Genomic DNA, 111,185 nt, shown 5'->3' with positions numbered 1-111,185 from the left:
GTGCTGCAGCGGCAGCGCCGTGACGCGCAGCGTGCCCAGCGCACGGCGCTCGAAGGCGGCGAACGGCTGGCTGAAATCGAGGATACCCGGGTGCTTGTAGAGATCGGCGAAGCCCGCGGGATCGTCCGGGCCGTGTACCGGAATGCGCAGCCCGGTGCCCCAGCGCAGCTGCAGCAGACCCTGGGCGTGGTCGGCGTGGTAGTGCGTCTGCAGGATGCCGCTGAGGCTACCGGGGACGAAGCGCTCGCCGAGATCGGTCAGGCCGCTGTCGAGCAGCCAGCGCTGGCCGGCGCATTCGATCAGCGCGCAGCACGGACCGCGGCGATAGGCCGGTTCGCGCCAGGCGCGGGCGCAGGCTGGGCAGCCGCAGTTGTACACCGGCAGCTGCGCGGCATCGCCGGTGCCGAGCAGGGTCAGCCGCATTGGCGGTGCTCGTCGAGCAGCTGCAGCAGGCGTTCGACGCTCTGCGCCAGCGAGGCGGAATTGTCCAGGCGGATGTAGTCGTCCAGCTCGCCGCTGAACAGCGCGTTGCGCGCCAGTCGCGCCTCGATCTGCTCCGGGGTTTCCCGTCCGCGATTCAGCAGGCGCTCGCGCAGCACGTCCTGCTCGACGGTCAGCAGCACCGCCAGCAGGTCCGGGTAGCGCTGGCGCGCCTCGGCCAGGTAACCACGCGAGCCATTGACCAGCACATCCTCGCCGGCCGCCAGCCAGGCGTCGATCTCGGCGCGGATGCCGTAGGCCAGCCCGTTGGCACGCCAGGCGAGGGCGAAGGCCTGCTCGGCTTCCAACCGTGCGAACTCCTCGGCGCTCACCGCCTGCGCGGCTTCGCCGACCGCCTCGGCCGAACGGGTGATGACCCGCCGGGCGATGCGCACGCCGCGCTCGGCGAGCGGCGCGCGGGCAGCGTCGAGCAGGCTGTCCTTGCCGGCGCCGGACGGGCCGATCAGGTAGATCAGGCGGCCTTGCATCAGATCACCTCCATCAGCAGAAGAACGCGAACGTGTCGGCATCGTAGCGGTAACCCGCCCGGGATGGGCCAGCATTGCACGGTGCGACTGCATCAGAACACCCTCCGGCCCTGGCGCCAGACCTGGCCGATCACCGGCTGGCCCTTGTGCAGCTGCGCCTGCACCAGGTCGGCGCGCAGCCCGACGGCGATCTCGCCGCGATCATCCAGCCCGGCCGCGCGTGCCGGCGCCAGGCTGATGGTGGCGATGGCGCGCGACAGGTTGTAGCCGTTGTCCTGTTCGGCCAGGCCCAGCGCGGCCTGCAGCAGGCTGGCCGGGTAGTAGTCGCTGGAGAGGATGTCCAGCACGCCGCGCCGGGCCAGATCGGCAGCGGCGATATTGCCCGAGTGCGAGCCGCCACGGACGATGTTCGGCGCGCCCATCAGCACCTTCAGCCCGCGCGCGTGGCTGGCCTCGGCGGCTTCGAAGGTGGTCGGGAATTCGGCGATGGCCATGCCGTAGCCGGCCGATTCCTCGACATGATCGAGCGTCGCGTCGTCGTGGCTGGCCAGCGCCAGTTCGCGGCTGTGACAGATATCGACGATGGCGGCGCGCTGCTGGTCGCTGTGCCGCGCCGAGTTGGCCAGCTGCTCGCTGACGAAGGCATCCATCTCCGCCGGGCTCAGGTGGTACTTGCCCATGTAGTACTCGCGGTACTTCTCCATGCGCGCGAACTGGCGCTGGCCAGGCGCGTGGTCCATCACCGAGACCAGCTGCACCAGCGGCTGCTCGACCAGCTCGCGGAACAGCTCCAGGCACTGCGGGTGGCTGACTTCGCAGCGCAGGTGCAGGCGGTGTTCGGCGCGGGTCTGCCCGGCCGCCTCGGCCTCGGCGATGGCCTCGAGCATCACCCCGAGCTGCTGCATGCGCTTGCCCTTGGGATTGATATCGCCGATCGACAGCGCATCGAACACCGTAGTGATGCCGGCGGCGACGATCTGTGCGTCATGGGTCAGCACCGCCGAGGCGGACGGCCAGTCCACGCCAGGACGCGGGCTCATGTGCTTTTCCAGGTTGTCGGTGTGCAGTTCCACCAGCCCCGGCAGCAGAAGATCGCCGCCCAGGTCCTGGGCCTGCGGCAGGCTGCTGGCGCCCTCGCTGATGTCGGCGATCAGGCCATCGCGGATCAGCAGGCTGCCGTGGATCAGCTGATCGGCCAGCACCAGTCGGGCGTTGCTGAGTATCTGTTCAGCTGGCATGGGCCAGGTCCTCCTGCGTCATGTCCAGGTAACGGTCGGCGACGGCCTCGCGGATCGCGCGGTCATGAAAGATGCCGATCAGCGCGCTGCCGGCGTTCTTGGCTTCGTCGATCAGCTCCAGCACCACGCCGGCGTTGGCTTCGTCCAGCGAGGCAGTGGGTTCGTCGAGCAGCATCACCGGCCAGCTGACCATGAAGCCGCGCGCCAGGTTGACCCGCTGCTGCTCGCCGCCGGAAAAGGTGCCGGGGGCCAGCTGCCAGAGCCGCTCGGGAATGTTCAGCCGGGTCAGCAGCGCCCTGGCCCGCGCCTCGGCATCGACACGCGTCCAGCCGCGCGCCAGCGCCGGTTCCATCACCACCTCCAGCGCCGGCACCCGCGGGATCACCCGCAGGAACTGGCTGACATAGCCCAGCGTCTGCCGGCGCACGGCGAGTACCTGGCGTGGCTCGGCACCGACCAGCTCCAGCCAGTCGCCGGCGTGGCGGATACGGATGCTGCCGCCGGCCGGCAGGTAGTTGCCGTACAGCGTGCGCAGCAGGGTCGACTTGCCGGCGCCGGACTGGCCGTGCAGCACCAGGCACTCGCCGGCGGCGACGGTGAAGTTCAGCCCGCGCAGCACCTGCAGGCGGATGCCGTGCTGCTGGTGCAGGGTGAAGGTCTTGGCGAGGTCACGGACCTCGATCAGGTTCGTCATGACGGATTCCTTCATGGCTGCAGCACCGAGGACACCAAGAGCTGCGTGTAGGGGTGCTGCGGGTCGTCGAGGATCTGGTCGGTCAGACCCGACTCCACCACCCGCGAGCGGCGCATCACCATCAGCCGGTCGGCCAGCAGGCGTGCCACGGCGAGGTCGTGGGTGACGATCACCACCGCCAGGTCCAGCTCGCGCACCAGCCCGCGCAGGAGGTCGAGCAGGCGTGCCTGCACCGACACGTCGAGGCCGCCGGTGGGTTCGTCCATGAACACCAGCTTCGGGCTGGAAACCAGGTTGCGGGCGATCTGCAGGCGCTGCTGCATGCCGCCGGAGAAGGTCCGCGGCAGGTCGTCGATGCGCGCCGGGTCGATCTCCACCTGTTGCAGCCAGTCCAGCCCGGCGGCGCGCAGCTGGCCGTAATGGCGTACGCCCTGGGCCATCAGCCGTTCGCCGATGTTGGCGCCGGCGGAAACGCCCATGCGCAGGCCGTCGCGCGGGTTCTGTTCGACGAAGCCCCATTCGGTGCGCAGCAGCGTGCGCCGCTCGGCCTCGCTGGCGGCGTAGAGGTCGAGCCAGTCGCCGGCAGCGTCGCGGTAGAGCACCGTGCCGCGATCCGGCGGGCAGCGCCCGCAGAGCAGCGAGAGCAGGGTCGACTTGCCCGAGCCGGACTCGCCGACGATGCCCAGCACTTCGCCGGGGTAGAGGTCGAAGGACACGCCCTGGCAGCCCTTGTCCGGGCCGTACAGGCGGGTCAGGTCGCGCACCGCGAACAGCGGCTCGGTGGCGACGCTCGCGGCGGGCAGCAATTGTTCGGCGGCACTCATGGGCGGCTCTCCTGGGGCTGGGCGCGCTGCGCGCAATAGTCGGTATCCGAGCAGACGAACTGCTTGGTCCCGGCGTCGTCGACGATCAGCTCGTCGAGGTAGGAATCGCCGCTGCCACAGATGGCGCAGCTCTGCTCCCACTGCTGGATCTGGAAGGGGTGATCCTCGAAATCCAGGCTGACCACGCGGGTGTACGGCGGCACGGCGTAGAGGCGCTTCTCGCGGCCGGCGCCGAACAGCATCAGCGCCGGGCTGCAGTCCAGCTTGGGGTTGTCGAATTTGGGAATCGGCGACGGGTCCATCACGTAGCGCCCGTCCACCGTCACCGGGTAGGCGTAGCTGGTGGCGATGTGGCCGAAGGTGGCGATGTCCTCGTAGAGCTTCACGTGCATCACGCCGTAGTCGGCCAGCGCGTGCATGGTGCGCGTCTCGGTTTCCGACGGCTCGATGAAGCGCAGCGGCTCGGGAATCGGCACCTGGTAGACCATGATCTGCCCGGCGGCGAGCGGGGTTTCCGGGATGCGGTGGCGGGTCTGGATCACCGTCGCCGCGGGGGTGCGCTCGGTGGTGGCGACCCCGGCGGTGCGGGCGAAGAAGCGGCGGATCGACACCGCGTTGGTGGTGTCGTCGGCGCCCTGGTCGATCACCTTGAGCACGTCGTCGGCGCCGAGAATGGCCGCGGTCAGCTGCATGCCGCCGGTGCCCCAGCCGTACGGCAGCGGCATCTCGCGGCCGCCGAAGGGCACCTGATAGCCGGGAATGGCGACCGCCTTGAGCAGCGCGCGGCGGATCATGCGCTTGGTCTGTTCGTCGAGGTAGGCGAAGTTGTAGCCCGCCTCGCTGGCGGGGATGGCGTGGGCATTCATGCGCGTTTCTCCTTCGCTGGCGTTTCAGCGAGCGCTTCGGCCGGCTCGGCCTGCGGCTGGCGCAGCCTGCGGATCAGCTCCAGTTCGGACTGGAAGTCGACGTAGTGCGGCAACTTCAGGTGCGAGACGAAGCCGGCAGCCTCGACGTTGTCGCAGTGCATCAGGACGAACTCCTCCTGCTGCGCCGGACCCTGCACCTCCTCGCCGTACTCGCCGGCACGCAGCGCGCGGTCGACCAGCGCCATGCCCATCGCCTTGCGCTCGGCATAACCGAAGGCCAGGCCGTAGCCACGGGTGAACTGCGCCTGTGCGGCGCTCTCGCCGACGAACTGGTTGACCATCTCGCACTCGGTCAGCTCGATCTCGCCGAGGCAGACCGGGAAACCCAGCTCCTGCGGCTCGATCCAGACCTCGGCGGTGCCGATGCGAATCTCGCCGGCGAACGGGTGGTTGCGGCCGTAGCCGCGCTGGGTCGAATAGCCCAGCGCCAGGAGAAAGCCCTCGTCGCCGCGCGCCAGCGCCTGCAGGCGCTCGGCGCGGCTGCAGGGCAGCTCCAGCGGCTCGCGGGTGAGGTCCGGCACCGGCTCGCCGCGGTCGATCTCCGGGGTCATCAGGCCTTCCTCACCGAGCAGGCCGAGTACCCGCGGGCAGTTGCCCAGCGTGGCGCCTTCATCCACCGGCGGGCCGGGACGTTCGCCTTCGGCGAGCAGGGCAAAATCCAGCAGGCGATGGGTGTAGTCGAAGGTCGGGCCGAGCAGCTGGCCGCCGGGCACGTCCTTGAAGGTCGCCGAGATGCGCCGGCTGAGCTGCATGGCGCCGGTGTCCAGCGGCAGGCTTTCGGCGAAGCGCGGCAGCGTGGTGCGGTAGGCGCGCAAGAGGAAGATCGCCTCGACCAGATCGCCGGCGGCCTGCTTGATCGCCAGCGCGGCGAGTTCTTCGTCATACAGCGAGCCTTCGCTCATCACCCGCGCGACGGCGAGCGGCAGCTGCTGGCGGATCTGCTCGACGCCGAGTTCGGCGATGCCGGTATCGCCGCGGCGCTTCTTCGCCAGCAGCGCGTGGGCGTTGTCGATGGCCTGTTCGCCACCCTTGACTGCGACGTACATCAGGCCACCTCCCGCAGCGAATCGCCGATGCGCGTGCTGCGCGGCAGGCCGAGCACTTCGCCGTCAGCGCAGAACAGTGCGTCGAGCCCGCGCGGGAAGTCGTTGCGTGCGGCGCGCTGCTGCCAGAAGGCCGGCGCCAGCGGCAGGCCGACCAGGCGGCTGCCGTCGATGCCCGGGCCCTGCCAGCTCAGCGCCGGGCCGCGGTCGAGCCGGTCGAGCTGGATCAGCAGCGTGCAGGACTGGTCCGGGTAGCGTTCGCTGCCGGCGTAGAAGCCGGAGAGGTCGTCAAGCGCCGCGGCGTCGAGCAGGGCGAACATCGCCTCCTCACGCGCCTCGACGATCGGGCAGCCACAGTGGAAGGCCAGGTTGGCGCGGATCGCCGGGGTGTCAAAGGCCGGCGCCAGCCACAGCGGCGTGTCGTTATCCAACAGGCTCAGGCACAGCGCGTAGCCGGCGGCCTGCAGATGGTCGACGGCGGCGACGCTGACCAGCGGCTGGCGCGTGCCCGGCTCGGCCAGGGCCTTGAGCGCGGCGCGGAAGCACTTCTGCGCGTCCAGCACCGGGTCGGCGAAGGCGGCCTGCAACAGGTCGGATGGGGCGCGATTCATCAGTCTTCTCCTCGCAGCAGCGTGAAGAACTCCACGCGGGTAGTGGCGGTTTCGGCAGCCTTGTGCGCGGCACGGCGGGCCTGCGCGACGGCCAGCGGTTCGATCAGCTCGGCGAGCCAGCGGCTCTGTTGCGGGCCTTGCAGATGGGCATCGGCGAGCGCGGCGAGCTCGGCCTGGCGCTTGTCGCGGCCGGCGCGGTAGCTGTAGCCGGTGCTGCCATCGGCCAGGCGCACCACGCAGCGGGTGACGCTCATCTCGCCGAGGTTGAACGGCGCGCCGGTGCCGCCCATGCGGCCGCGCACCAGGGTCATGCCGATTTCCGCCGGGCGGATCAGCTGGTAGGCGCAGTCGCGCAGGGCGCTCTCGAAAGGCGCCAGATCGGCGGCGCTGGCGCGGGCCAGCACGGCCATCCAGCGCTGGCGCGGGGATTGTTCGCGGGTGTGCATGGGGTTCTCCATCAGGTGGCGACCTGGTACTGGAAGCGGTCGGAACGGCTGGCCGAAAGGGCGATCTCCACCGGTCGCCCGGTGGCATCGCAGGACAGGGTGAACACCGACAGCAGCGGCATGCGCAGCGGCATCAGCAGCTGTGCGGCCTCGTCACGGTCGGCCAGGCGCGCGCCGATCAGGCTGAAACGGCGCGTCAGCGGCAGGCCGCGTTCGCCGAGGTAGCGGCGCAGCGAACCGCCCTGGTAGTCGGCGAGCAGCTCGGTGTGGCTGGCGCAGTAGCGGTGGCGGATCAGGCTGACCGGCTCGCCGTCGAGCAGGCGCAGGGTGCTCAGTTCGATCAGCGCGGCGCCCTCGGCCAGTTGCAGGTGGCGCGCTTCCTCGGCGCTGGCGCTGAGCTGACGGCGCGCGAGCAGGCGCGCTTCGGTGCGCACGCCAAGGGCCGCCAGCGCATCGCTGTAGGCGCTGTCGGCCTGCAGCGGATACACCAGCGGGCGTTGCAGCACCTGGGTGCCCTTGCCCTGGCGGCGCAGCAGGCGGCCTTCGTTGATCAGCTCGTCGACGGCGCGGCGCAGGGTGTGGCGGTTGACCGCGAAGCGGCGCGCCAGCTGCATCTCGCCGGGGAGGAAGTCGCCGATGCGGTAGTGGCGCAGCTCGCCACGCAGCACCTGGGCCAGTTCGAGGTAGAGCGGTTCGCTGGGTTGTCTAGACAACTGCATGGTGTTTTCGAGAGGCGCACAGCGCCCCCCTCCGTCAGATGAAGAGCTTGCGCAGGCGCTGGGAGAGCAGGTCGATCAGGCTCACCACGGCGATGATGATCAGCAGCAGGGCGGCGGTCTGGCCGAACTGGAAACCGCGGATGGCTTCCCAGAGGATCACGCCGATGCCGCCGGCGCCGACCATGCCGACCACCGTGGCCGAGCGCACGTTGGATTCGAAGCGGTACAGCGAGTAGGAAATCCACAGCGGCAGCACCTGCGGAATCACCCCGAAGATGACTTCCTGCAGCGCACTGGCGCCGGTGGCACGCACGCCTTCCACCGGGCCCGGCTCGATGGCTTCCACCGCTTCGGCGAACAGCTTGGCGAGCACGCCGGTGGTGCTGATCCACAGCGCCAGCACGCCGGCGAAGGGTCCGAGGCCGACGGCGACGACGAAGAGCATGGCGAAGACCATCTCGTTGATCGAACGGCAGGCATCCATCAGCCGGCGCACCGGCTGGTAGATCCACCAGGGCACGATGTTCTCGGAGCTGAGAATCCCCAGCGGGATGGCGCAGACGATCGCCAGCAGGGTGCCCCAGAGGGCGATGTGCACCGTGGTGACCATCTCCTTGAGGTACAGCTGCCAGTTGCTGAAGTCCGGCGGGAAGAAGTCGGCGGCAAAGGTCGCCATGTTGGCGCTGTCGCGGATCAGCAGCAGCGGATTCATCTCCGCGCCCTGCCAGGACCAGGCCAGTACGGCCAGGCACAGGCCCCAGCCGAGCAGGCGCAGCCAGCTGCGCTTGTCGTTGCCCGCCAGTGGCGGTGTGGTGCTCAGAGTGGTCATGTTCGGTTCTCACAAACGACACGGACGGGAGCGTGGCGCCAGCGCGCCACGCCCGGCGTTGCTCAGCTGGCCTTGGCGGCGGCGCTCTTCTGCTCGCGCTCGGCCATGCGCTGCTCCAGCTTGGCCAGCTCCTGGTCGATGCCCTGCAGCTGCGCCTGGCGGTCGCTGTCGGAGAGCTTGCTGTCGGCGGCGACTTCGCTGCGCTTCTTGAACAGTTCCAGCTGGCGGATCGGCAGCAGCTGGTCGTTGTCCGAGGCGCGGAACGGTGCCCACTGCAGCGCGGCGAGAATTTCCTTCTCGGCCGGCTTGGCGCCGTAGCTCATGAAGAACTCGCGCAGCCTGTTCTTCTGCTCGTCGCTCAGGTTCTTGCGCCAGACCAGCGGGTCGGCCGGGATCAGCGGCGAGGTCCAGACGATCTTCAGTTGCGCGGCCTTGTCCGGCGCGGTGATCTCCAGGCGCTCCATGCCTTCGCTGTTGAAGGTGCCGACATCGACCTGCTTGTTCGCCACTGACAGCGCGTTCACTTCGTGGCTGCCGTTGAGGCTGCGTTTGAAGGCCTGGCTGGCGTCGACCTTGTTCTTGGCGAACACGTAGTAGCCGGGCACCAGGTAGCCGGAGGTGGAGTTCGGGTCGCCGTTGGCGAAGGTCAGGCTCTTGGCGTTCTTCAGCACGTCCTCGACCGAGTTCAGGGCGCTGTCCTTGTGCACGATCAGATGGCTGTAGTAGCCCGGGCTGCCGTTCGCGGCGACGGTCTGGGCGAAGATTTCGCCGCCGGCGCGATCCACCGCCTCCATCGCCGACTTGTTGCCGTACCAGGCCAGGTCGACCTTGTCGAAGCGCATGCCCTGGATCACCCCGGCGTAGTCGGGGGCGAAGAAGGCCTTCACCTCGTAGCCGGTCTGCTTGCTCATGTCGGCAAGGAAGGGGTCCCAGACGCTGCGCAGGTTCTGCGAGGACTCGGTGGAAATGATGCCGAAGGTGATGGTCTCGGCGGCCTGCGCGGTACCGGCGAGGGCACCGGCCAGCAGCGTGGAGGCGGCAAGGGCGCGGCTGAAGCGTTTCAACATGGAGATCACTCCTGGGGTGTGGCGTTGGTTGTCGGGTGGCGTGGGGCTCAGCCGTTGACCAGCTGCAGCTGCCGCGGCTCGGCATTGCGGGCGCGGTCGGAGAACAGCAGGCTGGCGTCCAGATCGGCGCCGTAGAGGTCGTTGAGCAGGCGGTCGCCGAGCGCCGCCGAGGGGCCGTCGTAGTGGATGCGGCCGTGCTTGAGCGCCACGGCGCGGGAGCAGTAGCGCAGGGCGTAATCGACCTGATGCAGGGTCACCACCACGGTCTTGCCGTCCTGGCGGTTGATGTCGGCGAGGATTTCCATGACCTTGCGCGCCGACTCCGGGTCGAGCGAGGCGATGGGTTCGTCGGCGAGGATCACCTCGGCCTGCTGGGTCAGCGCACGGGCGATCGCCACCCGCTGCTGCTGGCCGCCGGAGAGCGTCGAGGCACGCTGCTCGGCGCGCTCGGCCAGGCCGACGCGCTCCAGTGCGGCCATGGCCTGGCGCTTCTGCTCGTCGCTGAACATGCCCAGCGATCCGCGCCAGCGCGGCATGCGCCCGAGAAAGCCGAGCAGGACGTTGTCCAGCACGCTGAGGCGGTTGACCAGGTTGAACTGCTGGAAGATGTAGCCGATGTCGGCGCGCAGGCGGCGCACCTCGCCGTGCAGCTGGCCGGTGGCCTGCACCTCGCGGCCGAGCACCTCGATGCGCCCGCCGGCGGTGCGGTCGCAGCAGGCCAGGCCGGCCAGATGGCGCAACAGCGTGGACTTGCCGGAACCGGACGCGCCGATCAGCGCCACCATCTCGCCCGGCTGTATTGCCAGGCCCAGGTCGAACAGCGCCTGCTTGCCGGCGAAGGTCTTGTTCAGTCGCTCGACTCGAATAGCCGCATTCATGTCTTGCCCTCTCGTCTGCGCGGCCGGGGAGGTCGGCCAACTTGTCTAGACGAGAAGGTAGTCAGGCTCTGTTGCAGTCCCGCTAAGCGTCCGTGAACCTGCGATGACCATTCGGTGAAATTTCGATGGTCAGCGCAGCGGCGGCCGGCTGGCGCGCGATCAGCGCACGCGGCGCTTTGCCTTCGCGGCGCGGCCCCCTAAGCTGGACGCCGTCATTGCGTCCCGTGCTGGCGCGTCGTCTACGCGACCGTCAGGCATTGAAGAGAAAGAGGAAGAGCATGAAACAGAAGATCGTATTCATCACCGGCGCCACCTCCGGCTTCGGCCGCGCCACTGCCCGCCGCTTCGCCGAGGCCGGCTGGGCGCTGGTCCTCACCGGGCGGCGCAGCGAGCGCCTGGAAGCGCTGCAGAGCGAGCTGTCGGCGAAGGTGCCGGTGCACATCGCCACCCTCGACGTGCGCCATGCCGGCGCGGTGAAGGAGGTGGTCGAGCAGCTGCCCAGCGAGTTCAGCCAGATCGATTGCCTGGTCAATAACGCCGGCCTGGCACTGGCACCGCAGCCAGCGCAGCAGGTCGACCTGCAGGACTGGCACACCATGATCGACACCAACATCACCGGCCTGGTCAACGTCACCCACGCCCTGCTGCCGACGCTGATCGCCACCGGCAAGGGCGCCAGCATCGTCAACATCGGCTCGGTGGCCGGCCACTGGCCGTATCCGGGCGGCCACGTCTACGGCGCGACCAAGGCCTTCGTCGAGCAGTTCGGCTACAACCTGCGCTGTGACCTGCTCGGCACCGGCGTGCGCGTCACCGACATCGCGCCGGGCATGGCCGAAACCGAATTCACCCTGGTGCGCACCAAGGGCGATCAGGACGCCAGCGACCGGCTCTACCGCGGCACCACGCCGCTGACCGCCGAGGACATCGCCGAGCAGATCTTCTACGTCGCAACCCTGCCGGATCACATCAACATCAACCGCCTGGAAGTGATGCCGACGCGTCAGGCCTGGTCGCCGTTCAATATCGATCGCGACAAGTAAACCGCCTGCCGCCGACGTGGCGCGGCAGCGCCGCGTCGTCACACCAGATCGGCGTCTTCCTCGGCGGGCAGCTGGTCGGTAACGATCACCCGCGGGTGGCGGCTCTGCTCGTCCTCGATGCGCAGGCCGACGTACTCCGCATCGTGGGCGTCCCAGAAGGCTTCGAGTTGCTGCAGATCGGCCTGGGCGAGCAGCGTCTGCCCGGTGCGTTCGAGAATGACGGAATAGCGGATGTCGGCGTGCATGGAGGTGAGCTCGTGGTGGTGCGGGGTAGGGCTGGACAGTGATGTCATTGTGACATTGAGGCATGATGCACGGCCGACCATTCATCGTCCGGCAGATGACAGCCGCCGAACGGCAGGCAAAGCGCATCGCCGGACTGCAAGAAATCCAAGGCGTGCCGATAACCCGCGCAACGGCCATCGGCCAACGCAGTCGCAGGGCAAGACATGAGCAACTCCTACACCGCCGATTCACTGTCGCTTCTTCTCTTCACGCTGCGCAGCGGCAAGCAGATGGCGATCAATCTGCTGAAGGTCAGCGAGATCATCCCCATGCCGCGGCTGACGCGGCTGCCCGAGGCGCATCCGCACATCGAAGGCGTGGCGACTCTGCGCGGCGAGCCGTTGTCGGTGATCGACCTAAGCCAGGCGATCGGCATGGCGCCACTGGAGGACCCGCGCGGTGGCTGCCTGGTGGTCACCGAGATCAGCCGGCAGAAGCACGGCCTGCACGTGCAGGCGGTGGCGCGGATCGTCAGCTGCGCCACCTCGAAGATCCTGCCGCCGCCCTACGGCGCCAAGGGGCGCTCGTTCATCACCGGCACCGCCGAGGTGGATGGCGAGCTGATCCAGGTGCTGGATATTGAAAAGGTGCTGCACAACATCTCGCCGGCTTCGGCCGAAGCCGATCTGTCCGACCTGAACGTCGAGGATGCGCAGCTGCTCACCGAGACGCGCGCGCTGATCGTCGACGACAGCCAGGTCGCGCGCAGCATGTCGCTGGCTGCGCTGGGCCAGTTGGGCGTGACCTGCCATGCCGTCACCGGCGCGCGCGCCGCGCTGGCCAGGCTCGATGAGCTGCACGGCGGCCCGGAGCAAATCAACGTGGTGGTCTCGGACATCGAGATGCCTGAGATGGACGGCTACGCCTTCACCCAGGCGCTGCGCCAGCATCCGACCTACGCCGGTATTTATGTGCTGCTGCACACCTCGCTGGACAGCACCATCAGCACCGACCGGGCGAAGGCAGTGGGCGCCAACGAGATTCTCACCAAGTTCTCGGTACCGGAGCTGACGCGCTGCATTCTTAACGCGGCGCGGGCGATCCACCGCCGCTGAGCGCAGGCGGCGCGGGCTTGCAGGGCAACGGATGATTAATCCGCGGCGCGCTTCGCCTACGCCTAATGGATGAGTGGCAGGTGCGTGTCGATCAAGTGCGTCACGCTGGCCTGCCTTTAGAATGCGCATTGTTCCTGCCGCCAGAGTGAAGCCATGAAGGCCATCCCCGATGCAATCTCGCCGCAGCTGCTGCTTCAGGCAGTCGAGCAGGCCTTCAACTCGGTCCTGATCACCGATGCGCAACCGGCGCCGCACGGGCCGCGGATTCTCTATGCCAACGCCGCGTTCTGCGCGCTGTCCGGCTACAGCGCCGAAGAGCTGGCGGGCCAGACGCCGCGCATCCTCCAGGGCCCGCTGACCGACCGCGACGTGCTCGACGAGCTGCGCCAGTGCCTGCACGAGGGGCGTTTCTTCCACGGTTCGACGGTCAATTACCGCAAGGACGGCGAGCCGTACTGGGTCGAATGGAACATCTCGCCGATTCGCGATGCGCAAGGAACCGTCACCCACTACGTGTCGGTGCAGCGCGGCTTTTCCGAACTGGTCGCGGCGCAGCACACCAGCCAGCTGCTCTTCGAGGCGCTGGCCGCCTCGCATGACGCGGTGCTGATCACCGACGAGAACGGCATCATCGAGTTCGCCAACCCGGCCTTCGAGGCCATGACCGGCTACGCGGTGGCTGAAGTCCTCGGTCGCACCCCGGCGTTCCTGCGCTCCGGGGAACACGACGACGCCTTCTACGCCGACCTCTACGAGAGTCTGCGCGCCGGGCGGCCATTCCATGCGACCTTCGCCGATCGCCACCGCGACGGTCACATCTTTCATGCCGACCAGACCATCTCGCCGGTGCGCGGCCGCGACGACAACCGCACCCATTTCGTCAGCATCATTCGCGACCTGACGGCGCGCGTGCGCCACGAACAGGCGCTGCGCGATGCAGCCTCGCTGGACATGCTGACCGGGCTGTACAACCGCCGCGGCGGCGAAAGCCTGCTCGAACGCACCTATATCGGCGCGCGCGAGGGTGGTGCGCCCTTCGGGCTGATCCTGGCCGATATCGACCACTTCAAGGCGATCAACGATACCTTCGGCCATCCGGCCGGCGACCGCGTGCTGGAGCGCGTCGGGCGCCTGCTGCGCGCCTGCGTGCGGGCGACCGATGGCGTGGTGCGCTGGGGTGGCGAAGAATTCATGGTGATCCTGCCGCACTGCGAGCTGCGTGCCGCGATGGAGCAGGCCGAGCGGATTCGCGCACGCATCGAACGTTCGCCGCATCCGGAGGTGGGGCCGATCACGCTGTCGCTGGGCGTCGCGCAGCTGAACGCCGGCGAAACCGTCGCCAGCCTGATCGACCGCGCCGACCGCGCGCTCTACGAGGCCAAAGCCCAGGGCCGCAATCGCGTCTGCAGCGTGCAATAAGCGGCACGGCAAGTGAGACCATGCCCGCACCGGCGGGCATGGTCACGCCGCTGCGCACCGGCCGCGATGCGACGGGTGATGGGTTCGGGAACGGGAAGAAGTGCTGCTGAGCGCGGCGCTGGCTTCAGGCAAACCAGCGGCGGGAGAGATGGCGCATCCGGCGGGATTCGAACCCACGACCCCTGCCTTCGGAGGGCAGTACTCTATCCAGCTGAGCTACGGATGCGTTGCGGGGCGCAATCATACGCATGTCCTCCGCAGGCGTCCATGCCGGCCGGGGCGCCGTTGTCGGCGCGACGCAGTGCGACCGCCGGATGGCTGCCGGCGCTGCGGACGGCTGTTACCCTTGCGACCGCACGGCCGCGCCGGCCGTGCCTGTTCGGATTGCTGAGGGGGGCACGTGGGTCATATCAAACTATGGGATGCGCCACTGCGGATCTTTCACTGGCTGTTCGCCGCGTCGGTAACGGCCGCCATCGTCACCGGCTGGATCGGCGGCAACCTGATGGTCTGGCACGGCCGTCTCGGTCTGCTGGTGTTGGGGTTGCTGGTGTTCCGCCTGCTGTGGGGCTTCGTCGGTTCCACCTATGCGCGCTGGTCGCGGATTCTTGCAGCGACGCTCGGCGTGCGTGACTACCTGCAGGACAACTGGCGCGAGGCCGGGCACAACCCGCTCGGCGCGTTCTCGGTGCTGGCGATGCTGGGACTGGTCGGCTTCCAGGTGGTGAGCGGTCTGCTGGCGACCGACGACATCGCCTTTCAGGGGCCGCTCTATGCGCTGGTCGACAGCGCGACCAGCGACTGGCTGAGCGGCCTGCATCGCCAGACCAAGTGGCTGCTGCTGGCGCTGATCGGTTTGCATCTGACGGCGATCGGCTGGTACGGCCTGGTCCGGCGCAAGCCGCTGGTGCGCGCGATGATCGGCGGTCGTGCCCGACGCGAGCATCCCGCGCAGCACGATGCCCGCGGTGGCTCGCCGCTGGCGGCCGCGCTGGCGGTTATCGTGGCGTTGGGGAGCGTATGGGCGGTGCAGGCGGTGGCGGAGCGGATGCAGCCGGTGCCCGCCGCGGCGGCGCCCAGTCTGGACTGGTAGGAGGCACGGCCGGTCGCGGCAGGCGACCGGCCGGCCGCAGCGCTTTACTCGGCGCGGAATTTGTCGTGGCAGGATTTGCAGCTCCCGCCGACATCACCGAAGGCCTTCTTGATGGCGGCCTGATCGCCTTCCGCGGCCACCTTGGCGAGGTGGTTGGCGGCGGCGGTGAAGTTGCGGCCGATGCGACCGGCTTCGTCGAGGTTCTGGAAGAACTCCGGCTTCAGGCGGGTCTTGTCGCCCAGCTGCGCGGTGGTGGTGTCCGGGCTGTAGAGGCTGCCCATGCCGGAGTTGGCGATGGCGGCGATGGCGTTGGCGGCGGCGGCGACCTTGGCCTGGTCGTAGGGCTCCTCGCCGTCGACCACCTGGGCCTTGATCTTGCCCATGTTCCACGACATGAACTGGTAGCCGGCCTGGCGGGTTTCGACCATTTCTTCCGGTTTCAACTGCGCCTGGGCGGCGGTGCTGAGCAGCAGAACGGCAGTCGCGACGCCTGTCATCAATGCTTTCACGAATAGCTCCATTTATCGGTCAACGGGATGCGGCGGCCTGGCCGCCGGCGCGTGACTATACCGCGCGGGGTGGCGGGCAATGGGTAACAAGGCGTAACAGACGCGCCCGTGTATCAGACCGGTCAATGGCGGGACAACGCCGCGCGCCATGAACTTGCCCGCCGGCTGGCCGCGGTCCTAGCATGACCATTCGCCGTAACGCCGCGGCAGGAACCGGACGCCCGAGGACGGTTCAGATCATCGCCGCGTTAGCCAAACTTTCCGCAGCGGGCCTGCCGCTACGATGTCCGAGGAGACCGCCATGCAACTCAAAGACCCCGCGCTGTTCCGCCAGCAGGCCTATATCGATGGCGCCTGGCTGGATGCCGACAGCGGCCAGACCATCAGCGTGAACAACCCGGCCACCGGCGAGACGCTCGGTACGGTGCCGAAGATGGGCGCCGCCGAGACCCGCCGCGCCATCGATGCCGCCGAGCGCGCGCTGCCGGCCTGGCGCGAGCTGACCGCCAAGGAGCGCTCGCAGAAGCTGCGCCGCTGGTTCGAGCTGCTGATGGAAAACCAGGACGATCTCGGTCGCCTGATGACGCTGGAGCAGGGCAAGCCGCTGGCCGAGGCCAAGGGCGAGATTGCCTACGCCGCCTCCTTCATCGAGTGGTTCGCCGAGGAAGCCAAGCGCATCTACGGCGACACCATTCCCGGCCATCAGAAAGACAAGCGCATCATTGTCATCAAGCAGCCGATCGGCGTGACCGCGGCGATCACCCCGTGGAATTTCCCCTCGGCGATGATCACCCGCAAGGCCGGCCCGGCGCTGGCCGCTGGCTGCACCATGGTGATCAAGCCGGCTTCGCAGACGCCATTCTCGGCGCTGGCGCTGGTCGCGCTGGCCGAGCGTGCGGGCATTCCCAAGGGCGTGCTCAGCGTGGTCACCGGCTCGGCCGGCGACATCGGCAACGAGCTGACCGCCAACCCCAAGGTGCGCAAGATTTCCTTCACCGGCTCCACCGAAGTTGGCGCCAAGCTGATGGAGCAGTGCGCGCCGGGGATCAAGAAAGTCTCCCTGGAGCTGGGCGGCAATGCGCCGTTCATCGTCTTCGACGATGCCGACCTCGACGAGGCGGTCAAGGGCGCCATGCAGTCCAAGTACCGCAACGCCGGGCAGACCTGCGTGTGCGTCAACCGCATCTACGTGCAGGACGGCGCGTATGACGCCTTCGCCGAGAAATTCCAGGCGGCGGTGGCCAAGCTGCGGGTCGGCAACGGCCTGGAGGAGGGCACCGACGTCGGCCCGCTGATCGACGACCGCGCCGCCGCCAAGGTGCGCGAACACATCGAGGATGCCGTCGCCCAGGGCGCGCGGCTGGTCGCCGGCGGGCAGGCGCATCAGCTGGGCGGCAGCTATTTCGAGCCGAGCGTGCTGGTCGATGTGCCGGACAGCGCCAAGGTGGCCAAGGAAGAGACCTTCGGCCCGCTGGCTCCGCTGTTCCGCTTCAAGGACGAGGCCGAGGTGATCGCCAAGGCCAACGACACCGAGTTCGGTCTGGCTTCCTACTTCTATGCCCGCGACCTGGGCCGGGTGTTCCGCGTCGCCGAGGCGCTGGAGTACGGCATGGTCGGCATCAACACCGGACTGATCTCCACCGAAGTGGCGCCGTTCGGTGGGGTGAAGTCGTCCGGCCTCGGCCGCGAAGGCTCCAAGTACGGCATCGAGGACTACCTGGAGATCAAGTACCTCTGCATGGCGCTCTAGCCTGCGACAGCCCGTCCCGTCCGGCGGGCTGGCTCTTTGCCATCTATACGGTCAGAATCGCTGCCCCGCGCGTCGTTGCCTGTCATCGGCGACGCGCTGCAGCTGCCCGTCCGCTTGCTAGGCTGGCAGTGTCTTCCAGCGAGCAGCGCAGTGAGCATCTCGGCCCAAGTTTCCTTCGTCCTCGTCGCCTACAACGAGCCCTGGCGGGCGGATCAGCTGTGCCAGCTGGTGCGTGCGTTGCGTCCCGGCACGCGCGTGGTGCCGGTGGGTGATGGCCATGCGGCGCTGGCGACCTGCAAGCGTCAGGTGCCGAGCCTGCTGATCGTCGATGGCGAACTCGATGGCCTCGACGGCCGCCAGCTGCTGCGCGAGCTGCGCCGGCACGGACCAACGCAGCGGCTGCCGTGCGTGCTGATCAGCGCGCGCACCGATACCGCGAGCGTGCGCACCGTGCTGCCGCTGGCGCCGGCGGCCTATCTTGGCAAGCCCTACGATCTCGACGACTTGCGCCGGCGCCTGGACCGGCTGCTGCCGCGCTCGGCCGGCGGCGGCGTGGTGGCCGTGGCCGAGCCGGACAGCCTGGACCACTTCCTCGAACGCATGCGCCAGCACAACCGTGGCGCGCCGCTGCAGCAACCGCTGCTGCAGGCCCTGCAGCGCCTGCAGGGTGGCGATCAGGACCCTGGCGAGCTGGCCGAGCTGCTGGCGCGCGATCCGCAGGCCACCGCGCGGCTGATCAGCCTCGCCAATGCCAGCGACGCCCAGCAGACGACGCCCTGTCTGAGCCTGGCGCAGGCGCAGCAGCGTCTGGGTACGCTGCGCAGCCAGCAACTGGTGACCGAGCTGGCGCTGCAGCACAACGCCTGGCTGGCCGAGCCGCGACTGGCCGAGCTGACCGCGCAGCACGGCGCCCAGGCGCTGCGCACCGCGCGCCTGGCGAGCTGGCTGGCGCATCAGCTCCGGCTTGATGAGGCGCTGTGTTACACCGCCGGCCTGCTGCAGAACCTCGGCGAACTGACACTGCTGCGCAGCCTGCAGGAGTGGCTCGACAGCGGTGGCGAGCTGGACGAGGCGGCCGTGCAACGCAGTCTGCGCGAACGTGCCGCGGGCTTCGGTTCGGCGTTGCGCGCGCACTGGCGCCTGCCGCTGGAGCTGCGCCAGGTGATCAGCGCCTACTACGCGCTGGGCGCCGGCGTGCTGCGCCGTGAGGCGCTGGTCCTCAACCTCGCACGCCTGCTGCTCGAACTGCCGGCCGAGGCCGATGCGAGCCGTCTGGCAGACGAACGCAGCGTGCGCCTGCTGCGTCTCGACCCCGCGCTGCTGGCCCGCGCGCCTCGCCACACCATTCAGGGCTGAGCCGCGGCGCCCCTGTGGCGCCTTATTCAGTGGGTCAATAACGCTCATCTTGCTGCCGCCGAGCCGCCACGGCGCGCGGCCGGGCGTCTATTTTTCCTGGGCTGCGCGTGCTATCGACACGAATAAATGACTCGCATATTCTGCAGTGCGAAACATGATTCCGTGAAATAACAAATCCAATCAGTACAGCGGAGGCCAGCATGACGGACGTCGTACGGCTCGAACGACTGGGCGCCATCGCGCTCGTCACGGTCAACAACCCACCGGTCAATGCGCTCGGCGTGGCGGTCCGTCAGGGACTGCTGCACGCCCTGCGCGCCGCCGAGGCGGACGCCGAGGTGCGCGCGGTGGCGCTGGTCTGCGCCGGCAACACCTTCTTCGCCGGTGCCGATATCAAGGAGTTCGGCCTGCCGCCGCAGGCGCCGGCGCTGCCGGAAGTCATCGCCGCCATCGAGGCCTGCACCAAGCCCTGCGTCGCGGCGATCCACGGCACGGCGCTGGGCGGCGGGCTGGAAGTGGCGCTGGGCTGCCACTACCGCATCGCCCGTGCGGACGCCAAGGTCGGCCTGCCGGAAGTGAAGCTCGGCCTGCTGCCCGGCGCCGGCGGTACCCAGCGGTTGCCGCGGCTGGCCGGCGTGGCCAAGGCGCTGGAGATGATCGTCGGTGGTCAGCCGATCGGCGCGGCCGAGGCGCTGGAGCATCGCATCGTCGATGAACTGTTCGACGGTGACCCGCGCGCGGCCGCGCTGGCCTACGTGCAGCGGCTGCTCGACGAGGGCCGCGGCCCGCGCCGCACCGGTGAGCTGAGCGTGCCCGGCACCGACAGCGCCGAGCTGATCGCCGCCCGGCACGCCGAGGTGGCCAAGCGCACGCCCGGCCTGTTCGCACCGCTGCGCTGCATCGCCGCGGTGGATGCCGCGACCCGTTTGCCGCTCGCCGAAGGGCTCGAGCGCGAGCGTCAGCTGTTCCTCGAATGCCTGCATTCGCCGCAGCGCGCGGCACTGGTGCATGCCTTCTTCGCCGAACGCCAGGCTAGCAAGATTGCCGATCTGCCGGCCGCGAGCCGCCCGCGGGAGATCGCCACGGCGGCGGTGATCGGCGGCGGCACCATGGGCGTCGGCATCGCCCTGTGCTTCGCCAACGCCGGCGTGCCGGTGAAGCTGCTGGAGGTCGGCGAGGAAGCGTTGCAGCGTGCGCTGCAACGCGCCCGCGACACCTGTGCCGTAAGTGTCCGGCGCGGCAGCCTGAGCGAGTCGGAGATGGAGCGGCGTCTGGCGCTGATCGCGGGCGTCACCGATTACGCCGCGCTGGCCGAGGTCGATCTGGTGGTCGAGGCGGTGTTCGAGGACATGGCCGTCAAGCAGCAGGTCTTCGAGCGGCTCGATGCGGTATGCAAGCCCGGCGCGATCCTCGCCTCGAATACCTCGTCGCTCGACCTCAACCAGATCGCCGCCTTCACCCGGCGCCCCGAGGACGTGGTCGGCCTGCACTTCTTCAGCCCGGCCAACGTCATGCGCCTGCTGGAAGTGGTGCGCGGCGCGCGGACCAGCCACGCGGTGCTGGCCACCGCGATGGCCATCGGCAAGCGCCTGAAGAAGGTCGCGGTGGTGGTCGGCGTCTGCGACGGCTTCGTCGGCAACCGCATGCTGTTCCAGTACGGCCGCGAGGCGGAATTCCTGCTGGAGGAAGGTGCCACGCCGCGGCAGGTCGACGGCGCGCTACGCACGTTCGGCATGGCCATGGGGCCGTTCGCCGTGCGCGACCTGTCGGGCCTGGACATCGGCCAGGCGATCCGCAAGCGCCAGCGCGCGATCCTGCCGGCGCACCTGACGTTCCCGACGGTGGCCGACCGCCTCTGTGCCGCCGGCATGCTCGGGCAGAAGACCGGCGTCGGCTACTACCGCTACGAGCCCGGCAACCGCACGCCGCTGGAGAATCCCGAACTCGCGCCGATGCTGGAAGCCGCGTCGCGGGAAAAAGGCATCGAGCGAAAGGCGCTGGATGAGCAGTACATCGTCGAGCGCTGCATCTTCGCGCTGGTCAACGAGGGCGCCAAGATTCTCGAGGAAGGCATCGCCCAGCGCTCCAGCGACATCGATCTCATCTACCTCAACGGCTATGGCTTCCCGGCCTGGCGCGGCGGGCCGATGTTCTATGCCGACAGCGTCGGCCTGGACAAGGTGCTGGCCACGGTGAAGGAACTGCACGCACGTTGCGGCGACTGGTGGAAACCGGCACCGCTGCTGGAAAAGCTGGCCGCCGAGGGGCGGACCTTTTCGGGCTGGCAGCCCGCGCATCACTCAGGAGAACAGGCATGAACGTCAACTACACGGCCGAAGAGCTCGCCTTCCGCGACGAAGTGCGCGCCTTCCTGAAAAGCGAGCTGCCGGCGGATATCGCCGCCAAGGTCAAGCTCGGCAAGCACATGTCCAAGGAAGATCACCAGCGCTGGCAGCAGATCCTGGTCAAGCGCGGCTGGTATGCGCCGGGCTGGCCGGTGGAGCTGGGCGGCACCACCTGGGGCCCGGTGGAAAAGCACATCTTCGACGAGGAGTGCGCCGCCTTCGGGGCGCCGCGTACCGTGCCCTTCGGCGTCAACATGGTCGCCCCGGTGATCATCAAGTTCGGCACCCAGCAGCAGATCGACCACTACCTGCCGCGCATCCTCTCCGGCGAGGACTGGTGGTGCCAGGGCTATTCCGAGCCCGGTGCCGGTTCCGACCTGGCCAGCCTCAAGACCCGCGCCGTGCGTGATGGCGACCACTACGTGGTCAACGGCCAGAAGACCTGGACCACCCTCGGTCAGCACGCCAACATGATCTTCTGCCTGGTGCGCACCGACCCCGAGGCCCAGCAGCAGCGCGGCATCAGCTTCCTGCTGATCGACATGAAGAGCCCGGGCATCAGTGTGCGGCCGATCATCACCCTGGACGGCGACCACGAGGTCAACGAAGTCTTCTTCGACAATGTCCGCGTGCCGGTGGAAAACCTTGTCGGTGAGGAAAACCAGGGTTGGACCTGCGCCAAGTACCTGCTGACCCACGAGCGCACGGGCCTGGCCGGCATCGGCTCGTCCAAGGCGGTGCTGGCGCATCTCAAGCGCATCGCCATGCAGGAAGTCTGCGACGGCAAGCCGATGCTCGAAGACCCGCTGTTCCGCGCTCAGGTCGCCGAGGTCGAGATGCAGCTGATGGCCATCGAGATGAGCACCCTGCGCATCCTCGCGGCAGCGAAGGAGGGCGGCGTACCCGGCGCCGAGTCGTCGATCCTCAAGATCAAGGGCACCGAGATCCGTCAGGCGATCACTCACCTCTTGCGCAAGGTCATCGGTCCCTACGCGTTGCCCTTCCTCGAGGAGGAGCTGCAGCTGGACTACGACGGTGAGCTCTTGCACGCCGACTACAGCGCGTCGCTGGCCGGCGACTACTTCAACATGCGCAAGCTGTCGATCTTCGGCGGCTCCAACGAAATCCAGAAGAACATCGTCTCGAAGATGATTCTCGAGCTGTAAGGGGGCAACGCCATGGACTTCAAACTGACCGAAGAGCAGCAGATGCTGCAAGACACCGCGGCGCGTCTGGTGCGTGACGCCTACCCGTTCGAACAGCGCGAGAAGTTCAGCGAGTCCGAGCTGGGCTTTTCCGCCGAATTCTGGTCGCAGCTGGGTGAGCTGGGCCTGACCGCGGTGCCGTTCTCCGAGGACATCGGCGGCTTTGGTGGTAGCGGCGTGGAAACCATGCTGGTGATGACCGAGCTGGGTCGCGGCCTGACGCTGGAGCCGTATCTGCAATCGGTGATCCTCGCCGGTGGCCTGATCAACCAGCTCGGTTCCGGCGCGCAGAAGCAGGACCTGCTGCCGCAGGTCGCCGCCGGTTCGCTGCAACTGGCGGTCGCCTTCGACGAACCGCAGAGCCACTACAACCTGAACGATGTACAGACCAAGGCCGAGGCGGTCGACGGCGGCTATCGTCTTAACGGCCGCAAGGCTGTGGTCATCGGCGGGCACAGCGCCGGGCAGATCATCGTCTCCGCGCGCACTTCCGGTGACAGCCGCGACGAAGCCGGCATCAGCCTGTTCCTTATCGATCCGAACGCCCAAGGCGTCAGTCGTCGCGTCTACCCAACCATCGACGGGCGCAAGGGCTGCGACTTGTTCCTCGACAACGTGCAGGTCGGCGCCGAGGCGCTGCTTGGCAAGCTGGGCAATGCCTTGCCCGCGATGCGCTACCAGCAGGGCCGCGCCATCGCCGCGCAGTGCGCCGATGCCCTCGGCAGCATGGGCGAGGCCTGCAAGCTGACCCTCGACTACCTGAAGACGCGCAAGCAGTTCGGCGTGCCGATCGGCAAGTTCCAGGTGCTGCAGCACCGCATGGTGGACATGCAGACCGAGCTGGAGCAGGCCACCAGCATGGCGATCCTCGCTGCGACCTTTGCCGATGGCGAAGACAACGACGAGCGCCGCCGCATCATCGCCGCCGCCAAATACATCTGCGCCCGCGCCGCGCGCAAGGTGGCCGAGGAAGCCATCCAGCTGCACGGCGGCATCGGCATGACCTGGGAATACAACCTCGCCCATCACGCCAAGCGCCTGGTGATGATCGCCCACCAGTTCGGTGACGACGATCATCACCTCAAGGCCTATGCGCAGCTGCTGCAGGTGGCCTGAAGGCGGCGGCCGGCCGTAGGGTGGAAAACGCCGAAGGCTTTTCCACCGATCTACACCGAGCCGGTGGAAAATCGCGGTGCGAGTTTTCCACCCTACGCCCGGCGAATCAGGCCCGCGTCAGCGCCGGCAGCAGGTGCGGCTCCCACAGCGCTTCGCGTAGCGCCGGACGGAAAAAACCGAAGTGGCCGATGCGCTCCACGCCGACATCGCGCGGCCCGATGCGGTGCATGGTCTTCGGCGCCGAGCGGTAGAAGCCGTGCAGTGAGGCAGTGTTCTGCGCCGACATCATCTCGTCGTCGCTGAACGAGAGCGACACCAGCGGCGTCGTCACGGCGTTGAAGGCGCGCTGCATCGGCTCGCCCTCGGCGCCCACCAGGTACTCCGGATGCAGGCACCAGCGCCGCCACTGGCGGATCACCCCGGCCGGCAGGTCGCCGACCGCGCCGATGCGCTTGCCCGGGAAGTAGCCGAACAGCGACGTCAGCACCGGCGCCAGGCCGTGCCACAGCAGCCAGGCCTGCCGGCGGATCTGCGGGCTGTTGTCGCGCCAGTAACCGCTACCGGCAGCGACGGTGATGATCCGCGCGATGCGCTGGTGTCCTTCCACCAGTGGCAGGATCTGCGCGCCCAGGCTATGGCCCAGCCAGAACAGCGGCAGATCGCCGGCGGCCGCCGCGACCGCATCGAGCACCGCGCTGCCATCATCGCGACCCCAGTCACTCACGTTCACCTCCAGCGCGCGTAGCGAGCCGGGCAGCGACTCACCGATGCCCAGGTAGTCGAAGGTGACGGTCAGATAGCCGCGCTCGGCCAGCCAGCTGGCGAAGTCACGGTAGAAGCGCTGCGGCACGCCGATGGCCGGCGCGATCAGCACGGCACCCAGCGGCTCGCCGCGCGGCGCGTACCAGCGGCTGGCCAGCGGGCGACCCTTGCGGTTTTCCAGGGTGCGTGGCTGGAATTCGGGTGCGGTCATTGTTGTTCTCCGAGGCGACGGGTGCGTGGCAGTATAGGGCCTTCGGAAAATTGTTCTAGAAAATTATTCTAGTATCGGAGCGCGCATGGCCCGCAGCAGTCGCAAGCAGGAGATTCTCCAGGCCGCCCTGGCCTGTTTCACCGAATCCGGGGTCGACGGCACCACCATCGAGATGATCCGCGATCGCTCCGGCGCCAGCATCGGCAGCCTCTATCACCACTTCGGCAACCGCGAGCGGATCATCGCCGCGCTCTATCTGGAGGGCATCGGCGAGTACGCCGCGCTGCTGGAAGCGGGACTGATCGACACGCTGGACGCCGAGGCCTGCGTGAAGCTGTTCGTCACCAGCTATATCGACTGGGTGGTGGCCAACCCGGACTGGGCGCGCTTTGTCCTGCACAACCGCGGACGGGTGGAGGCCGGCGAGCTGGGCGACCAGCTGCGCGAGGTCAACCGCAGCCATGGCGAGCGGATCGGCGCGGTGCTGCGCAGGCATCGCGAGGCCGGCGCGTTCAAGGCGATTCCCGGCGAGTGCTTCGTCTCGGTGGTGATCGGCCCGGCGCAGGACATGGCGCGCAACTGGCTGGCCGGGCGCAGCAAACGCCCGCTGGCCGATCATCGCGACCTGCTGGCGCAGATCGCCTGGGACAGCGTGCGCGCCTAGCGCCGGCTGGTGGGCCGGTCGAGCGGGATCAGACGCCCAGACTCTCGATATCCCGCGCGAGCATCTCCAGCTGGCGGGCCAGCGAGGTGCGCAGGGTGTCTTCGGTCAGTTGGAAGGACGGCGCTCCGCAGGTCAGCGCCATGATGCTGCCGTCGGCCAGGCGCAGCGGCACGCCGGCAGCCATGACATTGCGGTCCCAGTCGCCGAGCGAGAGGCAGAAGCCGTGCTGCTCGAACTCCGCGAAAGAGCTCAGCAGCGAGGCGTGCATGGCGGGCCAGCCGTCGCCGTACTTGGCGGCCAGCGCGGCGAACAGGTGTTCGCGCTCCTGTTCCGGCGTGGCGGCGAGAAAGGCGCGGCCGGCGGCGGTGGTCGCCAGCGGCAGGCGCACGCCGGCATCCATGCGCAGGGTGGTGACGTCGGCCGGGCGGCAGTTCTCGACATAGATCATCGACAGCCGGTCGCGGCAGGTCAGGCCGACCGTGGTGTTGGTGCGTCGGGCGAACTCGTCCATGTACGGCTTGGCCAGCTGGCGCACGCGCAGGTTGGAGACGTAGGCGTAGCCGAGCGCCAGCACGCCGGAGTCCAGCTGATACTTCTCCAGCTGCTGCGAGTAGCTGAGGTAGCCGAGCCGGGTCAGCGTGTAGGTCAGGCGGGAGACCGTGGGCTTGGGCAGCCCGGTAATGCGCGCGATGTCCTGGTTGCCCAGCACCACCGAGCCGTGGGTGAATGCGCGCAACACCTCCAGCCCACGCGAGAGGGCCTCGACGAACTTGCGGTCCTTGGGCTGGCTGGAATCGTCGGCGGCGTCGATCATGGTGGGCTCGTGCGGCGGCTGAACAGTGGGTGGCGAACGATAGCAGATCGTCCGGGCGCCGCACCCTGTCCTCGGCCTGCATATAGAGGCAGGCAGGGCATGGAATGGCGCTTCCGTTGCAGCCCGTTCCGTCCATCGCAGCCAGGCCGGAAAAACCATCCCGCGCTTGTTGCTCGGGGGGCTTTCTGATATAAAGCAGCGCTCTTTTCTAGGGGCCCGGTATCTTTGTGCGCAACGTGACCGGTAAGACCCCCATGAAACGTGGCGCTGAGCGCCGAACTGACAAGTGAATTCAAGCGGCCAACCCATGCCGGGTTGGGCATGTGGTTTAGAGGGCTGAGGCATGTCGAGAGTCTGTCAAGTTACCGGTAAGGGTCCGGTAACCGGGAACAACATTTCCCACGCGAACAACAAAACCCGTCGTCGTTTCCTGCCGAACCTGCAGCATCACCGCTTCTGGGTCGAGTCCGAGAAGCGCTTCGTGCGTCTGCGCGTTTCCGCCAAGGGCATGCGCGTCATCGATAAGCGTGGCATCGACGCCGTTCTGGCCGAGCTGCGCGCCCGCGGCGAAAAGGTTTAAGGAGAAAATCATGCGTGACCTGATCCGTTTGGTGTCCAGCGCCGGTACCGGCCACTTCTACACCACCGACAAGAACAAGCGCACCACCCCCGACAAGATCGAGATCAAGAAGTACGATCCGGTCGTGCGTAAGCACGTGATCTACAAGGAAGCCAAGATCAAGTAATTGATCGGCCCTTGAAGAAAAACCCGCCTTTCGGCGGGTTTTTTCATTTCCGGGCCGGGGTTTATCCGGCCGTGCGGATGGCATCGGCGAAGCGCGCGATCATCGCGTCGATTTGCGGCTTGTCGACGATCAGCGCCGGCGACAGCGCGATGGTGTCGCCGCTGGCGCGCACCAGCAGACCGTTCTCGAAGCTCTGGCGGAACACCTCGTAGGCACGCTTGCCGACGCCGTCGGCATGGGGGGCGAACTGCAGGCCGCCAACCAGCCCGACGGTGCGGATGTCGATCACGTTGGGCAGGCTGCGCAGGCTGAACAGCGCGTCCTGCCAGTAGTCTTCCAGCGCGATGGCCTTCTCGAACAGCTGCTCGTTGCGGTAGATCTCCAGGGTCGCCAGCGCTGCGGCGCAGGCCACCGGGTGGCCGGAGTAGGTGTAGCCGTGGAAGAACTCGATGGCGCTTTCCGGGCCGCTCATGAAGGCCTCGAACAGGTGATCGGCGACGCACACCGCGCCCATCGGCACCGCGCCGTTGGTCAGGCCCTTGGCGCAGGTGAGGATGTCCGGCGTGACGCCCCAGCGTTCGGCGGCGAAGGCCTTGCCGACGCGACCGAAGCCGGTGATCACCTCGTCGAAGATCAGCAGGATGCCGTGTTTGGCGGTGATCTCGCGCAGACGCTGCAGGTAACCCAGCGGCGGCAGGATCACCCCGGCCGAGCCGGACATCGGCTCGACGATCACCGCGGCGATGTTTTCCGCGCCATGCAGCGTCACCAGCCGCTCCAGTTCGTCGGCGCGCTCGACGCCATACTGCGGCAGGCCACGACTGAAGGCGTTGCGCTGCAGATCGAGGGTATGCGGCAGGTGATCGACGCCCGGTAGCAGGGCACCGAAGGCGCGGCGATTGTTCGGCATGCCGCCGACCGAAATGCCACCGAAACCGACGCCGTGATAGGCCAGCTCACGGCCGATCAGGCGGGTGCGAGTGCCCTGGCCGATGGCGCGCTGGTAGGCCAGGGCGACCTTCAGCGCGGTATCCACCGATTCAGAGCCGGAGTTGGTGAAGAACACCCGGTTCAGCCCCGGTGGGGTGATGCGGCTGAGCTGCTCGGCCAGCTCGAATGGCAGCGGATGCCCCATCTGGAAGGTCGGTGCGAAGTCCATCTTGGCGATCTGCCGGCTCACCGCTTCGCTGATCTCGCGCCGGCCGTGACCGGCGTTGCAGCACCACAGCCCGGCGGTGCCGTCGAGGATCTGGCGGCCGTCGCTGGCGGTGTAGTACAGCCCCTCGGCGCTCTCCAGCAGTCGCGGGCCCGCCTTGAACTGGCGATTGGCGGTGAAGGGCATCCAGAAGTGATCGGGCGATGCGGTCGGATGAAGATCGTTGGCCATGACGGGCTCCGGCAAAGGCGGCAGTGCGGCGATGGGCATGCACCGGCGAGAGGCCGTGTGCACGGCGAAGGTCGTTCGAGTCTATGTTTAATAAAACGAACAAAACAAGGCACAAACGGCGGCGCCCGTAAAAAATATTGATAGCCCCCGCGCCGCTGGTTTAGGGTGCCTTTTCCCGCAGCCGAATAACCGCAAGAGGATGCCTCATGACCACCCTGACCCTCGCCGACTGGCAACAGCGTGCCCGTGACCTGCGCATCGAAGGCCGTGCCTTCATCCAGGGCGAATACACCGCGGCCGCGGACGGCGCCCAATTCGACTGCATCAGCCCGATCGACGGTCGGCAGCTGGCGCAGGTGGCCAGCTGCGACCAGGCCGATGCCGAGCGCGCCGTAGCCAGCGCGCGGGCCGCGTTCGACGCAGGCAGCTGGGCGCAGCTGGCACCGGCCAAACGCAAGGCAGTCATGATCCGCTTCGCCGAGCTGCTGGAGGCGCACGCCGAGGAGCTGGCGCTGCTGGAAACCCTCGACATGGGCAAGCCGATCGGCGATTCGCTGACAGTGGACATTCCCGGCGCGGCGCGGGCGCTGCGCTGGAGCGGCGAGGCGATCGACAAGATCTACGACGAGGTAGCGGCCACGCCCCACGACCAGCTCGGACTGGTCACCCGCGAGCCGGTCGGCGTGGTGGCGGCCATCGTGCCGTGGAATTTCCCGCTGATGATGGCCTGCTGGAAGCTCGGCCCGGCGCTGGCCACAGGCAACTCGGTGGTGCTCAAGCCGTCGGAGAAGTCGCCGTTGACAGCCATCCGCATCGCCCAGCTGGCGATCGACGCCGGCATTCCGGCCGGCGTGCTCAACGTGCTGCCGGGCTACGGCCACACCGTCGGCAAGGCGCTGGCGCTACACATGGACGTCGATACCCTGGTCTTTACCGGCTCCACGCGGGTGGCCAAGCAGCTGATGATCTACGCCGGCGAGTCGAACATGAAGCGCGTCTGGCTGGAGGCGGGCGGCAAGAGCCCGAACATCGTCTTCGCCGACGCGCCCGACCTGCAGGCCGCTGCCCAGGCCGCGGCCGGCGCCATCGCCTTCAACCAGGGCGAGGTCTGCACCGCCGGCTCGCGGCTGCTGGTGGAGCGTTCGATCAAGGCGCGCTTCCTGCCCATGGTGGTGGAGGCGCTCAAGGGCTGGAAGCCGGGCAACCCGCTGGACCCGGCAACCAACGTCGGCGCCCTGGTGGATACCCAGCAGCTCAATACAGTGCTCGGCTATATCGACGCCGGGCGCCAGGCCGGCGCGCAGGTGCTGATCGGCGGCCAGCGCACCCTGGAGGAAACCGGCGGGCTGTACGTCGAGCCGACCATCTTCGATGGCGTCGACAATGCGATGAAGATCGCTCAGGAGGAAATCTTTGGCCCGGTGCTCTCGGTGATCAGCTTCGACAGCGCCGAGGAAGCGGTGGCGATCGCCAACGACACGCCCTACGGCCTCGCTGCCGCGGTGTGGACCGCCGACCTGTCCAAGGCGCACCGCACCGCACGGGCGCTGCGCGCCGGCAGCGTGTGGGTCAACCAGTATGATGGCGGCGACATGACCGCGCCGTTCGGCGGCTTCAAGCAGTCCGGCAATGGCCGCGACAAGTCGCTGCATGCCTTCGACAAGTACACCGAGCTGAAGGCCACCTGGATCAAACTGTAACCCCGGGCCTGGCGTCGTCGAACGCAGCGCCGAAAGCGCCGTAGGGTGGGCGGAAGCCCACCCTACGCGGCGGCCAGTTTATTGCCCCCAAGTTCCGCTGCGGCGCATGACGCCCCACTGGTGCTTGCGTCGCGAGAACCATTGCCAGAGCCCGCGGCAGCGCCAGAGCGTGTTGAGCTGGCGATAGCCGAAATTCTCCAGCACCGCCATCAGGAACAGCCGCAGCATGTCGCGGCGCCGTTCGTAGACGCGAAACGACAGGGTTTCCAGCAGAAGCCCGTTGACCGACAGCAGGATGCCCATGCCGATGGCCACCAGCAGGAACGCCGCCAGCGCCGCATAGGACACCGCGCCGACGGCGAAGCCACCGAGCATGAACGCGTAACCGGCCAGCTCGATCAGCGGCCCCAGCCACTCGAACAGCGCCATGAACGGCCAGGCCAGCCAACCGGCCGCGCCGCCGCGCAGGCTGAAGGCCAGCCGTGCGTGCCGGCTCAGGCTTTCGGCCAGCCCGCGTTGCCAGCGGCTGCGCTGGCGGCCGAGGGTGCCGGGGTCCTCGGGGCATTCGGTCCAGCAGATCGGATCGGGCAGGTAGCGGATGCGATAGGGCAGGCGCCGTTCGCGATGGTAGCGGTGCAGGCGGACCACCAGCTCCATGTCCTCGCCGACGGTGTCGGTGCGATAGCCGCCGACGGCCATCACCCGCTCGCGGTCGAACAGACCGAAGGCGCCGGAAATGATCAGCACCGCATTGAGCGGCGACCAGCCGAGGCGGCCGAAGAGAAAGGCGCGCAGATACTCGACGATCTGCAGACGCGCCAGCCAGTTGCGCGGCAGGCCGGCCTGGATCAGGAAGCCGCCGCGTACCTGCGAGCCGTTGGCGATGCGCACCGTACCGCCGGCGGCGACGGTGCGTTCGTCCTCCAGAAACGGCTGTACCACGCGCAGCAGGCTGTCGCGCTGCAGGATGGAGTCGGCATCGACGCCGCAGAACAGGCCGTGGCGCGCGGCATTGATGCCGGCGTTCAGGGCATCGGCCTTGCCGCCGTTGAGCTTGTCGATGACCCGCAGGTTGGCGTAACGGCGCGAGCGGTAGACCGCCTCGATTGGCTGGTGGGGCACGCTCTGGCGCAGCGGGGCGGGATGTGCCACCAGATCGAACTCCTCGATCAGCAACGCCAGCGTGGCGTCCGTCGAGCCGTCGTTGATCACTAGCACCTCGAACTCCGGGTACTGCAGCTGCAGCATCGAGCGCACCGAGGTGCGGATCGTCGCCGCTTCGTTGAAGGCCGGCATCAGCACGGAAACCGGCGGCTCTACGCCGAGATAAGGCGTGATCTCGCCCACTTCGGCGCGCTGGCGCATGTAGCCGGTGAGGCTCGCCATCGACAGCACGTTGAGCAGCAGGTACATGCCGTTGAGTAGCAGAAAGTAGAGGATGAAGCCCAGCTGCAGCCACCACAGCCAGTCGATGCTCATCGGTGTACCTCGGCGATGGCGCGGCGCAGGGCGTCCTGGCCGTAGCGGTCCGGCACGCTCGCGAGCAGTGCCTGCAGGCCCTCGGGACTGGCGCCGGGCAACCGGGCCAGGCCATCGGCCGCCGCCTGTCGAACGCCCCAGTTGCGGTCGGCGAGCAGCGGCAGGAAGAGTTCCGCATCATCGCCGCGCGCCTGCCGGCCCAGCGCCTGCAGCGCGTGCAGGCGCACATCCGGGTCGCTATGGGCGAGGGCCGGCAACAGGCGCGGGCGGTCGCGCGGATCGCCCAGCTCGGCCAGGCAGCGCAGCGCGACCTGCTGGTGCTCGGCCGCGGCACCTTCGTCCAGCTGCGCCCGTGCCCAGGGCGCGACCTGGCGTGGCTCGCCATGCGGCAACAGTGCGATCAGCCGCTCGCGGCCGGCAATCACCGGATCGGCCAGGGCCGCCAGCAGCGGTTCGGTCACCGCCTGCTCGCCGGCCTGCTGACAGAGGCCCGCCAGACGCGGCAAGGCCCAGTCGGTACGCGCCGCGGCGGCCGGCAGGATCAGTTGCATGGCGCGCGCCGGCTGCATGGCGATCAGCGTGTAGGCGCTGGCCAGCGAGACGCTGGCATTGCGGCTGAACAGCAGCGGCTGCACCGCGTCCCAGTGCGCCGGGTCGGCGAGGTGGCGCAGACAGGTGAGGCCGATCAGCTTGCTGCGCACCCGCCCGCGCAGCAGCTCCAGCGCGTGCCGATCCATGCCCAGCGCCAGCAGTGCGCGGTTCATCCGCTCGCGGGCGCTGCCGCGCAGCTGCAGCTGGGTGCGGTTCCATTGCAGCAGGAACCACAGGCGTTGCCGACGCGGCAGCGCCGGCAACGGGTCGGGCAGCTCCTCGCCGAGGCTGCAGAGGGCGAACAGCGGGCGCCATCGTTCGTTGAACTGCTGGCGGCGTGCGGCGCGACGGCGCGCCAGTTCGCCGAGCAGCAGGACCTGCAGCATCACCAGCAGGGTCAGCGCGCTCAAGGCCAGCGCCGCCTGCAGGGCCAGCTGCAGCATGCGGTCCTGCGGCCAGAGGTCGAGCAGCGGGGCGCACAGCCAGCTCGGGCAGCCGGCGAGCCACTCAGAAGGCATGGCGCAGCCCCAGCTGCAACCAGCGGCGCTGGTAGTAGTCGCCCTGGCGATGCTGGCCGAATTCCCAGGTCAGCGCCCAGCCACTGTTGAGCCAGTGGCGCCCCTGCACGCCGATGGCGCGCACATCGCTGGTGATCAGTCGCTGCTCCTCGACGGCTTCTTCCTCGCCGACGGTCAGGCGCAGACCGGCGTAGCTGAGGTTGTCGTAGTAGTAGTCCAGCGCCAGGTCGTGGCCGACCGGTGTGCCGGCGTTCTGCACGTCGGTCAGGTTGAGCGTGTAGCTGGCGCGCCAGGCATTCCAGTAGCGCTCGCCGCTGAGCGCCAGACGATCGACGCGGGTGGTTTCGTACTCGGTACGACGGATGCTCGCCGCGCCGAGAAAGCCCGCCGGCAGGCGCCGCTGTAGACGCAGGTCGGCATGCCACTGCGGCAGGAAATGCGGCGAAGGCTGGTAGCCGACTTCCGATTGGACGGTCCAGTTGGCATCCAGCGGTAGCACGCCGCCGAGTTCGGCGCCGCGATCCCACTCGCCGAAGCGCTGTTCGCGCAGCAGCGCGGCGTACCAGCCGAGCCCTTCGGGCTGGGTCGAGGCGTAGTCCAGGCGCTGGCTGCGCCAGTCGTCGTAGCCGCTGTCGAGCCAGTCGCGGCGGGTCGACAGTTCCAGCTCGTGGCGTCGCCGCGGCGGCTCGGCGAGTGCCGGCGCCGTTGCGGTGGCCGGTGAGGTCAGTGCGGCGCGGGCCTGCTGCATGAGCTGCTGCACCTCGGCATAGTCCGGTGCGCGGCGCGCGGCGCGTTCCAGCACGTCCAGGGCGGCGCGCGGCCGGCCGGCCCAGAGCAGCGCCTGGCCCTGGCCGAGCAGGTAGTCGGCGTTGTCCGGCTCGCGTTGCAGCAGCTGTCGATAGCGCGCCAGTGCCGCTTGCGTGCGGCCCTGCCAGGCCAGCACGCGCGCCAGCAGGAACTGCGCCTCGGCGTCCTCCGGCTGGCGCGCCAGATGCGCTTCGAGCGTCGCCTGCGCGGCGTCGAGCTGCTGGGCCTCGACCTGGCGCCGCGCTGTGGCGACATCCGCCTGCGCCAGCGGCGCGCAGAGCGCCAGCGCCAGCCAGATCCGCCGCTTCATCGCGGTCTCCGCAGCAGACGGCGGATGCGCGCCAGCAATTCCTCCGGCTGGAACGGCTTGGTCACATAGTCGTCGGCGCCCAGCTCCAGCGCGCGGACGATGTCTACCTCGCGGGCCTTGGCGGTCAGCATCAGCACCGGCACCCGCTCCCAGCCAGGTTGCGCGCGCAGGCGCTCGATCAGTTCGAGACCGTCGTGGTACGGCAGCATGATGTCCATCAGGGTGAGGTCGGGCGGCGGCGAACCGGCGATCAGCTCCAGTGCCTCTCGCCCGTTGGCCGCGTGATCGACGCTGAAGCCGTGGCGCTCCAGCATGAAGCGCACCAGGAAGGAAATGTCTTCTTCGTCTTCCACCATCAGGATGCGTTGGCCGCTGGATTCACTCATGCATCGTCCTCGTCTGCCTCGGTTGCGGGGGTACGGTGGTGCAACAGGTGCTGGATCAGCGCCCCCAGCTCACGGCCATCGTGGCGGGATTTGACCAGCTGGCGCAGGACCAGCCGGCTGTCGTGCACGGGCGCATCCAGCGCGGAAAAGATGATCACCGGCGGCGGCGGTACGGCCTGCGCCAGCTGGTCGAACAGCTCGCTGCCGTCGCCGTCGGGCAGCATCAGGTCGACGATCGCCAGCTGGTAGCTCTGCGCGCCGAGCAGGCGGCGCGCCTCGGCCAGGCTGGCGGCGCCCTGCAGTTCGATGTCCAGCGGCTCGATCTGCCGCGCCAGCAGCAGGCGCAGGTCCTGGTCGTCCTCGACATGCAGGATGCGCGGCCGTGCGGGGTGCTCGGTCAGGCAGGCGTTGACCACATCCAGCAGCCGTGCCGGGTCGACCGGCTTGGGCAGCCAGTCGATCACGCGCACCGCGCCGCCGCGCAGTTGGCCGTCGTCTTCGTCGCGGCGCTGCGGCTGCAGACCGACGATCAGCACCGGCAGATGGCGGTAGGCCGGCTGGCTGCGCAGGCCCTGGAGAAAGGCGCCGACGTCCTCGTCGGCGAGCGCCGGGCTGAGCGTCAGCGCCTGCACGCGGTATTCGGCCAGCAGGTCGCGGGCGTCCAGCGCCGTGGCGGCCAGCAGCGTGGCGTGGCCCTGCTCGTGCAGCGTCTCGGCCAGTCGCGCGGCCGCGGCGCAATCCGGTTCGACGATGAGAATGTGGCTCTGCCCGGCCGCGGCTGGCGGCGCGAGCGCAGGGGCCGACGCAGTCGCCAGCGGCAGGCGCAGCCAGAAGCGCGTGCCACGGCCTTCCTGGCTGTCGAAACCGATGCTGCCGTGCATCTGCTCGACCAGCGAGCGAGTGATCGCCAAGCCGAGGCCGGTGCCGCCGCGACGGCGGGCGTCGGAGGCGTCGGCCTGGGCGAAGCGCTCGAAGATGCGCCCGCGAAAACTCTCCGGGATGCCTGGCCCCTGATCCTGCACGCCGAGTTCGAGGCCGTCCGCGCCGCTGCGCAGGTCGACGCTGACGCGGCCGCCGGCGGGCGAGTGCTTGATCGCGTTGGACAGCAGGTTGGCCATGATCTGGGCGAAGCGGTCCGGGTCGAGGTTGGCCTCGACGCGCGCGGCGTCGTCCGGCGGCACCTGCTGCAGCTGCACGTCGAAGCTGCGCGCATAGGGTTCGATGTCGTGCAGCGCCTGCGCGACCAGCGCGCGCACGTCGCACAGGCGCAGGTCGAAGGTCAGGCGGCCGGCCTCGAGCTTCTCGATGTCGAGGATGTCGTTGATCAACCGCACCAGGCGCTCGCTGTTCTTGTGGGCGATCTCCAGCAGCGGCTGTGCCTCGGCCGTGCCGGGCGCGACGAAACCGCTGGCGAGCATGCCCAGCGCGCCGCGGATCGCGGTCAGCGGCGTGCGCAGCTCGTGGCTCACGGTGGAAATGAACTCGGTCTTCATCTGTTCCATGCGCCGGCGCAGGGAGATGTCCACCGCCACGGTGACCACGTGGCAGATGCTCGGCGACAGCCGCAGCGGCCGCTTGACCAGTTGCAGCCAGCGTTCCTGGCCGAAGGCGTCGATGAGACTGACGTCGCTGCTGCGCAGTTCGCCGCCGGCAAGCAGTTCGCTTTCGCCCTGCAACAACGGCAGCAGCCGCTGCGCGCCCGGCAGCTCGTCGAGGCGGCGCTGCTCGATGTGCTGCGGCAGGCAGTCGAGCAGGGCGGCGAAGGCAGTGTTGCAGAGCAGGAAGCGGCCGTGGGCGTCGCGCACGAAGATCAGGTTTTCGTCGGTGTCGACCACCTTGCGCAGGAACGCCTGCTGCTGCTGCAGGCTGTCACGGTTACGCTGCAGCTCGGTGATGTCGCGGGCGATGGCCAGGTGGTCGCCGAGCCCGGTGGGCAGCAGGCGGACCTCGAACATGCGTCGGCTGGCCACCTCGCACCAGATGTTCTGCCGCGGGTAGTCGGCATCCGGCTGCGCCAGCAGGTCGAGCAGCAGCGGTTCGATGGCCTGCGGCGCAGGGCCGCGGATGCTGCGCGGCTGCGACAGGCTGGAAACCTGCTGCCGGGCGTCGATCGCATACAGCTGATCGGGAATGGTCTGCAGCAGCGCATCCAGTCGTGCCTCGCCGGCCTGCGCCTGTCGGGCCAGCGCCTGACGCGTGACCAGGTTGCGGCGTACCGCCCACAGCGCGGCGAAAAACAGCGCGGCCACCAGCAGGCTGCCGATCAGCGCCACGCGGCGGCTGTGGGCGATGGTCTCGCGAACCGCCCGGTTGGCATCGAAGAGCTGTTGCCGCTCGCGGTTTTCGACAGCGTCGAGCAGTGCGCGCAGGCGGTCCATGAGCTGTTTGCCGCCGGCCTGGTGCAGGTGCGTGGCAGCGACGGCCAGGCCGCTCTCGCGGCGCACGCGGATATTGCTGGCCGCGATGGTCAGGCGCTCGGCGGCGGTGCTGTCGAACTGCTCGAACCAGCGCTGCTGCGGGTAGCCGCGCGCGTCGGCAAACTCCTGCAGCTGGCGGCGGTGGGCTTCCAGTTCGATCAGGCCGCTGGCATAGGCGTCGAGATAGGCCTCGTCGGCGGTGATGACGAAGCCGCGCGTGCCGGTTTCGATGTCCTGCAGCGCGGAGCGAATCGCCTGGATCGCCGTGATGGTTTCGAGGCTCTGGCTGACGGCCTGGTTGGTCTGCAGCACCGCTTCCTGGGTGCGCTTGCCTTGCCAGCCGAGGGCGACCAGTAGCATGAACGCAACGACAAAGGCGAACGGATGCCAGCGTATGGCGGGCCGGGTATGCAAACTGGACTCCTTGTGCCGCTGGACGAGCGCGCATGGCATGGCCGTCCGGATTCGGGCTATGACGTTGGACTCGCTGCGGCTGCGGTAGTTCGGTGGTCAGCCGGCGCTGGCGATGCGGACCTGGTTGCGGCCGTCGCGCTTGGCGATGTACAGCGCCTGATCGGCCTGTTCGAGCAGCACCGCCGGCGGGGTCTCGCCTTCGGTGGCGCTGATGCCGGCGCTGAGCGAGACGGTGAAGCTGCGCGCGTCGCTGGCGTTGAAGGTCAGCGTGGCAAAGCGCTCGCGGATCTCGTCGAAGATGCGCCGCGCCTCCTCGGCGGTGCATTCGGGCAGCACCGCGACGAATTCCTCGCCGCCGTAGCGGCCGAGGCTGTCGATCCGCCGCAGGCGCTGCCGCAGCAGATTGGCCAGCGCGCGGATGACGCTGTCACCGGCGGCGTGGCCGTAGCGGTCGTTGACCTGCTTGAAGTGGTCGAGGTCGAGCATCACCACGCTGGTCGGCTTGCTGGCCCGGCTGGCGCGCTGCACTTCGATGGCCAGCTGGTCCTTGATGTCGGCGTGCTTGAGCAGGCCGGTCAGGCTGTCGCGCGACAGCGCGGTGCTCAGCGAGCGGGCGCGCTGGGCGTGGGAGTACACCGCGGCGATCAGTTCGCTGTCGCCCAGCGGCTTGCTGAGGAAGTCGTCACCGGCCTTGAGCAGCGCGGCCATCTGCCGGTTGATGTCGGTCTCGGCGGACAGGTAGATGATCGTCACCCGCAGCCATTCGTCGTGCAGGCGAATCATCTGCGCCAGCTCCGGACCGCTGCAGCCGGGCATGTCGACATCCAGCACCAGCACCTCGGGATTGAAGGTGTGCATCAGCTCCAGCACGCGGCGCGGCTCGCTGAGCGTCTGCACCTGCATCTGCGAGTTGCGCAGCACCAGGCCGTAGCGCTCGGCCAGGGCGTGGTCGTCGTCGACGATCAGCACGCGATAGGGTTCGCCCTGCTGGCGGTTCAGGCAGCGCTCCAGGCTGTTCTCCAGCTGGGCAAGGTCCAGCGGCCGCGAGAAGAAGCCCTGGGCGCCGGCGCGCACGGCAGCCAGCTGGCTGGCGAATCCGGCGTTCGAGTGGATCGCCAGCAGCGGCAGCGCGGTGCCCAGGCGCTGTTGCAGCGCGGCGATCGGCAGCAGCTCGTCGTCGCGGCTGACGCTGACGATCAGCGCATCGGGCAGCTGCTGCTCGACGGCCTGCTGCAGCGTGGCGAAATCGCGGCACAGCAGCGTTTCGTAGCCGAAGTTGTCCAGCGTCTGCGCCATGCCGGCACCGGCGACGGCATCGCTTTCCAGCAGATAGATGCGGCAGCCCGGCAGCGGCTCGTCGTGCAGCTCGCTGGGGCCGAGGTCGGACACCGCATGGCCGTCGTGCCAGGCAAATTCGGCGAACTGGCGCACGGCGCGGGCGAACGCACCGAGCGCCTGTGCGCTCGGCTTGCTGCTGTCGAGCCAGCGGTTGGCGCGTTGTTCGAGCACACGGGCGCGCTCGCCGAGCGGGCCGAAGCCGAAGCTGCCTGCCGCGCCGGCCAGCTTGTGCAGCTGCTCGCGGATCCGCCGCACCTGCTCGCGGCGTTGCGCCGGCGTGCCGCTGTGCTGCAGTTCGCCGGCCAGCTCGCCAAGCGCCGGCAGCTCGTGGCGCAGGCGTTCGGCGAACTGCTCGTTCTGCAGTTGCAGCTGGCGCTGCAGTTCGGCGAGTGCGCCCTCAGACAGCATGGTGACGCTCCTCCCAGATGGTGCGCAGTCGGGCGGCCAGCTGCAGCGGGTCGAACGGCTTGTGCAGCACGGCGTGCATGCCCAGCCGGGATAGCTCGTCGTGCTCCTCGAACTGCAGGTTGCCGGTCAGGAACACCACGGGCACGTCGCTCAGGTCGATGCGTTCGGCGAGCTGGCGCAGCAACTCGACGCCGTCCATCTGCGGCAGCATCACGTCGAGCAGGATCAGCTGCGGCGCGAAGGCCTCGACCTGCTCCAGCGCGGCCTGACCGGACGGGCAGCTGAGCACCTCGAAACCGCCGAGCTTCTCCAGCGCGATGCGGGTGATCACCTGGATCGACGGCACGTCCTCGACATGCAGAATGCGTTTGAGCTCTCTCATCGGGCGCCTTCCTCGGCCGTCGCGGGTGGCTCGCAGGGCAGTTCGAACCAGAAACAGGCGCCTTCGCCTTCGACCGAGTCGAAGCCGATGCGTCCGCCCATGTGCTCGATCAGCTCCTTGCTGATCGCCAGGCCCAGGCCGGTGCCGCCCTGCTGGCGACTGTCGGAGGAGTCGGCCTGAGCGAACTTCTGGAACACCCGCTCGCGAAAGCCCGCGGGGATTCCCGGCCCCCGGTCTCGGACGCTGACGCGTACCCGGCCGTCACGTCGTTCGGCACGCAACTCGACGGTTTCGCCGGGCGGGGAGAATTTCGCCGCGTTGGCCAGCAGGTTGCTCAGCACCTGGTGCAGGCGCCGGTCGTCGACGCGCACCCGCAGGGCCTCGCCGGGCTGCAGTTGCAAATGCACGCCGTGGCGTTCGGCGTAGCCGCGATTGCCGCTCAGCGCCTGCTGCAGCAGCGGTTGCAGGGGCTGCAGGCGCGGGACGAAGCGCATCTTGCCGGCGGCCAGCTTGTCCATGTCGAGCAGGTCGTCGATCAGCGCGCCGAGCCGCTGGCTGTTCTGGTAGGCGATGTCCAGCAGCTCGCGCATTTCGCCCGGCACCACGCCCATGACATCGGAGCCGAGCAGCGCCAGCGCGCCGGTGATCGAGGTCAGCGGCGTGCGCAGCTCGTGGCTGACGGTGGAGATGAACTCGCGCTGCAGCCGTTCGATGCGCTTGCGTTCGGTGATGTCGTGCAGTACCGCCACCGCGCCCATCGGCTCGCCGGCGGAGGTGTACAGCGGATCGGCGTTGACCAGCACGTGGCGCGGCGTTTCGCCGGCGATCAGGGTCATTTCCTCGTTGCTAATGCGCTCGCCGTGCAGCGCGCGCCACAGCGGAATCCGCTCGGCCGGCATCGGCGTCACGCCGTCGGGCAGGCACAGCCGGTACTGCGCGCTCCACTCCTCCACGCGGATCGGCAGCACATCGGCGCGGTGCCACTGCTTGGCCTTTTCGTTGAACAGCGTCAGGTTGCCGGCCGCGTCGCAGGCGATGACGGCTTCGGACAGCGCCTCGAGCAGGCGGCGGTTCATTTCCTGCTGCTTGTCCAGCTCGAGCTGCTCGGCCTTGCGCGCGGTGATGTCGGTGACCAGGCCGTGCCAGAGCACCGAGCCGTCGGCCTGCGGCAGCGGCGTGGCGCGCGCTTCGATCCAGATCAGGCCCTTGCGCGGGTGATCGATGCGGTGTTCGGCATGCCAGCTGCTCAGGCTGGAGGTGGCCTGGCGAATGCTGCGCAGCAGTGCCGGACGGTCTGCGAGCGGCACCCGCGCGAAGATCGGCGCGATGCTGGTGCTCAGCTCGGCGGGCGTCAGCGCGTAGATCGCCTCGACACCTTCGCTGACGTAGAGGAAGCGTCCCGGTGCGTTCGGCCGCCACTGGAACTGGAAGAGCATGCCCGGCACCTGCGCGGCGATCTGCTGCAGGCGCAGGCGCAGCTGCTCCTGGTAGGCCAGGTCGTAGGCGCTGATCAGGTAGCCGCGCGGCGCGTCCTGTTCGTCGCGGATCGGTGCGACGCTGAGCAGCACCGGCACTTCGGCGCCGTTGCGATGGCGCAGCTGCCAGCGCGACATTTCCCGCCGGCAGTTGGGCAGCGGCGTGGTGAGCGCGGCGAAGTCGCTGTCCAGCGAGCGGCCCAGTTCGGCGCTCAGCACCGCGGCGTGCCGCTGCAGCGCGCGCGGGTCGAACAGCCCGACCAGCGGCTGGCCGAGCAGCTCCTGCTGGCTGAAACCGAGCAGCCGCTCGGCGGTGGGGGTGAGGCTGGCGATATGGCCGTCGATGTCGGTGACCAGCACCGCCGAGGTGGCGCTGTCGAGCATTGCCTGCTGCAGCGCGGCCTGTTCGGCGTGGCGGTGTGCCAGCAGGCGCGTCTCGAACAGGCGCATGACCTGGCGGCTCAGACGCGCCAGGGTGTCGCGCTGCTCGGCGTCGAGCTGGCGCGGCTGGCGGTCGATGACGCAGAGCGTGCCGAGCTGGTAGCCATCCGGGGTGCTCAGCGGCGCGCCGGCGTAGAAGCGGATGTGCGGGTCGCCGGTGACCAGCGGGTTGTCGGCAAAGCGTGGGTCCTGCTGCGCATCGGCAACTTCGAAGATGCCGCTGCCGGCGATGGTGTGGGTGCAGAAGGAGATTTCCCGCGGGGTTTCGCTGACCCCCAGACCCACGCGGCTCTTGAACCACTGGCGGTGCTCGTCGACCAGCGAGATCAGCGCGATCGGCGTACCGCACAGGCGCGCGGCGAGCACGGTGAAGTCATCGAACTGGTCTTCCTCGGGCGTATCGAGGATTTCGTAGCGCAGCAGCGCCGCCAGCCGCGACAGCTCGCGGGGCGCGGAGGGCGCCGGGGGTGACGCTGGGCTCGGTGGCGTTGACTGCATGGAAGCCTGCACGGGTCATGAATCGGGGTGACTAGCGCTCTAGTATCGGCCAGCCGCCCAGATGCTGCGAATCTGATCGGCCAGGCGCATCGGATCGAACGGTTTGATGATCACGTCGCGGGCGCCGAGGCTGCGCAGGTGTTCGATCTCGCGCGGCTGCACCTTGGCGGTCATGAAAGCTACCGGCACCTGCGCCAGATCGATGCGCTCGCTCAGGCACCGCAGCGTCTGCGGGCCGTCCATGCCCGGCATCATAACGTCCAGCAGGATGAAGTCGGGGGCGAAGGTCTCGACTTCGTCCAGTGCCTGCGCGCCCGAGGCGCAGGAGAGCACCTGAAAGCCGCCAACCACTTCGAGCGCCAGGCGGGCCACGGCCTGGATGGACGGATCGTCCTCGACGTGGAGGATGCGTCGTAGCTCACTCATGCGATGTTCTCCGGTGGTTGCCAATCGGGTTCATTGCGGCGCTCGAACGGTGCAGGCGTGGCGACGGGCAGTTCGAACCAGAAGCAGGCACCCTGGCCGGCCACGGAGTCGAAACCGATGCGTCCGCCCATGTGCTCGATCAGCTCCTTGCTGATCGCCAGGCCCAGGCCGGTGCCACCCTTCTGCCGGGTGTCGGACGAGTCGGCCTGGGAAAACTTCTCGAAGATCCGCGCGCGAAACGCCTCCGGCACGCCGGGGCCCTGGTCGCGCACGCCGACCCAGACCTGCCCGCCGCGCTGTTCGATGCTCAGTTCGACCACACCTTCGACCGGCGAGAACTTGATGGCGTTGGTCAGCAGGTTGGCCAGCACCTGCTGCAGGCGATCGTCGTCGACGTTGACCAGCGGGTCCGCCTCGCCGCGCAGGACCAGCCGCACGCGCTGCTGCCCGGCATAGCCGCGGTTGCTGGCCAGCGCCTGCTCCAGCAGCGGGCGCAGCGGCTGTACGCGCAGGGCGAAGGTCATCTTGCCGGCGACCAGCTTATCCATGTCCAGCAGGTCGTCGATCAGCCGACCCAGGCGCAGGCTGTTCTGCTGGGCGATGGCGAGCATGTCGCGCATCGGCGTCGGCGTCTCGCCGAGCGCGCCGCCGGTGATCAGCCCGAGTGCGCCGGCGATGGAGGTCAGCGGCGTGCGCAGTTCGTGGCTAACGATGGAGACCAGCTCGCTCTTCAGCCGTTCGATGCGCTTGCGCTCGGTGATGTCGCGCACCAGGCCGATGAACTTGCATTCGCCGTGGTGGGTGATCTGCGACACGCGCAGTTCGATGGTGAAGGTTTCGCCATTGCTGCGCAGCGCGGTCAGCTCGCGGTTCTGCTCCAGCGCGCGGGGGATGCCGCGCCGGGCGTAGGTGTCGAGGTAGCCGTCATGCGCCGAGCGATCGGGCTCGGGCATCAGCATCGACAGGTTGCGCCCGAGCACCTGCGCGGCGCTGTAGCCGAACACGGTCTCGGCGGCGTGGTTGAAGGTTTCGATGATGCCGCGCTGGTCGATGATGATGATCGCGTCGATGACGTTGGCGATCAGCATGCTCAGGTAGCGCTCGCGCTCCTGCATGTCCTGCTGGGCGCGGCGGTGCGCGGTGATGTCCCAGATGAAACCTTCGCACCATGCCTCGCCGCTGTCGGCGTCGTGCAGCAGCCGGCCGCGTTCGCGCAGCCAGAGCCCGCGGCCGCTGGCGTCGCGGATGCGGTAGGTGAGTTCGTAGACGTCCTGCCCCGCCGGGCGCCGCGCCTGTGGCAGATCGTCGGGATGGACCAGGCTCAAATAGCTGCGCGCGCGCTCGCCGATCAGGTCGTCCGCCCGGTAGCCGGTCAGGCGTTCGATGCCCTCGCTCAGGTAGTGCATGCGGCGTTCGGCATCGTCGCTGCAACGATAGACCGCGCCAGGCAGGTTGCTGACCATGCCGCGATAGCGACTCTCGCTTTGCTGTAGCGCGCGGGTGGCCTGCATCAGCTCGGTGATCTCGGTGACGACGCCGTGCCAGAGCACCGAGCCGTCGGCGAGATTCTCGGCGCTGGCGCGACCCTCCAGCCAGAGGGTGCCGCGCTGTGGGTTGTCGAGGCGAAATTCGGTGGCTGCGCTGCCTTCGCGGATCGCGCGGGTCAGCGTGTGGCGCATGCGCGGCAGGTCGTCGGGGTGCACGCTGCGCATCGCCAGGCGTGGATCGCCGGTCAGCTCGGTGGCGTTCCGGCCATACAGCGCGCTGGCGCCTTCGCTGATATAGAGGAATGCGTAGCGGCCGTCGGCGTAGCGCTTGAGCTGGAAAACCATGCCCGGCAGCAGGCTGGCGATCTTCTGCGCGCGTTCGAGCATGCGCTGGTGGTTGCGCGCCTGCTGCTGCTGGCTGAGGCGGTGCTGTTCCTGGACGATCAGGCGCCGTTGCAGCAGGAACACCAGCAGCCACAGCAGCAGCTCGGCGATCAGCCAGGCCATGCCCCATTTCAGCAGTACCAGCTCCTCGGCCCGCGCGCGCTCGGCGACCAGTGCGCTGATGTCGCGCCAGACCAGCGCGGCGGCCACGGGCGCGCGCGCCGCCTGCTGCTGCCGGGTATCGTGCAGCGGAATCTGGTTGACCAGAAAGCTGCGCCCGTCCGCCTCCAGCACGCGCTGCGCCATGCCGCTCGCCGGTGCCGGCAGCAGCTCCCGCTGCGCCCATTGCAGCACCTGCGTGGCCGAGTGGCCGACGAGCAGCCAGTCGCCGTTACGGCCCAGCTGCGCGCCGACCGGAGGCGGCACCTGTGCGGCGAGCAAGGCCTTGCGGTCGACGATCAGTGCCAGCCCGGCGCGTAGTTGCTCGCCCAGCTCGTCCAGCCGGGGCAGGGCGTCGAAGCCGACCTCCAGTGCGCCGATGACCTCGCCGGCGGCGTCACCCTCGCCGCGCAGCGGCACGATGCTGCGGTTGCTGGCGCCGTGGCGGCCGATGTCGAGGCCGACCTGGCTGCGCCCTTCACGCAGCGCCGCGGCGAGCAGCGGGCGCTGCGCGGCCTGCGGATCGCCATAGGCATCGGGGCGCTGCATGCGCAGCACGTTGTAGCCCTCGGCGCCCCAGAACAGCTGCAATTGCAAGCCCTGCTGAGTCTGCATGGCCTGCCACGCCGGCAGCAGGTACTCGCTCAGCTGCAGCCGCAGCAGGCGTACCCGCGAGTCGCTCCAGGGCGTGCCGGCGCGCAGCAGCGGGTCGAGCTGGCGCATCGCCGCGAGCACCCGTGGGTCATCCGCCAGCGTGGCGGCGAGGGTCTGCGCCTGGCGTTCCTGGCCGCGCTGAGCGCTCTGCAGGGCGAGGCTCTGCAGGTTGCCGTGGTTGCTGACTTCCAGTTTCCAGAGTGCCGCGCGGCCGAAATGGTCGTTGAGTGCCAGTGCGCCGAACAGCAGCGCCAGCAGCAGACTGCCGAGGCCGAACAACCGCCGGGGCTTGGGCAGACGCAGAAAGGTCATGCGCATGGCGCGCTCCGGCGGCAGCGGTGTGCGGCCACACGGTACACGGGAGGAGAAACGTCAGATCGATGCTGCATCGCCGGCAGATTCCAGAAACAACGGGTGATGGCGTACTGACATCATGAGGGCGCGAATTGTAGACCAACTCGTGCGGCGGTTTGCAGGGGCCGGCGCCAACATGTCGTTCATCACAACCGAAGGGCGACGGAAAATCAGCTGTCAGGCGACGGTCGGTCTTGTCTGCGGCATGTGCGAGATACGCCACCCGAACAGCCCGCTCACGACCTTTCGGACGGCACAAGCGACCGTTGGGTGCTGCCCCGGAACTTTGTCGGTTGCCGACTCTCTGAACAGCTTCTTGAATCATTGAAGCTGCTGCGGCAGACGGTTGCGGCGGGTCGGGACGAGCACATGCAGTTGGCGAGCAAGCGAAGCGAAAAGGGGATAGGGATGCTGCCGGGCGTAGATGCGCAGACGCTGATGGCGCTGATGCATGCGCGCGGCGAGGTGGCGCGCCTGAGTGCGCGCGATCAGCTGTTCAGCACCCTGCTCGGCGGCGTCAACGCCGTGCTCTGGGCGTTCGACTGGCAGGCGCAGCGGATGGTTTACGTCAGCCCGGCCTACGAGCAGATCTTCGGTCGCTCGGCGGCGCTGCTGCTGGCCGACTACGGCGAGTGGCGCAACAGCATCTACCCGGACGACCTGGACTATGCGCAGAAGAGCCTGCTCGAAGTGCTCGACGAGGGTGCCGTGGAAACCCGCGAGTACCGCATCATCCGCGGCGACGGCCAGCTGCGCTGGTTGAGCGACAAGTGTTTCCTCGGTCGGCGTGCCGAGAATGGCCAGGGACCGATCATCGTCGGCATCGCCGAGGACATCACCGAGAAGAAACAGCTCGAAGGCGAACTGCAGCGCCTGGCGACCACCGACGTGCTGACCCAGAGCAGCAATCGCCGGCACTTCTTCGACTGCGCCCAGCGCGAATTCGAGCATGCCCAGCAGTTCGCTTCGCCACTGGCGTTCCTGCTGCTGGATATCGATGACTTCAAGCGCATCAATGACACTCACGGCCATCCGATCGGCGACCAGGTGTTGCAGCGCGTGGCACAGTGCGGCGCCTCGGTGCTGCGCCGCGGTGACGTGTTCGGTCGCATCGGCGGTGAGGAATTTGCCGCGGTGCTGCCCGGCTGCCAGCCGGACCTGGCCGAACAGATCGCCCAGCGCCTGCAGCGCGAGATCCAGCGCCTGTCGTTCAGCCTGCCGAACGGGACGCGCTTCAGCGTCACCGCGAGCTTTGGTCTGACCTACCTGCGGGCCGACGACGCCGAACTGGCGTCGGTTTTCGCCCGCGCCGACGCCGCGATGTACAAGGCCAAGCGGCTGGGCAAGAACCAGGTCATCGTCGCCTAGCCGGCGCGAACCTTGCCGCGACCTACGGTTGCGGCTGCTGCTGGGTAATGCAGTGGATGTTGCCGCCGCCCAGCAGAATTTCCCGCCCCGGCACCATCACCACCTCACGCTCGGGAAACAGCCTGCGCAGAATGGCCTCGGCCTCGCTGTCGTGCGGGTCGTCGAAGCTCGGCGCGACGATGCCGCCGTTGACGATGAGGAAGTTCACGTAGCTGCCGGCCAGACGGATCGTTGCTGCACGCGTCTGGCTGCCTTCCGCCGGCTGCACGCCAGCGCATTCTTCCTCGGTCGCATACAGCGGGCCGGGAATCGGCATCTTGTGCACCTTGAGCGCGCGACCGCGGGCGTCGCGGGCCTGGTCGAGGCAGCGCAGCGCCTGCTGGCAGCGCTCGAAGTTGGGGTCGTTGACATCGTCGGTCCAAGCCAGCAATACCTCGCCGGGCCGCACGAAGCAGCAGAAGTTGTCGACGTGGCCGTCGGTTTCGTCGTTGTACAGGCCCCACGGCAGCCAGATCACCTTGTCGATGGCCAGGTGCTCGGCGAGCACCGCCTCGATTTCCTCGCGTGACAGCTGCGGGTTGCGGTTGCGGTTGAGCAGGCATTCCTCGGTGGTGATCAGCGTGCCCTCGCCGTCGACGTGGATCGAGCCGCCCTCGAGCACGAAGCCTGCGGTGCGGTAGCGCTGGCAGCGTTCGAGCTCGAGGATCTTCTGCGCCACCTCGTCATCGCGCTGCCAGTCGGCATACAGCCCGCCATCCTCGCCACCCCAGGCGTTGAAGCTCCAGTCGACGCCGCGCAGGCCGCCCTTGCCATCGATGACGAAGGTCGGCCCGGTGTCACGCACCCAGGCGTCGTCGCTGCTGATTTCCACCACGCGGATGCGCGGATCGTCGAGCTGCTCGCGGGCGGTTACGTATTGCGCGGCCGAGGCGCACACCGTCACCGGCTCGAAGCGGGCGATGGCCTTGGCGACAGCGGTGAAGGCTGCTTGAGCCGGTGACGCGTTGTCCCGCCAGTTGTCCGGGCGTTCCGGCCAGATCATCCAGGTCTGGCTGTGCGGCGCCCATTCGGCGGGCATGTGGAAGCCGTCTTGGCGCGGCGTGGAGCTGAGGATGGTCATCGCGATCTCTCTCGTAGGGTGGAAAACCGCGCAGCGTTTTCCACCGAGGGTACAACCGGTGGAAAAGGCCGTTGGCCGTTTTCCACCCTGCGTTCATTCCGACGGCGTCTGGCCGTCGAGGGTGCGGATCGGGCCGTAGAGGTTCGGCCGGCGGTCGCGGAACACGCCCCAGGCGCTGCGGATATGCTCCAGCTGATCGAGATCGAACGAGTGCACCAGCACGCCCTCGCTGGTCTCATCCATTTCTTCGACCTTGGCGCCGAACTGGTCGGCGATGAACGACGAGCCGTAGAAGGTGATGTCGTAGCCGTCCTGCTCCTCTTTACCGACGCGGTTGCTGGCGATCAGCGGCATCAGGTTGGCTCCGGCGTGACCCTGCTGCACGCGCTGCCAGTGGTCGCGCGAGGTGATGTTCGGATCGTGCGGTTCGCTGCCGATGGCGGTGGGGTAGAACAGCAGTTCGGCGCCCATCAGCGCCATGCTGCGGGCGGTCTCGGGGAACCACTGGTCCCAGCAGATGGCCACGCCGATGCGCGCATAGCGGGTCTGCCAGACCTTGAAGCCGCTGTCGCCGGGGTTGAAGTAGTACTTCTCGTGGTAACCGGGGCCGTCCGGGATGTGGCTCTTGCGGTAGACGCCGAGCAGCGTGCCGTCGGCGTCGATGATGGCGATGGAGTTGAAGCGCGCGCGCCCGGCCAGTTCGAAGAAGCTGATCGGCAGCACCACCTTGAGCTCGGCGGCGACCTTCTGGAAATGCCGGATCGCCGGGTTGTCCTCGACCGAGGTGGCCAGCTGCAGATACTCGGGGTTGGGCTTCTGGCAGAAGTAGGGGGTCTCGAACAGTTCCTGAATCAGGATGATCTGCGCGCCCTTGGCGGCGGCTTCGCGCACCAGCTTCTCGGCGTTGGCGATGTTCGCCTGGCGATCCCAGGAGCAAGCCATCTGGGTGGCGGCGACAGTGACGGTACGGGACATGGGCTGGCCTCGCGGAAATAATGATGGTTCGGTCAGGAATGGAGTGATTCTAGGCGAGATTGTTCGGCGCCGGGCAGGGGGCGGCCGCTCGCGGCGCGGCGCCGCGCTGCGCGCCCGCTCGGGCGCGCGGCAGCGGGGCCGGTGGGTCAGACGGTATGCAGGTACCAGTTGTATTCGAGGTCGGAGATCGAATGCTCGAACTCGGCCAGTTCGCTTTCCTTGCAGGCGACGAAGATGTCGATGTAATCGGGGCTGATGTAGCGCGCCATGATCTCGCTGTCGTCGAGCTGGCGCAGCGCGTCGCGCAAGTTGGACGGCAGGCTCGGTTCCACCTGTTCGTAGGAGTTGCCCTCGATCGGCGCATTCGGCTCGATGCGGTTGGTCAGCCCGTGGTGGATGCCGGCCAGCACCGCCGCCAGCAGCAGGTAGGGGTTGGCATCGGCGCCGGCGACGCGGTGTTCGATACGCACGGCGTCCGGGCTGTCGGTCGGCACGCGCAGCGCCACGGTGCGGTTGTCCAGGCCCCAGCAGGGTGCATTGGGCACGTAGAACTGTGCGCCGAAGCGGCGGTAGGAGTTGACGTTGGGGCAGAGGAAGGCCATCGATGCGGCCATCGTCTCCTGCACACCGCCGATGGCGTGGCGCAGGGCCTGGCTCTCCAGCGGGTTGTCGGTAGCGAAGATATTGTTACCGTCCTTGTCCAGCAGCGAGATGTGCACGTGCAGCCCGTTGCCGGCCTGGCCCGGATAGGGCTTGGCCATGAAGGTGGTGTCCATCTCGTGGTCGTAGGCGATGTTCTTGATCAGCCGCTTGAGCAGCACCGCGTAGTCGCACGCCTTGATCGGATCGGCGACATGATGGAGGTTGACCTCGAACTGCGCCGGGGCGCTCTCCTTGACGATGGCGTCGGCCGGAATGCCCTGCTCCTTGGCGCCTTCGAGAATGTCCTGCAGACAGTCGACGTACTCGTCGAGGTCGTCGATCAGGTAGACCTGGGTCGACTGCGGGCGCTTGCCGGAGATCGGCGAGCGCGGCGGTTGTGGTCGGCCGTTCACGTTCTCCTGATCGATCAGGTAGAACTCCAGCTCGAAGGCGGCGCAGATGGTCAGGCCCAGTTCGTCGAAGCGGCTCACCACCTGGCGCAGTACCTCGCGCGGGTCGGCGAAGAACGGCTCGCCATCACGCTCGTGCATGGTCATCAGCAGCTGTGCGGTGGGGCGGCGCTGCCAGGGTTCGCGACTGAGTGTGTTGGGAATGGGGAAACAGGTGCGGTCCGAGTCGCCGATGTCCATGCCCAGACCGGAGCTTTCCACGGTGATGCCGTTGATATCCAGGGCAAACAGCGAGGCGGGCAGGTTGATGCCTTTCTCGTACACCTTGTGCAGGCTGGCGCGTTCGATGCGCTTGCCACGCACGACGCCATTCATGTCTGCAATGAGGAGGTCGATGTAGAGCACCTCCGGGTGTTCCTTGAGAAACGCGTTCGCTTCGTTGAGCTGAACGGCACGCGGCGGGGGAAGCATGATGAAGCACCTTAATTGTTAAAAATTTCAATCATCAGACTGCTCGGTTAGGAGTCAATCCGAAAGCCTGAAGCCTGTCAATAGCCCTCCGGGACGCCCCATGATGGCCCAGAGTGGGCACTTGCGGGGCATTTTCGTCTCCGACGTGCGATGTGGAAAAAACCACGAGATCGCCGCTCCGTTCGGCTATTGTCTATAAAAATGAACAAGACTACTCTCCGGTAAGCCATCAACCGGAAGACGAGCATCCCATGTCGCGCAAGCCCCTGATCGGCGTTTCCGCCTGCACCCGCATGATCGGCCAGCACGGTTTTCATATTGCCGGCGACAAGTACTTGCGCGCCGCCGCGGTCGCCGGTGTGCCGCTGATCATCCCCGCCCTGGATGAACTGATCGATCAGGCCACGCTGCTGGAAAGCCTTGATGGCCTGCTGTTCACCGGCTCGCCGTCGAACGTCGAGCCGCAGCATTACGCCGGGCCGCAGAGCGCGCCGGGCACCCCGCACGATCCGCCGCGCGACCGCCTGACCCTGCCGCTGATCCGCGCGGCCGTGCATGCGGGTATTCCGGTGTTCGGCATCTGTCGCGGCTTCCAGGAAATGAATGTGGCCTTCGGTGGCAGCCTGTTGCAAAAAGTGCACGAGGTGGAGCCCTACCAGGACCACCGCGAGAACCCCGAGGCGCCGCTCGACGACCAGTACGGCCTCAGTCACGACCTGCACGTACAACCTGGCGGCCTGCTCGAGCGTCTCGGCTTGCCGGCGCTGGTGCGCGTCAATTCGGTGCATGGCCAGGGCGTCGAACGTCTGGGCGAGGGCCTGCGCATCGAGGCGCTGGCGCCGGACGGTCTGATCGAGGCGTTCTCGGTGGAGGATGCCCGCAGTTTCGCCCTCGGCGTACAGTGGCATCCGGAATGGAAGGTGCACGAGCACCCGCATTACCTGGCGTTGTTCCAGGGCTTCGCCGAAGCCTGTCGGGAACGCGCGAGACAGCGCTGATCGGACGCGGCGCCAACACTCAACCCGAGGTCATCATGACTACCCAGCTCGACCAGCTCACCAGCTGGCTCAAAGAACGCAAGATCACTGAAGTGGAATGCCTGATCAGCGACCTGACCGGCATCGCCCGCGGCAAGATCTCCCCGACCAGCAAGTTCCTCGGCGAGAAGGGCATGCGCCTGCCCGAAAGCGTGCTGCTGCAGACTGTCACCGGCGACTACGTCGAGGATGACATCTATTACGAACTGCTCGATCCGGCGGACATCGACATGTTCTGCCGGCCCGATCCCAATGCGGTGTTTCTCGTGCCCTGGGCCATCGAACCCACTGCCCAGGTGATCCACGACACCTACGACAAGATGGGCAACCCCATCGAGCTGTCGCCGCGCAACATCCTGAAGCGCGTATTGAAGCTGTACGCCGATCGCGGCTGGCAGCCCATCGTCGCGCCGGAAATGGAGTTCTACCTGACCAGTCGCTGCGAGGACCCCGACCTGCCGTTCCAGCCGCCGATCGGCCGTTCCGGGCGCCAGGAGACTGGCCGCCAGTCGTTCTCCATCGATGCGGCCAACGAATTCGACCCGCTGTTCGAGGACATGTACGACTGGTGCGAAGCGCAGGGCCTGGACCTGGACACGCTGATCCACGAGGAAGGCACCGCGCAGATGGAGATCAACTTCCGTCATGGCGAGGCGCTGCATCTGGCCGACCAGATTTTGGTGTTCAAGCGCACCATGCGCGAGGCCGCGCTCAAGCACAACGTGGCGGCCACCTTCATGGCCAAGCCGATGACCGGCGAGCCGGGCAGCGCCATGCATCTGCACCAGAGCGTGGTGGACCTGGAGAGCGGGCGCAACGTGTTCTCCAATCCCGACGGCTCGATGAGCCAGCTGTTCCTGCACCACGTCGGCGGCCTGCAGAAGTACATCCCCGAGCTGCTGCCGCTATTCGCACCCAACGTCAACTCGTTCCGCCGCTTCCTGCCCGATACCTCGGCGCCGGTGAACGTCGAGTGGGGCGAGGAGAACCGTACCGTCGGCCTGCGCGTGCCGGATTCCGACCCGCAGAACCGTCGTCTGGAAAACCGCCTGCCGGGCGCCGACGCCAATCCCTACCTGGCCATCGCTGCCAGCCTGCTGTGCGGCTACATCGGTATGGTCGAGGGCATCAACCCGAGCCCGCCGGTCAAGGGGCGCGGCTACGAGCGCCGCAACCTGCGTCTGCCGCTGACCCTGGAAGCGGCGCTGGAACGCATGGAGAACTGCCGCGAGCTGCGCAAGTACCTGAGCCCGAAGTTCATCACCGGCTACGTCGCGGTCAAGCGCACCGAGCAGGAGAACTATCACCGGGTCATCAGCTCCTGGGAGCGCGAGTTCCTGATGCTTTCGGTGTAACGAACAGCCGTAGGGGTGGATGACGCGGTGCTCATCCACCGACCACTCACATAGGCAAAAAGAGGTGACTCGATGAGCGATTCGCAAACCCTGCATTGGCAAGCCCTGAGCCGCGACCACCACTTGCCGCCGTTCACCGACTACAAGGCGCTGAACGCCAAGGGCACGCGTATCATCACCAAGGCTTCCGGCGTCTACCTGTGGGACAGCGAGGGCCACAAGATTCTCGATGCCATGGCCGGTCTGTGGTGCGTCAACGTCGGCTACGGTCGCGAGGAGCTGGTCGAGGCCGCGGCGAAGCAGATGCGCGAACTGCCCTACTACAACCTGTTCTTCCAGACCGCTCACCCGCCGGCGGTGGCCCTGGCCAAGGCGATCGCCGACATCGCGCCGGCCGGAATGAACCATGTGTTCTTCACCGGCTCGGGCTCGGAAGCCAACGACACCGTGCTGCGCATGGTGCGCCATTACTGGGCGATCAAGGGCCAGCCGGCGAAGAAGGTGATCATCGGCCGCTGGAACGGCTATCACGGCTCGACCATCGCCGGCGCCAGCCTTGGCGGCATGAAGGCCATGCACGAGCAGGGCGACGGGCCGATCCCGGGCATCGAGCATATCGACCAGCCCTACTGGTTCGGCGAGGGCGGCGACATGAGCCCGGAAGAGTTCGGCGTACGCATCGCTGACCAGCTGGAACAGAAGATTCTCGAGGTCGGCGAGAACAAGGTCGCCGCCTTCATCGCCGAACCGATCCAAGGCGCCGGCGGCGTGATCATCCCTCCCCAGAGCTACTGGCCGCGGATCAAGGAAATCCTCGCGCGCTACGACATCCTCTTCATCGCCGACGAGGTCATCTGCGGCTTCGGCCGTACCGGTGAGTGGTTCGGCAGCGACTACTACGGCCTCGAGCCGGATCTGATGCCCATCGCCAAGGGCCTGACCTCGGGGTACATCCCGATGGGCGGCGTGGTGGTGCGCGATGAAGTGGTGCGCACGCTCAACGAGGGCGGCGAGTTCTACCATGGCTTCACCTATTCGGGGCATCCGGTGGCCGCTGCGGTGGCGTTGGAGAACATCCGCATCCTGCGCGAGGAGAAGATCGTCGAGCGGGTGAAGACGAAGACGGCACCCTATTTGCAATCTCGCTGGCAGGAACTCGCCGAGCACCCGCTGGTGGGCGAGGCGCGCGGCGTCGGCATGCTCGGCGCGCTGGAGCTGGTGAAGAACAAGAAGACCCGCGAGCGCTTCGCCGAGGCGGGGGTGGGCATGCGCTGTCGCGAGCACTGCTTCCGCAACGGCCTGGTGATGCGCGCGGTCGGCGACACCATGATCGTGTCGCCGCCGCTGGTGATCGCCGAGGGGGAAATCGACGAGCTGATCGGCAAGGTCCGGCTGTGTCTGGATGCCACCGCCCGTGACGTGCTGGGCTAAGGTTCACCGGGCAGCGTACGGTCTGTTGAAAAAGCGTCCCCGACCTTGCCAGACTGCGCGCTGCGCGTGGCCGGAGCCAACCGAAGATGCGCCGATACGGTGCACCGCCAGACCGCCGCGCTGTTCATGGTCTGTTCCACTGCCCCGACATAAATGACGACAACAGGAGCTGCACGGATGAATCCCTTCGCCAAGACCCTACTTGCCATGACGCTGGCCGGCGCTGTCGCCGGGGCTGCGCAGGCCCAGGAAAAGGTACTGCACGTCTACAACTGGTCCGACTACATCGCCGAAGACACCCTGGAGAACTTCACCAAGGAAACCGGCATCAAGGTCGTCTACGACGTCTTCGACAGCAATGAAGTGCTGGAAGCCAAGCTGCTGGCCGGTAGCTCTGGCTACGACGTGGTGGTGCCGTCCAACCCGTTCCTCGCCAAGCAGATCAAGGCCGGGGTGTTCCAGAAGCTGGACAAATCCAAGCTGTCGAACTGGGAAAACCTCGACAAGAGCCTGCTCAAGGCGCTGGACCCGAGCGATCCGGGTAACCAGTACGCGATTCCCTACATGTGGGGCACCATCGGCATCGGCTACAACGTCGACAAGGTCAAGGCTGTGCTCGGCGACAACGCGCCGGTGGATTCCTGGGACCTGGTGTTCAAGCCGGAAAACATCGAGAAGCTGAAGGCCTGCGGCGTCTCCTTCCTCGACTCGCCGACCGAAATCCTGCCGGCCGCCCTGCATTACCTGGGCTACGCGCCGGACAGCGGCAAGGCCGATGAACTGAAGAAGGCCGAAGCGCTGTTCATGCAGATTCGCCCGCACGTCGCCTACTTCCACTCGTCCAAGTACATCTCCGACCTGGCCAACGGCGAAACCTGCGTCGCCATCGGCTACTCCGGCGACATCTATCAGGCCAAGGCGCGCGCCGAGGAAGCCAAGAACGGCGTCAACGTCGGCTACAAGATTCCCAAGGAAGGCGCCGGCAGCTTCTTCGACATGGTCGCCATTCCCGCCGATGCGAAGAACGTCGAGAACGCCCATGTCTTCATCAACTACCTGATGAAGCCGGAAGTCATGGCGTCGATCACCGACTACGTGCAGTTCCCCAACGCCAACTCCGCGTCGACTCCGCTGGTGGCCGAGGCCATTCGTACCGACCCGGGCATCTACCCGAGCCAGGAGGTGCTGCAGAAGCTCTACACCTTCCCCGACCTCGATCCGAAGACCCAGCGCGCCATGACCCGCAGCTGGACCAAGATCAAGTCGGGTCGCTGAAGCCTGACGTGCCGGCCCGGCAGCCGTCGTGCTGCCCGGTCGCTATAAGGCGAGGGAGTGCCGAGCCGACGGGAGTTGCGCCAGTCTGTAGTCCGCTGGCGCAGCATTTCCTCGCGCAACACTCGGTTTTTTGTTGCGTCACCTGTTGATTTTCAGAGGTTTTTCCAATAAACAGCCCGGCTTTCCCCTCGGGGCAACGCACGGCCTGAAACCAGAGGACTCATCCCATGCGCTCGACCCTCACGTCGCTGATCATCGCCGCCGCGTTCGCTGGCGCCGCCACGGCCCAGGCTGCCACGGTGCACATCTACAACTGGTCGGATTACATCGGCGAAACGACGCTGGAAGAGTTCGAGAAGGAGACCGGCATCAAGCCTGTCTACGACGTCTTCGACTCCAACGAAACCCTCGAGGGCAAGCTGCTGGCCGGTCGCACCGGCTATGACGTGGTGGTGCCGTCCAACCACTTCCTCGGCAAGCAGATCCGCGCCGGCGCCTTCCAGAAGCTCGACAAGTCCAAGCTGCCGAACTGGGAGAACCTCGACCCCGCGCTGCTCAAGCAACTGCAGAAGAACGATCCGGGTAACGCCCACGCCGCGCCCTACCTGTGGGGCACCAACGGCATCGGCTACAACGTGGAGAAGGTCAAGGCAGCGCTCGGCGTCGACACCATCGACTCCTGGGCGGTGCTGTTCGAGCCGCAGAATGCGGAGAAGCTCGCCAGCTGCGGCATCGCCATGCTCGACTCGGCCGACGAGATGATTCCGGCCATGCTCAACTATCTGGGCCTAGATCCCAACAGCGAGAATCCCGCCGACTACCGCAAGGCCGAGGAGAAGCTGCTGGCAGTGCGTCCGCACGTGCGCTATTTCCACTCCTCCAAGTACATTTCCGATCTCGCCAATGGCAATATCTGCGTCGCCGCCGGGTTCTCCGGCGATGTGTTCCAGGCCGCCGCCCGTGCCGAGGAAGCTGGCAAGGGCATCGAGATCGCCTACGCCATTCCCAAGGAAGGCGGCAACCTCTGGTTCGACATGCTCGCCATCCCCGCCGATGCCGGCAACGTCGAACAGGCCCATGCATTCATCGACTACCTGTTGCGCCCCGAGGTGATCGCCTCGGTGAGCGACTACGTCGGCTATGCCAACCCCAACCTCAAGGCGGGCGAACTGATGGATCAAGAGGTACGCAACGATCCTTCGATCTATCCGCCGCAGGACGTGCTGGATCGCCTGTACGTCTCGGCCGAGCTGCCGGCGAAGATCCAGCGGCTGATGAATCGCAGCTGGACCAAGGTGAAATCCGGCAAATAGATACCCGGGCGATTCCCGCCCGCTGCAACGACCATCGATATCCGGCGCTGGCCGGCCAACCTTACATTTTCGGGAGTTCGCGCATGGCCGTTGCCTCCAGCGCCTACAAGAAAGCCCTCACCGGCGAGAGCAAGAACAAGCAGGTGCTGCTGAAGATCGACCGCGTCACCAAGAAGTTCGACGAAACGGTGGCGGTCGATGACGTCTCGCTGAACATCCATCAGGGCGAGATATTCGCCCTGCTGGGCGGTTCCGGATCGGGCAAGTCGACCCTGCTGCGCATGCTCGCCGGCTTCGAGCGGCCGAGCGAGGGGCGTATCTTCCTCGACGGTCAGGACATCACCGATCTGCCGCCCTACGAGCGGCCGATCAACATGATGTTCCAGTCCTATGCGCTGTTCCCGCACATGACGGTGGAGCAGAACATCGCTTTCGGCCTCAAGCAGGATGGCCTGGCCAAGGACGAGATCGCCGGGCGCGTCAGCGAGATGCTCGGCCTGGTGCAGATGACCCAGTACGCCAAGCGCAAGCCGCACCAGCTCTCCGGCGGCCAGCGCCAGCGCGTGGCCTTGGCGCGTTCGCTGGCGAAACGGCCCAAGCTTTTGCTGCTCGACGAGCCGATGGGCGCGCTGGACAAGAAGCTGCGCTCGCAGATGCAGCTGGAACTGGTGCAGATCATCGAGCGCGTCGGCGTGACCTGCGTGATGGTCACCCATGACCAGGAAGAGGCCATGACCATGGCCGAGCGCATCGCCATCATGAGCCAGGGCTGGATCGCCCAGGTCGGCAGCCCGATGGACATCTACGAAACCCCGGCCAGCCGGCTGGTCTGCGAATTCATCGGCAACGTCAACCTGTTCGACGGCGAGCTGGTGGAAGACCTCGAAGACCATGCGGTGATTGCCTGCCCGCAGCTCGAACGCCCCATCTACGTCGGCCACGGCATCAGTACCCGTGCCCAGGACAAGCGTGTGACCTACGCCCTGCGCCCGGAGAAGCTGATGATGAGCCTGGAGAAGCCGGTGCTGGAGATGGCGGACTACAACTGGGTCGAGGGCGTGGTGCACGACATCGCCTACCTCGGCGGCCATTCGGTGTACTACATCAAGCTGGAGTCGGGGATGCTGCTGCAGGCCTTCGTCGCCAATGCCGAGCGCCACGTCAAATGGCCGACCTGGGAGGAGCGGGTCTACCTGCACTGGCTCAGTGACAGCGGCGTGGTGCTGCAGGCATGAGCCGCCGGCCCGCGCTGAACAACGGCCGCCGGCTGGTCATCGGCGTTCCGTTCCTCTGGTTGATGCTGTTCTTCCTGCTGCCGTTCGCCATCGTGCTGAAGATCAGCTTCGCCGAGGCCGACGTGGCGATTCCGCCGTACACGGAAATCTTCCGCTACGCCGAGCAGCAGCTGCAGGTGCTGATCAACCTGGGCAACTACATCTTCCTCAGCGAGGACGAGCTGTACCTGGCCGCCTACCTCGGCTCGCTGCGCATCGCCTTCTTCAGCACGCTGCTGTGCCTGCTGATCGGCTACCCGATGGCCTATGCCATCGCGCGGGCGCGCAAGGACCTGCAGACGGTACTGCTTCTGCTGATCATGATGCCGACCTGGACCGCGATCCTGATCCGCGTCTACGCCTGGATGGGCATCCTCAGCAGCAACGGCCTGCTCAACGGGCTACTGCTCGACCTCGGGCTGATCGACACGCCACTGCAGATCCTCAACACCGACATCGCGGTGTACATCGGCGTGGTCTATTCGTATCTGCCGTTCATGATCCTGCCGCTCTACGCCAACCTGGTGAAGCACGATCCCAGCCTGCTGGAGGCGGCGTCCGACCTCGGCGCGCGCAACCTCACCAGCTTCTGGAAGATCACCGTGCCGCTGTCGAAGAACGGCATCATCGCCGGCTGCATGCTGGTGTTCATCCCGGTGGTCGGCGAATTCGTCATCCCCGAGCTGCTCGGCGGCCCAGAGACGCTGATGATCGGCAAGGTGCTCTGGCAGGAATTCTTCAACAACCGCGACTGGCCGGTGGCCTCGGCGCTGGCGGTGGTGATGCTGGCGATCCTCTTGGTGCCGATCATTCTGTTCAACAGAAACCAGGCGAAAGAGCTGGAGGGCAAGCTATGAAACGCTGGAGCTTCTCCAACCTGATCCTGGTCCTTGGCCTGCTGTTCATCTACCTGCCGATGGTCATCCTGGTCATCTACTCGTTCAACGACTCGCGGCTGGTGACCGTCTGGGGTGGCTGGTCGGTGAAGTGGTATGTCGGTCTGCTGGACAACAGCCAGCTGATGGGCTCGGTGATGCGCTCGCTGGAGGTGGCCTTTTACACCGCCATTGCTGCGGTGGCGCTGGGTACGATGGCGGCCTTCGTGCTCACACGCATCCCGGTGTTCCGCGGGCGCACGCTGTTCGGCGGGCTGGTCACCGCGCCCCTGGTGATGCCCGAGGTGATTACCGGCCTGTCGCTGCTGCTGCTGTTCGTGGCCATGGCGCAGCTGATCGGCTGGCCGGCGCAGCGGGGTCTGGTGACGATCTGGATCGCCCACACCACCTTCTGTTCGTCCTACGTGGCGGTGGTGGTGATGGCGCGCCTGCGCGAGCTGGACCTGTCCATCGAGGAGGCGGCGATGGACCTCGGCGCGCGGCCGTGGAAGGTGTTCTTCCTGATCACCATGCCGATGATCGCGCCGTCGCTGGCCGCGGGTGGCATGCTGTCGTTCGCCTTGTCGCTGGATGATCTGGTACTGGCCAGCTTCGTCTCCGGCCCCGGCTCGACCACCCTGCCGATGGAAATCTTCTCCGCCGTGCGCCTGGGCGTGAAGCCGGAAATCAACGCTGTGGCCAGCCTGATTCTGCTCAGCGTGTCGCTGGCGACGTTCTTCGCCTGGTACCTGAGCCGTCGCGCCGAGAAGCGTCGGGTGCGCGCCATGCAGCAGGCGATGGACGAGAGTGTTGCGGCGCAAGGCTGGCAGCCACGGGCGGTCAACAGTCAGGTGCCGGTGCCGCCCTCCGCCCACAGCTGAGTTACGAACAAGGGCGCCCTTGTTCGTTTCCGGCCTCAGCGCTGCCAGTCGCAGAAGCACGCCACCGCCAGCGAATGGGTGGCGCGCACCGTGCGGCCGGCGAGTACGGCCTCGACGATCGGCTCGACGAAGCTGTTGTCCGAACTGCACACCGCGCCCTCGCTGTAGGGGCCGATATAGACCAGCTCGCCGTTGCGATCCCAGATGCCCACGGCCGGGCTGGCGGGCAGCTCGGCGGTGCCTTCGAACGCGTTCAGCGGCTTCAGCGCAGCCAGCGACGGCGGCAGCCGGCCCTTGCTGCCGGGCTTGCGCACCTCGTAGAACTCCACCGGCTGTCCGGCGAAGCGCTTGAGCAGCTCTTCCAGATGCTGCTGGTTGCCGACGTTGCACGGGCAGCCCGGATCCCAGAAATGCACGAAGCGCACCGGCCCCGGGCCCTGCAGTTCGGCGGGCAGCCTGAGGTCGTCGCCGGAAAACAGTTCGGCGCGCTCGCCCTCGAAGGTGCGCAGGTAGCGCCCCTCGAACCACTTGAACGCGGCCAGCAGGCCGCCAGCCACGAGCAGGGTAAGCAGGGAGGCAATGAGGAGCGTGCGGCGCGGGTGCATGGCGGGTCTCGGCAGCGGGGGCGTCAGCTTGCCATGCCCCGTCACAGAGCGGAATATGCCGCCATGCGCCGCCGCTGCGGCGGTTTTGCGCACAGGACCTTATGACGTCCGCTGTTTCGACGAACTGAACGGCCATGCCCCAGCGAATCCAACCCGACCTGCTACGCGCGCAGCTTGGCGAGCTGCACGCCGCCACCGAGCTGAGCCCCGAGGCGCGACACTACCAGGCCTATTACGGCCTCGACCTGCCACAGCGACGTGACATCCACAGCCGCCTCGGGCGTTTTCGCGTCGGCGACTACGACGTGGTGGCCCAGGCCTGGTGGCCACCGCAGCCGCACGCCAGCCTGCTGGTGATGCATGGCTACTACGATCACATGGGGCTGTACCGTCATGTCGTCGAATGGGGCCTGGACATGGGCTTCGCCGTGCTCGCCTGCGACCTGCCGGGACACGGTCTGTCCAGCGGCCCGCCGGCCAGCATCAACGAGTTCGAGGAATACCAGGCGGTGCTCAACGGCCTCTTCGAGCAGGCGCGCCAGCTCGATCTGCCTCGGCCGTGGCACCTGCTCGGACAGAGTACCGGCGGCGCGATCCTGCTCGATCACCTGCTGCATCAGCCGCAGAGTGCCGAGCGTGGCCGCACCATCCTCCTGGCGCCGCTGATTCGTCCGCGCGCCTGGCTGCGTTCGCGCCTGAGCTACGAGCTGATGCGCCGCTTCGTCCAGCAGATTCCGCGCGCCTTCAGCGACAACTCCAGCGACGCGCGCTTCCTGCAGTTCGTGCAGACCGAGGATCCGCTGCAGGCGAGCATCCTGCCGACGGCCTGGGTCGGTGCGTTGTCGCGCTGGATTCCACGCATCGAGAAGGCGACGGGCAGCGGCGAGTCACCGCTGATCATCCAGGGCGAGGCGGACATGACGGTGGACTGGCAGTACAACCTGCCGGTGCTGCAGCGCAAGTTCGCCGCGCCGGAAATCCTGCGCCTGCCGGCGGCGCGTCATCATCTGGTCAACGAGAGCGAGGCGCTGCGCCAGCGTTATTTCGCCTTCCTGCGCGAGCGCCTGAAATGAGCGCGGGCGGCGTTCAGCGCTGCTGTGCCTGAATCGCCGCCGAATCCGGGCCTACCGCCAGTCCCGCGCGCAGCGCCTGCAGCGCCGCCGCGTAGTACGCCTTGCCCTCGGCGGACTGGGCGAACTGCAGGTACTCTTCCAGTTCGGCATCGGACAGCGAGCGGTAGACATACAGCAGGGTGTTGTCCAGATCGCCCTCGATCTGCTGCACCAGCCGTTCGCGCTGGCTGTTCAGCAGCCCCTGCGCCTGACCGCCGCCGAGAATGCCCGGCAGCATCTGGCTGAGGCTGTCGGCGGCGACACCGGCCAGCGCCAGGCTGACTTCGGCACCGGCGGCGCTGGCTGGAATGGCCTGCGCGAGATGGCGAATCAACAACTGGCGATTGCTGCCGGCGTCCATGCGCGGCAGGCCATCGACATGCTGCGCGAGTTGTTCGCGGCGCGCCGCCAGTACCTCGGCGGCGACGACCTTGCGCCCCAGCGGGGTCTGGAAGAACTGCAGCGCCGACTGCGGCTCGGCCAGGTGCTCGCGCAGCGCCTGCAGGGCGCGCCGATCCACGGCGTCGCTGGCGAAGCGGCGGTTGCTGTTGTCGACCAGTGCCTGGAATACCGCCGGCGGCAGGCTGTCCTTGTAGCGCTGCTGGGCGGCGGTCAGCGCGTCGCTGAAATTGGCGCGCTGCTCGGTCCAGCCGGCGGTTTCGTAGAGTTCTTCGTAGACATCCGCCTGGCTGGCGAAGCTGATGACCAATAGGGCAAGGGCAAGAAAGGCGCGCATGGGATCTCCTGTACGGGGTCGGGCATTGTCGACGCCGCCTGGCCGACTGTCGAGCGGGGCTGGCGCGGTCGGGAGGCTGGACGAATTGCCACAGTCCTGCCGCCACGTGGGCATTTCCCGATGCCACCCGGCGGGCGCAGAATACGCCACCGGGCGCATGATCGTGCGCCTCTTCCCCAGATCATCTTGAATGTCAGCTGCGCGCATCGTTCCCCGTTGCGCCGCGTGGCCCGCCGTGGCGGTTTGATGATCCTGATCTCTCGGAGCCCTGATCTTGCAGTTTTCGACTCTCATCGATGACCTGGCCGTGCGTGGCTGGTCGGTACAGCGTGCGTTCATCCCAGGCCATGACTCCCTCCGCCTCGCCGAAGAATGTCGCCGCCGCGAGGCGGAGGGTGTCATGGTGCCGGCCGCGATCGGGCGCGGCGGAAGCCAGGCGGTGCATGAAGGCATACGCAGCGACCGCATTCTCTGGCTGGAACCCGGCCAGTCGGCCGCCAGCGATCTCTACCTGCAGCTGATGGATGCGCTGCGCGAGCAGCTCAACCGCGAGCTGTACCTCGGCCTGGAGGAGTTCGAGTGTCACTTCGCTTTCTATCCGCCGGGCGCGTTCTACAAGACTCATCTCGACCGTTTTCGCGACGATGACAGCCGTAGCGTGACCGCCGTGCTCTACCTCAATCCGAACTGGCAGCCCGATCACGGCGGCGCCCTGCGCCTGTATCTGGCCGACGGTGAGAGCCTCGATGTCGCTCCCGAGGCGGGCACCCTGGTGGTGTTCATGGCCGGGGAGTTCCCGCATGAAGTGCTGCCGACGCAGGTCGACCGCCTGTCGGTCACCGGCTGGTTCCGTCGCCGCGCCGCGTTGCCGCTGTCGGCCTGAACGGCAGGAAAAAAAAGCCCGGCACTAAGGCCGGGCAAAAGGAAAGCAGAGAGGTCGAGCGCTACATGCCCAGGGCTTCGGGCAGCGCCAGGGAAATCCACGGCACGTAGGTGATGATCACCAGGAAGCTCAGCAGCAGCATCAGCCACGGCATCGCGGCGCGAATCACCTGGGTGACGCTCATGCCGGTTACCGCCGAGGTGACGAACAGGTTCAGGCCCACCGGCGGCGTGATCAGGCCGATCTCCATGTTCACCACCATGATGATGCCCAGGTGGATCGGGTCGATGCCCAGTTGCACAGCGATCGGGAAGAGGATCGGCGCGAGGATCAGGATGATCGCCGACGGCTCCATGAAGGCACCGGCCACCAGCAGCACGATGTTCACCACCAGCAGGAACATCCACGGCTGCAGGCCGGCGTCCATTACCCAGGCGGTGATGGTCTGCGGGATCTGCTCGGTGGTCAGCACGTGGGCGAACAGCATGGCGTTGGCGATGATGAACATCAGCATGATGCTCAGCTTGGCCGACTCCAGGATCACCTTCGGGCACTCGCGGATGGTCATGTCCTTATAGACGAACAGCGCGACGAAGGCCGAGTAGACCGCAGCCACGGCGGCTGCTTCGGTCGGGGTGAACATGCCCGAGTAGATGCCGCCGAGGATGATCACCATCAGCAGCAGGCCCCAGACCGCCTTGCGTGCAGCCGACAGCCACTCGCGGAAGGTCGCGCGCGGCAATGCCGGCAGGTTCTTCTTCACCGCGATGATGTAGATCGCCACCATCAGCACGCCGCCCAGCAGCAGGCCCGGCACTACTCCGGCCATGAACAGCTTGCCGACCGAGGTTTCGGTCGCGGCGGCATAGACCACCATCACCACCGACGGCGGGATGAGGATGCCCAGCGTACCGGCGTTACAGACGATGCCCGCGCCGAAGGCCTGCGGGTAGCCAGAGCGCACCATGCCGGCGATGGCGATAGAGCCGACCGCGGCAACGGTGGCCGGCGAGGAGCCGGACAGCGCGGCGAACAGCATGCACGCCAGCACCGCGCCGATGGCCAGGCCGCCACGGATATGGCCGACACAGGCATTGGCGAAGTCGATCAGGCGCCGCGCCACGCCACCGGTGGTCATGAAGGCACCGGCCAGCAGGAAGAACGGGATCGCCAGCAGGGTGTAGTGCTCGGAGGTCTCGAACAGCTTGATCGCCAGCGAGCGCACCGAGTCTTCGCTGAAGATCATGATGGTCAGCGAGCCGGCCAGGCCCAGCGACACGGCGATCGGCACGCCGAGGAACATCAGCAGGAAGAGCAGGACGAACAGGAACAGGATGGTCATTTACTTTTGCTCCTCGTGCTCGGTCAGCTTGACCGCATCGGCGGCTTCGTCGGCAAGCCCGAGACCGGTCTGCTGATTACGCAGGATGCGCACGAAAATCTCGGCGAAACGGATGAACATCAGCGCGAAGCCGAACGGCACGATCAGGCCGATGTGCCACTGCTTGACGCCGACGTGGCCCAGGTCCTCGGCGCCGATGTTGGCGTTGAACAGGGTGTGGATCCACTCGAAGCTGGCGACGCTCAGCAGCCCGGTGTAACCCAGGCAGACCAGGCAGGCGATGATGCCGATGTAGCGCTGGACGTGCTTGGGCGCCAGCTTGACCAGTGCATCGACGCCGATATGGCCGGCGGTGCGCACGCCATAGGCCAGACCGAAGAAGATCAGCCAGGCGAACAGCGCCTTGGTCAGCGCGGTACTCCAGGTCATGGCCTGTGCCAGGCCGATGATGTAGTCGCCGATGGCAAACCAGAAATCGGCACTGCCCTCGAACCGGTCGCCCAGGTCGTAGAACAGCGTGTAGAGGTTGTTGAGGATGACGTAGACGAACGTCACCAGTGTCATGGCCGCCAGCAGGAAAGCGATGAAGCTCTCCTCGAAGTGGTCCCAGACGCGCCGCAGGGCGTTCATGGATGACATCTCCCGATGGACTGCAAGTTTACGGTGGGCGAACACGGAACGTGCGCCATGAACCAGCCGGGGCGGCTGGAGAAACAGCACAATGAAAACTCTTGTTCTCGCCAGAGAAGCGGTGTGGCCGGGATCGCCTGGGCCTCTGCCGTCCTGCCCTTGGTGTGGGCGTCGTCTTCGCTAGCTGCTGTGTTTTTTCACTGGGCTGTCGGTTTTCTGGAATTACAGCAGGGGCGGGCGGGTAGCCCGCCCCTGGTACGGCTTATTGCGCCTGGTTGGCGGCTTCGGCGGCCTTGATCAGGTCGGCACCGATCTCGCCCTCGAACTTCTTCCAGACCGGCTTCATGGCTTCACGCCATTTGTTGCGCTGCTCCGGGGTGAGGGTAATGATCTCGGTGGTACCCGCATCGAGGATGCGCTGCTTGTCGCCCTGGTTCAGCGCATCGGCCTGCTTGTTCACCTCGACGGTGACCTCGGCCAGGATGCTTTCCAGTTCGCCGCGGATGTCAGCCGGCAGACCGTTCCAGAACTTGGTGTTGGTGATCACCATGTAGTCCAGCAGACCGTGGTTGGACTCAGTGATGTACTTCTGCACTTCGTGCATCTTCTGCGAGTAGATGTTCGAGTACGGGTTCTCGGCACCGTTCACCACGCCAGTCTGCAGACCTTGGTAGACCTCGGCGAAGCTCATCTTGCGCGGGTTGGCGCGCACGGCCTTGAACTGCTCGTCCAGTACGGCGGAAGCCTGTACGCGGAACTTCAGACCACGGGCGTCCTTCGGCTCGATCAGCTTCTTGTTGGCCGACAGCTGCTTCATGCCGTTGTGCCAGTAGCCCAGACCGGTGATGTTCTTGTCTTCCATCGAGCGCAGCAGCTTCTGGCCGGCCTCGCCCTTCTGGAAGCGGTCAACCGCGGCGATGTCATCGAACAGGAACGGCAGGTCGAAGACCTGGACGCCCTTGGAGTAGTGTTCGAACTTGGCCAGCGACGGCGCGATCAGCTGCACGTCACCCAGCAGCAGGGCTTCCATTTCCTTGCCGTCACCGAACAGCGAGGAGTTCGGATAGACCTGAACCTCGACCTTGCCCGGCAGGCGCTCTTCCACCAGCTTCTTGAACAGCAGGGCGCCCTGGCCTTTCGGCGTATTCTCGGCGACCACGTGGGAGAACTTGATGGTGATCGGGTCGGCCGCATGGGCCAGACCGGCGATGCTCAGCGACAGGGCGCAAGCCAGCGCCTTGGCAGTCAGTTTGAACATTGGTGTTTCCCTCTTGTTGTGAAGAATCGCCGCGCGACGATTCGGCAGTAACCTGCGATGAGTCTAGGCAGCATTTGGCGATGCCTCCTGCCGTCGAGCGACATGTCCCGCAAGGTTTCAGTAAGTTAGCAATGCCTGTGCCAGCCGGCGGTTGCATCCTTGCGTGGGCAAAGGTTGTACCAGCTGCGCATGACGCTTTGAATGGGCAGATGCCAGGAAAGCCGTCTGGGTCGCAGCTTTGCGGGTTGCGCCCGGCGCGCCTGGCGGCGCCGGGGAAAGGATTCGAGGCATTTCGTCGCAGGCGAGGCGTGCCAGGGTTCAATGGCGGAAAACCGCCAATTATTCCCCGTCGTCGGGCGAACTTCCGCCAGTCTCGGTGAAGCTCAGGCCGTGTTTGCGCAGTTTGTCGTGCAGGGTCTTGCGCGGCAGGCCGAGCGCCTCGGCCGCGCTGCGCAGCGAACTGTGCGGGCGCGCTAGTTCGGCGGCGATCAGCGCGCGTTCGAAGGCGTCGACCTGCTCGCCCAGCGTGCCGCCGCCCGGCATCGACGCGCCGGCGGCTGCCTGCTCCAGGCCCAGACCAAGGCCGAGGGCGAAACGCTCGGCAGTGTTCTGCAGCTCGCGCACGTTGCCGGGCCAGTCGTGGCGCAACAGCAGGGCGCGCTGCTCCGGCTGCAGATCGCGTATCGGCAGGCCGTGGCGCTGGGCGGCGGTTTCGGCGAAATGCTGGAACAGCAGGAGGATGTCCTCGTTGCGTTCGCGCAGCGGCGGAATGCGCAGCGGCGCGACGTTCAGGCGGTAATAGAGGTCGGCGCGAAAGCGTCCCTGATCGGCGGCCACGCGCAGGTCTTCCTTGGTCGCGGCGATGACGCGGATGTCCAGCGCGATCGACTGGTTGCCGCCGAGGCGCTCGACCACGCGCTCCTGCAGCAGGCGCAGCAGCTTGACCTGCACGTCCAGGCTCATGCTCTCGATCTCGTCGAGGAACAGCGTGCCGCCGTTGGCGAACTCGAACTTGCCGATGCGTCGTTTCTGCGCGCCGGTGAAGGCGCCCGGCTCGTGGCCGAACAGCTCGCTCTCGACCACCGACTCGGCCAGCGCACCGGCGTTGATCGCCACGAACGGGCCGTTGCGTCGGCTGGACAGGTCGTGCAGCGCGCGCGCGACCACCTCCTTGCCGGCGCCGGTTTCGCCGAGGATCAGCACGTCGGCCTGGGTGCCGGCCAGCGCGCCGATTTGCTCGCGCAGGCGTAGCATCGCCGGCGAATGGCCGAGCAGGCGCGCGGTCAGCTGCTGACGATCGGCCAGCGCCAGGCGCAGGCTGCGGTTGTCCAGCACCAGCTGGCGCAGCGCCAGGGCACGCCGCACGCTGTCGAGCAGTGCTTCGCTGGGGAAGGGTTTTTCGAGGAAATCGTAGGCGCCGGCGCGCATCGCCTGCACGGCCAGCTGGATGTCGCCGTGGCCGGTGATGAGGATGACGGGCAGTTCGGCGTCGCGCCCGCGCAGCTGCTGCAACAGCTCCAGGCCGTCGATGCCGGGCATGCGGATGTCGCTGACCACCACGCCCGGCCAGTCGGCCGGCAGCCGTGCGCCCACCTCGCGCGCATCGCCCAGGCTGACCACCCGCAGGCCGGCCAGGTCCAGGGTCTGGCTCAGCGCCTTGCGCAGGTGCGGGTCGTCGTCGATCAGCAGCACCTGGGCGTCGGCGCTGATCAGGTTGTCGCTCATTGCAGATGATCCTCGGTCGGGAAGGCGGCGCCGGGTTCGGCGCTGCGCAGGAACAGGCCCAGCTGGGCGCCGCCGTCGGGGTGGTTGGCGAGGCTCAGCTCGCCGCCCAGCGCGCGCACCAGCGTATCGCAGATCGCCAGGCCGAGGCCGAGGCCCTGGGCGCTGGTCTTGGTGGTGAAGAAGGGTTCGCGTGCGCGGCGCAGCGCCTCGGCGGAAAACCCCGGGCCGTTGTCGCGCAGGGTCAGCAGTACGCCGTTGCCCTGCTGTTCGGCGCGCAGCCAGATGCGCCTGACCGGCGGGCGCTCGGCGAGGGCGTCGAGGGCGTTGGCCAGCAGGTTGGCGAGGATCTGCCGCAAGCGCGTCTCGCCGGCCTGTACCCACAACGTAGCTTCCGGCAGATCGCGCACCAGCTCGACGCCCATCGCCTGGCGGCGCTTGGCCAGCAGCGCCAGCGCATCGTCCAGCGCCGGCTGCAGGGCGACGCGCTCGGGCGCGTGTTGGTCGCGGCGGGCGAAGGCGCGCAGGTGCGCAATGATCGAGGCCATGCGCGCGGTCAGTTCGCTGATCAGCCTGAGGTTGTCGCGTGCCTCGGCGTTGCGCTGCTGGTCAAGCAGCACGCCGGCGTTGTCGGCGTAGCTGCGGATCGCCGCCAGCGGCTGGTTCAGCTCGTGGCTGATGCTGGCGCTCATGGTGCCCAGCGCCGACAGCTTGCCGGCCTGCAGCAGCTCGTCCTGGGCGCGCACCAGCTCCTGCTGGGCCTGTTCGCGTTCGAGCACCTCGACCTTGAGGCGGCTGTTCAGCGCTTCGAGGTCGCGGGTGCGTTCCTGCACACGCTGCTCCAGTTCGCGGCGGGCCTGCACGTCGAGCGCCAGGCGGTCGAGAAAGTGCCGCCGGCGTTGCATCAGCAGGCCGAGCAACAGCAGCAGCGCCAGCAGGGTGGCGCCGCCGATGGCGACCACGGTGCGTACCGGCCGCTCGACCAGCGCGATCGGCGCGAGGATGCGCACGCTCCAGCCGGTCTCTTTCAGTTCGCGGCTCTGGATCAGCCAGGCGTCGATGTTCAGCGTCAGGTCGCGCGGCTCGAGAGTGGTGTAGGGCTGGTCGAAGGCGATCTGCTCGCGCTCCTCGGCGCTCAGCGCGCGGCTGGCGCGAAAACGCCAGTCCGCACGCGAGGTGAGGATCACCACGCCGAAGGCGTCGGTTACCATCAGCTGCTCCGGGGTGTTGCCCCACAGCGTTTCGGTGTGGTCCAGATCGACCTTGACCACCAGCACGCCGAGAATCTGGTCGCCATCTCGCACCGCCGAGCCGAAGTAGTAACCGCGCTTGCCGGAGGTGTTGCCGAGGCCGAAGAACCGCCCCAGGCGGCCTTCCATCGCCTGACGGAAGTACGGGCGGAAGGCGAAGTTACGCCCGATGAAGCTGTCCTCGGCGTCCCAGTTGGAGGTCGCCAGCGTGGTGCCCGAGGTATCCATCAGGTAGATCACGTCGGCCCCGGTGCGCTGCTGCAGCTGTCGCAGCAGGCGGTTGGCGCGATCACGGACCTGCGGCACCTCGGCATTGTGCAGCGCCGAGCGCAGCTCCGGCAGCTCGCCGAGGATGCGCGGCAGCACCTCGTAGCGGTTGAGCGTGCCGAGCAGGTTGGCGACGTAGAGGTCGAGGGTCTGGCGATTCTGTTCGGTCAGTTCGCTGCGGTAGTAGCGGTCGGCCAGTTGCTGCAGCGGCCACAGCAGCGGCGCCAGCAGTACGGCGAGCAGCGCGAGGTTGCGCCAGCGGGGGCGGTGAGTGAGTGCGGATGCGGTCATGGGTGCGCCTGTGAGTCCGGCGCATTATGCACGTTCGGTAGTGCGAGATTCAGCGCCGCGCGGTTGCCCGGTCCGTGGGCGGGGCGGTCAGAGGCTTTGCTGCAGTGCGGCGTGGCGCGCCAGCTGGATCGCGCAGGGGGCGTTCAGGCATTCGTGCAGGGCGCTTTCCCAGTCCGGCAGCTGCAGGTCCCAGTCCTGCTGCAGGCGCGAACAGTCGAGCCGTGAATTGAGCGGGCGCTGGGCGGCGGTGGGGTAGTCGCAGGAGCGGATCGGCTCGATCCGCGCGCGCAGCGTGCCCTGGTTCTGCAGATGCTCGGCGATGCTGCAGGCGAAGCCGTACCAGGACGTCTCGCCCTCGGCGCTCAGGTGATAGAGGCCTTCGAGCGAGCGCTGGCCGTCGCGCCAGCGCCGGATCATCGCCCCGGTGGTGCGGGCGATGCTGCGCGCCCAGGTCGGGGCGCCGATCTCATCGGCGACCACCGAGAGCTCGTCGCGCTCCTGCAGCAGGCGCTGCATGGTCAGCAGAAAGTTCTTGCCGTGCAGGGAATAGACCCAGCTGGTGCGCAGGATCAGCTGCTCGCCGGCCACCGCCTGGATCGCCTGTTCGCCGGCCAGCTTGCTGGCACCGTATACGCCCAGCGGGCGTGGCGGGTCCTGCTCGATGTAGGCGCCGGCTTTGCGCCCGTCGAAGACGTAATCGGTGGAGTAGTGGACCAGCGGTACGCCGAGCCGTGCCGCCTCCTCGGCGAGTACGCCAGGGCCGCGCGCGTTTACCGCGAACGCCTGTTCGCGCTCGCGTTCGGCCGGATCGACCGCGGTGTAGGCGGCGGCGTTGATGATCAGGTCGGGGCGCAGCAGGCGCACCTGTTCGCGAATCTGCGCGGGATCGGCCAGGTCGAGGACGTTGTGCCCGAGGGCGAGCACCTTGCCGTCGCCGGCCAGTTCCAGCTGCAGTTCACGGGTGAGCTGGCCGCGGCTGCCGGTGATCAGGATCTTCATGTGAACAGCTCCGCATCGCGCAGCAGCTTGCCGGCCTGATCCTTGGCGGACAGCTGCGGTGGGGTGTCGAGCGGCCAGTCGATGCCCAGCTCCGGGTCGTTCCACAACAGGCTGCGCTCATGCTCCGGCGCGTAGTAGTCGGTGGTCTTGTAGAGGAATTCGGCAGTCTCGCTGAGCACCACGAAACCATGCGCGAAACCCTCGGGAATCCACAGCTGGCGTTTGTTTTCGGCATTCAGCAGCACGCCGGTCCAGCGACCGAAGCTCGGCGAACTCCGGCGCAGGTCGACGGCCACATCGAACACCTCGCCGGCCACCACACGCACCAGTTTCCCCTGCGGCTGCTGGATCTGGTAATGCAGGCCGCGCAGCACGCCGCGCTGGGACTTGGAGTGGTTGTCCTGGACGAACTGACGCTTGAGCCCCGTGGCCGCCTCGAAGGCGGCCGCGTTGAAGCTCTCGTAGAAGAAACCGCGTTCGTCGCCGAAGACCTTCGGCTCGATGATCAGTACGTCGGGAATGCTGGTTTCGATGATCTTCATGCGTCTTCACCCGCCAGCTTGAACAGGTACTGGCCGTAGCCGGTCTTGCCCAGCGCATCGGCGCGGCGCAGCAGCTGCTCGCGATCGATCCACTTGTGCTGGTAGGCGATTTCTTCCAGGCAGGCGACCTTCAGACCCTGACGGTGCTCGATGGTCTGCACGTACTGCGAGGCTTCCAGCAGGCTGTCATGGGTGCCGGTGTCGAGCCAGGCGAAGCCGCGACCGAAGCGTTCGACGTTGAGGTCGCCGCGCTTGAGGTAGGCCATGTTGACGTCGGTGATCTCCAGCTCGCCGCGCGGCGAGGGCTTGATCGACTTGGCGATCTCGATCACGTCGTTGTCGTAGAAGTACAGGCCGGTCACCGCATAGCTGGACTTGGGCTTCTTCGGCTTCTCCTCGATGGACAGCGCCTTGCCGTTCTCGTCGAAGTCGATCACGCCGAAGCGCTCCGGGTCCTTGACCCAGTAGCCGAACACCGTGGCGCCCTTTTCCTGGCGCGCGGCGCGTTGCAGCTTCTCGGTGAAGTGCTGGCCGTGGAAGATGTTGTCGCCGAGGATCAGGCACACCGGGTCGCTGCCGATGAACTCTTCGCCGATCAGGAACGCCTGGGCCAGACCGTCCGGCGAAGGCTGCTCGGCATACTGCAGGCGGATGCCGAACTGGCTGCCGTCACCGAGCAGGTTCTGGTACTGCGGCAGGTCGTGCGGGGTGGAGATGATCAGCACGTCGCGGATGCCGGCGAGCATCAGCACCGACAGCGGGTAGTAGATCATCGGCTTGTCGTAGATCGGCAACAGCTGCTTGGACACGCCGAGGGTGATGGGGTGCAGGCGCGTGCCGGACCCGCCGGCGAGGATGATTCCCTTCATGCGATGTTCTCCAGCGCGCCAAGGCGCTCGCGTTGATAGCTGCCGTCCTGGACGCGACGGCACCATTCGAGGTTGTTCAGGTACCACTGCACGGTCTTGCGCAGGCCGCTCTGGAAGGTTTCCTGCGGCACCCAGCCGAGCTCGCGCTCGATCTTGCTCGCGTCGATGGCGTAGCGCAGGTCATGACCCGGGCGATCCTTGACGAAGGTGATCAGGTCCTCGAAGCGCGCCACGCCGGCTGGCTTGTGCGGCGCCAGCTCTTCGAGCAGCGCACAGATGCTGCGCACCACGTCGATGTTCTTCTGCTCGTTGTGGCCACCGATGTTGTAGGTCTCGCCGACCTTGCCCTTGCTCACCACCGTCAGCAGCGCGCGGGCGTGGTCCTCGACGAACAGCCAGTCGCGAATCTGCGCGCCGTCGCCGTAGACCGGCAGCGGCTTGCCGTCCAGGGCGTTGAGGATCACCAGCGGGATCAGCTTCTCGGGGAAGTGGAACGGCCCGTAGTTGTTCGAGCAGTTGGTGATCAGTACCGGCAGACCGTAGGTGCGCTGCCAGGCGCGGACCAGGTGATCGGACGCGGCCTTGCTCGCCGAGTAGGGCGAGCTGGGTGCGTAGGGTGTGGTCTCGGTGAACAGGTCGTCGGTGCCGTGCAGGTCGCCGTACACCTCGTCGGTGGAGATGTGGTGGAAACGGAAGGCCTCGCGGCGTTCGGCCGGCAGGCTCTGCCAGTAGGCGCGGGCGGCTTCCAGCAGCTGATAGGTGCCGACGATGTTGGTCTGGATGAATTCGGCCGGGCCGTCGATGGAACGGTCGACGTGCGATTCGGCGGCCAGGTGCATGATGGCGTCCGGCTGGAAGTCCAGCAGCGCCTCGCTGACCCGCTCACGATCGGCGATGTCGGCCTGGAGGAACTGATAGCGCGGATGGTCTTCCACGGCGGCCAGCGATTCGAGATTGCCGGCGTAGGTCAGTTTGTCCAGGTTGAGCACGCTGTGCTCGGTATCGTGGATGAGGTGGCGAATCAGTGCCGAGCCGATGAATCCGGCCCCGCCAGTTACGAGAATGCGCATAGTGATCGGGCTTCCTTGGCGTGCTCTGGAGCGTCAGGCTCTGAGCGTGTGTCGGCTGGATAGACCGGGCAGCGATGCAAAAATTCCCGGGGGCGCCCGGCGCCGGCCATGACCGTTTGGTTACGGTGAGGAGTATAGGGTGCTGGCCGGGCGCCAGTCCGGCGGCGGGTTGCAGGTGCTGCGAGCGGACCTCCAGCCAGGCCCCGCGCGTTGTCCGAGGCGATCCGCGGGCCAGCCTTGTGTGAGCCCTGATGCCCGGCAATCGCCTGTCTGGATCAGGACGAACGGCGCTAGCGCAGCGACTTGCGCAGCCGCGACAGCGCACCGACGAAGAACACCGCGCCGATCGCCGCCAGGGCCAGCAGCTGTGGCCAGACCACCGCGGCGCCGGCGCTGCGGAACAGGATGGCCTGGGCCAGCTCGACGAAGTGCGTGGTCGGGGCGAACAGCATCACCTGCTGCACCAGCTCGGGCATGCTCTCGCGCGGGGTCACCCCGCCGGAGAGGATCTGCAGCGGAATCAGCGTGAGGATCACCAGCAGCCCCAGCTGCGGCATCGAGCGCGCCACCGTGCCGAAGAAGATGCCCATCGAAGTGGCGGCGAACAGGTGCAGCGCGGCGCCGCCGGCGAACAGCAGCAGCGAGCCCTGGATCGGAATGTCCAGCCAGCCCTCGACGACGAAGCGCAGGGCGAACGCCGACGCCGCCAGCACCACCAGCCCCATCGCCCAGACCTTGCCGACCATGATCTCGAACGGCGTCACCGGCATCACCAGCAGGTGCTCGATGGTGCCGTGCTCGCGCTCGCGGATCAGCGCGGCGCCAGTGAGGATGATCGCCAGCATGGTGATCTGGTTGATCACTTCGTTCACCGCGCCGAACCAGGCGCGGCTGAGGTTGGGGTTGAACGCGGTGCGCACCACCGCCTCGACCGGCAGCGCTTCGCCGCCGCGGTAGCGCCTGACGAACTCGCCGGTCTCGCTGGCGATGATCTGCTGAATGTGTCCGGCACCGGTGAACGCCTGGCTGACCTGGGTGGCATCGACGTTGAGCTGGATGCTCGGCTGGCGCCCGGCGAGCAGGTCTTCCTGGAAGCCCGGTGGAATGTTCAGGGTGAAAGTGTAGAGGCCGGCGTCCATGCCGCTGTCCATCTGCGCCAGATCGATGGCCTTGGGCTGGATGAAATACGGCAGCTGGAAGGCGTTGATGATGCGCAGCGAGGCCTGCGAGCGGTCCTCGTCGACCACCGCGATGCTCGCCCGGTGCGGCGCTTCCGGCACCGCGGTGGCGCCTTCGTAGATGGCCACGGTGAACGAATAGATGATCAGCACCAGCATCGCCGGGTCGCGGTAGAGGCTGCGCAGCTCCTTGAGGCCGAGCTGGAGGATGTTGCTGAGCTTGCGTGCGGTGTGGCCCATGTCATTTCTCCTGCTTGCGCAGACCGGCGACGCTGAGCAGCGTCAGCAGCGGAATGGCCAGCAGCATGGGGATGAAATACGGGTACAGCTCGACCAGCCCGAGCGCCTTGGAGAACACCCCGCGGCTGATGATCAGGAAGTGGCTGGTGGGATACAGCTTGCCGACGAAGGCGCCGACGCCTTCCATCGCCGAGACCGGGTGGATCAGCCCGGAGAACTGAATCGCCGGCAGCAGCGTGACGATGGTGGTGCCGAAGATCGCCGCGATCTGGCTGTTCAGGATCGACGACATCAGCAGGCCGAGGCCCGTGGCGCAGGTTACATAGAGCAGCGCGCCGAGGCACAGGGTGAGGATGCTGCCCTTGATCGGAATGCCGAAGACGAACACCGCCAAGAGCGCCAGGGTGGCGAAGTTGAACATGCCCAAGGCGATGTACGGCAGCTGCTTGCCGAGCAGGAACTCCAGGCGGGTGGTCGGCGTGACGTAGAAGTTGGTGATCGAGCCCAGCTCCTTCTCGCGCACCACGCCGAGCGCCGTGAGCATCGCCGGAATCATCATCAGCAGCAGCGGGATCATCGCCGGCACCATCGCCGGCAGGCTCTGCACGTCCGGGTTGTAGCGGTAGCGGATGGCCACGTCGGCCGGCGACAGCTGCGCCTCGACGCCGGCCTCGCGCGCCAGCTGCTGCAGGTAGGTGAGGTGGATGCCCTGCGCGTAGCCCTTGATGGTATCGGCGCGCATCGGCATGGCACCGTCGATCCAGAACGCCACCTGCGGCACCGCCCCGCGCTTGAGGTCGCGGCCGAAGTTCGGCGGAATCTCGATCGCCAGGCTGATGTCGCCGCTGCGCAGGCGCCGGTCCAGTTCGTCGTAGCTGGCCAGCGGCGCTTTCTCGATGAAGTAGCGCGAGCCGGCGATGTTCAGCAGATAGCTCTGGCTGGTGGTGGTCTGGTCGCGGTCGAGCACGGCGTAGGTCAGGTTCTCCACGTCAAAGCTGACGCCGTAGCCCATGATGAACATCAGGATCACCGTGCCGAGCATCGCCAGCGTGGCGCGGATCGGGTCGCGGCGCAGCTCCATCGCCTCGCGGCGGCTGTAGCTGAGCAGCCGGCGCAGGCTGAAGCGGTTCTGCGCGGCGCCATTGCCATTGCTGGCCGGCGGTGGCGCGACGCGTGTCGGCGGTGCGCTCGTCGGGGCGGCAGCCGCGCCTTCGGCCACGGCATCTTCGAGGTAGGCGATGAAGGTTTCTTCCAGCGTCGCCAGGCTGCGCTTGGCCATTAGCCCCTGCGGTGTGTCGCTGTCGAGCACGCGGCCGGCGTGCATCAGCGAGATGCGGTCGCAGCGCAACGCCTCGTTCATGAAGTGGGTGGAGATGAAGATGGTCACGCCGTCCTCGCGCGACAGCTGCACCAGCAGCTCCCAGAAGCCGTCGCGCGCCACCGGGTCGACGCCCGAGGTCGGCTCGTCGAGGATCAGCATTTCCGGCGCGTGGATCACCGCCACCGCCAGCGACAGGCGCTGGCGCACACCCAGCGGCAGCGCGGTGGGCAGGCTGTCGGCCTCGGCGGTCAGCTCGAAGCGCTCGAGCATCTCGCGGATGCGCGCCTCGCGGCGTTCGGCGGGAATGTGGAACAGCCGCGCGTGCAGATCGAGGTTCTGCCGTACGGTGAGTTCGCTGTACAGCGAGAAGGCCTGCGACATGTAGCCGACGCGCTGGCGCGTCTGCAGGTCGTGCGGGTCCACCGGCTTGCCGAACAGCAGCGCGCGGCCCTCGCTGGCCGGCAGCAGGCCGGTGAGCATCTTCATCGTGGTGGTCTTGCCGCAGCCGTTGGAGCCGAGGAAGCCGAAGATCTCGCCGCGCTCGATGCGCAGGTTGACGCGGTCCACCGCGACGAAGTCGCCGAAGCGCATGGTCAGGTCGTGCGCCTCGATGGCGATGCTGTCGCTGGCCTCGCGCGGCGGGATTTCCAGCGTGCGGTGGCGGCGGCGCTTGTCTTCGGGCAGCAGGCCGATGAACGCCTCTTCCAGGCTGTCGCTGGCGGTGCGCGCCAGCAGTTCGGCCGGCGAGCCGGTGGCGAGGATGCGCCCGGCATCCATTGCCACCAGATGATCGAAACGCTGCGCTTCGTCCATGTAGGCGGTGGCCACCAGCACGCTCATCTGCGGGCGTTCGGCGCGGATGCGCGCGATCAGCTCCCAGAACTGCGCGCGTGACAGCGGGTCGACGCCGGTGGTCGGCTCGTCGAGGATCAGCAGGTCCGGGTCATGGATCAGCGCGCAACACAGCCCGAGCTTCTGCTTCATGCCGCCGGAGAGCTTGCCCGCCGGGCGCTCGAGGAACGGCGCGAGGCCGGTGCTGCGGGTCAGCTCGGCGATGCGCCAGCGCCGCTCGGCGGCGTCCTGGCCGAACAGCCGGCCGAAGAATTCCAGGTTCTCGGCGACGGTGAGCGTCGGATAAAGGTTCTTGCCCAGGCCCTGCGGCATGTAGGCGATGCGCGGGCACACGGCGCGACGATGGCCGGCGTCGCCCATGTCGCCGTCGAGTACGCGCACGCGGCCCTGCCGGATGCGTCGGGCGCCGGCGATCAGCGCCAGCAGGCTGGACTTGCCGACGCCGTCCGGGCCGATCAGGCCGACCATGCGGCGCGCCGGCAGCTCGACGGCGAGATCGTCCAGCGCGCGGGTCTGGCCATACTGCAGGGTGACGCCCGCGATCTGCGCCACCGGCGCGAGCGGCTCGCTCATGGCGTGACGTTGACCTGCAGGTGTGCCGGCCACTCGGCGGCGTCATCGAGCTTGAGGTAGGCCATGCCGGGCAGGCCGGTCTTGACCTGTTCCATGTGCTTTCTCAGCAGCGCGGGGTCGATGCGCGCCTTGACGCGGAACATCAGCTTCTCGCGCTCGCTCTCGGTTTCCACGGTCTTGGGGGTGAACTGCGCGACGCTGGCGACATAGCTGACCCTGGCCGAAATCACGTACTGCGGCGCCGCATCGATCACGATGTGCACTTCGCTGCCCAGCGCGACGCGGCCGGCCTGACGCTCGGGCAGGAAGAAGGTCATGTAGACGTCGGCCAGGTCGACCAGGTTGAGCAGCTTGCCGCCGGCAGCCAGCACCTCGCCCGGCTGCGCCACGCGGTACTGCACGCGGGCGACGCGGTCGGTCTTCAGCTCGCTGTCGGCGATGTCCGCCTGCAGGCGCGTGACGCTGGCCTGGGCGGCTTCCAGCGCCGATTGCGCCTCGATCACCTGCGAGCGCGCGGCCGCGATGCCGGCCTCGGCCGAGAGCACCTGGGCGCGCGAGGCAGCCAGCGCGGCCTGTGCGCTCTGCTTGGCGGCGAGGTCGTCGTCCAGCTGCTGGCGCGCCATGGCGTTGCGTGCCACCAGGGTTTCGGTGCGCTTGTGGCGCTTCTGTGCGGCAGTCAGCTCGGCCTGGCGCTGGTGCACCACGGCCTCGGCGGTGGCCTTCTCGCTCTCGCGCATGGCGACCTGCGCCTGCGCGGTGAGGATGGCGTTTTCGGCCTGGCGTACCTGCGCGCGGGCCTGGTTGAGCTGGGCGTCGAGCACCTCGGTGTCCATGCGCGCGAGCACCTGGCCGGGCTGGACGAAATCGCCCTCGTCGACGGCGATCTCGCGGATGCGCCCGCCCAGCTTGGTCGCCACGTCGATCTCGGTGGCCTCGATGCGCCCGTTGCCGCTGGCGAAGCCTTCGCCCAGGCCGTCGGGGCGCAGCTCCGACCAGACGATCAGGCCGACCGCCGCGAGCGCCGCCAGGACCAGCACGGAACGGGTGAGGGTTTTCTTGACTGAGGGTTTCATGCGGGGTCCTTGCGCGTTTACGACCGTCCCCATGCTAGGCGAGGACGGGTTACAGGAAGTTCATCCAGATCAAGGAAGCGCCGTCCAGGCGCCGCCGGCGGCTCAACGGTCGCGAGGCTGCTGCGCCAGTACCCAGGTGAGCAGCTGGCGGCTCAGCTCGTCGCTGGCCTGACCGAAGGCCTCGACCACGCTCTCCAGCTGTGCGTCGGTACTGGGTTGGCGAATCTCGAAGTGCCGGCTGGCGAGGCCGCGGCGGCTGGCGCTGTCCACCAGTGTGGCGTCGAGGCGGATCAACACCTGCGGCGCGCCATCCTGATAGACGCTCTGGAACGCGCGCAGATCGCCGATCAGCTCGAGGTCGGCCTGCAGGTTGCTGTCGTCGCTACTCACCGAAGCCAGCCGGCCGCTGGCGCGCAGGGCTTCGATCATCCGGTCGCGCAGCAGCAGCGGCGCCGGATCGGCCCAGCGCGCACCCTGGTAGGCGCTGAGCTGATGACCCTGCGGCACCACGGCGATGCGCGGACTGGCGAGCATGCGGCTGGCCTGTGGGGTGTGCACGCGCAGCGCCAGGTCACTCGGGGCCGCTGGCGTGGCGCTCGTGACGACGGGCGCGCCGGGCAACAGGAAGACCCGCACCGGCTCGGCCTGCGGCAACACCGAACAGGCCGACAGCAGCGTCAGGAGAGCGGGCAGGGCGAAGCGGTGCAGCGCTGTGCGGATCATGGGGCGAATTCCTCGATCTTTTCGCGGCCGAGCAAAAAGCCGCTGGGGTCGTCTTCCAGCTGCTGGGTGACCCGGCGCAGCGCGCCGAGGGTGCCGCGCAGCTCGTTGAGCGCCGGGCCGATGTCGCCCAGCCCCTGCACGCCGCTGTTCAGCGCGCCCTGGTTGTCCTCCAGCAGGGCGTCCAGCCGCGAGGTGCTGCGCTCCAGCGCAGCCATCGACTGGCTGGCGCTGGTCAGCAGCTGGCGGCCTTCGTCGTCGAGCAGGCCGTTGGCGTTGCGCGTCAGGCGGGTGATTTCCTCCAGCGCGGAGTTGGTCTGCCGGCCCAGCTCGCCGAGCTGGGTGAGCGCCTGGCTGAGGTCGCCGCGCTGCTCGGCCAGCACGCTGGTGGCCTGTTCGAGATTGGCCAGGGTCTGGCCGATGCGCCCGGCGTTCTCTTCGGAGAGCATCAGGTTGGCGCTGCGCAACAGGTTGTTGATGTTGCTCAACAGGTCTTCGCCGTTCTCCAGCAGTGCGGAGAGCGGCGAGGGATCGGCAATGATCAGCGGCGGCTCGCCGCGCTTGCCCAGCAGCGGCGGACTGTCGGGCGTGCCGCTGTGCAGCTGAATGACCATGCTGCCGGTGATGTTGGCCAGCGCCAGGCGGGCGCGGGTGTCCTGCTTGATCGGCGTGCCGGCGTAGACGCGGATGCGCGCGCGCACCTTGCGCGGGTCGTCCGGCTCCAGCCACAGCCGCTCGACGTCGCCGACCTTGATGCCGCTGTACTCCACCGAGCTGCCGGTGGACAGCCCGCTGACCGCGCGGTTGAAGCTGATCTCGTAGTACTGGTACTCGCGGTCGATGCTGGCCTTGCTCAGCCAGAGGGCGAAGAACAGGGCGCCGCCGACCGCGAGCACGGTGAACAGGCCGATCAGCACGTGATGGGCGCGGGTTTCCATCAGGAGTTCTCCTGCACGAGAGCGGCCTGCTGCGCCGCCCGGCCACGCGGGCCATGAAAGTAGTCGCGAATCCAGGCGTCGTCGGTGTCCTGCACCGCCTCCAGACGGTCGGCCACCAGCACGCGCTTGCGCGCCAGCACCGCGACGCGGTCGCAGATGGTGTACAGCGTGTCGAGGTCGTGGGTGACCAGGAACACGCTCAGACCCAGCGCGTCGCGCAGGGTCAGGATCAGCTGGTCGAACGCCGCGGCGCCGATCGGGTCGAGGCCGGCGGTGGGCTCGTCGAGAAACAGCACCTCCGGGTCCAGCGCCAGCGCGCGGGCCAGCGCCGCACGTTTGACCATGCCGCCGGAGAGCTCGTCGGGGTACTTGCAGGCGGCATCGGCCGGCAAACCGGCCAGCGCCAGCTTGAGCCGCGCCAGGTGCTCGGCGTCGGCGCGGGCCAGGCCGGCATGTTCGATCAGCGGCAGAGCGACGTTCTCCTGCAGGTTCAGCGAGGTGAACAGCGCCCCGCGCTGGAACAGCACGCCGAAGCGTCGCTCCACCTGCGAGCGCCGCTCGGGCGGCAGCTGCAGCAGGTTCTCGCCGAACACCTGCACGCTGCCGGCATTCGGCCGGCGCAGACCGACGATGCTGCGCAGCAGCACCGACTTGCCGGTGCCCGAGCCGCCGACCACGCCGAGGATTTCGCCACGACGAATGTCCAGGTCGAGGTCTTCGTGCACGGTCTGGCGGCCGAAGCGGTTCACCAGCCCGCGCACCTGGATCAGCGCTTCGCCGTTCACCAGCCCATCTCCATGAAGAACAGCGCGGCGATGGCGTCGATCAGGATCACCATGAAGATCGACTGCACCACGCTGGAGGTGGTGTGTTCGCCCACCGACTGCGCGCTGCCGCTGACCTTGAAGCCTTCCAGACAACCGATCACGGCGATGATGAAGGCGAACACCGGCGCCTTGCCGATGCCGACGAGGAAATGGCTGAGGTCGATGTCGCGCTGCAGGATGGTGATGAACAGCGTCGGCGAGATATCCAGCGCCAGGACGCAGACCACCGCACCGCCGAGGATGCCGCTGAGCATGCCGATGAACGTCAGGATCGGCAGGGTGATCAGCATCGCCAGCACCCGCGGCAACACCAGCAGCTCCACCGGGCTGAGGCCCAGCGCGCGGATCGCGTCGATCTCCTCGTTGGCCTTCATCGAGCCGATCTGCGCGGCGAAGGCGCTGGCGCTGCGCCCGGCGAGCAGGATCGCCGCCAGCAGCACGCCGAACTCGCGCAGGAAGGCGAAGCCAACCAGGGTGACGGTGTAGATGCTGGCGCCGAAGTCGGCCAGTACCGTGGCGCCGAGGAACGCCACCACGGCGCCGACCAGGAACGTCAGCAGGGCGACGATGGGGATGGCGTCCAGCCCGGTCTGTTCGATGTGCGCCACCAGCGGCGTCGGACGCCAGCGTTGCGGGCGCACCAGCACGCTCAGCAGCGTCTGCAGGGTCAGGCCGATGAAGCCGAGCAGCTCGCGCTGCTGGCACCAGATGTTCTGCATGGTCCGGCCGATATGCGCCAGCAGATCACCGAACTCGTAACCCTGATCCGGCTGCGGGGCGGCGGGGCGATCCAGCGCCGCGGCCACGGTATGCAGCAGGGCCAGACGTTCGGCCGGCAGCTGCGGTGCCCATTGCGCCACGGCGGCGATGCGCTGCGGGCCGAGCAGTTCGACCAGCAGGCCGGCGCCGGCGGTATCCAGTGCGCCCAGCCCGTCCAGCTCCACCGTGCTGTGCTCATCGAGCTGCGGGCGCATGCGCACGACGGCGTCGCGCAGCGCGTTGTAGTGCGCCAGCGTCCAGTCGCCTGCGATGCGCAGGTGCGCGGGCCGGGCCGCGGAATGCAGCTGCAGCGTGCCGGGAGGCGATGAGGTCGGGTGCATGAAGGGCCTGTCCATCCAGCCTGCGCGTGCGTCGCGTCGATCGCGACAGTCTGCATCCTAGCAGCTCGGCCGGCGCAGCACCGCCCGCGCGGCGTACCGTTGGCGCGGCTGGCGGGGGTAAATGGCGACATTGCCCTCGATAACTACGCCGCGAATGCGCCCGGCGCCTCAGCCGGCACGCCGCGTCTGCCGGCCGCCGGCCAGCGCCTTGGCGCCGATGGCCACCGGCAGGCTCAGCGTGGCCCAGCTCAGCCAGTCGCCGATGCCATCGGAAACCAGCCCGGCGAGCAGGCCGAGCAGTGAGAGCAGGCCGAGCACCAGCGGCCACAGCCAGATGCGCATCATCCCCGCACCTCCGTCGCGCCGCGCTTGAGCCACAGGTACAGGCCGCTGCCGAGCACCACGACGGTGAGGACGTCGAGCAGCGCCCACAGCACCTTCAGTGGCAGGCCGCCGTAGTCGCCGAAGTGCAGCGGTTCGGACAGCTGCAGCGCGGTGACGTACCAGGGCCGCGCGCCGGCTTCCAGCACCTCGCCATTGACCGGATCGACCAGCAGCGCCTGAGTCAGGCGCGAGGTCAGCGGCGTGTCGCCGCGCAGGATCACCGCGACATGCTCCGGGGTGGCGCGCAGCGTGCCGGGGTAGGCGATCATCGAGATCGCCATGCCCGGCGCGGCGGCCAGCACGCGATCCACCGCGGTCTGCAGCGAGCCATCCGCAGCGGGTGCATCACTGGCATCGGCGCTCAGCAGTACCCGCGTGTCGCCGGCCTGCAACGCGGCGACCTGCTCGGCCTGCCAGCCCTTGAAGATCAGGTCCGCCCAGGTGTTGATCACCCCGGTGAAGCCCACGGCCAGCGCCCAGACCAGGGTGACGATGCCGAGCAGGTTGTGCAGGTCCAGCCAGCGCGTACGCGGCGCGCGCTCGCGACGCACCTCGGCGAAGCGCAACTTGCGCATGAACGGCGCGTAGAGCACCACGCCGGAGACGATGGCGACCACCAGCAGGAGCCCCATGAAGCCGAGGAACAGCTTGCCCGGCAGGCCGGCGTAGAGGTCGACATGCAGGCGGTACATCACGCTCATGAAGCCCTCGTCGAACGCCGGCACGTCGACCACGGCACCGGTGCGCGCATCGGCAAGGATCAGCAGCGCGTCGCTCTCGTCGGTGTCGACCCGGGTGTCGAGCTTGACGTACCAGAGATCGGGCAGGTCCTCCTCGGCGAAGAAGTACAGCGGCACCAGGCCCGGATAGGCCCCGACCGCTTCGGCGGCGACCCGGTCGAGCGTGATGTGCGGCGTGCCCGTCGGCATCGGCGGCGCCTCGATCTCGGCGCCGGTCAGATGATCGATCTCGTGGGAGAAGATCAGCGGCAGACCGGTCAGGCACAGCAGCAGGATGAACAGCGTGCAGACGAGGCTGGACCACTTGTGGACCCAGCCCCAGCCCCGCAGGGTGCGTGCCTGCATCAGAAATCGACCGTGGCGCTGAGCGACAACGTGCGCGGGGCGCCGAGGACCAGGTAGTTGGCGTTCGGGTAGCCGCCCACCGAAGCCCAGTAGTCGCGGCCGGTGACGTTGTCCAGGCGGGCGCGCAGGGTCACGTCACGCTCGTCGATGACCATGCGGTAGCGTGCGCCAAGGTCCAGGCGGGTCCAGGACGGCGCCTCCAGGTCGTTGGCTGCGTCGGCGTACTGGCTGCTGGTGTAGACCACGCGGCTGGTCAGGGTCAGGCCATTGGTGCCGGGCACGTCCCATTCACCGCCGATGTTGGCCTGGGTGCGCGGCACGCCGATCGCACGGTTGCCCTCGTTGAGGCCGTCCTGTGTGCTGGTCAGCTCGGCATCGAGCAGGGTGAGGCCACCGAGCAGGCGCACGCCGTAGGCCGGCTCGCCGAACACCGACAGCTCGATGCCGCGGTTGCGCTGTTCGCCGCCGTCGGTGAATACACCGTTTTCCACGGTGCTGAACGGCCGGTCGGTGGTGAACAGCGCCAGGCTGCCACCGAGGTTGCCGCCGTCGTACTTGATGCCGACCTCGGTCTGTTCGGAGACATAGGGCTCCAGCGCCTCGCCGGCATTGACGATGGCTACGCCACCGCTGCTCGCCGGAGCGATGTCGCCCTTGACCAGACCCTCGATATAGTTGGCGTAAACCGACAGTTCGTCGGTGAGCTGGTAGACCACGCCGGCCACCGGGCTGGTCTTGTAGCGGTTGTAGGAGGACAGCCGGTCGCCGCTGTTGTAGTCGTAGCTCTTGGCCTCGATGCCCTGGCGGCGGGCGCCGAGGGTGAGCAGCAGGCGGTCGTCGAGGAAGCCCAGGGTGTCGGCCAGCGCCAGGCTCTGGGTGTGGGTGCGTTCGGTGACGCCAGGATCGGACATCTGGCCGCCGGTCCAGGTGGTGCCTGGCATCGCCGCGTCGAACGGGTCATGGATATCGGCGGCAAGGTTGCCCGACATGCCGTAGGCGTTGCGTGCTTGCAGATCGAACATCGCCGCGGACATCACCCACTCGTGGGAGACCGCACCGGTGTTGCCACGGGCGCGCAGGCCGGCTTCGCTGGTGAACACGTCTTCCTCGCGCACGTTGTCGAAGCGGTAGAAGGTGCCGGCGCCGGAACGGCCCGCCTTGATGCTGGCCAGGCGGTTCTTCTCCTCGCCCTCGCGCACACCGGCGGCGAGCCAGCCGGTCACGGCGTCGGAGAAGTCGTATTCGGCGCGCAAGGTGCCGAAGGTCTGCTTCTCCTTCGAGTAGGTCCAGGGCTGGGCGAAGTTGTCTTCGGCATCCGGTGCGCTGGGGATGCCGCCGTTGGGGGTGACACTCGGGCGCGGCTGGTCGATGAAGTGGTACTGGTGACCGACGTCGCCCGACAGACGGAAGTTGTCGCCCTGGTAGTCCAGGCCGAGGGCGAACATGTCGAGGGTGCGTTCCTCGTCCTCGACGGTCGTCTCGCCGGCGCGCTTGGCGGCATTCAGGCGCACGCCGAAGCGGTCGCCTTCGCCGAAGCGACGGGCGACGTCGGCATGGGTCATCGCCTGGCCACCGCTCTCGGCCCCGAGGGTCAGGCGGGTCAGCGGCTCGTTGGGCGCGCGCTTGGGCAGGATGTTGATCGCCCCGCCGATGCCGCTGCCGCCGGGTGCCGCGCCGTTGAGGAAGGTGTTGGCGCCGCGGAACACTTCCACGCGCTCGATGAACTCGGCGGCCACGTACTGGCGCGGCAGCAAGCCGTAGAGGCCGTTGTAGGAAATGTCGTCGGAGAACAGCGGGAAGCCGCGCACGACGTACAGTTCCTGGAAGTTGCCGAAGCCGCGGGCGACGCGCACCGACGGGTCGTTCTGCAGCACGTCGGAGACGCTGCGCGCCTGCTGGTCCTGGATCAGCTGCGAGGTGTAGGACGTCGAGGTGAACGGCGTTTCCATGAAGTCGCGGTTGCCGAGGATGCCGACACGGCCGCCGCGCGCCACCTGGTCGCCGGCGTAGGGCTGGGTCAGGCCTTCGGCCGAGGCATCGGCACTGGCCGTGATCTCGACGGATTGCAGTTCAAGCGGCTCGCCGGTACCGCCCTGCGCCTGGACTTCGGTGCGTTGCTGGGCCATCAGCGGCGAACTGGCGAAGCTGGCTAACAGGCAAACGGGTAGCAGTGCGGTTTTACGCGGCAAGCGAACAGTGGGCATGGCAGACCTGAGCGGGCGTTGGATTGCGAAGGGCGGTGACGGCGCGACGGTTAGGTGGGAGTCTGTGTCATCTGTGAGCCACTATCATATTCTAATGATAACAATTCGCAACCGTGTTTTGCCTGAAACCACTCGTGGAAATACTGGGCGAGCGTCCCGCGCGCGGATTCCTGGAACTGCAAAAAAAAATCGGCCGGCCTGTCGATTGCTGAGCGCGCCGAACGACCAGGTGATGAACACCCGTTCAACCAGACGCCAGGAGATCAGCATGAACGAGCAACAGCACCAGGACGCCGCGCGCATCCGCCAGCTTCACCAAGAGTTCGAGCGCGCCATTGCCGCCAAGGATCTGGACCGTATCCTTGCCCAGTACGCCGACGAGCTGGTCGCCTTCGATGCCGTCGGGCCGCTGCAATTCAAGGGCGTGGCCGATTACCGCGCGCACTGGCAGCGTTGCTTCGAGTTCTGCCAGGGCGAGGGTTTCTTCGAAACCCATGAGCTGCATGTGGAGGTCGGCGGCGAGCTGGCCTACAGCCGCATGCTCAACCATTGCGGCGGCCCCAACGCCGAGGGCCAGATGCAGAGCGCGTGGATGCGTGGCAGCCGGGTCTGGGCGCGCCGTGACGGTGACTGGAAAGTGATCCACGAGCATTTCTCGATGCCCTTCGACATGCAGACCGGCCAGGTGTGCATGGACGCAGAACAGCCGGGCGGCTGAGCCGCGCACGGTGTTCGTCGCTCTGCGGCGTCACGCCGACTGTCGCCTGCTAGCTTTGCTGCGGTGGCGACAGCCGGAGAGCGACGATGAAATACCTGTGCCTGATCTATTACGACGAACAGCGGGTCGACGAACTGAGCGATGAGCAGTGGCAGGCGCTCGTGGCGCGCTGCATCGCCTGCGGTGAAGCACTGCGTGCCAGCGGCCACATGCTGGCCGGCGAGCCGCTGCAGTCGGTCCGCACCGCCCGCACGGTGCGCGTGCGCGACGGTGTGACCACGGTGGTCGACGGTCCGTTTGCCGAGACGCGCGAGCAATTGGCCGGCTTCTACCTGATCGAAGCGGCCGATCAGCACGAAGCCGAGGCCATCGCCGCGCAGATCCCGCCGGCAAGCCTCGGCTGCGTCGAGGTACGCCCGCTGCGCCAGCTGCCGCAGCGCTGACCATGCGCGACGCCGAGGGCGGGCCGGCGGCGGTCGAGGCGATCTATAGCGCCGAGTCGCGGCGGGTGCTGGCGACGCTGATCCGCCTGCTGGGCGATTTCGACCGCGCCGAGGAAGCCCTGCACGAGGCCTTCGCGGCGGCGGTGCAGCAGTGGCCGCGCGACGGCGTGCCGGCCAATCCGCGTGCCTGGCTGGTGTCGGCCGGACGCTTCAAGGCCATCGACGCGCTGCGCCGCCGCTCCCGTGACGATCAGGCGTTGCGATTGCTTGCCGTACAGCTGGAGGAGAGCGCCGATGTGGACGATCCCGATGCGCTGGAAGACGACCGCCTGCGGCTGATCTTCACCTGTTGCCATCCGGCGCTGCCCGCCGATGCACGCGTCGCGTTGACCCTGCGCACGGTATGCGACCTCAGCACCGAGGAGATCGCCCGCGCCTTTCTGGTGCCGCCGGCGACCATTGCCCAGCGTATCGTGCGCGCCAAGGCGAAGATCCGCGATGCACAGATTGCCTATCAGGTACCGGAGCGCTCAGCCCTGGCCGAGCGTCTCGACAGCGTGCTGCAGGTGCTTTACCTGGTGTTCAACGAGGGCTATGCGGCGTCCGCCGGAGCGCAGCTGACGCGCGCGGACCTGTGCCGCGAGGCGATTCGTCTCGGTCGGCTGCTGGTCGAGCTGCTGCCGGAAGCGGAAGTGTGCGGCCTGCTGGCGCTGATGCTGTTGCACGATGCGCGGCGGGCTGCGCGCACCGATGCGACGGGTGAGCTGGTACGGCTCGACGAGCAGGATCGCCGCCTTTGGGATGCCGTGCAGATCGCCGAAGGCGTGCAGCTGGTGCAGCGCGCACTGGCCTCGCGGCGCCCGGGCTGCTACGGGCTGCAGGCGGCGATCGCGGCGGTGCATGCCGAGGCGCCGAGCGCGGCGCAAACCGACTGGGCGCAGATCGTCCGGCTGTATGACCTCTTGCTGCAGCTCAGCCCGTCACCGGTGATCGAACTGAACCGTGCCGTGGCGCTGGCCATGCATCGCGGACCGGGGGCTGGGTTGGCGCTGCTCGATGAGCTGCACGCGCGCGGCGCATTGCCCGACTACCACTTGCTGCCTGCCGCACGCGCCGATCTGCTGTGTCGCCTCGGGCGTCACGCCGAAGCCCGGCAGGCCTATCGCATGGCGCTGCAGAGCGTGCGGCTGGAGCCGGAGCGGCGTTTCCTGCTGCAACGGCTGGCGGCGCTGGAACGCGTCAGCGACGACTGAGCCGCGGCGCCGCCGGGCAGACTCAGCGGCCTTGGCAGGCGTCGACGCGCAGCCAGCGCTCCAGCAGTTTGAAGCCCTGCATCAGCACGAAGGCGATCAGCAGATAGATCAGACCCGCGGTGAGGAACATCTCCTCGTGCAGGTAGGTGCGCGCGGCGATCTTGCGCGCCATGCCGGTCAGCTCGAGCAGGGTGATGGTGCTGGCCAGCGCGCTGGCCTTGAGCATCAGGATCACTTCGTTGCTGTAGGCCGGCAGGCCGATGCGCGTGGCGCGCGGCAGGATGATGTGCCACAGCGCCTGACTGCGCGACATGCCCAGCGCCCGCGCCGCCTCGACCTCGCCCGGCGGCACGTTCTGGATCGCGCCGCGGATGATCTCGGCGATGTAGGCGGCGGTATGCAGCGTCATGGTGATGATCGCGCACCAGTACGGATCGCGCAGATAGGGCCAGAGCGCACTCTGGCGCACCACGTCGAACTGCGCCGCGCCGTAGTAGACCAGAAACAGCTGCACCAGCAGCGGCGTGCCGCGGAAGAAGAAGATGTAGCCATAGGGCAGCGCACGCACCGCCAGGTGGCGCGACGAGCGGGCGATGCCCAGCGGCAGGGCGAGGATCAGCCCGGCGATGACCGACACACCGACCAGCTGCAGCGTCAGCCAGGCCGCGTCCGCGAAGCTCGGCAGCCATTTGATGAAGACTTCCCAGCTCATGCGGCGCTCCTGACGAAGCCGCGGCCAGCGCGTTTTTCCAGAAAATGCATGCCGATCATCGCGACGATGGTCAGGCACAGGTAGATGAAGGCGGCGACGAGGAAGAAGGTGAACGGCTCCTTGCTGGCGGTCACGGCGATCTGCGAGCGGCGCATGATTTCCTCCAGGCCGATCACCGAGACCAGCGCGGTGTCCTTCATCAGGATCATGAACAGGTTGCCCAGCCCCGGCAGGGCCAGGCGCCACATCTGCGGCAGGATCAGGCGCAGGAAGATGCGCCGCTTGTCCAGGCCCAGCGCCAGTCCGGCCTCGCGATGGCCCTTGGGAATGGCCAGCAGCGCGCCGCGGAAGACTTCCGTGGCGTAGGCGCCGAAACACAGGCCAAGGGCGATGGTGCCGGCGGCGAACGGGCTGAGCGCGAGGTTCTCGACGCCGAACAGCTGGCCGATCCAGCGAATCAGGTTGATGGTGCCGAAGTAGATCAGCAGCACCCAGAGCAGCTCGGGAACGCCACGCACGATGGTCGAATAGGTGCCGCCGAGCCAGCGCAGCGCGCTGTAGGGCGAAGTCTTGGCGAGGGCGCCGAGCAGGCCGAGCACCAGCCCCAGCGCCAGGGAGGCGAGGGCCAGTTGAATGGTCATCCAGGTACCGGCGACGAGGGCCGGGCCGAATCCGTGAAGGTCAGGAATCATATGGGCTCAAACACCGAAGCCCGGTCCGTCATGCGTATGACGTCCGGGCTTCGGTTCGGTTGGATCAGTAGATGCTGAACGGGAAGTACTTGTCGTTGATCTGCTTGTAGGTGCCGTCGGCGATGATCTCGGCCAGCGCCTTGTTCAGCCGCTCGCGCAACGCGTCGTTGTCCTTGCGCACAGCGATGGCGATCTTGTCGTCGTCGAAGACCGGCTCGCCCTTGAATTCGAAGTCCTTGCCGGCATCGCTCTTGAGCCATTCCCACTGCACGAAGGTGTCGGCGAGGATGCCGTCGACGCGACCCGAGGCAAGGTCGAGGTAGGCGTTTTCCTGGGTGTCGTAGAGCTTGATCTCGACCACGCCATCCATGTTGTCTTCCAGCCAGGTGCCGGCGATGGTGGCGCGCTGGGCACCGATGACCTTGCCGTCGAGGTAGTCCTTGTCGGTCTTGAAGTCCACCGACTTGGGCGCCACGAACTGCAGCTTGTTGGTGTAGTAGTGGTCGGTGAAGTCCACGGCCTGCTTGCGTTCCTCGGTGACCGACATGGAAGCGGCGAGGAAGTCGAACTTGCCGGCGTTCAGCGCGGGAATGATGCCGTCCCAGTCGGAGGTGACCACTTCGCACTCGACCTTCATCTTGGCGCACAGCGCATGGGCGATGTCCAGGTCGAAGCCCACCGCCTGGCCGCTGGCGTCGATCAGGTTGAAGGGCGGGTAGGCGCCTTCGGTGCCGATGCGCAGTTTTTCCGCGGCGAATGCCTGGGTGCCGATGATCAGCGAGGCAGCGGCGGTCAGCAGGATCTTCTTATAGCTTTTCATGCGGTGTTGCTCCCTTAGCGATGGCTGGACATGAATTGTTTACAGCGCGTCGATTGCGGATTGTCAAATACCTGCTCGGGCGTGCCCTGTTCCTCGACCAGGCCCTGGTGGAGGAAAACCACTTCGCTGGAGACCTGCTTGGCGAAATTCATCTCATGGGTGACGAGCAGCATGGTGCGCCCTTCTTCGGCGAGCGAGCGGATAACGCTAAGCACTTCTTGGACCATTTCCGGGTCGAGTGCGGAGGTGGGCTCGTCGAACAGGATCACCTTAGGCTGCATCGCCAGGGTGCGGGCGATGGCCGCGCGCTGCTGCTGGCCGCCGGAGAGCTGGTTGGGATAAACGTGGCGCTTGTCGGCGATACCGACCTTGGCCAGCAGCGCCTCGGCCACCTCGATGGCTTCGGCCTTGCTTTGGCCGAGCACCCGGCGCGGCGCCTCGATGATGTTGTCGAGGATGGTCATGTGCGGCCAGAGGTTGAAGTTCTGGAACACGAAGCCCAGCTCGCTGCGGATGCGGTTGAGCTGCTTGCCATCGGCGGCGACCAGATCGCCGTGCTTGTCGCGCTTGAGCTTGAGCTGCTCGCCGGCGACCAGAATCTCGCCCTCGTGGGGGTTTTCCAGCAGGTTGATGCAGCGCAGGAAGGTCGACTTGCCGGAGCCAGAAGAGCCGAGGATGGAAATCACGTCGCCATCATGAGCGGTCAGCGAGATGCCTTTGAGCACTTCCAGATCGCCGTAGCGCTTGTGCAGGTTGCGGATTTCCAGTGCGGGAATGGCCTCAGCCATGCGGGAACCTCTTGCGGGCTGGCGGAGACCGCCAGGTCGGGGGTATTCGGGATGATTGCGCTCCGGCCGGCTGCTCGCCCTCCTGGCGAGGCGCAAACCTAGCACGCACCGGGGCATGCGCCAAGCGCGAAGAATGGCCAACTGGCCGGCTATGCGGGCGTAAAAGTGTCCATTTGCCTGCATCGCCGTGCTGTGGCATTGCCGTGGGTCGCTTCAGAACGCCGCTTCGAGCTGGTAGCGTCGCAGGATCGCCGGCACCGTGCCGTCGGCGATAAGCGCCTCGAGCTGCGCCTCGAAGGCTTCGAACTGCGCCGTGCTGACCCGTTGGCGGGACAGGCCGATGCCGTAGGACACCGGTTGCAGCTCGCCGACCTCGCGCAGCTGATCGAGCCGTTCGGTTTCGATCAGATGCCAGGCCACGTCCTGATTGAGCACCGCCAGCCCCTGACTGCCGAAACGTCCGGCTTCGAGCATGCGCAACAGGCGGCGGTTGTCCGCGACCAGTCGGATCGAGACGCCGGGCACCTGTTGCAGGCGCTCGCGCAGGGCGAACGAGGTACCTGAGGGGCCATAGACGCCGATGGTCTTGCCGGCCATGTCCTGCGGCTGGTGGTAGACGAACGTGCTGGAGCGGGGAGCGTACACGCTGTAGCGCGAGGTGGTGAGCATGCGCGTGATATGGAAGGCGTGCTCGCGGCGCGGCGAGTGGATCACCGTGAAGATGCCGTCCACCTTGCCCTCTTCGGCCAGCGCCAGCGCGCGGCGCCACGGGTATACGCTGACCGGGCAATCGCGGTGCAGCCGCGCGCAGACGGCCTGGACGATGTCGACGAACGGACCGGCCGCCGCCACGCCGCCAGTATCGGCCGAGGCCGCGCGCTGCCCGACGGATGCGGCAGGGTAGGTGAACGGCGGAAAGTCTTCGGTGACGAATTCCCAGGCGCCGGCCGGATTCGTCAGCACGATCAGCGCCAGCGCGCACAGCGATTTCGTGGGGGATGACGACAAGGTGCGCTCCTGCTTGCACAACGGACTGCGGGTGCCGGGGCGGCAACGAGGCGGTGAAGGCATTCTGCCCGGCTCGTTGCAGCAGCCTAGCTCAGTTCGTTGGCGTCGGCATGCTCGGTGCCTGTTCACAGCAGCCAGCGCAGCCAATGTGGCCTCCAGCTCAGCGTCTGGGCCACGCAGAACGCCGCCGCGCTCAGCAGCAGCAGCCAGAGCAGGGTGCCGAAACCGCCGCCTTCGGTCACCAGCAGCAGCACCAGACTGCTGCCCAGCAACGTAGCGCTGGTCGCCCGCCTGTAGCGCGCAGGTGAGGCGCCGGGGGCGACCGCCTGCCGGTGTACCGGCTGCGCCAGCGCCAGCCGGGCGAAAGCCAGGTAGGTGAGCAGGAACGCCAGCAGCGCCGGCCAGAGATCAGCCAATCGCTCGCTCCCTGGGTATGGGCTGCGCGGACCGCTGCAGGCGCCGCGCGCCGAGCAGACAGAGTCCCGCCAGCGCCAGCAACATCAGGTCCATGCCGGCGACCGCCGCCGGGCCGGTGCTCAGGCTGCGCAGCAGGTGGTCACCGGTGGTCAGCCCGTTCAGCAGCACCGCCAGCAGCGCCAGGCCCGCGGCCAGCTGCAGCTGCTCGCGCCAGGCCTGCGCCGGTCGCCACGCGGCATGCGCCAGGGCTAGCAGCCAGGCGCCGAAGAACGCCTGGACTTCCAGCATTGCGCGGCGTGGCGGCGCGACGGTATCCACCGGCAGCAGGCGATTGGCGACGAAGAAGGCCAGCGTCGCAATCACCAGCCCGACGCAGGCGGCGACCGTGAGCGCCTCGACCAGCCGCGCGCCGCGGCGTCCCTGGCGCGCGTGGCGGGCGCGTCGGGCACCGGTCCAGAACAGCAGGCCGCTGCCGATCAGCAGGCAGCCGCCGAGGCCACCGGCGAAGTACAGCCAGCGCAGCGTCCAGTGCTCGAACTGGACGAAATGCAGGCCGGTGAGAAAGCGCTGCACGCCTACTACCGGCGGCGTGCGGTGCTGCTGCAGCAATGCGCCGGTGACGCCGTCGAAGACCAGCCGATCGACGTTCATGCTCACCTCGCGGGCAAACGAGCGGCGGATTTCGACATACGCGGCGCGGTCGCCCGGATGCCAGACGCGTAGCTGGTAGGCCTTGCCTGGCTGGCCGTCCTGCTCCCAGCGCCGCGCGGCCTGGCGCAGCATGGCGTCCAGCGAGCCCAGCGGTGTCGCCACGCCGCTGGCCGGGCGGGCGTAGCTACCGAGCGCCTCGGCCTGCAGCTGCGTGCGATCCTCGGGATAGAGGCTCTGCGCCACGCCGGGAAAGTAGATCAGACAGAAGATCGCCAGCCCGGACAGGCTGATGAGGAAGTGGAACGGCAGCACCAGCACGCCGGTGAGGTTGTGCAGATCGAGCAGGCTGCGCTGCAGGCGCTTGCGCGGCCGGAAGGTGAAGAATTCGGCGATCAGCTTGCGATGCGCCACCACACCGGAGACCAGCAGCATCAGCATGCCCATGCCCGCCGCGCCCACCAGCCAGTAGCCGAGGTCGCGCCAGCGCAGATGCAGGCTGAAGTGGAACGGGAAGAGGAAGCGCGTACCGGCCCAGCTGCCCTCGTCGGGCAGCAGTGCGCCGGTGCGCGGATCGATATGCCGACGTACCGGCCCCTGCACGGGGTCCTGGTAGTCCAGCTGCAGCGTCGGCGTGCGCGCCGTCGGCAGGCTGAGTGTCCATGCCGGTGCTGTCGCGATCAACGATTCGGCCTCGCCGCGCAGCAGACGATCCAGTGACAGCGCCACCGGTGGCGCGGGCAGGCGGGTCGCCGGCTGCATCCAGCGGTCGATTTCGCGGTCGAACAGCGACAGCGAGCCGGTCCAGAAAATCACCAGCAGCACGCCGCCGAGCAGCACGCCGGCCCAGCTGTGCAGCCAGGTCATGGAGCGACGCACGCCGCCGCCCGCTTCCATCTCAGCGACCACCCGCAGGCGCGGCGTTCAGCAGCGCCTGCAGCAGCAGACCGCCGCCGGTGCCGCCCAGCAGCAGCGCATACAGGCGCCACAGCCGTGGCTCGCAGAAGCTCCACAGCAACAGCGCCAGGTACAGCGGCAGGGCGAGCAGGCTGCCCAGGTACACCGCCTCGCTGCGCGGCATGCCGAGCAACGTGGCGAGCAGTGCGGCAGCGGCGGCTAGCGCAACGGTGCATAGATAGCCACCGCCGAGCGCCGCGCACAGGCGCAGCAGCAGGCGAGCGCGCGGATAGCCGCCCGTCCCGGCCTGGCGGGTAGTGTTCATCGAGGAGCCCCGCGCAATCAGAAGCTGACCTGATAGCCGAGCGTGAGCGTGCGCCCGCGTCCGTTGAACACCCGGCCGTTACGGGTCACGTCCGAGCCTGTGTTGGCCGCTTGCGAGTAGTAAGTCAGGTAGTCGCGATCGAGCAGGTTCTCGATACCGAGGCTGACCTCGCCGACCGGCAGACGATAGCCGACGGACGCATCCACCAGCGTATAGCCGTCGAAATTCAGCCCGGCCTGGTCGAAACCACGGCTGGCGTAGTGGTTGGCCTGCAGCAGGCTGTGCAGCCGGTTGTTCCAGTTGGCCTGCCAGCTGAGGCCGTAGCGATCCGGCGAGATGTTGGCGCCATCCAGATCGGTATCGACATCGCCGTCGCCATCGGTATCGGACTGGCCGTTGACCTGCGCGTAAGTGAGGGTCATGCGGTGCGCGTCGTTGATCTGCCAGCCGCCGGTGAACTCGATGCCGTCGATCTCGGTGCGCTCGCGGCGAATCTGGTAGACGCCGCCGACGCTGTCCAGGCGCGAGCCGAGATCGGCATCCGATTCGTAGTAGCTGATTTCGGCATCGAACGGGCCATGCTTCAGGCGCAGGCCGATCTCGCGGTTCTCGGTGACGATCGGCTGCAGGTCGAGGAAATTGTCCACGCGCGTGCCCGGCGTGCCGATGCCACGCAGCACACGGCCGACATCCGGCATGCCGAAGCCCTCGGAATAGTTGCCGAACAGCTGCGCCCAGTCGTTCATCTGCCAGACCAGGCCGGCGTTGTAGAGCGTTTCCTCGAAGTTCGGCTGGCCACCTTCGACATCCACACCGCCCAGCGCCGGGTTGGTCGAGGCGATGGTGCGGAAGCTGTCGACCTCGAGTTCGGCGAACTCATGGCGCACGCCGGTGAACAAGGTCAGTTGTTCCAGGAGGCGAATTTCCGCCTGCAGGAAGGGTGCGTAGTTGCGGAACACGGTCTCCGGCACCCACTCGCGATCGGTGAGGATCAGCTGCTGGCTGGTGGTGTCCTGTAGCACGTCGAGGCCACCGGTGAGCTTGAGGTGATTGTCCAGCAGGCCGTCGCGGCTCAGGGTCAGCTTGCCACCGTACTTGTCCGACTCGTTTTGCGACTGGTCGAACAGCGTGCCGGCCGGAGCGATGCTGGTGTCCTGGAAGGTGCCGTTGTAACCACCGCCGAAACGACCGCGAAAGCGCTGCGAGTACAGCTGCAGGCCCAGTTCGTTGCCGTAGAGGTCGGCGTGTTTGTAGGACAGGCTGGTCGCCAGCACCTCGTTCTGCGGCGCCTTGCCCAGCGGGTCGCCCTTGCGCGAGGTGGCCGGAATGCCGGCGTTGGCATTGCCCGGAACGTTGACGTACTCGTGTTCGCCCTCGACCTCGTAGCGGTTCACCATCAGACCGATGTTCTGATTGTCATCCAGCCAGTAGCCGAGTTTGAGCAGCAGGTCATGGCTGGTTGAATCCATCACGTCGCCCTGGGTGTCGTCGACGCCGATCAGGTCGCCGTTGGCGTCGTAGAACATGCCCTGGCTCTGCCAGCTGGCGGAGGCCAGGTAGTCGAAGTTGCCCTGCGTGCCCTCCACTCGGTAGTCGAGTTTGTGCCCCAGACCCTCGGACTGATAATCGGTGGGTGCGGTAAAACTGATGCCCGCGTGCTGGCGCAGCGTGCCGCTGGCCGGTCGGCGGGTGACGTAGTTGATGATCCCGCCAGTGGCGCCGAGGCCGTGCTCGGCACTGGCGCCGTGAATCACCTCGATGCGTTCGACCATCGACAGATCGATGACATAGCCGTCGCGCTGGCTATCGCGCAGCGGTGTGGACTGCGGTACGCCGTCGATGAGGATCAGCGCCGAGCGGCCGCGGAAGGTTTCGCCGGCGCTGCTCATCTTCTGCCGGCTGGGCGAGTAGGAGGGAATCAGATTGCTCAGCACGGCGCCGTGGTCGGAGGTGATCGCCAGCTGCTGCTCGATCTGCTCACGGCTGATCACGGTGATCTTCTGCGGCGTCTTGCCGGCTTCGCTGCGCGCCCGCGTCGCGCTGATGGTGACGGCTTCGAGCTCGGTTGGCTCTTCGGCAACCGCTGGCAACGAGCAGAACGACAGGCTCGCGAGCGAGATGGACAGGCACAGACAGGATTGGCGGTACACGAAGGGGACGCTCCCGATGTTGGTGTTGTGGGCGAGATCGGGGCGGGAATTTAAATCAAATGCAAATCAATGTCATTAACATGTGTTTACATTTCGTATTGTCGATCTACAGCAAGCGCCGCGGCTGGGCCGCTACTGCGAGGGGCGGCGAATCGACGGAGGGAAGGGTAAATCGCGGACAACAAAAAACCCGCACGGGGCGGGCTTCTTGTGGGCTTTCGGATGATGCTGACACCACCTGAAAACGAAAGGTGGTGCCCAGGGACGGAATCGAACCGCCGACACGGGGATTTTCAATCCCCTGCTCTACCGACTGAGCTACCTGGGCAACGGGGCGCTATTAGACGGATTTGGCTTTTGCCTGTCAAGCGCGCCCAGGAAAAAAATTAACCTGGACGGGCGCTTAGCGTCGCGATGCATTGATTGGCGGTTTCGCCGGTTATTCGCTCGGGGGCACGTAGCCTTCGGCCTTGGCGTAATCCTCGCCGGAGAAGAACTTGTCCATCTCGCCCTGGAGGAACTTGCGGTCTTCGGCGTTCATCATGTTCAGCCGGCGCTCGTTGATCAGCATGGTCTGGTGTTTCTGCCAGTCGTCCCAGGCTTTGCGGGAGATGTTGTTATAGATCTCTTCGCCCTTGGCGCCCGGATACGGCGGGCGCTCGAGGCCGGGGAGTTCTTGCTGGTACTTGCGGCACATCACGGTGCGGGTCATGGCATTTCTCCTGCGTTCAATTCGGCGCTGGCGCGCTTGAGCAGTTTCTTCACCGGCGCGGCAAGGCCGACGCGTGGCGGGGTGGCGAGGTTATACCAGAGCCAGTCGGCCTCGGCCACGGCGCCGGCGGCGGACTTGACCTCGATCAGCCAGGGTTCGATGGCGAGCTGGAAGTGGCTGAACGTGTGCGTCAGCCCGGGCAGCTCGCGACGCTCGCCGAGCTGCAGAGCGTGGCGTTCGGCCAGCGTGTCGAGGGCGGCCAGACCGTCCAGCTCCGGCAGGCTCCAGAGGCCGCCCCAGAGTCCGCTGGGCGGGCGCCGGTAGAGCAGGATGGCCCCCTCGCGGCTGGCCAGCAGTGGCATCAGGGTGCGCTTCTGCGGCAGCGCCTTGCGCGGTTTGGGCACCGGGAACGCGGTTTCACGTCCGAGCAGGTGGGCACGACAGCCGTCCTTCAGCGGACAGAGCAGGCAGCTCGGCTTGCTGCGGGTGCACAGCGTGGCACCGAGGTCCATCATCGCCTGGGTGTAGTGGTTGGCCCGTTGCTGTGGGGTAAAGCGCTCGGCGACTTCCCACAGCTGACGCGCAACCTTCGGCTCGCCGGGATACCCATCCTGGGCGACATAGCGCGCCAACACGCGCTTGACGTTACCGTCGAGAATCGGCGCGCGCAGGCCCATGCTGATGCTGGCGATGGCACCGGCGGTGGAACGGCCGATGCCGGGGAGCTCGGCGAGCTGGTCGACATCGGCCGGAAATACGCCGCCATGTTCGGCCACGACGCGCTTGGCGGTCTTGTGCAGATTGCGTGCGCGGCTGTAGTAGCCGAGGCCGGTCCACAGGTGCAGCACTTCGTCCTCGCCGGCGGCGGCCAGCGCTTCGACGGTGGGCAGCGCTTCCATGAAACGGTCGAAGTAGCCGAGCACGGTGCTGACCTGGGTCTGCTGCAGCATGATCTCCGACACCCACACCCGGTACGGCGTGATGCCCTGCTGCCAGGGCAGATCCTTGCGGCCGTGGCGGTCGAACCAGTCGAGGACCGCCGCGCCGAACTGCTCGGGACTCATCGTTTGAACAGGCCCTTGAGCGCGTCCTTGAGTTCCGGGCTGACCTTGTCGCCGAGCTTCTCCTCGATCTTCTCGTTGAGCTTCTCGCCGGCCAGCTTTCCGGCGACCTTGCCCAATGCGTCCTTGTCGAAGCGGCAGGCCTTGGCGCCCAGCTCCAGCGGGCCGCGGCAACGCAGCGGCCACTCGATGCCTACGTAGCGCTCGTTAACCTGGCAGGCGGGGTCCGGCATGGCGCCCTTGTCGCCCTCGACGAGGATGCCGACGCGGTAGTCCATGCCCAGCACGCGCAGGTCGACATCGCCGTTGCCGTTGACCGTCAGGCCGGGAATGCTGGCCTTGAGGTCGGGGTTGCTGGCGACGCCGTCGCGTACGCTCAGGTTGCCGCGCAGCTCGCGGAACGGTGTGTCCTTGCTGCGTGGCTCGCTGGTCAACGGCTTGCGGTTGAGGGTGGCGATGGCGCGGCACAGCTGCTGCTCGAGGTTGGCATCGACCAGCACGCCGTTGTCGACGAGGAAGCCGGCCTTGCCGTTGAGGTTGTCGATCCAGTCCTTCTGGCTGTTGCCCTGCGTGCGCAGGTCGCTGTCGAGGTTGAGCTGGCCCTTGAGCGTGACTTTCTCGCCCTGGCTTTCCAGCAGGCGTTCGACCGGTACGCTACTGAGCTGCATTTGCATACTCAGTTGCGCAAGCGCCGGGCGAACATCGAGGCTCGCCGCGCTTTCCACCCGGCCGCCAAAGAGATTGCCGCGCAGCGTCTGCAAGTCGAGCAGGCCGCCCTTGCCGCGCGCCTTGAGCACGAAGTTCTCCAGCGGCAGCTTGCGCAGGGTAAGGCTGCCGACGCTGAGATCGAGGTTGCCGTCCAGGCTGCGCAGGCGCTCGATCGGCGGCAGCTTTTCACTGCTCCAGGCGTGCTGGGTCGGTTTGTCTGGCAGCGGCGTGGTGCCGTTGCCAAGCGCCGCGGCCTCGCTGGCCTTCACTTCGCCCTGGCGCGCGGTGTCCTGTGCGGTTTCCTTGGCGACCGGCGGCAGGTAGCGGTCGAGGTCGAGGCGATCGCCCTTGAGCTCCACACGCAGGGCCTGACGCGCGAAGTCGCTGACGCCGAGGGTGCCGGTGAAAGTACTGTCGTCCAGCTTCAGGGTGGCCTCTTCGAGGATCAGGCTGTTCTGGCTGCCGGTCAGGCGGCTCATTAGCTCGATCTTGCTCAGTGCGCCGCTATCGGCCGTGACCGGCAGCGGCTGGCCGATGCCTTCGAGGAACTGGCGCAGGTTGAATTGCGCCACCGTCAGCGCGCCGCCGAGCTTGGGCTGGCCGTCCAGGTCGCGCACCTTCAGTTCGCCAAGTCCGCGCAGCTCGTTGGCGGTGAACTTGAGGCCGTTCCATTCGGCGACCTGCGCGGCGCGGTCGACCAGCAGCTGACCCTGGGCGCTGAAGTTCAGGGTCTTGCCCTGCAGCGGCTCACCCGAGGCCTCGCCGCTCAGGCGCAAGTCTTCGAGCTGGTAACGCTTGAGCTGGTTGTCGAAGCGCAGCGCGCCCTGCAGTTCGGTACGGGCGCGCATCACCGGCTTGTTGCTGCCGAAGAAGGCATTGAGCTTGAGCGGGATGGCACTGCCTTCGCGGATCGCGCCGGTACTCAGTTCGATGCTTTCGGCGCTGTACTGCTGGCCGCTGCGGGCATCCTGATAGGTGACCCGGGCGTCGCTGACGGTGAGGCTGTCGATGTCCAGCTTGAGCGGTTTGCCGCTTTTGCCCGCAGCGGGCTCGGCTGGCTCGGCCGGCGTCGCGACGGCCGGTGCCGGCTGGGGGGCGGCGGGCTGTGCTGGCGGCTGGCCGATGCCTTCCCAGTTGCCGCGGCCCTGCTGGTCGCGACTCAGGGTCAGGTTGAGGCCGTTGACGGTGATGTCGCTCATCTGCACTTCGCGCTGCAGCAGCGGCAGTACGCGCACCGAGAGGCCGAGCATGCGCAGGTCGGCAAGCGGCTGGTCGGGCGTCTGTGTGCTCGCCAACGTGGTCTCGTGCAACTCCAGGCCGAGCCAGGGGAACAGGCTCCAGCCGATGTCGCCGTTAATGGTGAGTTCCAGGCCGGCCTTGTCGCGTGCCAGCTGGCGGATTTCGTCCTTGTAGTCGTTGGGATCGAACAGGTGGGTCAGGGCGAACCCTGCCGCCACGAGGATCAGCAACAGCCCGAGAATGACCAGACCCAGGATTTTGCCGAGCGATTTCATGGACCAATCCTTGTGTTAGAGCGTTCTGAAAAGAGGCGAAGTATAGCCCTGTGCCAGCGTCATGTTCGGCGCACGGTCGGCTTTGGAGTGGCTGATCGGGAGCGGGTTCCGCGTCCGCTCAGAGCAGGTCCAGCGGCAGGTGCAGGCGCGCCGCCAGTGCGCTGGCTTCCAGGTGACCGGCGGGCGCCGCCAGGTGCAGTGGCTTGCCGGCTTGCGCTGCCAGGCGCTGGCTTTCTTCCAGCAGCCGGCGGCCGACGCCGCGCTGGCGGGTGAGCTTGCGTACGCACAGGTGCGACAGGCGCCAGGCGTTGTCGCCACGCTGCAGCACGGCGGCGCCGAGCAGGCGATCGTTGAAGCGCCCGGCGATCAGGCTGCCGTCGGCCAGCGCCGACTCGATCAGCGCTTCGGCACTGGCGTGGGGGGTGAGCAGCCAGGCGGGGGCGTCGGCGTAGATCTTCGCCAGGTCGCTGCGATCCTGCGGGCTGGGTTGGGTAACGGTTTCGACGTAGACGGGCATGTTGACCTGACGACTGCTGGCGGAGTGGCGCCAAGCATACCGCCGAAGGCACCGGGCCGCACGGCGCGCGGGCGGCGGCGTATCCCCGCTGCGACATTTGGGCCTATAATGCAGCCCTTTTCGCCCCACGATCAGCGGAGCTGTTGGATGTCCGAACGTACGGCTTGCGTAGAGCGCAACACCCTGGAAACCCAGGTCAAGGTCACCATCAATCTGGATGGCACCGGCAAGGCGCGCTTCGCCATCGGCGTGCCTTTCCTGGAGCACATGCTCGACCAGATCGCCCGCCACGGGCTGATCGACCTCGACATCGAATGCAACGGTGATCTGCACATCGACGACCACCACACCGTCGAGGACGTCGGTATCACCCTCGGCCAGGCCTTCGCCAAGGCGGTCGGCGACAAGAAGGGCATGACCCGCTACGGGCATTCCTACGTGCCGCTGGACGAGGCGCTGTCGCGCGTGGTGATCGACTTCTCCGGGCGCCCGGGGCTGACCATGAACGTGCCCTACACCCGCGCGGTGGTCGGCAAGTTCGACGTCGACCTGTTCCAGGAATTCTTCCAGGGCTTCGTCAATCACGCGCTGGTGACCCTGCACATCGACAACCTGCGCGGCACCAACACCCACCACCAGATCGAAACCGTGTTCAAGGCCTTCGGCCGCGCGCTGCGCATGGCCATCGAGCTCGATCCGCGCATGGCCGGGCAGATGCCGTCCACCAAAGGGTGCCTGTAATGCAGACCGTCGCCGTCATCGACTACGGCATGGGCAACCTGCACTCGGTGGCCAAGGCGCTGGAGCACGTCGGCGCTGGCCGCGTGCTGATCACCAGCGATGCGCAGGTCATCCGTGAAGCCGACCGCGTGGTGTTTCCCGGCGTCGGCGCGATTCGCGACTGCATGGCCGAGATTCGCCGGCTGGGCTTCGACGAACTGGTCCGCGAAGTCAGCCAGGACCGTCCTTTCCTCGGCATCTGCGTCGGCATGCAGGCGCTGATGGAGCGCAGCGAGGAGAACGACGGCGTCGATTGCATCGGTCTGTTCCCCGGTCAGGTGCGCTTCTTCGGCAAGGACCTGCATGAGGACGGCGAGCACCTGAAGGTGCCGCACATGGGTTGGAACGAGGTCAGGCAGGTGGTCGACCATCCGCTCTGGCACAACATCCCGGACAACGCCCGCTTCTACTTCGTGCACAGCTATTACATCGAGGCCGGCAATCCGCGCCAGGTGGTCGGTCGCGGCCATTACGGCAAGGACTTCGCCGCCGCGCTGGCCGATGGCCCGCGCTTCGCCGTGCAGTTCCACCCGGAGAAGAGCCACACCCACGGCCTGCAGCTGCTGCAGAACTTCGCCGCCTGGGATGGCCGCTGGTAATGAGCCGGGCCAAGGGCAGGCCGCCGGTCCTGACGCTGGATTCCGCTCAGGAACAGGCGGCGCAACAGGTTATCAAGCGCTTTCTGCAAGAGCGGTTCGAACTCGAGCTGGGCTCGTTCGAGGCGCAGGAAGTGCTCGATCTGTTCGCCCGGGAAATCGCGCCGCTGTATTACAACAAGGCGATCTTCGACGTGCAGAGCCACCTGAAGGAACGGTTCGAGAGCATCGAAAGCGACTTGTGGGCGCTCGAGAAGAGCTGACCCTTAACCGACACTTGATTTGAACAGGTTCAAGCCATGCTGATTATCCCCGCTATCGATCTCAAGGACGGCGCCTGCGTACGTCTGCGCCAGGGCCTGATGGACGACGCCACGGTGTTCTCCGACGACCCGGTGGCCATGGCCGCCAAGTGGGTCGAGGCCGGTTGCCGTCGTCTGCACCTGGTCGACCTCAACGGCGCTTTCGAAGGCCAGCCGGTCAACGGCGAGGTGGTCACCGCCATCGCCAGGCGTTACCCGGACCTGCCGATCCAGATCGGCGGCGGCATCCGTACCCTGGAAACCATCGAGCACTACGTGCGCGCCGGCGTCAGCTACGTAATCATCGGCACCAAGGCGGTGAAAGAGCCGGAGTTCGTCACCGAGGCCTGCCGCGCCTTCCCGGGCAAGGTCATCGTCGGCCTGGATGCGAAGGATGGTTTCGTCGCCACCGATGGCTGGGCAGAAGTCTCCAGCGTGCAGGCCGTCGATCTGGCCCGCCGTTTCGAGGCCGATGGCGTCTCGGCGATCGTCTACACCGACATCGCCAAGGACGGCATGATGCAGGGCTGCAACGTCGAGGCGACCGTGGCGCTGGCCAACGCCAGCCGCATCCCGGTAATCGCTTCTGGCGGCATCCACAACATCGGCGACATCCAGAAGCTGCTCGACACCAACACCCCGGGCATCATCGGTGCCATCACCGGCCGGGCGATCTACGAAGGCACGCTCGACGTCGCCGAGGCGCAGGCGCTCTGCGACCTGAAGTACAAGGACGAGTGATTTGCTGAACTGCGGTGGATCGGTAAAGCGCGATCCACCCTACACGCTACCTGCAGCTTGAAGCCTGCGGCTTGAAGAAGCCGCTTTCGGAGAAAGCCATGGCCCTGGCCAAACGCATCATTCCCTGCCTCGACGTGGACAACGGCCGCGTGGTCAAGGGCGTCCAGTTCGAGAACATCCGTGACGCCGGCGACCCGGTGGAGATCGCCCGCCGCTACGACGAGCAGGGCGCCGATGAGATCACCTTCCTCGACATCACCGCCAGCGTCGACAACCGCGACACCACCCTGCACACCGTCGAGCGCATGGCCAGCCAGGTATTCATCCCGCTGACCGTGGGCGGCGGCGTGCGCAGCGTGCAGGACATCCGCAACCTGCTCAATGCCGGCGCCGACAAGGTCTCGATCAACACCGCCGCGGTGTTCAACCCGGATTTCGTCGGCGAGGCCGCGGACCGTTTCGGCTCGCAGTGCATCGTGGTCGCTATCGACGCCAAGAAGGTCTCCGCGCCAGGCGAGCCGGGCCGCTGGGAAATCTTCACCCATGGCGGGCGTAAGCCCACCGGCCTGGATGCAGTGGCCTGGGCGAAGAAGATGGAAGCCCTCGGCGCCGGCGAAATCCTGCTCACCAGCATGGATCAGGACGGCGTGAAGAGCGGCTACGACCTGGGCGTAACCCGCGCCATCAGCGAAGCGCTGTGCATACCGGTGATCGCCTCCGGTGGCGTCGGCAACCTGCAGCATCTGGCCGATGGCATCCTCGAGGGCAAGGCCGATGCGGTGCTGGCCGCGAGCATCTTCCACTTCGGCGAATACACCATCCCGGAAGCCAAGGCCTACCTGGCCGCCCGCGGCATCGTGATGCGCTGATCGCGGCGTGCTACGGAGCGAAAGGCCTCGCTCTCGATACATGGACACGTCCGCGGTAATGCGGATAAGCACAAAAAGAGGATTCACGCATGTTCAGAGCTGTCATTTCCCTCGCGGCCGCGGCGCTACTGTTCGGCGCCGTGCAAGCCCATGCCCAGACGCCGGCGAAAATCGACCTGCTGACGGAAAACTTCCCGCCCTACAACATGGCGGACGACGGCAAGAACTTCGCCCGTGACGAGCACATCACCGGCATCGCCGCCGACATCGTGCGCGAAATGTTCAAGCGTGCCGGCATCGAGTACACGCTGACGCTGCGTTTCCCTTGGGAGCGGATCTACGGCATGGCGCTGGAGCAGCCCAACTATGGGGTATTCGTCACCGCGCGCTTGCCCGAGCGCGAGGCGCTGTTCAAATGGGTCGGCCCGATCGGTCCGGACGATTGGGTGCTGCTGGCACGGGGCGACAGCCCGATCAGTGTGACCAGTCTGGAACAGGTCCGTCAGTACCGTGTGGGCGCCTACAAAGGCGATGCGATCGGCGAGCATCTGCAAGCGCAGGGGCTGCAGCCGGAGCTGGCGCTACGCGACCAGGAAAACGTCCGCAAGCTGATGGACGGCAAGATCGACCTCTGGGCCACCGGCGATCCGGCCGGACGCTTCCTGGCGCGGCAGGACGGCGTCACCGGGCTCAAGCGCGTGCTGCGCTTCGAAAGCGCCGAGCTTTATCTGGCGCTGAACAAGCAGACCGACGAGCAGATCGTGCAGCAACTGCAGCAGGCGCTGGATCAGATGCGCGCCGAAGGTGTGGTCGAGGCGATCAACGCGCGTTACCTGCAATAGCAACCGAGGGGCGCCGCGCAGGCGCCCCGATGTTACAGCTTGGCCTTGCCGAGCAGCCCGCCCAGCGTTGCCTGCAGGTCGGCCGGCAGCACCACCATTTTGGCGTTGCCGCTGCCGGCAAGACTCTCCAGCGAGGCGATGTACTTCTCTCCGAGCAGATACATCATCGGTCCGCTATCGCTGCCGATGGTTTCGGCAACCAGCCGGATCGCCGTGGCCGAGGCGGTAGCCAGTTCCACCTGCGCCGAGGCGTCGCGCTTGGCCGACTCCAGGCGGGCTTCGGCCTCGAGGATCGCCGCCTGCTTGGCACCTTCGGCGCGGGTGACGGTGGCCTTGCGCTCGCGCTCGGCGGCCGCCTGCATCTCCATCGCGCGCTGCATGGATTCGGACGGCGAGATGTCCTGAATCTCGATGCCCTTGACCGTCAGCCCCCAGTCGCCAGCCTGCTCGGCCATGCTGTCGCGCAGCTTGGCCTTGATGATGTCGCGCGAGGACAGCGCCTCGTCCAGCTCCATCTCGCCGATGATCTGGCGCAGGGTGGTCTTGGTCAGGTTGGAGATCGCCGACTTGTAATCGGTGACGCCGTAGACCGCCTTAACCGGATCGGTGACCTTCACGAAGCACAGCGCATTGGTAAGGATCACCGCGTTGTCCTTGGTGATCACCTCCTGCTGCTCGATGTCGAGAATCTGGTCCTTGGTCACCAGCTTGTAGGCGACGTTGTCCATGTACGGGATGAGGATGTTGAGGCCGGGGATCAGCGTGCGCTGATAACGGCCCAGGCGCTCGACGATCCATTCGTCGCCCTGCGGAACCAGGCGTACGCCTTTGGCGATGGTGGTGAGGACGAGTACCACAACGACGATCGCAATGATCAGACCGGGTGTCATAAACAGCTTCCTTGTTGAGTGAGTTGTTCCGCTTGCACCGTGAGCCGCGTCAGGCCCGGGCGACTTTCACGCTGTTGCCTTCGAAGGCGAGGATGCGTACCCGCTCGCCGGCGGAAATCGCCTCGTCGGCCGTGCAGTTCCATTGCTCGCTGCCGAGGATCGGCTTCTGGAAGCGCACCTTGCCGTGCTGGAAAGGCGCGACTGCGCTGACCAGCAGGCCTACCTCACCGATAACCTCGCCCTGCGCGGTGCCGGACTGGGTCTTCAGCCGGGCGCCGGCGAACAGCTTGAACCAGATCGCGACCATCACCAGTGACGCGCCGCTCCACAGCGCGATCTGCGCGGTCAGTGAAAGGTCGGGCAGCAGCCACATCGCCAGGGCGACCAGCAGTGCGCCGATGCCGAACCAGAGAATGAAGAACGAGGGCACCACCAATTCCATGAGAATCAGCACGGCGCCCGCCACGATCCAGTACCACCATTGAATTTCCATGCGTTTCCCTGCGGCAGAGTCGTGCTCCGGTCGCTCCGACCGGATGCTGGCCTAGGTTATACGCAGGCTGGGCTGGCAGCACGTCGACTTCACCGCTTTTGCGCAGGGCTCAGCGATAAATCCCACCTCTGCCGTGGGCCGCCACCGCCCGGTTGCCGCGGATGGCGATCATCTGGCCGATATCGATCCACTCGATACCGAGCGCGGCCAGACGAGGTAGCTCGCGCTCCAGCAGTGCCAGTGTGCTGTCGTACGGATGGCCGATGAGCACCACCGAGCCCTGTCGACGCGCCAGTGCGATCGCCGTCTGGAAGCGTTCGGCAACCGCCTCCGGGCTGGCATCGTCATCGAGGAAGACGTCGCGCGACAGGCTTGCCAGCTGCTCGCGCTGGGCGCTGGCGGCGGCGACGGTGCGTGGGCTGGTACGGCTGTCGAGAAAGAACAGATGGCGCCGCTGCAGTTCGCGCATCAGCTCGGTCATCGCCTGCGGCTGCGTGGTCATGACGCTGCCCATGTGATTGTTCACGCCGCTGGCGTATGGCACCGCCAGCAGCGCCGCCTGCAGTCGGCGCTGGAGCTCGGCGTGCGGCAGGTTTGGCTGCCAGGCGAAGCGACCGTTGGCGGGCGCCATCGGCAGGTGCAGCAGCACGGTCTTGCCGGCGCGGTGGGCGCGTTCGGCGAGGCTGGCGGCGTGACGGGTATCCGGCAGGATTGCCAGTGCTACCGGTCCGGGCAGCGCCAGCACACGACGGTCGCGCGCGGGGTGCTGGCCGAGATCGTCGATGACTAGGCTCAGCCGTGCTGGCCTGGTGGTGGTTGCGGGCGTGGTGTCCGGCAGGTCGCCGGCCAGCGCCGCGCTGCTCAGCAGGCCGAGCAGCAGGCCCAGGCGCAGTGCGGTGCGACGGCAGGCGCCGGTCATTGACCGCGGGTGAGGTTCAGTCCCTTGAGCAGGTTGAGCGCCTGGCCCAGCTGATAATCATCGTCCTGCGGGCGTGGCGAATCGCTGACCACCTGCGTGCTGCTCGGACGATCCGGGCCGCCGTTGCCGTTACCCAGGTGGCCAGCCAGATCTGCCTCGCGCAGATTGTCGCCGGCCTGCTCGCGGGTCAGCTTGGCGCGCGCGACTTCGATGTCCGGCACGATGCCCTGGGCCTGGATCGAACGGCCGTTGGGGGTGAAGTACAGCGCGGTGGTCAGCTTCAGGGCGCGGTCGTTGTTCAGCGGCAGCACGGTCTGCACCGAGCCCTTGCCGAAGCTGTCGGTGCCCATCACCACGCCGCGCTTGTGATCCTGCAGCGCGCCGGCGACGATCTCCGAGGCCGAGGCGCTGCCGCCATTGATCAGCACCACCAGCGGCACGTGCTCGCTGGCATCGGCCGGATCGGCATTGAAGCGCAGTTCGGAATTGGCGATGCGGCCCTTGGTGTAGACGATCAGGCCCTTGGTGAGGAAGTGGTCGGACACCTCGACCGCCGCCTGCAGCACCCCGCCGGGGTTGTTGCGCAGGTCGAGCACCAGACCGCTGAGCTTCTTACCGTCGTTGGCCTTCTTCAGGCGCGCCAGCGCCTTGCCGACTTCCTCGCCGGTGTTGATCTGGAACTGGGTGATGCGCAGGTAGCCGTAGCCGGGTTCGAGCAGCTGGCTCTTGACGCTCTGTACCTTGATCACCGCGCGTGTCAGCTTGACGTCGAACGGCCGCCCGGCTTCGCGCACCAGGGTCAGGGTGATGCTGCTGCCGGGCTTGCCGCGCATCTGCGCGACGGCGTCCATCATCGACAGGCCCTTGGTCGGCTTGCCATCGATCTTGACGATCAGGTCGCCGGCCTCGATGCCGGCGCGCGAGGCCGGGGTATCGTCGATCGGCGAGACCACCTTGATCAGGCCATCCTCCTGGCCCACCTCGATGCCCAGCCCGCCGAACTCGCCGCTGGTGCTTTCCTGCAGCTCGGCGAAGGCCTCGGGCTCGAGATAGGCCGAATGCGGATCGAGGTTGCTGAGCATGCCCTTGATGGCGTTCTCCAGCAGCGTCTTGTCGTCGACCGGTTCGACATAGGCGGCCTTGATGCGGTCGAGCACCTCGGCGAAGGTGCGCAGCTCTTCCAGTGGCAGCGGCGCCTTGTTCTTCGACGCCTCCAGCGCCACCGCAGCAGCTGGCTCAGCCGCCGGCTGCTGCGCCCAGGCGCTGCCGTGCAGCCCCAGCACTACGGCCAGAGCGAGCGTGGAGGGTTGGGCGAAACGGCGCAGGTGCAGCATGTCGAACTCCAATTGTGAGGGCGGCGCTAACCTTGCGCGCGGCACCATTGAGCGGGGTCGCTGGGGCGGCCTTGCTGGCGGATGGCGAAATACAGCGCGGCCGCTTCCTGGCCGCCGCTGGTTCCCACGGTGGCGATCGGCTCGCCGGCCTTGACGATATCACCAGCGTCCTTGAGCAGGCTCTGGTTATGTCCGTACAGCGTCAGGTAGCCGTTGCCGTGGTCGAGAATCACCAGCAGGCCGGCGCCGCGCAGCCAGTCGGCAAAGACCACGCGACCGCCATGCACGGCGCGCACCTGGCTGCCGACGGCGGCGCCGATCAGCACACCGTCCCACTTGGTTCGAGCGTCGCCGCCGCGTGGAGTGCCGTAACGGGCGACCAAGCGACCGTCGACCGGCCACGGCAGCTTGCCCTTGGCCTGCGCGAACGGGCCGCCGAAGCTGGCACCGCTGCTGGAAACCAGCGGGCCGGGCGTAACCTTCGCCCCGGCCTGGTGCTGTTGCTGCTGGCGCTCGCGTTCGGCAAGCAGCGCACGCTGGCGGGCCTGCTCGGCCTCGCGCGCCTGTCGTGCCAGGGTTTCCTCGATGGTCTTGAGCACGCGTTCCAGCTGCGCCTGTTCCTGTCGGCGGGCCTGCAACTTCTGTTCGCGGGTGGAAAAATCGCTGCTGAGTTTGGCGAGCGCCTGCTGGCGCTCCTTGCGCACTTCGGCCAGTTGGTCGCGCCGTTCGCGCAGGCCGTCCTGCTGTTGCGCCAGCTTGGAGCGCTGCTCCTCGATACCGGCTTCGACGTTGGCCAGCTGGCGCAGCGTCTCGTTGAAGTTCGCCACCTGCTCGAAACGGGCCTTGTTCAGGTAGTCGTAATAGGTGAGGGTGCGGCTGAATTTTTCCGGGTTCTGTTGGTTCAGCAGCAGCTTGAGGTATTCCTGACGACCGTTCTGGTAGGCGGCGCGGGCCTGGGTGCCGATCAGGCGCTGCTGCTCGAGGCGCGCGCCTTCGAGCGTGGTTTTCTCTTCGTTGAGCCGGTCCAGCTCCGCCTCGCTGCGGTCGATTTCCTGCTGCAGGGTATCGACCTGCTTTTCCAGCTCGCCCATCTCGCTCTCGGTGGTCTTGAGCTGCTTCTGCACGCCGGATTTTTCCTGCTCGATCTGCTTGAGCAGCTTCTGCAGTTCGGCGATGTCCTGGCGCGCGGCTTCGATCTGCTGGCGCGCGGCGGCGCGTTCGTCGGCGTTAGCCGTGCCGAGCAGGCAGAGGAGGGCGAGAACGAGAAGGGAGCGAGGCATGGGAGGGCGTCAACCGAGCGTTATGACCGGCGTAGTATGCCGAAAAAAGCGGTTGCAAGCTGCAAGCTGCAACCGCGGGCAAAGGTGGACGAGCGGAGCGGCGGGCGGACCGTGCGCGCGCCGCTGGCCGCCTTCAGTCGTTCAGTTCGACGATAGAGCGTCCGGTCATCTCCGCCGGCACCGGCATGTCCAGCAGGGTCAGCATGGTCGGCGCCACATCGGCCAGCACACCACCTTCGCGAAGGCGAACGTTGCGCTTGCCTATATAGATGAACGGCACCGGCTCGCAGGTATGCGCGGTGTGCGCCTGGCCGGTCATGGCGTCTTCCATCTGCTCGACGTTGCCGTGGTCGGCGGTCAGCAGCGCTTCGCCGCCGACCTTGTCCAGCGCGGCGACGATACGTCCGACGCAGTGGTCGAGGCATTCGACTGCCTTGACCGCGGCCTCGAACACGCCGGTATGGCCGACCATGTCGCCGTTGGCGTAGTTGACGATGATGACGTCGTAACGCTGGTTCTCGATGGCGTCGACGATGCGGTCGGTGACTTCCGGTGCGCTCATCTGCGGTTGCAGGTCATAGGTGGCGACCTGCGGCGACGGAATCAGGATGCGCTCCTCGCCCTCGAACGGCTCCTCGCGGCCGCCGGAGAAGAAGAAGGTCACGTGCGCGTACTTCTCGGTCTCGGCGATGCGCAGCTGGGTCTTGCCGTTCTTGGCCAGGTATTCGCCGAGCACGTTGGTCAGCGCTTCCGGAGCGAAGGCAGCCGGCGCCGGAATGCTCGCGGCGTACTGGGTCAGCATGACGAAGCCGGCCAGCTGCGGCACGCGGGCGCGCTGGAACTCCTTGAAATCGGGCTCGACGAAGGTGCGGGTCAGCTCGCGCGCGCGGTCGGCGCGGAAGTTCATGAACACCACAGCATCGCCGTCCTCCACGCGTACCGCTTCGCCGATGGCGGTGGCCTTGACGAACTCGTCGCTTTCGCCGCGCGCGTAGGCGGCGTTCAGGCCGTCCACAGCAGAGGTGGCGCGGTATTCGGCCGCGCCATCGACGATCAGCCGATAGGCCTGCTCGACGCGGTCCCAGCGATTGTCACGATCCATCGCGAAATAGCGCCCGACCAGGCTGGCGATGCGGCCCTTGCCGAGGCGGGCGAAGGTGGCATCGAGCAGTTCGATGGAGCTCTGGGCACTTTTCGGCGGCGTGTCGCGTCCGTCGAGGAAGGCGTGCAGGTAGATCTTCTCGGCGCCGCGCCGGGCCGCCAGTTCGGCCATCGCGACCAGATGATCCTGGTGGCTGTGCACGCCACCGTCGGAAAGCAGGCCGAGGATATGCACCGCCTTGCCGGCACCGACGGCCTTGTCGACCGCACCGCAGATGGCCGGATTGGCGAAAAACTCGCCGTCGCGGATCGCCTTGGTGACACGGGTGAAGTCCTGATACACCACGCGACCGGCACCGAGGTTCATGTGGCCGACCTCGGAATTGCCCATCTGCCCGTCCGGCAGGCCCACGTCCATGCCGCTGCCAGAGATCAGACCGTGCGGCTGGGTGGCACGCAGGTGATCGTAGACCGGGGTGTGGGCTGCATGAATGGCGTTGAACTCGGGACTGTCGCTGTATCCGAA

Annotated in this window: 104 protein-coding genes and 2 tRNA genes (2 of these 106 running past the window's edge); 33 read left to right on the top strand and 73 right to left on the bottom strand. The window is 67.2% G+C overall.

Features of this window, described 5'->3' with window-relative positions; all coding sequences use genetic code 11:
* The 13 genes from phnP to phnC all read right to left on the bottom strand — a co-directional run.
* On the bottom strand, positions 1 to 423 hold the 5' portion of the coding sequence (gene phnP, locus U8L64_RS18770; protein ID WP_054094291.1) for a phosphonate metabolism protein PhnP. The gene continues 327 nt to the left of window position 1, outside the view; the window shows 423 of its 750 coding nt (coding positions 1–423); it begins with the start codon at positions 421 to 423; its stop codon lies off the left edge, out of view.
* Positions 414 to 968 carry a phosphonate metabolism protein/1,5-bisphosphokinase (PRPP-forming) PhnN gene (phnN, locus tag U8L64_RS18765; protein WP_054094292.1) on the bottom strand — a complete coding sequence of 185 codons (555 nt, stop codon included), beginning with the start codon at positions 966 to 968 and terminating at the stop codon, positions 414 to 416. The genes phnP and phnN overlap by 10 nt, the downstream gene beginning before the upstream one ends.
* Before the next feature lie 92 nt (positions 969 to 1,060).
* Positions 1,061 to 2,206, bottom strand: a complete 1,146-nt coding sequence (locus U8L64_RS18760) for an alpha-D-ribose 1-methylphosphonate 5-triphosphate diphosphatase (protein ID WP_333398481.1) — start codon at positions 2,204 to 2,206, stop codon at positions 1,061 to 1,063.
* Complete coding sequence (gene phnL / locus U8L64_RS18755; protein WP_333398480.1) at positions 2,196 to 2,900, bottom strand: phosphonate C-P lyase system protein PhnL; 705 nt, start codon at positions 2,898 to 2,900, stop codon at positions 2,196 to 2,198. The genes U8L64_RS18760 and phnL overlap by 11 nt, the downstream gene beginning before the upstream one ends.
* 11 nt (positions 2,901 to 2,911) lie before the next feature.
* Entirely contained in the window at positions 2,912 to 3,724 is an 813-nt protein-coding gene (gene phnK / locus U8L64_RS18750) for a phosphonate C-P lyase system protein PhnK (protein ID WP_043295050.1), read from the bottom strand.
* Positions 3,721 to 4,590: an alpha-D-ribose 1-methylphosphonate 5-phosphate C-P-lyase PhnJ gene (locus U8L64_RS18745; protein WP_234303007.1), complete on the bottom strand. Its 870-nt coding sequence runs from the start codon at positions 4,588 to 4,590 to the stop codon at positions 3,721 to 3,723. Before U8L64_RS18745 ends, phnK begins: the two co-directional genes overlap by 4 nt.
* The gene (locus tag U8L64_RS18740; protein WP_333398479.1) at positions 4,587 to 5,696 is read right to left on the bottom strand and encodes a carbon-phosphorus lyase complex subunit PhnI; all 1,110 of its coding nucleotides are present in this window, start codon (positions 5,694 to 5,696) and stop codon (positions 4,587 to 4,589) included. Before U8L64_RS18740 ends, U8L64_RS18745 begins: the two co-directional genes overlap by 4 nt.
* Positions 5,696 to 6,304 carry a phosphonate C-P lyase system protein PhnH gene (phnH, locus tag U8L64_RS18735; RefSeq protein WP_333398478.1) on the bottom strand — a complete coding sequence of 203 codons (609 nt, stop codon included), beginning with the start codon at positions 6,302 to 6,304 and terminating at the stop codon, positions 5,696 to 5,698. Before phnH ends, U8L64_RS18740 begins: the two co-directional genes overlap by 1 nt.
* Positions 6,304 to 6,750: a phosphonate C-P lyase system protein PhnG gene (gene phnG / locus U8L64_RS18730; RefSeq protein WP_333398477.1), complete on the bottom strand. Its 447-nt coding sequence runs from the start codon at positions 6,748 to 6,750 to the stop codon at positions 6,304 to 6,306. The genes phnH and phnG overlap by 1 nt, the downstream gene beginning before the upstream one ends.
* A gap of 11 nt (positions 6,751 to 6,761) precedes the next feature.
* Positions 6,762 to 7,469: a phosphonate metabolism transcriptional regulator PhnF gene (gene phnF, locus U8L64_RS18725; RefSeq protein ID WP_333398476.1), complete on the bottom strand. Its 708-nt coding sequence runs from the start codon at positions 7,467 to 7,469 to the stop codon at positions 6,762 to 6,764.
* 34 nt (positions 7,470 to 7,503) lie between these two features.
* Entirely contained in the window at positions 7,504 to 8,298 is a 795-nt protein-coding gene (gene phnE, locus U8L64_RS18720; protein WP_333398475.1) for a phosphonate ABC transporter, permease protein PhnE, read from the bottom strand.
* A gap of 62 nt (positions 8,299 to 8,360) precedes the next feature.
* Positions 8,361 to 9,365: a phosphonate ABC transporter substrate-binding protein gene (gene phnD / locus U8L64_RS18715; RefSeq protein ID WP_333398474.1), complete on the bottom strand. Its 1,005-nt coding sequence runs from the start codon at positions 9,363 to 9,365 to the stop codon at positions 8,361 to 8,363.
* A 47-nt stretch (positions 9,366 to 9,412) separates the two neighbouring features.
* A complete protein-coding gene (phnC, locus tag U8L64_RS18710; protein WP_333398473.1) occupies positions 9,413 to 10,243 on the bottom strand; it encodes a phosphonate ABC transporter ATP-binding protein in 831 nt (276 codons plus the stop codon).
* A gap of 278 nt (positions 10,244 to 10,521) precedes the next feature.
* Between phnC and U8L64_RS18705 the strand changes: the two genes are divergently transcribed.
* A complete protein-coding gene (locus U8L64_RS18705) occupies positions 10,522 to 11,286 on the top strand; it encodes an SDR family oxidoreductase (RefSeq protein WP_054094302.1) in 765 nt (254 codons plus the stop codon).
* 38 nt (positions 11,287 to 11,324) lie between these two features.
* On the opposite strand, the gene U8L64_RS18700 is transcribed toward U8L64_RS18705, so the two are convergent.
* The gene (locus U8L64_RS18700; protein ID WP_054094303.1) at positions 11,325 to 11,531 is read right to left on the bottom strand and encodes a hypothetical protein; all 207 of its coding nucleotides are present in this window, start codon (positions 11,529 to 11,531) and stop codon (positions 11,325 to 11,327) included.
* Positions 11,532 to 11,735: 204 nt separating this feature from the next.
* Here U8L64_RS18700 and U8L64_RS18695 point away from each other — a divergent pair, with 204 nt between their 5' ends.
* Complete coding sequence (locus U8L64_RS18695; RefSeq protein ID WP_333398472.1) at positions 11,736 to 12,626, top strand: chemotaxis protein CheV; 891 nt, start codon at positions 11,736 to 11,738, stop codon at positions 12,624 to 12,626.
* A gap of 153 nt (positions 12,627 to 12,779) precedes the next feature.
* The gene (locus tag U8L64_RS18690) at positions 12,780 to 14,045 is read left to right on the top strand and encodes a sensor domain-containing diguanylate cyclase (RefSeq protein WP_077682321.1); all 1,266 of its coding nucleotides are present in this window, start codon (positions 12,780 to 12,782) and stop codon (positions 14,043 to 14,045) included.
* 149 nt (positions 14,046 to 14,194) lie between these two features.
* Here U8L64_RS18690 and U8L64_RS18685 read toward each other — a convergent pair.
* Positions 14,195 to 14,271 (bottom strand) — tRNA-Arg (locus tag U8L64_RS18685).
* Positions 14,272 to 14,445: 174 nt separating this feature from the next.
* Here U8L64_RS18685 and U8L64_RS18680 point away from each other — a divergent pair.
* Entirely contained in the window at positions 14,446 to 15,138 is a 693-nt protein-coding gene (locus U8L64_RS18680; protein WP_273526652.1) for a cytochrome b/b6 domain-containing protein, read from the top strand.
* A gap of 44 nt (positions 15,139 to 15,182) precedes the next feature.
* Here U8L64_RS18680 and U8L64_RS18675 read toward each other — a convergent pair whose 3' ends face one another.
* On the bottom strand, positions 15,183 to 15,635 hold the full coding sequence (locus U8L64_RS18675; RefSeq protein WP_077682320.1) for a c-type cytochrome: 453 nt from the start codon (positions 15,633 to 15,635) through the stop codon (positions 15,183 to 15,185).
* 313 nt (positions 15,636 to 15,948) lie between these two features.
* Between U8L64_RS18675 and gabD the strand changes: the two genes are divergently transcribed.
* The 5 genes from gabD (at position 15,949) to U8L64_RS18650 (ending at position 23,419) form a co-directional block, all read left to right on the top strand.
* Entirely contained in the window at positions 15,949 to 17,397 is a 1,449-nt protein-coding gene (gene gabD / locus U8L64_RS18670) for an NADP-dependent succinate-semialdehyde dehydrogenase (RefSeq protein ID WP_333398471.1), read from the top strand.
* A gap of 150 nt (positions 17,398 to 17,547) precedes the next feature.
* Positions 17,548 to 18,753 carry an HDOD domain-containing protein gene (locus tag U8L64_RS18665; protein ID WP_333398470.1) on the top strand — a complete coding sequence of 402 codons (1,206 nt, stop codon included), beginning with the start codon at positions 17,548 to 17,550 and terminating at the stop codon, positions 18,751 to 18,753.
* A gap of 200 nt (positions 18,754 to 18,953) precedes the next feature.
* Positions 18,954 to 21,071, top strand: a complete 2,118-nt coding sequence (locus U8L64_RS18660; protein ID WP_333398469.1) for a 3-hydroxyacyl-CoA dehydrogenase NAD-binding domain-containing protein — start codon at positions 18,954 to 18,956, stop codon at positions 21,069 to 21,071.
* The gene (locus U8L64_RS18655) at positions 21,068 to 22,264 is read left to right on the top strand and encodes an acyl-CoA dehydrogenase family protein (RefSeq protein ID WP_237262832.1); all 1,197 of its coding nucleotides are present in this window, start codon (positions 21,068 to 21,070) and stop codon (positions 22,262 to 22,264) included. Before U8L64_RS18660 ends, U8L64_RS18655 begins: the two co-directional genes overlap by 4 nt.
* Positions 22,265 to 22,276: 12 nt before the next feature.
* The gene (locus U8L64_RS18650) at positions 22,277 to 23,419 is read left to right on the top strand and encodes an acyl-CoA dehydrogenase family protein (RefSeq protein ID WP_333398468.1); all 1,143 of its coding nucleotides are present in this window, start codon (positions 22,277 to 22,279) and stop codon (positions 23,417 to 23,419) included.
* Between the two features lie 106 nt (positions 23,420 to 23,525).
* Here the strand turns inward: U8L64_RS18650 and U8L64_RS18645 are convergent, their stop codons facing one another.
* Positions 23,526 to 24,392: an alpha/beta hydrolase family protein gene (locus U8L64_RS18645; protein WP_333398467.1), complete on the bottom strand. Its 867-nt coding sequence runs from the start codon at positions 24,390 to 24,392 to the stop codon at positions 23,526 to 23,528.
* An 85-nt stretch (positions 24,393 to 24,477) separates the two neighbouring features.
* Between U8L64_RS18645 and U8L64_RS18640 the strand changes: the two genes are divergently transcribed.
* Positions 24,478 to 25,056 (top strand): TetR/AcrR family transcriptional regulator, encoded by a 579-nt coding sequence (locus U8L64_RS18640; protein ID WP_043295080.1) that lies wholly within the window; start codon positions 24,478 to 24,480, stop codon positions 25,054 to 25,056.
* A 28-nt stretch (positions 25,057 to 25,084) separates the two neighbouring features.
* On the opposite strand, the gene U8L64_RS18635 is transcribed toward U8L64_RS18640, so the two are convergent.
* A complete protein-coding gene (locus U8L64_RS18635; RefSeq protein WP_077682313.1) occupies positions 25,085 to 25,870 on the bottom strand; it encodes an IclR family transcriptional regulator in 786 nt (261 codons plus the stop codon).
* A 343-nt stretch (positions 25,871 to 26,213) separates the two neighbouring features.
* Here U8L64_RS18635 and rpmB point away from each other — a divergent pair, with 343 nt between their 5' ends.
* Both rpmB and rpmG read left to right on the top strand, forming a co-directional pair.
* The gene (gene rpmB / locus U8L64_RS18630) at positions 26,214 to 26,450 is read left to right on the top strand and encodes a 50S ribosomal protein L28 (RefSeq protein WP_003290799.1); all 237 of its coding nucleotides are present in this window, start codon (positions 26,214 to 26,216) and stop codon (positions 26,448 to 26,450) included.
* A gap of 10 nt (positions 26,451 to 26,460) precedes the next feature.
* A complete protein-coding gene (gene rpmG / locus U8L64_RS18625) occupies positions 26,461 to 26,616 on the top strand; it encodes a 50S ribosomal protein L33 (RefSeq protein WP_014854577.1) in 156 nt (51 codons plus the stop codon).
* Between the two features lie 61 nt (positions 26,617 to 26,677).
* Here the strand turns inward: rpmG and U8L64_RS18620 are convergent, their stop codons facing one another.
* The gene (locus U8L64_RS18620; RefSeq protein WP_043295085.1) at positions 26,678 to 28,003 is read right to left on the bottom strand and encodes an aspartate aminotransferase family protein; all 1,326 of its coding nucleotides are present in this window, start codon (positions 28,001 to 28,003) and stop codon (positions 26,678 to 26,680) included.
* Between the two features lie 206 nt (positions 28,004 to 28,209).
* Here U8L64_RS18620 and U8L64_RS18615 point away from each other — a divergent pair, with 206 nt between their 5' ends.
* Complete coding sequence (locus U8L64_RS18615) at positions 28,210 to 29,703, top strand: aldehyde dehydrogenase (RefSeq protein WP_333398466.1); 1,494 nt, start codon at positions 28,210 to 28,212, stop codon at positions 29,701 to 29,703.
* A 78-nt stretch (positions 29,704 to 29,781) separates the two neighbouring features.
* On the opposite strand, the gene U8L64_RS18610 is transcribed toward U8L64_RS18615, so the two are convergent.
* The 10 genes from U8L64_RS18610 to U8L64_RS18565 are packed head-to-tail and all read right to left on the bottom strand — an operon-like array spanning position 29,782 to position 44,589.
* On the bottom strand, positions 29,782 to 31,182 hold the full coding sequence (locus tag U8L64_RS18610) for a glycosyltransferase family 2 protein (RefSeq protein ID WP_054093878.1): 1,401 nt from the start codon (positions 31,180 to 31,182) through the stop codon (positions 29,782 to 29,784).
* Positions 31,179 to 32,291, bottom strand: coding sequence for a HEAT repeat domain-containing protein (locus U8L64_RS18605; RefSeq protein ID WP_333398465.1), 1,113 nt, complete (start codon positions 32,289 to 32,291; stop codon positions 31,179 to 31,181). The genes U8L64_RS18610 and U8L64_RS18605 overlap by 4 nt, the downstream gene beginning before the upstream one ends.
* Positions 32,281 to 33,408, bottom strand: coding sequence for a YaiO family outer membrane beta-barrel protein (locus U8L64_RS18600; protein WP_234302989.1), 1,128 nt, complete (start codon positions 33,406 to 33,408; stop codon positions 32,281 to 32,283). The genes U8L64_RS18605 and U8L64_RS18600 overlap by 11 nt, the downstream gene beginning before the upstream one ends.
* Positions 33,405 to 33,794: a response regulator transcription factor gene (locus U8L64_RS18595; RefSeq protein WP_043295092.1), complete on the bottom strand. Its 390-nt coding sequence runs from the start codon at positions 33,792 to 33,794 to the stop codon at positions 33,405 to 33,407. Before U8L64_RS18595 ends, U8L64_RS18600 begins: the two co-directional genes overlap by 4 nt.
* Positions 33,791 to 36,664 (bottom strand): ATP-binding protein, encoded by a 2,874-nt coding sequence (locus U8L64_RS18590; RefSeq protein ID WP_442965297.1) that lies wholly within the window; start codon positions 36,662 to 36,664, stop codon positions 33,791 to 33,793. Before U8L64_RS18590 ends, U8L64_RS18595 begins: the two co-directional genes overlap by 4 nt.
* Before the next feature lie 57 nt (positions 36,665 to 36,721).
* On the bottom strand, positions 36,722 to 38,371 hold the full coding sequence (locus tag U8L64_RS18585) for a diguanylate cyclase (RefSeq protein ID WP_333398463.1): 1,650 nt from the start codon (positions 38,369 to 38,371) through the stop codon (positions 36,722 to 36,724).
* The gene (locus U8L64_RS18580) at positions 38,361 to 38,753 is read right to left on the bottom strand and encodes a response regulator (protein WP_043295096.1); all 393 of its coding nucleotides are present in this window, start codon (positions 38,751 to 38,753) and stop codon (positions 38,361 to 38,363) included. Before U8L64_RS18580 ends, U8L64_RS18585 begins: the two co-directional genes overlap by 11 nt.
* Positions 38,750 to 41,167, bottom strand: coding sequence for an ATP-binding protein (locus U8L64_RS18575; protein WP_333398462.1), 2,418 nt, complete (start codon positions 41,165 to 41,167; stop codon positions 38,750 to 38,752). Before U8L64_RS18575 ends, U8L64_RS18580 begins: the two co-directional genes overlap by 4 nt.
* A 39-nt stretch (positions 41,168 to 41,206) precedes the next feature.
* A complete protein-coding gene (locus tag U8L64_RS18570; RefSeq protein ID WP_043295124.1) occupies positions 41,207 to 41,593 on the bottom strand; it encodes a response regulator in 387 nt (128 codons plus the stop codon).
* Positions 41,590 to 44,589 (bottom strand): PAS domain S-box protein, encoded by a 3,000-nt coding sequence (locus U8L64_RS18565; protein WP_442965300.1) that lies wholly within the window; start codon positions 44,587 to 44,589, stop codon positions 41,590 to 41,592. The genes U8L64_RS18570 and U8L64_RS18565 overlap by 4 nt, the downstream gene beginning before the upstream one ends.
* Positions 44,590 to 45,000: 411 nt before the next feature.
* Between U8L64_RS18565 and U8L64_RS18560 the strand changes: the two genes are divergently transcribed.
* The gene (locus U8L64_RS18560; protein ID WP_043295125.1) at positions 45,001 to 45,999 is read left to right on the top strand and encodes a GGDEF domain-containing protein; all 999 of its coding nucleotides are present in this window, start codon (positions 45,001 to 45,003) and stop codon (positions 45,997 to 45,999) included.
* Between the two features lie 22 nt (positions 46,000 to 46,021).
* Here U8L64_RS18560 and aguA read toward each other — a convergent pair whose 3' ends face one another.
* From aguA to U8L64_RS18545, 3 genes are all read right to left on the bottom strand, one after another.
* Positions 46,022 to 47,119: an agmatine deiminase gene (gene aguA / locus U8L64_RS18555; protein WP_333398460.1), complete on the bottom strand. Its 1,098-nt coding sequence runs from the start codon at positions 47,117 to 47,119 to the stop codon at positions 46,022 to 46,024.
* 93 nt (positions 47,120 to 47,212) lie between these two features.
* Positions 47,213 to 48,094 (bottom strand): N-carbamoylputrescine amidase, encoded by an 882-nt coding sequence (aguB, locus tag U8L64_RS18550; RefSeq protein WP_043295128.1) that lies wholly within the window; start codon positions 48,092 to 48,094, stop codon positions 47,213 to 47,215.
* A 146-nt stretch (positions 48,095 to 48,240) separates the two neighbouring features.
* Entirely contained in the window at positions 48,241 to 49,617 is a 1,377-nt protein-coding gene (locus U8L64_RS18545; RefSeq protein ID WP_043295130.1) for a glutamine synthetase family protein, read from the bottom strand.
* Positions 49,618 to 49,868: 251 nt separating this feature from the next.
* On the opposite strand from U8L64_RS18545, the gene U8L64_RS18540 reads away from it, so the two are divergent.
* The 8 genes from U8L64_RS18540 (at position 49,869) to U8L64_RS18505 (ending at position 59,058) form a co-directional block, all read left to right on the top strand.
* Positions 49,869 to 50,615 carry a gamma-glutamyl-gamma-aminobutyrate hydrolase family protein gene (locus tag U8L64_RS18540; RefSeq protein ID WP_043295132.1) on the top strand — a complete coding sequence of 249 codons (747 nt, stop codon included), beginning with the start codon at positions 49,869 to 49,871 and terminating at the stop codon, positions 50,613 to 50,615.
* Between the two features lie 35 nt (positions 50,616 to 50,650).
* Positions 50,651 to 52,009, top strand: coding sequence for a glutamine synthetase family protein (locus tag U8L64_RS18535; protein WP_043295134.1), 1,359 nt, complete (start codon positions 50,651 to 50,653; stop codon positions 52,007 to 52,009).
* Positions 52,010 to 52,081: 72 nt separating this feature from the next.
* Positions 52,082 to 53,440, top strand: a complete 1,359-nt coding sequence (locus tag U8L64_RS18530; RefSeq protein ID WP_333398459.1) for an aspartate aminotransferase family protein — start codon at positions 52,082 to 52,084, stop codon at positions 53,438 to 53,440.
* A 177-nt stretch (positions 53,441 to 53,617) separates the two neighbouring features.
* Positions 53,618 to 54,715: a polyamine ABC transporter substrate-binding protein gene (locus tag U8L64_RS18525; RefSeq protein WP_054093888.1), complete on the top strand. Its 1,098-nt coding sequence runs from the start codon at positions 53,618 to 53,620 to the stop codon at positions 54,713 to 54,715.
* Between the two features lie 227 nt (positions 54,716 to 54,942).
* On the top strand, positions 54,943 to 56,028 hold the full coding sequence (locus U8L64_RS18520) for a polyamine ABC transporter substrate-binding protein (protein WP_008569252.1): 1,086 nt from the start codon (positions 54,943 to 54,945) through the stop codon (positions 56,026 to 56,028).
* Positions 56,029 to 56,111: 83 nt separating this feature from the next.
* The gene (gene potA / locus U8L64_RS18515) at positions 56,112 to 57,263 is read left to right on the top strand and encodes a polyamine ABC transporter ATP-binding protein (protein WP_054093890.1); all 1,152 of its coding nucleotides are present in this window, start codon (positions 56,112 to 56,114) and stop codon (positions 57,261 to 57,263) included.
* Positions 57,260 to 58,159: an ABC transporter permease subunit gene (locus U8L64_RS18510; protein ID WP_008569254.1), complete on the top strand. Its 900-nt coding sequence runs from the start codon at positions 57,260 to 57,262 to the stop codon at positions 58,157 to 58,159. The genes potA and U8L64_RS18510 overlap by 4 nt, the downstream gene beginning before the upstream one ends.
* Entirely contained in the window at positions 58,156 to 59,058 is a 903-nt protein-coding gene (locus U8L64_RS18505) for an ABC transporter permease subunit (protein ID WP_043295139.1), read from the top strand. Before U8L64_RS18510 ends, U8L64_RS18505 begins: the two co-directional genes overlap by 4 nt.
* Before the next feature lie 35 nt (positions 59,059 to 59,093).
* Here the strand turns inward: U8L64_RS18505 and U8L64_RS18500 are convergent, their stop codons facing one another.
* Positions 59,094 to 59,663 (bottom strand): DUF6436 domain-containing protein, encoded by a 570-nt coding sequence (locus U8L64_RS18500; protein WP_043295140.1) that lies wholly within the window; start codon positions 59,661 to 59,663, stop codon positions 59,094 to 59,096.
* A 134-nt stretch (positions 59,664 to 59,797) separates the two neighbouring features.
* Here U8L64_RS18500 and U8L64_RS18495 point away from each other — a divergent pair, with 134 nt between their 5' ends.
* Positions 59,798 to 60,736: an alpha/beta hydrolase gene (locus U8L64_RS18495; RefSeq protein ID WP_156715736.1), complete on the top strand. Its 939-nt coding sequence runs from the start codon at positions 59,798 to 59,800 to the stop codon at positions 60,734 to 60,736.
* Positions 60,737 to 60,749: 13 nt separating this feature from the next.
* On the opposite strand, the gene U8L64_RS18490 is transcribed toward U8L64_RS18495, so the two are convergent.
* A complete protein-coding gene (locus U8L64_RS18490; protein WP_333398458.1) occupies positions 60,750 to 61,511 on the bottom strand; it encodes a hypothetical protein in 762 nt (253 codons plus the stop codon).
* Between the two features lie 274 nt (positions 61,512 to 61,785).
* On the opposite strand from U8L64_RS18490, the gene U8L64_RS18485 reads away from it, so the two are divergent.
* A complete protein-coding gene (locus tag U8L64_RS18485) occupies positions 61,786 to 62,394 on the top strand; it encodes a 2OG-Fe(II) oxygenase (RefSeq protein WP_234302984.1) in 609 nt (202 codons plus the stop codon).
* A 61-nt stretch (positions 62,395 to 62,455) separates the two neighbouring features.
* On the opposite strand, the gene dctM is transcribed toward U8L64_RS18485, so the two are convergent.
* The 19 genes from dctM to U8L64_RS18390 all read right to left on the bottom strand — a co-directional run bounded on the left by dctM (position 62,456) and on the right by U8L64_RS18390 (position 85,129).
* Positions 62,456 to 63,736, bottom strand: coding sequence for a C4-dicarboxylate TRAP transporter large permease protein DctM (gene dctM, locus U8L64_RS18480; RefSeq protein WP_077682302.1), 1,281 nt, complete (start codon positions 63,734 to 63,736; stop codon positions 62,456 to 62,458).
* Positions 63,737 to 64,366 (bottom strand): TRAP transporter small permease, encoded by a 630-nt coding sequence (locus U8L64_RS18475; RefSeq protein WP_043295148.1) that lies wholly within the window; start codon positions 64,364 to 64,366, stop codon positions 63,737 to 63,739. It abuts the gene before it with no gap.
* A 262-nt stretch (positions 64,367 to 64,628) separates the two neighbouring features.
* Positions 64,629 to 65,624, bottom strand: a complete 996-nt coding sequence (gene dctP, locus U8L64_RS18470; RefSeq protein ID WP_043295150.1) for a C4-dicarboxylate TRAP substrate-binding protein DctP — start codon at positions 65,622 to 65,624, stop codon at positions 64,629 to 64,631.
* A gap of 339 nt (positions 65,625 to 65,963) precedes the next feature.
* A complete protein-coding gene (locus tag U8L64_RS18465) occupies positions 65,964 to 67,349 on the bottom strand; it encodes a sigma-54-dependent transcriptional regulator (RefSeq protein ID WP_138300659.1) in 1,386 nt (461 codons plus the stop codon).
* A complete protein-coding gene (locus U8L64_RS18460) occupies positions 67,346 to 69,154 on the bottom strand; it encodes a sensor histidine kinase (RefSeq protein ID WP_273526396.1) in 1,809 nt (602 codons plus the stop codon). The genes U8L64_RS18465 and U8L64_RS18460 overlap by 4 nt, the downstream gene beginning before the upstream one ends.
* An 87-nt stretch (positions 69,155 to 69,241) precedes the next feature.
* Positions 69,242 to 70,153 (bottom strand): dTDP-4-dehydrorhamnose reductase, encoded by a 912-nt coding sequence (rfbD, locus tag U8L64_RS18455; RefSeq protein WP_333398457.1) that lies wholly within the window; start codon positions 70,151 to 70,153, stop codon positions 69,242 to 69,244.
* On the bottom strand, positions 70,150 to 70,695 hold the full coding sequence (rfbC, locus tag U8L64_RS18450; RefSeq protein WP_043295157.1) for a dTDP-4-dehydrorhamnose 3,5-epimerase: 546 nt from the start codon (positions 70,693 to 70,695) through the stop codon (positions 70,150 to 70,152). The genes rfbD and rfbC overlap by 4 nt, the downstream gene beginning before the upstream one ends.
* Entirely contained in the window at positions 70,692 to 71,564 is an 873-nt protein-coding gene (rfbA, locus tag U8L64_RS18445; RefSeq protein WP_008569273.1) for a glucose-1-phosphate thymidylyltransferase RfbA, read from the bottom strand. The genes rfbC and rfbA overlap by 4 nt, the downstream gene beginning before the upstream one ends.
* A complete protein-coding gene (gene rfbB, locus U8L64_RS18440) occupies positions 71,561 to 72,634 on the bottom strand; it encodes a dTDP-glucose 4,6-dehydratase (protein WP_333398456.1) in 1,074 nt (357 codons plus the stop codon). Before rfbB ends, rfbA begins: the two co-directional genes overlap by 4 nt.
* A 290-nt stretch (positions 72,635 to 72,924) precedes the next feature.
* Positions 72,925 to 74,052: an ABC transporter permease gene (locus U8L64_RS18435; protein WP_102828078.1), complete on the bottom strand. Its 1,128-nt coding sequence runs from the start codon at positions 74,050 to 74,052 to the stop codon at positions 72,925 to 72,927.
* A gap of 1 nt (position 74,053) precedes the next feature.
* Positions 74,054 to 76,798 (bottom strand): ribosome-associated ATPase/putative transporter RbbA, encoded by a 2,745-nt coding sequence (gene rbbA / locus U8L64_RS18430; protein WP_333398455.1) that lies wholly within the window; start codon positions 76,796 to 76,798, stop codon positions 74,054 to 74,056.
* Entirely contained in the window at positions 76,795 to 77,871 is a 1,077-nt protein-coding gene (locus U8L64_RS18425) for an HlyD family secretion protein (protein WP_333398454.1), read from the bottom strand. Before U8L64_RS18425 ends, rbbA begins: the two co-directional genes overlap by 4 nt.
* A 102-nt stretch (positions 77,872 to 77,973) precedes the next feature.
* Positions 77,974 to 78,594, bottom strand: coding sequence for an ABC-type transport auxiliary lipoprotein family protein (locus U8L64_RS18420; protein ID WP_333398453.1), 621 nt, complete (start codon positions 78,592 to 78,594; stop codon positions 77,974 to 77,976).
* A complete protein-coding gene (locus U8L64_RS18415) occupies positions 78,591 to 79,529 on the bottom strand; it encodes an MlaD family protein (RefSeq protein ID WP_333398452.1) in 939 nt (312 codons plus the stop codon). The genes U8L64_RS18420 and U8L64_RS18415 overlap by 4 nt, the downstream gene beginning before the upstream one ends.
* Positions 79,529 to 80,314, bottom strand: a complete 786-nt coding sequence (locus U8L64_RS18410; RefSeq protein ID WP_008569280.1) for an ABC transporter ATP-binding protein — start codon at positions 80,312 to 80,314, stop codon at positions 79,529 to 79,531. Before U8L64_RS18410 ends, U8L64_RS18415 begins: the two co-directional genes overlap by 1 nt.
* On the bottom strand, positions 80,311 to 81,456 hold the full coding sequence (locus U8L64_RS18405; protein ID WP_043295168.1) for an MlaE family ABC transporter permease: 1,146 nt from the start codon (positions 81,454 to 81,456) through the stop codon (positions 80,311 to 80,313). The genes U8L64_RS18410 and U8L64_RS18405 overlap by 4 nt, the downstream gene beginning before the upstream one ends.
* Before the next feature lie 168 nt (positions 81,457 to 81,624).
* Positions 81,625 to 81,801 carry a hypothetical protein gene (locus U8L64_RS18400; protein ID WP_193749386.1) on the bottom strand — a complete coding sequence of 59 codons (177 nt, stop codon included), beginning with the start codon at positions 81,799 to 81,801 and terminating at the stop codon, positions 81,625 to 81,627.
* Positions 81,798 to 82,925, bottom strand: a complete 1,128-nt coding sequence (locus tag U8L64_RS18395; RefSeq protein WP_333398451.1) for a PepSY-associated TM helix domain-containing protein — start codon at positions 82,923 to 82,925, stop codon at positions 81,798 to 81,800. Before U8L64_RS18395 ends, U8L64_RS18400 begins: the two co-directional genes overlap by 4 nt.
* Complete coding sequence (locus U8L64_RS18390) at positions 82,925 to 85,129, bottom strand: TonB-dependent receptor (protein ID WP_234302976.1); 2,205 nt, start codon at positions 85,127 to 85,129, stop codon at positions 82,925 to 82,927. The genes U8L64_RS18395 and U8L64_RS18390 overlap by 1 nt, the downstream gene beginning before the upstream one ends.
* A 268-nt stretch (positions 85,130 to 85,397) precedes the next feature.
* Between U8L64_RS18390 and U8L64_RS18385 the strand changes: the two genes are divergently transcribed.
* From U8L64_RS18385 to U8L64_RS18375, 3 genes are all read left to right on the top strand, one after another.
* Positions 85,398 to 85,847, top strand: a complete 450-nt coding sequence (locus U8L64_RS18385; protein ID WP_333398450.1) for a YybH family protein — start codon at positions 85,398 to 85,400, stop codon at positions 85,845 to 85,847.
* A gap of 86 nt (positions 85,848 to 85,933) precedes the next feature.
* Entirely contained in the window at positions 85,934 to 86,290 is a 357-nt protein-coding gene (locus tag U8L64_RS18380) for a YciI family protein (RefSeq protein WP_008569287.1), read from the top strand.
* A 2-nt stretch (positions 86,291 to 86,292) separates the two neighbouring features.
* Positions 86,293 to 87,543 carry an RNA polymerase sigma factor gene (locus U8L64_RS18375; protein WP_333398449.1) on the top strand — a complete coding sequence of 417 codons (1,251 nt, stop codon included), beginning with the start codon at positions 86,293 to 86,295 and terminating at the stop codon, positions 87,541 to 87,543.
* A gap of 22 nt (positions 87,544 to 87,565) precedes the next feature.
* Here the strand turns inward: U8L64_RS18375 and U8L64_RS18370 are convergent, their stop codons facing one another.
* From U8L64_RS18370 to U8L64_RS18305, 14 genes are all read right to left on the bottom strand, one after another.
* Entirely contained in the window at positions 87,566 to 88,255 is a 690-nt protein-coding gene (locus U8L64_RS18370; protein WP_077682291.1) for an ABC transporter permease, read from the bottom strand.
* A complete protein-coding gene (locus U8L64_RS18365; RefSeq protein WP_043295179.1) occupies positions 88,252 to 88,947 on the bottom strand; it encodes an ABC transporter permease in 696 nt (231 codons plus the stop codon). The genes U8L64_RS18370 and U8L64_RS18365 overlap by 4 nt, the downstream gene beginning before the upstream one ends.
* Positions 88,948 to 89,011: 64 nt before the next feature.
* Positions 89,012 to 89,767 carry an ABC transporter substrate-binding protein gene (locus U8L64_RS18360; RefSeq protein WP_043295181.1) on the bottom strand — a complete coding sequence of 252 codons (756 nt, stop codon included), beginning with the start codon at positions 89,765 to 89,767 and terminating at the stop codon, positions 89,012 to 89,014.
* A 14-nt stretch (positions 89,768 to 89,781) separates the two neighbouring features.
* A complete protein-coding gene (locus tag U8L64_RS18355) occupies positions 89,782 to 90,555 on the bottom strand; it encodes an ABC transporter ATP-binding protein (RefSeq protein ID WP_054093914.1) in 774 nt (257 codons plus the stop codon).
* Between the two features lie 213 nt (positions 90,556 to 90,768).
* The gene (locus tag U8L64_RS18350) at positions 90,769 to 91,563 is read right to left on the bottom strand and encodes a substrate-binding periplasmic protein (protein ID WP_333398448.1); all 795 of its coding nucleotides are present in this window, start codon (positions 91,561 to 91,563) and stop codon (positions 90,769 to 90,771) included.
* Between the two features lie 125 nt (positions 91,564 to 91,688).
* Positions 91,689 to 91,979, bottom strand: coding sequence for a DUF3325 family protein (locus tag U8L64_RS18345; protein ID WP_333398447.1), 291 nt, complete (start codon positions 91,977 to 91,979; stop codon positions 91,689 to 91,691).
* Positions 91,972 to 93,495, bottom strand: coding sequence for a PepSY-associated TM helix domain-containing protein (locus U8L64_RS18340; protein ID WP_333398446.1), 1,524 nt, complete (start codon positions 93,493 to 93,495; stop codon positions 91,972 to 91,974). The genes U8L64_RS18345 and U8L64_RS18340 overlap by 8 nt, the downstream gene beginning before the upstream one ends.
* Before the next feature lie 31 nt (positions 93,496 to 93,526).
* A complete protein-coding gene (locus U8L64_RS18335) occupies positions 93,527 to 93,850 on the bottom strand; it encodes a hypothetical protein (protein WP_333398445.1) in 324 nt (107 codons plus the stop codon).
* 17 nt (positions 93,851 to 93,867) lie between these two features.
* Positions 93,868 to 96,000 carry a TonB-dependent receptor gene (locus U8L64_RS18330; RefSeq protein ID WP_333398444.1) on the bottom strand — a complete coding sequence of 711 codons (2,133 nt, stop codon included), beginning with the start codon at positions 95,998 to 96,000 and terminating at the stop codon, positions 93,868 to 93,870.
* Positions 96,001 to 96,252: 252 nt separating this feature from the next.
* A tRNA-Phe gene (locus U8L64_RS18325) sits at positions 96,253 to 96,328 on the bottom strand.
* Between the two features lie 111 nt (positions 96,329 to 96,439).
* Entirely contained in the window at positions 96,440 to 96,712 is a 273-nt protein-coding gene (locus tag U8L64_RS18320) for an oxidative damage protection protein (protein WP_043295191.1), read from the bottom strand.
* A complete protein-coding gene (gene mutY / locus U8L64_RS18315; protein WP_333398443.1) occupies positions 96,709 to 97,776 on the bottom strand; it encodes an A/G-specific adenine glycosylase in 1,068 nt (355 codons plus the stop codon). Before mutY ends, U8L64_RS18320 begins: the two co-directional genes overlap by 4 nt.
* Complete coding sequence (locus U8L64_RS18310) at positions 97,773 to 99,995, bottom strand: AsmA family protein (protein ID WP_333398442.1); 2,223 nt, start codon at positions 99,993 to 99,995, stop codon at positions 97,773 to 97,775. The genes mutY and U8L64_RS18310 overlap by 4 nt, the downstream gene beginning before the upstream one ends.
* 118 nt (positions 99,996 to 100,113) lie before the next feature.
* Entirely contained in the window at positions 100,114 to 100,512 is a 399-nt protein-coding gene (locus U8L64_RS18305) for an acetyl-CoA sensor PanZ family protein (RefSeq protein ID WP_333398441.1), read from the bottom strand.
* 147 nt (positions 100,513 to 100,659) lie between these two features.
* On the opposite strand from U8L64_RS18305, the gene hisB reads away from it, so the two are divergent.
* The 6 genes from hisB to U8L64_RS18275 all read left to right on the top strand — a co-directional run bounded on the left by hisB (position 100,660) and on the right by U8L64_RS18275 (position 104,642).
* A complete protein-coding gene (hisB, locus tag U8L64_RS18300) occupies positions 100,660 to 101,253 on the top strand; it encodes an imidazoleglycerol-phosphate dehydratase HisB (RefSeq protein ID WP_041108772.1) in 594 nt (197 codons plus the stop codon).
* Entirely contained in the window at positions 101,253 to 101,891 is a 639-nt protein-coding gene (gene hisH, locus U8L64_RS18295; protein WP_054093919.1) for an imidazole glycerol phosphate synthase subunit HisH, read from the top strand. Before hisB ends, hisH begins: the two co-directional genes overlap by 1 nt.
* Positions 101,891 to 102,151, top strand: a complete 261-nt coding sequence (locus tag U8L64_RS18290) for a DUF2164 domain-containing protein (protein ID WP_043295201.1) — start codon at positions 101,891 to 101,893, stop codon at positions 102,149 to 102,151. The genes hisH and U8L64_RS18290 overlap by 1 nt, the downstream gene beginning before the upstream one ends.
* A gap of 36 nt (positions 102,152 to 102,187) precedes the next feature.
* Positions 102,188 to 102,931, top strand: coding sequence for a 1-(5-phosphoribosyl)-5-[(5-phosphoribosylamino)methylideneamino]imidazole-4-carboxamide isomerase (gene hisA, locus U8L64_RS18285; protein ID WP_003296252.1), 744 nt, complete (start codon positions 102,188 to 102,190; stop codon positions 102,929 to 102,931).
* Between the two features lie 98 nt (positions 102,932 to 103,029).
* Positions 103,030 to 103,800, top strand: a complete 771-nt coding sequence (hisF, locus tag U8L64_RS18280) for an imidazole glycerol phosphate synthase subunit HisF (RefSeq protein ID WP_054093922.1) — start codon at positions 103,030 to 103,032, stop codon at positions 103,798 to 103,800.
* A gap of 89 nt (positions 103,801 to 103,889) precedes the next feature.
* Entirely contained in the window at positions 103,890 to 104,642 is a 753-nt protein-coding gene (locus U8L64_RS18275) for a substrate-binding periplasmic protein (RefSeq protein WP_043295206.1), read from the top strand.
* A gap of 32 nt (positions 104,643 to 104,674) precedes the next feature.
* Here the strand turns inward: U8L64_RS18275 and U8L64_RS18270 are convergent, their stop codons facing one another.
* The 6 genes from U8L64_RS18270 to gpmI form a co-directional block, all read right to left on the bottom strand.
* Complete coding sequence (locus tag U8L64_RS18270; protein ID WP_043295208.1) at positions 104,675 to 105,532, bottom strand: SPFH domain-containing protein; 858 nt, start codon at positions 105,530 to 105,532, stop codon at positions 104,675 to 104,677.
* A gap of 49 nt (positions 105,533 to 105,581) precedes the next feature.
* On the bottom strand, positions 105,582 to 106,025 hold the full coding sequence (locus U8L64_RS18265; RefSeq protein WP_333398440.1) for an NfeD family protein: 444 nt from the start codon (positions 106,023 to 106,025) through the stop codon (positions 105,582 to 105,584).
* Positions 106,026 to 106,134: 109 nt separating this feature from the next.
* Positions 106,135 to 106,944 (bottom strand): divergent polysaccharide deacetylase family protein, encoded by an 810-nt coding sequence (locus U8L64_RS18260; RefSeq protein ID WP_333398439.1) that lies wholly within the window; start codon positions 106,942 to 106,944, stop codon positions 106,135 to 106,137.
* On the bottom strand, positions 106,941 to 108,278 hold the full coding sequence (locus U8L64_RS18255; protein ID WP_333398438.1) for a S41 family peptidase: 1,338 nt from the start codon (positions 108,276 to 108,278) through the stop codon (positions 106,941 to 106,943). The genes U8L64_RS18260 and U8L64_RS18255 overlap by 4 nt, the downstream gene beginning before the upstream one ends.
* Before the next feature lie 26 nt (positions 108,279 to 108,304).
* Positions 108,305 to 109,558, bottom strand: a complete 1,254-nt coding sequence (locus U8L64_RS18250) for a murein hydrolase activator EnvC family protein (RefSeq protein ID WP_054093926.1) — start codon at positions 109,556 to 109,558, stop codon at positions 108,305 to 108,307.
* Between the two features lie 133 nt (positions 109,559 to 109,691).
* Positions 109,692 to 111,185 carry the 3' portion of a 2,3-bisphosphoglycerate-independent phosphoglycerate mutase gene (gene gpmI / locus U8L64_RS18245; RefSeq protein ID WP_333398437.1) on the bottom strand. It continues 57 nt past the right edge of the window, so 1,494 of the gene's 1,551 nt are visible here — the last part of the coding sequence; its start codon lies off the right edge, out of view; it ends in the stop codon at positions 109,692 to 109,694.

The sequence above is a fragment of the Pseudomonas sp. FIP_A4 genome (assembly GCF_036701605.1).
GTDB classification, from domain to species: domain Bacteria; phylum Pseudomonadota; class Gammaproteobacteria; order Pseudomonadales; family Pseudomonadaceae; genus Stutzerimonas; species Stutzerimonas phenolilytica.
Note: the sequence above shows the minus strand (reverse complement) of the source record. Positions and strands in the feature narration are given on the sequence as shown.

Excerpts from the sequence above, each read along its gene's own strand:
- hisA (WP_003296252.1), top strand. The coding sequence starts at position 102,188 with ATGCTGATTATCCCCGCTATCGATCTCAAGGACGGCGCCTGCGTACGT.
- U8L64_RS18610 (WP_054093878.1), bottom strand. The coding sequence starts at position 31,182 with ATGAGCATCGACTGGCTGTGGTGGCTGCAGCTGGGCTTCATCCTCTAC.
- rbbA (WP_333398455.1), bottom strand. The coding sequence starts at position 76,798 with ATGAGCGAGCCGCTCGCGCCGGTGGCGCAGATCGCGGGCGTCACCCTG.
- U8L64_RS18260 (WP_333398439.1), bottom strand. The coding sequence starts at position 106,944 with ATGACCGGCGCCTGCCGTCGCACCGCACTGCGCCTGGGCCTGCTGCTC.
- U8L64_RS18645 (WP_333398467.1), bottom strand. The coding sequence starts at position 24,392 with ATGACCGCACCCGAATTCCAGCCACGCACCCTGGAAAACCGCAAGGGT.
- U8L64_RS18570 (WP_043295124.1), bottom strand. The coding sequence starts at position 41,593 with ATGAGTGAGCTACGACGCATCCTCCACGTCGAGGACGATCCGTCCATC.
- U8L64_RS18590 (WP_442965297.1), bottom strand. The coding sequence starts at position 36,664 with ATGCCATGCGCGCTCGTCCAGCGGCACAAGGAGTCCAGTTTGCATACC.
- U8L64_RS18520 (WP_008569252.1), top strand. The coding sequence starts at position 54,943 with ATGCGCTCGACCCTCACGTCGCTGATCATCGCCGCCGCGTTCGCTGGC.
- phnN (WP_054094292.1), bottom strand. The coding sequence starts at position 968 with ATGCAAGGCCGCCTGATCTACCTGATCGGCCCGTCCGGCGCCGGCAAG.
- rfbC (WP_043295157.1), bottom strand. The coding sequence starts at position 70,695 with ATGAAGATCATCGAAACCAGCATTCCCGACGTACTGATCATCGAGCCG.
- U8L64_RS18620 (WP_043295085.1), bottom strand. The coding sequence starts at position 28,003 with ATGGCCAACGATCTTCATCCGACCGCATCGCCCGATCACTTCTGGATG.
- U8L64_RS18560 (WP_043295125.1), top strand. The coding sequence starts at position 45,001 with ATGCAGTTGGCGAGCAAGCGAAGCGAAAAGGGGATAGGGATGCTGCCG.
- gabD (WP_333398471.1), top strand. The coding sequence starts at position 15,949 with ATGCAACTCAAAGACCCCGCGCTGTTCCGCCAGCAGGCCTATATCGAT.
- U8L64_RS18500 (WP_043295140.1), bottom strand. The coding sequence starts at position 59,663 with ATGCACCCGCGCCGCACGCTCCTCATTGCCTCCCTGCTTACCCTGCTC.
- U8L64_RS18760 (WP_333398481.1), bottom strand. The coding sequence starts at position 2,206 with ATGCCAGCTGAACAGATACTCAGCAACGCCCGACTGGTGCTGGCCGAT.
- U8L64_RS18290 (WP_043295201.1), top strand. The coding sequence starts at position 101,891 with ATGAGCCGGGCCAAGGGCAGGCCGCCGGTCCTGACGCTGGATTCCGCT.
- U8L64_RS18650 (WP_333398468.1), top strand. The coding sequence starts at position 22,277 with ATGGACTTCAAACTGACCGAAGAGCAGCAGATGCTGCAAGACACCGCG.
- hisF (WP_054093922.1), top strand. The coding sequence starts at position 103,030 with ATGGCCCTGGCCAAACGCATCATTCCCTGCCTCGACGTGGACAACGGC.
- U8L64_RS18250 (WP_054093926.1), bottom strand. The coding sequence starts at position 109,558 with ATGCCTCGCTCCCTTCTCGTTCTCGCCCTCCTCTGCCTGCTCGGCACG.
- aguB (WP_043295128.1), bottom strand. The coding sequence starts at position 48,094 with ATGTCCCGTACCGTCACTGTCGCCGCCACCCAGATGGCTTGCTCCTGG.
- U8L64_RS18495 (WP_156715736.1), top strand. The coding sequence starts at position 59,798 with ATGCCCCAGCGAATCCAACCCGACCTGCTACGCGCGCAGCTTGGCGAG.
- U8L64_RS18255 (WP_333398438.1), bottom strand. The coding sequence starts at position 108,278 with ATGCTGCACCTGCGCCGTTTCGCCCAACCCTCCACGCTCGCTCTGGCC.
- U8L64_RS18745 (WP_234303007.1), bottom strand. The coding sequence starts at position 4,590 with ATGAATGCCCACGCCATCCCCGCCAGCGAGGCGGGCTACAACTTCGCC.
- dctP (WP_043295150.1), bottom strand. The coding sequence starts at position 65,624 with ATGTTCAAACTGACTGCCAAGGCGCTGGCTTGCGCCCTGTCGCTGAGC.
- U8L64_RS18525 (WP_054093888.1), top strand. The coding sequence starts at position 53,618 with ATGAATCCCTTCGCCAAGACCCTACTTGCCATGACGCTGGCCGGCGCT.
- U8L64_RS18540 (WP_043295132.1), top strand. The coding sequence starts at position 49,869 with ATGTCGCGCAAGCCCCTGATCGGCGTTTCCGCCTGCACCCGCATGATC.
- U8L64_RS18435 (WP_102828078.1), bottom strand. The coding sequence starts at position 74,052 with ATGGGCCACACCGCACGCAAGCTCAGCAACATCCTCCAGCTCGGCCTC.
- phnC (WP_333398473.1), bottom strand. The coding sequence starts at position 10,243 with ATGAATGCGGCTATTCGAGTCGAGCGACTGAACAAGACCTTCGCCGGC.
- U8L64_RS18465 (WP_138300659.1), bottom strand. The coding sequence starts at position 67,349 with ATGAGCGACAACCTGATCAGCGCCGACGCCCAGGTGCTGCTGATCGAC.
- phnE (WP_333398475.1), bottom strand. The coding sequence starts at position 8,298 with ATGACCACTCTGAGCACCACACCGCCACTGGCGGGCAACGACAAGCGC.
- U8L64_RS18380 (WP_008569287.1), top strand. The coding sequence starts at position 85,934 with ATGAAATACCTGTGCCTGATCTATTACGACGAACAGCGGGTCGACGAA.
- U8L64_RS18365 (WP_043295179.1), bottom strand. The coding sequence starts at position 88,947 with ATGATTCCTGACCTTCACGGATTCGGCCCGGCCCTCGTCGCCGGTACC.
- U8L64_RS18700 (WP_054094303.1), bottom strand. The coding sequence starts at position 11,531 with ATGCACGCCGACATCCGCTATTCCGTCATTCTCGAACGCACCGGGCAG.
- U8L64_RS18385 (WP_333398450.1), top strand. The coding sequence starts at position 85,398 with ATGAACGAGCAACAGCACCAGGACGCCGCGCGCATCCGCCAGCTTCAC.
- U8L64_RS18335 (WP_333398445.1), bottom strand. The coding sequence starts at position 93,850 with ATGAACACTACCCGCCAGGCCGGGACGGGCGGCTATCCGCGCGCTCGC.
- U8L64_RS18490 (WP_333398458.1), bottom strand. The coding sequence starts at position 61,511 with ATGCGCGCCTTTCTTGCCCTTGCCCTATTGGTCATCAGCTTCGCCAGC.
- U8L64_RS18585 (WP_333398463.1), bottom strand. The coding sequence starts at position 38,371 with ATGCTGTCTGAGGGCGCACTCGCCGAACTGCAGCGCCAGCTGCAACTG.
- U8L64_RS18600 (WP_234302989.1), bottom strand. The coding sequence starts at position 33,408 with ATGAAGCGGCGGATCTGGCTGGCGCTGGCGCTCTGCGCGCCGCTGGCG.
- phnL (WP_333398480.1), bottom strand. The coding sequence starts at position 2,900 with ATGACGAACCTGATCGAGGTCCGTGACCTCGCCAAGACCTTCACCCTG.
- U8L64_RS18545 (WP_043295130.1), bottom strand. The coding sequence starts at position 49,617 with ATGCTTCCCCCGCCGCGTGCCGTTCAGCTCAACGAAGCGAACGCGTTT.
- aguA (WP_333398460.1), bottom strand. The coding sequence starts at position 47,119 with ATGACCATCCTCAGCTCCACGCCGCGCCAAGACGGCTTCCACATGCCC.
- phnH (WP_333398478.1), bottom strand. The coding sequence starts at position 6,304 with ATGAATCGCGCCCCATCCGACCTGTTGCAGGCCGCCTTCGCCGACCCG.
- phnD (WP_333398474.1), bottom strand. The coding sequence starts at position 9,365 with ATGTTGAAACGCTTCAGCCGCGCCCTTGCCGCCTCCACGCTGCTGGCC.
- U8L64_RS18320 (WP_043295191.1), bottom strand. The coding sequence starts at position 96,712 with ATGACCCGCACCGTGATGTGCCGCAAGTACCAGCAAGAACTCCCCGGC.
- U8L64_RS18655 (WP_237262832.1), top strand. The coding sequence starts at position 21,068 with ATGAACGTCAACTACACGGCCGAAGAGCTCGCCTTCCGCGACGAAGTG.
- U8L64_RS18640 (WP_043295080.1), top strand. The coding sequence starts at position 24,478 with ATGGCCCGCAGCAGTCGCAAGCAGGAGATTCTCCAGGCCGCCCTGGCC.
- U8L64_RS18405 (WP_043295168.1), bottom strand. The coding sequence starts at position 81,456 with ATGCACCCGACCTCATCGCCTCCCGGCACGCTGCAGCTGCATTCCGCG.
- U8L64_RS18270 (WP_043295208.1), bottom strand. The coding sequence starts at position 105,532 with ATGACACCCGGTCTGATCATTGCGATCGTCGTTGTGGTACTCGTCCTC.
- U8L64_RS18530 (WP_333398459.1), top strand. The coding sequence starts at position 52,082 with ATGAGCGATTCGCAAACCCTGCATTGGCAAGCCCTGAGCCGCGACCAC.
- U8L64_RS18595 (WP_043295092.1), bottom strand. The coding sequence starts at position 33,794 with ATGAGTGAATCCAGCGGCCAACGCATCCTGATGGTGGAAGACGAAGAA.
- rfbB (WP_333398456.1), bottom strand. The coding sequence starts at position 72,634 with ATGCGCATTCTCGTAACTGGCGGGGCCGGATTCATCGGCTCGGCACTG.
- U8L64_RS18460 (WP_273526396.1), bottom strand. The coding sequence starts at position 69,154 with ATGACCGCATCCGCACTCACTCACCGCCCCCGCTGGCGCAACCTCGCG.
- U8L64_RS18580 (WP_043295096.1), bottom strand. The coding sequence starts at position 38,753 with ATGAGAGAGCTCAAACGCATTCTGCATGTCGAGGACGTGCCGTCGATC.
- rfbD (WP_333398457.1), bottom strand. The coding sequence starts at position 70,153 with ATGAAGATCCTGATCACCGGCAGCCGCGGCCAGCTCACCCGTGAACTG.
- rpmG (WP_014854577.1), top strand. The coding sequence starts at position 26,461 with ATGCGTGACCTGATCCGTTTGGTGTCCAGCGCCGGTACCGGCCACTTC.
- rpmB (WP_003290799.1), top strand. The coding sequence starts at position 26,214 with ATGTCGAGAGTCTGTCAAGTTACCGGTAAGGGTCCGGTAACCGGGAAC.
- U8L64_RS18505 (WP_043295139.1), top strand. The coding sequence starts at position 58,156 with ATGAAACGCTGGAGCTTCTCCAACCTGATCCTGGTCCTTGGCCTGCTG.
- U8L64_RS18635 (WP_077682313.1), bottom strand. The coding sequence starts at position 25,870 with ATGATCGACGCCGCCGACGATTCCAGCCAGCCCAAGGACCGCAAGTTC.
- U8L64_RS18360 (WP_043295181.1), bottom strand. The coding sequence starts at position 89,767 with ATGAAAAGCTATAAGAAGATCCTGCTGACCGCCGCTGCCTCGCTGATC.
- U8L64_RS18660 (WP_333398469.1), top strand. The coding sequence starts at position 18,954 with ATGACGGACGTCGTACGGCTCGAACGACTGGGCGCCATCGCGCTCGTC.
- U8L64_RS18535 (WP_043295134.1), top strand. The coding sequence starts at position 50,651 with ATGACTACCCAGCTCGACCAGCTCACCAGCTGGCTCAAAGAACGCAAG.
- hisH (WP_054093919.1), top strand. The coding sequence starts at position 101,253 with ATGCAGACCGTCGCCGTCATCGACTACGGCATGGGCAACCTGCACTCG.
- U8L64_RS18475 (WP_043295148.1), bottom strand. The coding sequence starts at position 64,366 with ATGAACGCCCTGCGGCGCGTCTGGGACCACTTCGAGGAGAGCTTCATC.
- U8L64_RS18565 (WP_442965300.1), bottom strand. The coding sequence starts at position 44,589 with ATGACCTTTCTGCGTCTGCCCAAGCCCCGGCGGTTGTTCGGCCTCGGC.
- U8L64_RS18510 (WP_008569254.1), top strand. The coding sequence starts at position 57,260 with ATGAGCCGCCGGCCCGCGCTGAACAACGGCCGCCGGCTGGTCATCGGC.
- dctM (WP_077682302.1), bottom strand. The coding sequence starts at position 63,736 with ATGACCATCCTGTTCCTGTTCGTCCTGCTCTTCCTGCTGATGTTCCTC.
- U8L64_RS18695 (WP_333398472.1), top strand. The coding sequence starts at position 11,736 with ATGAGCAACTCCTACACCGCCGATTCACTGTCGCTTCTTCTCTTCACG.
- U8L64_RS18310 (WP_333398442.1), bottom strand. The coding sequence starts at position 99,995 with ATGAAATCGCTCGGCAAAATCCTGGGTCTGGTCATTCTCGGGCTGTTG.
- U8L64_RS18265 (WP_333398440.1), bottom strand. The coding sequence starts at position 106,025 with ATGGAAATTCAATGGTGGTACTGGATCGTGGCGGGCGCCGTGCTGATT.
- U8L64_RS18420 (WP_333398453.1), bottom strand. The coding sequence starts at position 78,594 with ATGATCCGCACAGCGCTGCACCGCTTCGCCCTGCCCGCTCTCCTGACG.
- U8L64_RS18415 (WP_333398452.1), bottom strand. The coding sequence starts at position 79,529 with ATGGAAACCCGCGCCCATCACGTGCTGATCGGCCTGTTCACCGTGCTC.
- U8L64_RS18425 (WP_333398454.1), bottom strand. The coding sequence starts at position 77,871 with ATGAAACCCTCAGTCAAGAAAACCCTCACCCGTTCCGTGCTGGTCCTG.
- mutY (WP_333398443.1), bottom strand. The coding sequence starts at position 97,776 with ATGAGTCCCGAGCAGTTCGGCGCGGCGGTCCTCGACTGGTTCGACCGC.
- U8L64_RS18370 (WP_077682291.1), bottom strand. The coding sequence starts at position 88,255 with ATGAGCTGGGAAGTCTTCATCAAATGGCTGCCGAGCTTCGCGGACGCG.
- U8L64_RS18400 (WP_193749386.1), bottom strand. The coding sequence starts at position 81,801 with ATGATGCGCATCTGGCTGTGGCCGCTGGTGCTCGGCCTGCTCTCACTG.
- potA (WP_054093890.1), top strand. The coding sequence starts at position 56,112 with ATGGCCGTTGCCTCCAGCGCCTACAAGAAAGCCCTCACCGGCGAGAGC.
- U8L64_RS18395 (WP_333398451.1), bottom strand. The coding sequence starts at position 82,925 with ATGCAGGCACGCACCCTGCGGGGCTGGGGCTGGGTCCACAAGTGGTCC.
- U8L64_RS18340 (WP_333398446.1), bottom strand. The coding sequence starts at position 93,495 with ATGACCTGGCTGCACAGCTGGGCCGGCGTGCTGCTCGGCGGCGTGCTG.
- U8L64_RS18275 (WP_043295206.1), top strand. The coding sequence starts at position 103,890 with ATGTTCAGAGCTGTCATTTCCCTCGCGGCCGCGGCGCTACTGTTCGGC.
- U8L64_RS18305 (WP_333398441.1), bottom strand. The coding sequence starts at position 100,512 with ATGCCCGTCTACGTCGAAACCGTTACCCAACCCAGCCCGCAGGATCGC.
- U8L64_RS18575 (WP_333398462.1), bottom strand. The coding sequence starts at position 41,167 with ATGCAGTCAACGCCACCGAGCCCAGCGTCACCCCCGGCGCCCTCCGCG.
- U8L64_RS18615 (WP_333398466.1), top strand. The coding sequence starts at position 28,210 with ATGACCACCCTGACCCTCGCCGACTGGCAACAGCGTGCCCGTGACCTG.
- phnG (WP_333398477.1), bottom strand. The coding sequence starts at position 6,750 with ATGCACACCCGCGAACAATCCCCGCGCCAGCGCTGGATGGCCGTGCTG.
- U8L64_RS18675 (WP_077682320.1), bottom strand. The coding sequence starts at position 15,635 with ATGACAGGCGTCGCGACTGCCGTTCTGCTGCTCAGCACCGCCGCCCAG.
- U8L64_RS18355 (WP_054093914.1), bottom strand. The coding sequence starts at position 90,555 with ATGGCTGAGGCCATTCCCGCACTGGAAATCCGCAACCTGCACAAGCGC.
- U8L64_RS18605 (WP_333398465.1), bottom strand. The coding sequence starts at position 32,291 with ATGCCTTCTGAGTGGCTCGCCGGCTGCCCGAGCTGGCTGTGCGCCCCG.
- U8L64_RS18705 (WP_054094302.1), top strand. The coding sequence starts at position 10,522 with ATGAAACAGAAGATCGTATTCATCACCGGCGCCACCTCCGGCTTCGGC.
- phnK (WP_043295050.1), bottom strand. The coding sequence starts at position 3,724 with ATGAGTGCCGCCGAACAATTGCTGCCCGCCGCGAGCGTCGCCACCGAG.
- U8L64_RS18690 (WP_077682321.1), top strand. The coding sequence starts at position 12,780 with ATGAAGGCCATCCCCGATGCAATCTCGCCGCAGCTGCTGCTTCAGGCA.
- U8L64_RS18375 (WP_333398449.1), top strand. The coding sequence starts at position 86,293 with ATGCGCGACGCCGAGGGCGGGCCGGCGGCGGTCGAGGCGATCTATAGC.
- U8L64_RS18740 (WP_333398479.1), bottom strand. The coding sequence starts at position 5,696 with ATGTACGTCGCAGTCAAGGGTGGCGAACAGGCCATCGACAACGCCCAC.
- hisB (WP_041108772.1), top strand. The coding sequence starts at position 100,660 with ATGTCCGAACGTACGGCTTGCGTAGAGCGCAACACCCTGGAAACCCAG.
- U8L64_RS18390 (WP_234302976.1), bottom strand. The coding sequence starts at position 85,129 with ATGCCCACTGTTCGCTTGCCGCGTAAAACCGCACTGCTACCCGTTTGC.
- rfbA (WP_008569273.1), bottom strand. The coding sequence starts at position 71,564 with ATGAAGGGAATCATCCTCGCCGGCGGGTCCGGCACGCGCCTGCACCCC.
- phnF (WP_333398476.1), bottom strand. The coding sequence starts at position 7,469 with ATGCAGTTGTCTAGACAACCCAGCGAACCGCTCTACCTCGAACTGGCC.